This is a genomic window from Streptomyces sp. CA-135486 (assembly GCF_050936555.1).
GTDB lineage: Bacteria > Actinomycetota > Actinomycetes > Streptomycetales > Streptomycetaceae > Streptomyces.
In genome coordinates, this window is sequence record NZ_JBNJMM010000002.1 from 2040232 (window position 1) to 2154744 (window position 114513).

At 69.8% G+C, this 114513-nt stretch carries 101 protein-coding genes and 1 riboswitch (2 of these 102 cut by a window edge); of the genes, 75 read left to right on the forward strand and 26 right to left on the reverse strand.

All coding sequences use genetic code 11. From position 1 onward, the window contains the following. Nucleotides 1-1458 carry the 3' portion of an ATP-dependent DNA helicase gene (locus tag ACQEVG_RS28710; protein WP_432989036.1) on the forward strand. 537 nt of this gene lie to the left of the window's left edge, so only the last 1458 of its 1995 coding nucleotides appear in the window; its start codon lies beyond the left edge, outside the window; the stop codon is at nt 1456-1458. A 133-nt stretch (nt 1459-1591) separates the two neighbouring features. On the opposite strand, the gene lexA is transcribed toward ACQEVG_RS28710, so the two are convergent. Beyond that, the gene (gene lexA / locus ACQEVG_RS28715; protein WP_432989038.1) at nt 1592-2377 is read right to left on the reverse strand and encodes a transcriptional repressor LexA; all 786 of its coding nucleotides are present in this window, start codon (nt 2375-2377) and stop codon (nt 1592-1594) included. Nucleotides 2378-2966: 589 nt separating this feature from the next. Here lexA and nrdR point away from each other — a divergent pair. Together nrdR and ACQEVG_RS28725 are read left to right on the forward strand one after the other, a co-directional pair. After that, entirely contained in the window at nt 2967-3479 is a 513-nt protein-coding gene (gene nrdR, locus ACQEVG_RS28720; RefSeq protein ID WP_432989040.1) for a transcriptional regulator NrdR, read from the forward strand. 172 nt (nt 3480-3651) lie between these two features. Further along, nucleotides 3652-6540, forward strand: coding sequence for a vitamin B12-dependent ribonucleotide reductase (locus tag ACQEVG_RS28725; RefSeq protein WP_432989042.1), 2889 nt, complete (start codon nt 3652-3654; stop codon nt 6538-6540). 87 nt (nt 6541-6627) lie between these two features. On the opposite strand, the gene ACQEVG_RS28730 is transcribed toward ACQEVG_RS28725, so the two are convergent. Further along, complete coding sequence (locus tag ACQEVG_RS28730; RefSeq protein ID WP_432989044.1) at nt 6628-7149, reverse strand: TerD family protein; 522 nt, start codon at nt 7147-7149, stop codon at nt 6628-6630. Nucleotides 7150-7316: 167 nt separating this feature from the next. Between ACQEVG_RS28730 and ACQEVG_RS28735 the strand changes: the two genes are divergently transcribed. The 5 genes from ACQEVG_RS28735 to ACQEVG_RS28755 all read left to right on the forward strand — a co-directional run bounded on the left by ACQEVG_RS28735 (nt 7317) and on the right by ACQEVG_RS28755 (nt 12491). Then, nucleotides 7317-8165 carry an arylamine N-acetyltransferase family protein gene (locus ACQEVG_RS28735; protein WP_432989046.1) on the forward strand — a complete coding sequence of 283 codons (849 nt, stop codon included), beginning with the start codon at nt 7317-7319 and terminating at the stop codon, nt 8163-8165. A gap of 138 nt (nt 8166-8303) precedes the next feature. Further along, on the forward strand, nt 8304-8909 hold the full coding sequence (locus tag ACQEVG_RS28740; protein WP_432989048.1) for a YdbC family protein: 606 nt from the start codon (nt 8304-8306) through the stop codon (nt 8907-8909). A 200-nt stretch (nt 8910-9109) separates the two neighbouring features. Beyond that, nucleotides 9110-9769 (forward strand): histidine phosphatase family protein, encoded by a 660-nt coding sequence (locus ACQEVG_RS28745; protein ID WP_432989050.1) that lies wholly within the window; start codon nt 9110-9112, stop codon nt 9767-9769. Nucleotides 9770-9781: 12 nt separating this feature from the next. After that, nucleotides 9782-10687 carry an ADP-ribosylglycohydrolase family protein gene (locus tag ACQEVG_RS28750; RefSeq protein WP_432989052.1) on the forward strand — a complete coding sequence of 302 codons (906 nt, stop codon included), beginning with the start codon at nt 9782-9784 and terminating at the stop codon, nt 10685-10687. 187 nt (nt 10688-10874) lie between these two features. Beyond that, nucleotides 10875-12491: a DUF4153 domain-containing protein gene (locus ACQEVG_RS28755; protein ID WP_432989055.1), complete on the forward strand. Its 1617-nt coding sequence runs from the start codon at nt 10875-10877 to the stop codon at nt 12489-12491. A 98-nt stretch (nt 12492-12589) separates the two neighbouring features. On the opposite strand, the gene ACQEVG_RS28760 is transcribed toward ACQEVG_RS28755, so the two are convergent. Further along, nucleotides 12590-14143 (reverse strand): MFS transporter, encoded by a 1554-nt coding sequence (locus ACQEVG_RS28760; RefSeq protein ID WP_432989058.1) that lies wholly within the window; start codon nt 14141-14143, stop codon nt 12590-12592. A 121-nt stretch (nt 14144-14264) separates the two neighbouring features. Between ACQEVG_RS28760 and ACQEVG_RS28765 the strand changes: the two genes are divergently transcribed. The 3 genes from ACQEVG_RS28765 to ACQEVG_RS28775 all read left to right on the forward strand — a co-directional run bounded on the left by ACQEVG_RS28765 (nt 14265) and on the right by ACQEVG_RS28775 (nt 16363). Next, the gene (locus tag ACQEVG_RS28765) at nt 14265-14891 is read left to right on the forward strand and encodes a TetR/AcrR family transcriptional regulator (RefSeq protein ID WP_432989060.1); all 627 of its coding nucleotides are present in this window, start codon (nt 14265-14267) and stop codon (nt 14889-14891) included. A gap of 74 nt (nt 14892-14965) precedes the next feature. Then, nucleotides 14966-15667 carry a ribonuclease HII gene (locus ACQEVG_RS28770; protein WP_432989062.1) on the forward strand — a complete coding sequence of 234 codons (702 nt, stop codon included), beginning with the start codon at nt 14966-14968 and terminating at the stop codon, nt 15665-15667. A gap of 81 nt (nt 15668-15748) precedes the next feature. Next, the gene (locus tag ACQEVG_RS28775) at nt 15749-16363 is read left to right on the forward strand and encodes a hypothetical protein (protein ID WP_432989065.1); all 615 of its coding nucleotides are present in this window, start codon (nt 15749-15751) and stop codon (nt 16361-16363) included. A 269-nt stretch (nt 16364-16632) separates the two neighbouring features. On the opposite strand, the gene ACQEVG_RS28780 is transcribed toward ACQEVG_RS28775, so the two are convergent. Together ACQEVG_RS28780 and ACQEVG_RS28785 are read right to left on the reverse strand one after the other, a co-directional pair. Beyond that, entirely contained in the window at nt 16633-17262 is a 630-nt protein-coding gene (locus ACQEVG_RS28780) for a hypothetical protein (protein ID WP_432989067.1), read from the reverse strand. A gap of 228 nt (nt 17263-17490) precedes the next feature. After that, nucleotides 17491-19671, reverse strand: a complete 2181-nt coding sequence (locus ACQEVG_RS28785) for a RecQ family ATP-dependent DNA helicase (protein ID WP_432989070.1) — start codon at nt 19669-19671, stop codon at nt 17491-17493. A 110-nt stretch (nt 19672-19781) separates the two neighbouring features. Between ACQEVG_RS28785 and ACQEVG_RS28790 the strand changes: the two genes are divergently transcribed. The 7 genes from ACQEVG_RS28790 (at nt 19782) to ACQEVG_RS28820 (ending at nt 30143) form a co-directional block, all read left to right on the forward strand. Further along, on the forward strand, nt 19782-21092 hold the full coding sequence (locus ACQEVG_RS28790; RefSeq protein ID WP_432989073.1) for a DUF4192 domain-containing protein: 1311 nt from the start codon (nt 19782-19784) through the stop codon (nt 21090-21092). 229 nt (nt 21093-21321) lie between these two features. Then, on the forward strand, nt 21322-23241 hold the full coding sequence (locus ACQEVG_RS28795; protein ID WP_432992985.1) for a glycogen debranching N-terminal domain-containing protein: 1920 nt from the start codon (nt 21322-21324) through the stop codon (nt 23239-23241). A gap of 98 nt (nt 23242-23339) precedes the next feature. Then, a complete protein-coding gene (locus ACQEVG_RS28800) occupies nt 23340-24104 on the forward strand; it encodes an NUDIX hydrolase (RefSeq protein WP_360870103.1) in 765 nt (254 codons plus the stop codon). Between the two features lie 289 nt (nt 24105-24393). Beyond that, nucleotides 24394-26226, forward strand: a complete 1833-nt coding sequence (locus ACQEVG_RS28805; RefSeq protein ID WP_432989077.1) for an ATP-binding cassette domain-containing protein — start codon at nt 24394-24396, stop codon at nt 26224-26226. A gap of 159 nt (nt 26227-26385) precedes the next feature. After that, entirely contained in the window at nt 26386-27273 is an 888-nt protein-coding gene (locus ACQEVG_RS28810) for a FadR/GntR family transcriptional regulator (protein ID WP_432989079.1), read from the forward strand. 338 nt (nt 27274-27611) lie between these two features. Next, the gene (locus ACQEVG_RS28815; protein ID WP_432989081.1) at nt 27612-29168 is read left to right on the forward strand and encodes an RNA polymerase sigma factor; all 1557 of its coding nucleotides are present in this window, start codon (nt 27612-27614) and stop codon (nt 29166-29168) included. A gap of 159 nt (nt 29169-29327) precedes the next feature. Continuing rightward, entirely contained in the window at nt 29328-30143 is an 816-nt protein-coding gene (locus tag ACQEVG_RS28820) for a serine protease (RefSeq protein ID WP_432989083.1), read from the forward strand. 160 nt (nt 30144-30303) lie between these two features. Here the strand turns inward: ACQEVG_RS28820 and ACQEVG_RS28825 are convergent, their stop codons facing one another. Then, complete coding sequence (locus ACQEVG_RS28825; protein WP_307660675.1) at nt 30304-30534, reverse strand: DUF7455 domain-containing protein; 231 nt, start codon at nt 30532-30534, stop codon at nt 30304-30306. Between the two features lie 431 nt (nt 30535-30965). On the opposite strand from ACQEVG_RS28825, the gene ACQEVG_RS28830 reads away from it, so the two are divergent. From ACQEVG_RS28830 to ACQEVG_RS28845, 4 genes are all read left to right on the forward strand, one after another. Continuing rightward, nucleotides 30966-33083, forward strand: a complete 2118-nt coding sequence (locus ACQEVG_RS28830; protein WP_432989087.1) for a DNA gyrase/topoisomerase IV subunit B — start codon at nt 30966-30968, stop codon at nt 33081-33083. Nucleotides 33084-33229: 146 nt separating this feature from the next. Next, nucleotides 33230-33622 (forward strand): hypothetical protein, encoded by a 393-nt coding sequence (locus ACQEVG_RS28835; RefSeq protein WP_432989089.1) that lies wholly within the window; start codon nt 33230-33232, stop codon nt 33620-33622. Nucleotides 33623-33813: 191 nt separating this feature from the next. Continuing rightward, nucleotides 33814-34311 (forward strand): DUF485 domain-containing protein, encoded by a 498-nt coding sequence (locus ACQEVG_RS28840; protein ID WP_432989092.1) that lies wholly within the window; start codon nt 33814-33816, stop codon nt 34309-34311. After that, the gene (locus ACQEVG_RS28845; protein ID WP_432989094.1) at nt 34308-35900 is read left to right on the forward strand and encodes a solute symporter family protein; all 1593 of its coding nucleotides are present in this window, start codon (nt 34308-34310) and stop codon (nt 35898-35900) included. Before ACQEVG_RS28840 ends, ACQEVG_RS28845 begins: the two co-directional genes overlap by 4 nt. A gap of 74 nt (nt 35901-35974) precedes the next feature. On the opposite strand, the gene ACQEVG_RS28850 is transcribed toward ACQEVG_RS28845, so the two are convergent. The 3 genes from ACQEVG_RS28850 to ACQEVG_RS28860 form a co-directional block, all read right to left on the reverse strand. Further along, entirely contained in the window at nt 35975-36667 is a 693-nt protein-coding gene (locus ACQEVG_RS28850) for a DUF7342 family protein (protein WP_432992988.1), read from the reverse strand. A gap of 32 nt (nt 36668-36699) precedes the next feature. Next, complete coding sequence (locus ACQEVG_RS28855) at nt 36700-38343, reverse strand: sensor histidine kinase (protein WP_432989097.1); 1644 nt, start codon at nt 38341-38343, stop codon at nt 36700-36702. 126 nt (nt 38344-38469) lie between these two features. Then, nucleotides 38470-39699 carry a citrate/2-methylcitrate synthase gene (locus ACQEVG_RS28860; protein ID WP_432989099.1) on the reverse strand — a complete coding sequence of 410 codons (1230 nt, stop codon included), beginning with the start codon at nt 39697-39699 and terminating at the stop codon, nt 38470-38472. Nucleotides 39700-39788: 89 nt separating this feature from the next. Here ACQEVG_RS28860 and ACQEVG_RS28865 point away from each other — a divergent pair, with 89 nt between their 5' ends. Further along, a complete protein-coding gene (locus ACQEVG_RS28865) occupies nt 39789-40949 on the forward strand; it encodes a citrate synthase/methylcitrate synthase (RefSeq protein WP_432989101.1) in 1161 nt (386 codons plus the stop codon). Nucleotides 40950-40960: 11 nt separating this feature from the next. Beyond that, nucleotides 40961-42025: a CobW family GTP-binding protein gene (locus ACQEVG_RS28870; RefSeq protein ID WP_432989104.1), complete on the forward strand. Its 1065-nt coding sequence runs from the start codon at nt 40961-40963 to the stop codon at nt 42023-42025. Here ACQEVG_RS28870 and ACQEVG_RS28875 read toward each other — a convergent pair. Then, nucleotides 42022-44472 carry a DNA gyrase/topoisomerase IV subunit A gene (locus ACQEVG_RS28875; RefSeq protein WP_432989107.1) on the reverse strand — a complete coding sequence of 817 codons (2451 nt, stop codon included), beginning with the start codon at nt 44470-44472 and terminating at the stop codon, nt 42022-42024. The two genes, ACQEVG_RS28870 and ACQEVG_RS28875, sit on opposite strands and share 4 nt — an antisense overlap. 167 nt (nt 44473-44639) lie before the next feature. Between ACQEVG_RS28875 and ACQEVG_RS28880 the strand changes: the two genes are divergently transcribed. From ACQEVG_RS28880 to ACQEVG_RS28895, 4 genes are all read left to right on the forward strand, one after another. Then, entirely contained in the window at nt 44640-45980 is a 1341-nt protein-coding gene (locus tag ACQEVG_RS28880; protein WP_432989109.1) for a M16 family metallopeptidase, read from the forward strand. Further along, nucleotides 45977-47374 carry a M16 family metallopeptidase gene (locus ACQEVG_RS28885; protein ID WP_432989111.1) on the forward strand — a complete coding sequence of 466 codons (1398 nt, stop codon included), beginning with the start codon at nt 45977-45979 and terminating at the stop codon, nt 47372-47374. Before ACQEVG_RS28880 ends, ACQEVG_RS28885 begins: the two co-directional genes overlap by 4 nt. Nucleotides 47375-47601: 227 nt before the next feature. Next, nucleotides 47602-47765, forward strand: a riboswitch (cyclic di-AMP (ydaO/yuaA leader). 13 nt (nt 47766-47778) lie between these two features. Next, a complete protein-coding gene (locus ACQEVG_RS28890) occupies nt 47779-48543 on the forward strand; it encodes a peptidoglycan DD-metalloendopeptidase family protein (RefSeq protein WP_432989113.1) in 765 nt (254 codons plus the stop codon). 188 nt (nt 48544-48731) lie between these two features. Beyond that, nucleotides 48732-49409 carry a GntR family transcriptional regulator gene (locus ACQEVG_RS28895; RefSeq protein ID WP_432989116.1) on the forward strand — a complete coding sequence of 226 codons (678 nt, stop codon included), beginning with the start codon at nt 48732-48734 and terminating at the stop codon, nt 49407-49409. Nucleotides 49410-49615: 206 nt separating this feature from the next. Here ACQEVG_RS28895 and ACQEVG_RS28900 read toward each other — a convergent pair whose 3' ends face one another. Continuing rightward, a complete protein-coding gene (locus tag ACQEVG_RS28900; RefSeq protein ID WP_432989118.1) occupies nt 49616-49897 on the reverse strand; it encodes an HPr family phosphocarrier protein in 282 nt (93 codons plus the stop codon). Between the two features lie 97 nt (nt 49898-49994). Between ACQEVG_RS28900 and ACQEVG_RS28905 the strand changes: the two genes are divergently transcribed. Genes ACQEVG_RS28905 through ACQEVG_RS28920 form a run of 4 tightly spaced genes read left to right on the forward strand, consistent with a single transcriptional unit; the run spans nt 49995 to nt 55408 of the window. Then, nucleotides 49995-52859 carry a GNAT family N-acetyltransferase gene (locus ACQEVG_RS28905; protein ID WP_432989120.1) on the forward strand — a complete coding sequence of 955 codons (2865 nt, stop codon included), beginning with the start codon at nt 49995-49997 and terminating at the stop codon, nt 52857-52859. 37 nt (nt 52860-52896) lie between these two features. Next, nucleotides 52897-53481 (forward strand): DUF5998 family protein, encoded by a 585-nt coding sequence (locus ACQEVG_RS28910; protein ID WP_432989122.1) that lies wholly within the window; start codon nt 52897-52899, stop codon nt 53479-53481. Beyond that, complete coding sequence (locus ACQEVG_RS28915) at nt 53481-54686, forward strand: alkaline phosphatase family protein (RefSeq protein ID WP_432989124.1); 1206 nt, start codon at nt 53481-53483, stop codon at nt 54684-54686. The genes ACQEVG_RS28910 and ACQEVG_RS28915 overlap by 1 nt, the downstream gene beginning before the upstream one ends. Nucleotides 54687-54739: 53 nt before the next feature. After that, entirely contained in the window at nt 54740-55408 is a 669-nt protein-coding gene (locus ACQEVG_RS28920; RefSeq protein WP_432989126.1) for a thymidine kinase, read from the forward strand. On the opposite strand, the gene ACQEVG_RS28925 is transcribed toward ACQEVG_RS28920, so the two are convergent. Beyond that, nucleotides 55383-56153: a VOC family protein gene (locus ACQEVG_RS28925; RefSeq protein WP_432989128.1), complete on the reverse strand. Its 771-nt coding sequence runs from the start codon at nt 56151-56153 to the stop codon at nt 55383-55385. The two genes, ACQEVG_RS28920 and ACQEVG_RS28925, sit on opposite strands and share 26 nt — an antisense overlap. Nucleotides 56154-56376: 223 nt before the next feature. Here ACQEVG_RS28925 and ACQEVG_RS28930 point away from each other — a divergent pair, with 223 nt between their 5' ends. After that, nucleotides 56377-57204: a sulfurtransferase gene (locus ACQEVG_RS28930; protein WP_432989130.1), complete on the forward strand. Its 828-nt coding sequence runs from the start codon at nt 56377-56379 to the stop codon at nt 57202-57204. A gap of 216 nt (nt 57205-57420) precedes the next feature. Here ACQEVG_RS28930 and sepH read toward each other — a convergent pair whose 3' ends face one another. The 3 genes from sepH to ACQEVG_RS28945 all read right to left on the reverse strand — a co-directional run bounded on the left by sepH (nt 57421) and on the right by ACQEVG_RS28945 (nt 61458). Further along, complete coding sequence (gene sepH / locus ACQEVG_RS28935; protein WP_432989132.1) at nt 57421-58461, reverse strand: septation protein SepH; 1041 nt, start codon at nt 58459-58461, stop codon at nt 57421-57423. A 476-nt stretch (nt 58462-58937) separates the two neighbouring features. Next, nucleotides 58938-60257, reverse strand: coding sequence for a D-arabinono-1,4-lactone oxidase (locus ACQEVG_RS28940; RefSeq protein WP_432989134.1), 1320 nt, complete (start codon nt 60255-60257; stop codon nt 58938-58940). Continuing rightward, a complete protein-coding gene (locus tag ACQEVG_RS28945) occupies nt 60217-61458 on the reverse strand; it encodes an MFS transporter (protein WP_432989136.1) in 1242 nt (413 codons plus the stop codon). The genes ACQEVG_RS28940 and ACQEVG_RS28945 overlap by 41 nt, the downstream gene beginning before the upstream one ends. Nucleotides 61459-61565: 107 nt before the next feature. Here ACQEVG_RS28945 and ACQEVG_RS28950 point away from each other — a divergent pair, with 107 nt between their 5' ends. Both ACQEVG_RS28950 and ACQEVG_RS28955 read left to right on the forward strand, forming a co-directional pair. Continuing rightward, nucleotides 61566-62693, forward strand: a complete 1128-nt coding sequence (locus tag ACQEVG_RS28950; protein WP_432989138.1) for a ferrochelatase — start codon at nt 61566-61568, stop codon at nt 62691-62693. Between the two features lie 19 nt (nt 62694-62712). Beyond that, the gene (locus ACQEVG_RS28955; RefSeq protein ID WP_432989140.1) at nt 62713-63513 is read left to right on the forward strand and encodes an inositol monophosphatase family protein; all 801 of its coding nucleotides are present in this window, start codon (nt 62713-62715) and stop codon (nt 63511-63513) included. Between the two features lie 88 nt (nt 63514-63601). Here the strand turns inward: ACQEVG_RS28955 and ACQEVG_RS28960 are convergent, their stop codons facing one another. Then, on the reverse strand, nt 63602-63769 hold the full coding sequence (locus ACQEVG_RS28960; protein WP_360870193.1) for a hypothetical protein: 168 nt from the start codon (nt 63767-63769) through the stop codon (nt 63602-63604). A gap of 310 nt (nt 63770-64079) precedes the next feature. On the opposite strand from ACQEVG_RS28960, the gene ACQEVG_RS28965 reads away from it, so the two are divergent. The 4 genes from ACQEVG_RS28965 to ACQEVG_RS28980 all read left to right on the forward strand — a co-directional run bounded on the left by ACQEVG_RS28965 (nt 64080) and on the right by ACQEVG_RS28980 (nt 67593). Beyond that, a complete protein-coding gene (locus ACQEVG_RS28965; protein ID WP_432989143.1) occupies nt 64080-64733 on the forward strand; it encodes a response regulator transcription factor in 654 nt (217 codons plus the stop codon). 5 nt (nt 64734-64738) lie between these two features. Beyond that, complete coding sequence (locus tag ACQEVG_RS28970) at nt 64739-65971, forward strand: sensor histidine kinase (protein WP_432989145.1); 1233 nt, start codon at nt 64739-64741, stop codon at nt 65969-65971. Nucleotides 65972-66365: 394 nt separating this feature from the next. Further along, the gene (locus ACQEVG_RS28975; RefSeq protein WP_005310959.1) at nt 66366-66662 is read left to right on the forward strand and encodes a DUF4193 domain-containing protein; all 297 of its coding nucleotides are present in this window, start codon (nt 66366-66368) and stop codon (nt 66660-66662) included. 13 nt (nt 66663-66675) lie between these two features. Then, a complete protein-coding gene (locus ACQEVG_RS28980) occupies nt 66676-67593 on the forward strand; it encodes a hypothetical protein (protein ID WP_432989148.1) in 918 nt (305 codons plus the stop codon). A 61-nt stretch (nt 67594-67654) separates the two neighbouring features. Here ACQEVG_RS28980 and ACQEVG_RS28985 read toward each other — a convergent pair whose 3' ends face one another. Then, nucleotides 67655-68113 (reverse strand): DUF3093 domain-containing protein, encoded by a 459-nt coding sequence (locus tag ACQEVG_RS28985; RefSeq protein WP_432989150.1) that lies wholly within the window; start codon nt 68111-68113, stop codon nt 67655-67657. Between the two features lie 115 nt (nt 68114-68228). On the opposite strand from ACQEVG_RS28985, the gene ACQEVG_RS28990 reads away from it, so the two are divergent. The 5 genes from ACQEVG_RS28990 to ACQEVG_RS29010 all read left to right on the forward strand — a co-directional run bounded on the left by ACQEVG_RS28990 (nt 68229) and on the right by ACQEVG_RS29010 (nt 71646). Continuing rightward, on the forward strand, nt 68229-68792 hold the full coding sequence (locus ACQEVG_RS28990) for a PaaI family thioesterase (RefSeq protein ID WP_432989152.1): 564 nt from the start codon (nt 68229-68231) through the stop codon (nt 68790-68792). After that, on the forward strand, nt 68792-69304 hold the full coding sequence (gene dut, locus ACQEVG_RS28995) for a dUTP diphosphatase (RefSeq protein WP_360870209.1): 513 nt from the start codon (nt 68792-68794) through the stop codon (nt 69302-69304). Before ACQEVG_RS28990 ends, dut begins: the two co-directional genes overlap by 1 nt. Nucleotide 69305: 1 nt before the next feature. Then, nucleotides 69306-70079, forward strand: coding sequence for a DUF3710 domain-containing protein (locus ACQEVG_RS29000; RefSeq protein ID WP_432989154.1), 774 nt, complete (start codon nt 69306-69308; stop codon nt 70077-70079). A gap of 349 nt (nt 70080-70428) precedes the next feature. Further along, entirely contained in the window at nt 70429-70836 is a 408-nt protein-coding gene (locus ACQEVG_RS29005) for an OB-fold nucleic acid binding domain-containing protein (protein WP_360870215.1), read from the forward strand. A gap of 3 nt (nt 70837-70839) precedes the next feature. Then, entirely contained in the window at nt 70840-71646 is an 807-nt protein-coding gene (locus ACQEVG_RS29010; protein WP_432989156.1) for a DUF3159 domain-containing protein, read from the forward strand. Nucleotides 71647-71865: 219 nt separating this feature from the next. On the opposite strand, the gene ACQEVG_RS29015 is transcribed toward ACQEVG_RS29010, so the two are convergent. Beyond that, entirely contained in the window at nt 71866-72543 is a 678-nt protein-coding gene (locus ACQEVG_RS29015) for a potassium channel family protein (RefSeq protein WP_432989158.1), read from the reverse strand. Further along, nucleotides 72543-73211: a potassium channel family protein gene (locus ACQEVG_RS29020; RefSeq protein WP_432989160.1), complete on the reverse strand. Its 669-nt coding sequence runs from the start codon at nt 73209-73211 to the stop codon at nt 72543-72545. The genes ACQEVG_RS29015 and ACQEVG_RS29020 overlap by 1 nt, the downstream gene beginning before the upstream one ends. Nucleotides 73212-73451: 240 nt before the next feature. On the opposite strand from ACQEVG_RS29020, the gene ACQEVG_RS29025 reads away from it, so the two are divergent. Both ACQEVG_RS29025 and ACQEVG_RS29030 read left to right on the forward strand, forming a co-directional pair. Next, a complete protein-coding gene (locus ACQEVG_RS29025; protein ID WP_432989162.1) occupies nt 73452-75500 on the forward strand; it encodes an APC family permease in 2049 nt (682 codons plus the stop codon). Between the two features lie 84 nt (nt 75501-75584). Continuing rightward, complete coding sequence (locus ACQEVG_RS29030) at nt 75585-76913, forward strand: class I SAM-dependent RNA methyltransferase (protein ID WP_432989164.1); 1329 nt, start codon at nt 75585-75587, stop codon at nt 76911-76913. A 556-nt stretch (nt 76914-77469) separates the two neighbouring features. On the opposite strand, the gene ACQEVG_RS29035 is transcribed toward ACQEVG_RS29030, so the two are convergent. After that, nucleotides 77470-78159, reverse strand: coding sequence for a restriction endonuclease (locus ACQEVG_RS29035; RefSeq protein ID WP_432989166.1), 690 nt, complete (start codon nt 78157-78159; stop codon nt 77470-77472). Between the two features lie 189 nt (nt 78160-78348). Between ACQEVG_RS29035 and ACQEVG_RS29040 the strand changes: the two genes are divergently transcribed. The 5 genes from ACQEVG_RS29040 (at nt 78349) to ACQEVG_RS29060 (ending at nt 81939) form a co-directional block, all read left to right on the forward strand. Further along, nucleotides 78349-78690, forward strand: a complete 342-nt coding sequence (locus ACQEVG_RS29040; protein ID WP_432989168.1) for a hypothetical protein — start codon at nt 78349-78351, stop codon at nt 78688-78690. Between the two features lie 116 nt (nt 78691-78806). Beyond that, on the forward strand, nt 78807-79793 hold the full coding sequence (locus tag ACQEVG_RS29045) for an LLM class F420-dependent oxidoreductase (RefSeq protein WP_432989170.1): 987 nt from the start codon (nt 78807-78809) through the stop codon (nt 79791-79793). 27 nt (nt 79794-79820) lie between these two features. Next, nucleotides 79821-81113 carry an MFS transporter gene (locus ACQEVG_RS29050; RefSeq protein WP_432989172.1) on the forward strand — a complete coding sequence of 431 codons (1293 nt, stop codon included), beginning with the start codon at nt 79821-79823 and terminating at the stop codon, nt 81111-81113. 9 nt (nt 81114-81122) lie between these two features. Beyond that, nucleotides 81123-81395: a hypothetical protein gene (locus tag ACQEVG_RS29055; protein ID WP_432989174.1), complete on the forward strand. Its 273-nt coding sequence runs from the start codon at nt 81123-81125 to the stop codon at nt 81393-81395. A 184-nt stretch (nt 81396-81579) separates the two neighbouring features. Next, nucleotides 81580-81939 carry an ArsR/SmtB family transcription factor gene (locus ACQEVG_RS29060; protein WP_432989176.1) on the forward strand — a complete coding sequence of 120 codons (360 nt, stop codon included), beginning with the start codon at nt 81580-81582 and terminating at the stop codon, nt 81937-81939. A gap of 468 nt (nt 81940-82407) precedes the next feature. Here ACQEVG_RS29060 and ACQEVG_RS29065 read toward each other — a convergent pair whose 3' ends face one another. From ACQEVG_RS29065 to ACQEVG_RS29080, 4 genes are all read right to left on the reverse strand, one after another. Beyond that, nucleotides 82408-83487, reverse strand: coding sequence for a DUF1015 family protein (locus tag ACQEVG_RS29065; protein ID WP_432989178.1), 1080 nt, complete (start codon nt 83485-83487; stop codon nt 82408-82410). A 35-nt stretch (nt 83488-83522) separates the two neighbouring features. Continuing rightward, entirely contained in the window at nt 83523-84788 is a 1266-nt protein-coding gene (locus ACQEVG_RS29070; protein WP_432989180.1) for a pyridoxal phosphate-dependent aminotransferase, read from the reverse strand. Further along, entirely contained in the window at nt 84781-86163 is a 1383-nt protein-coding gene (locus tag ACQEVG_RS29075; RefSeq protein ID WP_432989182.1) for a KamA family radical SAM protein, read from the reverse strand. Before ACQEVG_RS29075 ends, ACQEVG_RS29070 begins: the two co-directional genes overlap by 8 nt. A 164-nt stretch (nt 86164-86327) precedes the next feature. Then, on the reverse strand, nt 86328-87623 hold the full coding sequence (locus tag ACQEVG_RS29080) for an MFS transporter (RefSeq protein ID WP_432989184.1): 1296 nt from the start codon (nt 87621-87623) through the stop codon (nt 86328-86330). 131 nt (nt 87624-87754) lie between these two features. On the opposite strand from ACQEVG_RS29080, the gene ACQEVG_RS29085 reads away from it, so the two are divergent. The 16 genes from ACQEVG_RS29085 to ACQEVG_RS29160 all read left to right on the forward strand — a co-directional run bounded on the left by ACQEVG_RS29085 (nt 87755) and on the right by ACQEVG_RS29160 (nt 104820). Further along, nucleotides 87755-88315, forward strand: a complete 561-nt coding sequence (locus tag ACQEVG_RS29085) for a CGNR zinc finger domain-containing protein (protein WP_432989186.1) — start codon at nt 87755-87757, stop codon at nt 88313-88315. Between the two features lie 327 nt (nt 88316-88642). Then, nucleotides 88643-89383, forward strand: a complete 741-nt coding sequence (locus ACQEVG_RS29090) for an SDR family NAD(P)-dependent oxidoreductase (RefSeq protein ID WP_432989188.1) — start codon at nt 88643-88645, stop codon at nt 89381-89383. Between the two features lie 8 nt (nt 89384-89391). Continuing rightward, a complete protein-coding gene (locus ACQEVG_RS29095; RefSeq protein WP_432989190.1) occupies nt 89392-90657 on the forward strand; it encodes a glutamate-5-semialdehyde dehydrogenase in 1266 nt (421 codons plus the stop codon). 115 nt (nt 90658-90772) lie between these two features. Next, on the forward strand, nt 90773-91057 hold the full coding sequence (locus tag ACQEVG_RS29100) for an acyl carrier protein (protein ID WP_432989192.1): 285 nt from the start codon (nt 90773-90775) through the stop codon (nt 91055-91057). Further along, the gene (locus tag ACQEVG_RS29105; protein ID WP_432989194.1) at nt 91054-92412 is read left to right on the forward strand and encodes a TrpB-like pyridoxal phosphate-dependent enzyme; all 1359 of its coding nucleotides are present in this window, start codon (nt 91054-91056) and stop codon (nt 92410-92412) included. The genes ACQEVG_RS29100 and ACQEVG_RS29105 overlap by 4 nt, the downstream gene beginning before the upstream one ends. Beyond that, nucleotides 92412-93521, forward strand: coding sequence for an acyl carrier protein (locus ACQEVG_RS29110; protein ID WP_432989196.1), 1110 nt, complete (start codon nt 92412-92414; stop codon nt 93519-93521). The genes ACQEVG_RS29105 and ACQEVG_RS29110 overlap by 1 nt, the downstream gene beginning before the upstream one ends. A 31-nt stretch (nt 93522-93552) precedes the next feature. Further along, complete coding sequence (locus tag ACQEVG_RS29115; RefSeq protein ID WP_404727487.1) at nt 93553-93816, forward strand: acyl carrier protein; 264 nt, start codon at nt 93553-93555, stop codon at nt 93814-93816. Continuing rightward, nucleotides 93813-95015: an acyl-CoA dehydrogenase family protein gene (locus ACQEVG_RS29120; RefSeq protein ID WP_432989199.1), complete on the forward strand. Its 1203-nt coding sequence runs from the start codon at nt 93813-93815 to the stop codon at nt 95013-95015. The genes ACQEVG_RS29115 and ACQEVG_RS29120 overlap by 4 nt, the downstream gene beginning before the upstream one ends. Beyond that, complete coding sequence (locus ACQEVG_RS29125; protein ID WP_432989201.1) at nt 95008-96132, forward strand: acyl-CoA dehydrogenase family protein; 1125 nt, start codon at nt 95008-95010, stop codon at nt 96130-96132. Before ACQEVG_RS29120 ends, ACQEVG_RS29125 begins: the two co-directional genes overlap by 8 nt. Further along, nucleotides 96129-96731 (forward strand): 4'-phosphopantetheinyl transferase family protein, encoded by a 603-nt coding sequence (locus ACQEVG_RS29130; protein WP_432989203.1) that lies wholly within the window; start codon nt 96129-96131, stop codon nt 96729-96731. The genes ACQEVG_RS29125 and ACQEVG_RS29130 overlap by 4 nt, the downstream gene beginning before the upstream one ends. Next, complete coding sequence (locus ACQEVG_RS29135; protein WP_432989205.1) at nt 96731-97669, forward strand: hypothetical protein; 939 nt, start codon at nt 96731-96733, stop codon at nt 97667-97669. The genes ACQEVG_RS29130 and ACQEVG_RS29135 overlap by 1 nt, the downstream gene beginning before the upstream one ends. Continuing rightward, the gene (locus ACQEVG_RS29140; RefSeq protein ID WP_432989207.1) at nt 97669-99225 is read left to right on the forward strand and encodes an amino acid adenylation domain-containing protein; all 1557 of its coding nucleotides are present in this window, start codon (nt 97669-97671) and stop codon (nt 99223-99225) included. The genes ACQEVG_RS29135 and ACQEVG_RS29140 overlap by 1 nt, the downstream gene beginning before the upstream one ends. Before the next feature lie 11 nt (nt 99226-99236). Further along, on the forward strand, nt 99237-99761 hold the full coding sequence (locus tag ACQEVG_RS29145; RefSeq protein WP_432989209.1) for a flavin reductase family protein: 525 nt from the start codon (nt 99237-99239) through the stop codon (nt 99759-99761). A gap of 80 nt (nt 99762-99841) precedes the next feature. Next, complete coding sequence (locus ACQEVG_RS29150) at nt 99842-101389, forward strand: AMP-binding protein (RefSeq protein ID WP_432992991.1); 1548 nt, start codon at nt 99842-99844, stop codon at nt 101387-101389. 3 nt (nt 101390-101392) lie between these two features. Next, a complete protein-coding gene (locus ACQEVG_RS29155) occupies nt 101393-101773 on the forward strand; it encodes a nuclear transport factor 2 family protein (protein ID WP_432989211.1) in 381 nt (126 codons plus the stop codon). Between the two features lie 242 nt (nt 101774-102015). Beyond that, entirely contained in the window at nt 102016-104820 is a 2805-nt protein-coding gene (locus ACQEVG_RS29160; RefSeq protein WP_432989213.1) for a BTAD domain-containing putative transcriptional regulator, read from the forward strand. A gap of 50 nt (nt 104821-104870) precedes the next feature. Here the strand turns inward: ACQEVG_RS29160 and ACQEVG_RS29165 are convergent, their stop codons facing one another. Continuing rightward, nucleotides 104871-105065, reverse strand: coding sequence for a hypothetical protein (locus ACQEVG_RS29165; protein ID WP_432989215.1), 195 nt, complete (start codon nt 105063-105065; stop codon nt 104871-104873). A gap of 212 nt (nt 105066-105277) precedes the next feature. Here ACQEVG_RS29165 and ACQEVG_RS29170 point away from each other — a divergent pair, with 212 nt between their 5' ends. From ACQEVG_RS29170 to ACQEVG_RS29200, 7 genes are all read left to right on the forward strand, one after another. Next, nucleotides 105278-106195, forward strand: coding sequence for a LysR family transcriptional regulator (locus tag ACQEVG_RS29170; RefSeq protein WP_432989217.1), 918 nt, complete (start codon nt 105278-105280; stop codon nt 106193-106195). Between the two features lie 74 nt (nt 106196-106269). Then, a complete protein-coding gene (locus tag ACQEVG_RS29175; RefSeq protein WP_432989219.1) occupies nt 106270-106539 on the forward strand; it encodes a phosphopantetheine-binding protein in 270 nt (89 codons plus the stop codon). A gap of 11 nt (nt 106540-106550) precedes the next feature. Then, nucleotides 106551-109757 (forward strand): non-ribosomal peptide synthetase, encoded by a 3207-nt coding sequence (locus ACQEVG_RS29180; RefSeq protein ID WP_432989221.1) that lies wholly within the window; start codon nt 106551-106553, stop codon nt 109755-109757. Nucleotides 109758-109787: 30 nt separating this feature from the next. Then, a complete protein-coding gene (locus tag ACQEVG_RS29185; RefSeq protein ID WP_432989223.1) occupies nt 109788-111308 on the forward strand; it encodes an amino acid adenylation domain-containing protein in 1521 nt (506 codons plus the stop codon). 1 nt (nt 111309) lies between these two features. Further along, entirely contained in the window at nt 111310-111957 is a 648-nt protein-coding gene (locus ACQEVG_RS29190; protein ID WP_432989225.1) for a 4'-phosphopantetheinyl transferase family protein, read from the forward strand. Next, complete coding sequence (locus ACQEVG_RS29195) at nt 111954-112718, forward strand: thioesterase II family protein (RefSeq protein ID WP_432989227.1); 765 nt, start codon at nt 111954-111956, stop codon at nt 112716-112718. The genes ACQEVG_RS29190 and ACQEVG_RS29195 overlap by 4 nt, the downstream gene beginning before the upstream one ends. A 6-nt stretch (nt 112719-112724) precedes the next feature. Further along, the gene (locus ACQEVG_RS29200) at nt 112725-113471 is read left to right on the forward strand and encodes a thioesterase II family protein (RefSeq protein ID WP_432989229.1); all 747 of its coding nucleotides are present in this window, start codon (nt 112725-112727) and stop codon (nt 113469-113471) included. 85 nt (nt 113472-113556) lie between these two features. Here the strand turns inward: ACQEVG_RS29200 and ACQEVG_RS29205 are convergent, their stop codons facing one another. Further along, the gene (locus ACQEVG_RS29205; RefSeq protein ID WP_432989231.1) at nt 113557-114123 is read right to left on the reverse strand and encodes a nucleoside deaminase; all 567 of its coding nucleotides are present in this window, start codon (nt 114121-114123) and stop codon (nt 113557-113559) included. A gap of 90 nt (nt 114124-114213) precedes the next feature. Between ACQEVG_RS29205 and ACQEVG_RS29210 the strand changes: the two genes are divergently transcribed. Continuing rightward, nucleotides 114214-114513, forward strand: partial view of an antibiotic biosynthesis monooxygenase gene (locus tag ACQEVG_RS29210; RefSeq protein ID WP_432989233.1) — the 5' end (the start) only. Its footprint extends 666 nt past the window's final position; 300 of the gene's 966 nt are visible here — the first part of the coding sequence; it begins with the start codon at nt 114214-114216; the stop codon falls past the right edge of the window.

Sequence of the window (114513 nt, forward strand, 5' to 3'; positions counted from 1 at the left end):
TCCCGGGAGTGCCTGGGCGCCTCGAAGTGCGCGTACGGTGCCGAGTGCTTCGCCGAGGCGGCCCGCGAGCGCGCCAAGCTCGCCGATGTGGTCGTCACCAATCACGCACTCCTGGCCATCGACGCGATCGAGGGCGCTCCAGTGCTCCCGCAGCACGAGGTGCTGATCGTCGACGAGGCCCATGAGCTGGTCTCCCGGGTCACCGGCGTCGCCACCGGCGAGCTCACGCCGGGCCAGGTCAACCGTGCCGTGCGCCGCGCCGCCAAGCTGGTCAACGAGAAGGCGGCGGACGCTCTGCAGACCGCCGCCGAGACCTTCGAGCGGCTGATGGAGCTCGCGCTGCCCGGTCGGCTCGAGGAGATCCCCGAGGACCTGGCATACGCTCTGATGGCCCTGCGGGACGCTGCCCGCACGGTCATCTCGGCCCTCGGCAGCACCCGCGACAAGTCCGTCCAGGACGAGGATGCCGTACGCAAGCAGGCCCTCGCGTCCGTTGAGAACATCCACGACGTGGCCGAGCGCATCACGCAAGGGTCCGAGTACGACGTCGTCTGGTACGAGCGCCACGACCGTTTCGGCGCGTCCCTGAGGGTGGCCCCGCTCTCGGTCTCCGGTCTGCTGCGCGAGAAGCTTTTCGCCGAGCGGTCCGTGGTGCTGACCTCTGCCACGCTGAAGCTCGGCGGCGACTTCAACGGAGTCGGGGCCTCGCTCGGCCTGGCCCCCGAGGGCACCGCAGGCGATGCCCAGGGCGGAGCCGCTGAGGTCGTGAGTCCGCAGTGGAAGGGACTCGACGTCGGCTCGCCGTTCGACTACCCGAAGCAGGGCATTCTCTATGTCGCCCGCCATCTGGCGACGCCGGGGCGCGAAGGTTCCCGCGGCGACATGATGGACGAACTTGCTGATCTCGTGGAGGCCGCCGGCGGTCGTACGCTCGGCCTCTTTTCCTCCATGCGGGCAGCTCAGGCTGCGGCGGAGGAACTGCGCGGCAGGTTCGACAAGCCGATTCTGCTTCAGGGCGAGGAAACGCTGGGTGAGCTGATCAAGTCCTTCGCCGCCTCCCCTGAGACCTGCCTGTTCGGCACGCTCTCCCTGTGGCAGGGCGTCGATGTCCCGGGGCCCGCCTGCCAGCTGGTCGTCATGGACCGGATCCCGTTCCCGCGTCCCGACGATCCGCTGATGAGCGCCCGGCAGAAGGCCGTGGAGGAGGCCGGCGGCAATGGTTTCATGGCCGTCGCCGCCACGCACGCCGCGCTGCTGATGGCCCAGGGCGCGGGTCGTCTCGTACGCGCCACGGGCGACCGCGGCGTCGTCGCCGTACTCGACCCGCGGCTGGCCAACGCCCGTTACGGCAGCTATCTGCGCGCCTCGCTGCCGGACTTCTGGTACACGACGGACCGCAACCAGGTGCGTCGCTCGCTGGCCGCGATCGACGCCGCCGCCAAGGCTGAGGGCAAGTAGTACGGCAGGACACTGGTGGGGCTTGCCGTACGGCTGGGCCTCATGGAATGCGCCCGGCCTGCGGTTTACGGGCACAGCAGGGCCCCGGGACCGGCGCAGTGGGCCCCGGGGCCCGGTCAGAGCCGGCGGGTGCTCACACCCGCCGCAGCACAGCCACCACCTTGCCGAGAATCGTCGCCTCGTCACCCGGAATGGGCTGATACGCAGCATTGTGCGGGAGGAGCCATACATGGCCGTTCTCCCGCTTGAAGCGCTTGACCGTGGCCTCACCCTCCAGCATCGCGGCCACGATGTCCCCGTTCTCGGCGACGGGCTGGCGGCGGACCGTCACCCAGTCACCGTCGCAGATCGCGGCCTCGATCATCGAGTCACCCACGACCTTCAACACGAACAGCTCGCCGTCGCCGACAAGCTGGCGGGGGAGCGGGAACACATCCTCGACCGACTCCTCGGCGAGGATCGGGCCACCGGCGGCGATCCTGCCGACCAGCGGAACGTAGGACGCTGCGGGCTTTCCTGTGGTGTCCGTCGGCTGCGTACTGGGCTGGTCGGAGCCGCGCACCTCATATGCCCTGGGGCGGTGCGGGTCCCGGCGCAGGAAGCCCTTGCGCTCCAGCGCCATCAGTTGATGCGCGACGGAGGAGGTGCTGGAAAGCCCGACAGCCTGGCCGATCTCACGCATCGACGGCGGGTATCCCCGACGCTGCACGGAGTCGCGGATCACCTCGATGACGCGCCGCTGCCGATCCGTGAGTCCGGAGCTGTCGGCCCGGATACCTGGAGGTCGGCCGGGCAGTGAACGCGTGGGCTTCTGCCCCTCGGAGGGCGTGGCTGCGTCATTCATGGCATGCACCGGCTCGAATCGGTTCTGGGAGCGGTCCTGGGCAGTGATGGCGGCACTGTCTGCGGTGGTGGTCACGTCGGCCCCTCTCGAATGGTCTCCCTAGCTGGACAACGGTAGTGGGTTTCGAAAGGTTGCGCCAAACACACGTTCGAGTGAAAAATCGCAGATTGTCTGACGCGGGCGCCTGCCTGGGTGTATGTACGAACGCTCAGACCGTAAGGCAATGCGGGCCAGTACGGTAGCCTCCACCGGCGGGGTGTCGACGGGTGGGGTGATTCCAGTCTTGCACCCGGCGGCCCGGAATCCAGGGAGCCGTGCGGCTCCCGTACTCTCCTGGCTGGTCCCTGGCCGCTCGTGGGCTCGTCTGTGGCCCCTCCGTGGCTCGTCTGCGGCCCGCCCTTGGGCAGGTCCCGCGCCGCCTTGATGACGCGGCGCCACCACTCGTACGCCTCCCGTAGGCGACCGCCGCCGCGCGACACGCGCTGAGGGTGAAAAAAGCGACTCAACCCCAGATCTAGTGGTTGGATTGTGTCCGCCGCCCAGAAGTTGTGGTCCCCGGTCCGCCAAGACCGCTGCCATCGCCTATGCTTGGGGCTGCTTCGAAGGGCTTCGGCAAGCCGGTCGAGGCCATTCAGTCGTGCTGTGAAGGAGGGTTGGGAGAGCCATGCACTGCCCCTTCTGCAGGCACCCCGACAGTCGTGTCGTCGACAGTCGCACCACCGACGACGGAACGTCGATCCGCCGCCGTCGGCAGTGCCCCGACTGCTCCCGGCGTTTCACGACGGTGGAAACCGCCTCGCTGATGGTGATCAAGCGCAGCGGAGTGACCGAGCCCTTCAGTCGCACCAAGGTCATCTCCGGCGTGCGCAAGGCATGCCAGGGGCGACCGGTCACCGAGGACGCTCTCGCCAAGCTCGGCCAGCGGGTCGAGGAAGCGGTGCGCGCCACCGGCAGCGCCGAGCTGACCACCCATGACGTGGGTCTGGCCATACTCGGCCCCCTGCAGGAACTCGATCTCGTCGCGTACCTGCGATTCGCGTCCGTGTACCGGGCTTTCGACTCGCTCGAAGACTTCGAGGCCGCCATCGCGGAACTCCGCGAACAGCGGCCTCCCGCAGAGAAGCGCGGGACCGGCGAGACCCTTGAGGTCCCGGTGCCCGCCACCGCCGCCGACTGAGCACCACCGCGCCGATCGCCCAGGGCCCGCCTCATCGGCCCGCCGATCGGCAGCAGGGCGGCAAGAAGACCTGTCACGGGCGCTGTGCGCGGCGCCCGCGGCATCAGACAAGACTGTGCCACGGGAAGATCTGGGCACTTCAGAGCGTTTTTGCCCGTATATGGGAGGCGGCATGACAGAGACGACGAGCGGCCCGGCGCGAGGGTCCCGAGCCAAGGGATCCAAGGCGAGCAAGGGACTGCGTATCGAGCGAATCCACACCACCCCCGGCGTGCATCCGTACGACGAGGTGGTCTGGGAGCGTCGTGACGTCGTCATGACCAACTGGCGCGACGGCTCGGTCAACTTCGACCAGCGTGGCGTCGAGTTCCCCGACTTCTGGTCGGTGAACGCGGTCAACATCGTCACCAGCAAGTATTTCCGCGGGGCCGTGGGCACCCCGCAGCGCGAGACCGGTCTCAAGCAGCTGATCGACCGGATCGTGAAGACCTACCGGAAGGCCGGCGAGGACTACAACTACTTCGCCTCGCCCGCCGACGCCGAGATCTTCGAGCACGAGCTGGCGTACGCCCTCCTGCACCAGATCTTCAGCTTCAACTCGCCGGTGTGGTTCAACGTCGGCACGCCCCAGCCGCAGCAGGTCTCGGCCTGCTTCATCCTGGCCGTCGACGACTCCATGGAGTCGATCCTCGACTGGTACAAGGAAGAGGGGATGATCTTCAAGGGCGGCTCGGGCGCCGGTCTGAACCTCTCCCGGATCCGCTCCTCCAAGGAGCTGCTCTCCTCCGGCGGCAACGCCTCCGGCCCCGTCTCCTTCATGCGCGGCGCCGACGCGTCCGCGGGGACGATCAAGTCGGGCGGCGCGACCCGGCGCGCGGCCAAGATGGTCATCCTCGACGTCGACCACCCCGACATCGAGGGCTTCATCGAGACCAAGGTCAAGGAAGAGGAGAAGATCCGCGCTCTGCGTGACGCGGGCTTCGACATGGACCTGGGCGGCGACGACATCACGTCCGTCCAGTACCAGAACGCCAACAACTCGGTCCGTGTGAACGACGAGTTCATGAAGGCCGTCGAAACCGGTGGCAAGTTCGGCCTGCGTGCCCGGATGACCGGTGACGTCATCGAGGAGGTCGAGGCCAAGACGCTCTTCCGCAAGATGGCCGAGGCCGCCTGGGCCTGCGCCGACCCCGGCATCCAGTACGACGACACCATCAACCACTGGCACACCTGCCCCGAGTCCGGCCGGATCAACGGCTCGAACCCGTGCAGTGAGTACATGCACCTGGACAACACCTCGTGCAACCTGGCGTCGCTGAACCTGATGAAGTTCCTCAAGGACGACAGCGAGGGCCACCAGTCCTTCGACGTCGAGCGGTTCGCCAAGGTCGTCGAGCTGGTCATCACCGCGATGGACATCTCGATCTGCTTCGCGGACTTCCCGACGCAGAAGATCGGCGAGAACACCCGGGCCTTCCGCCAGCTCGGCATCGGCTACGCCAACCTCGGCGCCCTGCTGATGGCCACGGGTCACGCGTACGACTCGGACGGCGGCCGCGCGCTCGCCGGTGCCATCACCTCGCTGATGACGGGTACCTCGTACCGGCGCTCCGCCGAACTCGCCGCGGTCGTCGGTCCGTACGACGGCTATGCCCGCAACGCAGCGCCGCACAAGCGCGTCATGAAGCAGCACTCCGACGCCAACGCCGTGGCCGTCCGCATGGACGACCTGGACACGCCGATCTGGGCCGCCGCCACGGAGGCCTGGCAGGACGTGATCCGCCTCGGCGAGAAGAACGGCTTCCGCAACGCGCAGGCCTCGGTCATCGCGCCCACCGGCACCATCGGTCTCGCGATGTCCTGCGACACCACCGGCCTCGAGCCCGACCTCGCCCTGGTCAAGTTCAAGAAGCTGGTCGGCGGCGGCTCGATGCAGATCGTCAACGGCACCGTCCCGCAGGCGCTGCGCCGCCTGGGCTACCAGGAGGAGCAGATCGAGGCGATCGTCGCCCACATCGCCGACCACGGCAATGTGATCGACGCTCCCGGCCTGAAGACCGAGCACTACGAGGTCTTCGACTGCGCGATGGGGGAGCGCTCCATCTCCGCGATGGGCCATGTCCGCATGATGGCGGCCATCCAGCCGTGGATCTCCGGCGCCCTCTCCAAGACCGTCAACCTGCCGGAGACGGCCACTGTCGAGGACGTCGAAGAGGTCTACTTCGAGGCGTGGAAGATGGGCGTCAAGGCGCTCGCGATCTACCGCGACAACTGCAAGGTCGGCCAGCCCCTCTCCGCCAAGACGAAGGAGAAGGAGAAGGCCGAGGTCACTGAGAAGGCCGAGGAGACGATCCGGGCCGCGGTCGAGAAGGTCGTCGAGTACCGCCCCGTCCGTAAGCGCCTCCCCAAGGGCCGTCCCGGCATCACCACCTCCTTCACGGTGGGCGGCGCCGAGGGCTACATGACCGCCAACTCCTACCCGGACGACGGTCTCGGCGAGGTCTTCCTGAAGATGTCGAAGCAGGGCTCGACCCTCGCGGGCATGATGGACGCCTTCTCGATCGCCGTCTCGGTGGGTCTGCAGTACGGCGTTCCGCTGGAGACGTACGTCTCGAAGTTCACCAACATGCGCTTCGAGCCGGCCGGAATGACGGACGACCCGGACGTGCGGATGGCGCAGTCGATCGTCGACTACATCTTCCGCCGCCTGGCGCTGGACTTCCTGCCCTTCGAGACGCGCTCGGCGCTCGGCATCCACTCGGCCGAGGAGCGTCAGCGTCACCTGGAGACCGGTTCGTACGAGCCGTCCGACGAGGACATGGACGTGGAGGGTCTGGCCCAGTCCGCCCCGCGTCAGCAGGAGCCCCTGAAGGCCGTTGCCGTGGCTCCCCCGGTGGAGGCTCCGGCCCCGAAGGAGGCGCACACCTCGGCGGAGCTCGTCGAGATGCAGCTGGGCATCAGCGCGGACGCGCCGCTGTGCTTCTCCTGCGGGACGAAGATGCAGCGGGCGGGCTCCTGCTACATCTGCGAGGGCTGCGGCTCGACCAGCGGCTGCAGCTGATCGCCACCTGTAGCACGCAGTAGCTGGGAGAAGGGGCGTCGGCACGGTGCCGGCACCCCTTCTCGTGCTCAGTAAGTACTGGTGCCGTCAGGCGCCCATCAGGGACACGAACTCCTGCGGCTCCGCGTCGAATCCGCGGACGGTCCGGTGGAATTCCCACTCGCCCGCCTCGCCGCGTGTGAACTCGCCGACGACCGCGGCCGTGGACCCGGCCACGTCGGCGAAGTCACTCCTGCCCAGCTCGATGTGCCCCTCCAGAACGCACACGAGGGCGTTCGCGACGTCGGCGAACACTGTCCGACCGTCCCGCTGCTGTATGACCACGCCCACGACGACGCGCCCGTACGTGGCCGCCAGGCGGTCGAACTCCAGCGTCATGACCTCGTCGGGACCAAAACCCTGACCCGTCTTGCTGTCCCTGACCAGGATGATGGTGCCGTCCGGCGACCGGCTGTCGAAATGCACGACGTACTCAGGCTCGCCGTGCGGGGCGTCCGCGCGGTATGTCGCGGCGACGATGTCGAGATCATGCGCGGGCTGACCGAGGGGGCTCGGATCCCACCTGAGGGTTACCTCGGCCTTCCGGACCCCCTTGTTGAAACTGCTCACCGGACTCCCCTTTCCCGTGATTCACCGAACTGCCAGGTGCTGTGCATCGGTTGACCATGCTGTCACGTCCAGCCGGGCAAACGGGTTGGTGTGCAGCGCCGTCATGGCGATCATTGTCCAGGGCGGCGCCGCTCGGGGTCGCCGGACTGTTCACGGGGGTGGGGATCATGATCTGGAGCAGCGAAGAGCTGGATCTGGACGCGTACTTGGCACGTATCGGATACGCAGGGCAGGTCGCGGCGGACCTGGAGACGCTGCGGGCGCTTCAGCGGGCGCATGTCGCGGCGATTCCCTTCGAGAACCTGGAAGTGGCGCTCGGTCGCCATGTGCCGCTGGATCTGAAGAGCCTGCAGGTGAAGCTGGTCGGCCGGCGGCGCGGTGGCTACTGCTACGAGCAGAACTCCCTGTTCGCCGCCGTGCTGGAGAGGATCGGCTTCCAGGTGGCCGGGCGCGGGGCCCGGGTCAGGGCGAACACAGCCCGGAGGCGGCCTGTGACGCATGCCGTCCTGGTGGTCACGGTGGACGGCGAACCCTGGCTCGCCGACACGGGTTTCGGCAGCCTGGGCATTCTGGAGCCGGTGCGCTTGAGGGATGGCGTCGTGGTGGAGCAGGGAGGGTGGACCTTCGGGATCACCACGGAGGACGAAGGTATTCACGTACTGCGGACTCTCGGCCCCGAAGGGTGGGCCGATATGTACGCGTTCGCTCCCCAAACGCTCTATCCCGAAGATTTCATGGTCATGAACCACTACAGCTCGACACATCCGCAGTCACGGTTCGTCGGTCAGGTGGTGGCGCAGAAGCCCGGCCCTCAGGTGCGTCATACCTTGCTGCGCGGCGAATTGAGCGTCTCGCATACGAACGGCACGAATGAGAGTCGCAGGGTGCCGGCGAGTGAGCTGATCCCCGTACTGAACGAGGTCTTCGGCATCGAGCTGGATACCGAGGACGCGGTTCGGCTGCGCGCCCTGAGCGAGCTGAATGAGCGGAGCGAGCGGGGTGGGGACCCGCATTGAGTTCCGGCGGCGGAGTGGGTGCAGATCCTGGCTGATGTGTTCAGGATCGAACTGGATGCCGAGGATTCGGCCGGCCGGGTGCGAGTGCACTCCGCAGGAGAGTGACCGGGGCCACGTTGCGCGCCGTACGATGGCGCGGTGCTGGTCAAGTGGATTCGCTGCACCGTGGTGGACCGTCGTGGGTTCGAGCGGGGACAGCGGAAGTGGGCGGGGCTGCTGGGTGAGCCGGGATTCCGGGGACAGGGCGGTGGGTGGAGCAGAGGGCGGCAGAATGTCGTGCATGTCTTTGCCTTCTGGGAGAGCCGGGCGTTCTACGACTCCTTCATGGCGCGCTCCCATGACCGGCTGGCGGCCGGACAGTCAGGGACGTACAAGGACATGCAGGTCAAGCTGTTCGACTACCGCTTCGATGTGAAGACGGGGTTCGAGCCGCGGTTCACAGACGCGGACGTGGTGCGCGTCGCGCACTGCAGGGTCCGCGAGGACCGGGTCGAGCACTACGCGCTGATGCAGGAGAAGGTGTGGAACCCGGCCATGGCCGGGTCACCCGGGATGGTGCGCGGGTTGTTCGGGGAGGCGCCGGGGAGCGAGTTCCTGGTGATGTCGATGTGGCAGTCGGCGGCCGAGCACGGGAAGTACCGCAGGGAGCGGGTGGAGCGGCTGCTGCTGCGCGCGCAGACGGAGGCGGATGTCGCGGCGCTGGCCGGTGATGTGGTGGAGCTCGAGCCTTCGTGGACGGTCTGAAGCCGGGCGCCGGCCGGCCGCCCCGAGCACCGGGACCACCCGCCTCACCGGCGAACGGTCGCTGCGGACCGCGGGCTCCGCTCGCCCCACCTGCGACGGGCCGCTGCCGACCACCCGCTGTCCCCGCCGCACCGGCCGATACGCCGGATGGACTCGGACCCGACTGCTCGACGTCGTCCGGAGCGATCTACTGTCAAGACATGGCAAGACCGCGACGCATCGTCCTCGTCCGGCATGGCGAGTCGGAGGGAAATGCCGATGACACCGTGTACGAACGCGAGCCCGACCATGCGCTGCCGCTGACCCGGACCGGCTGGGCCCAGGCCGAGTCGACGGGCGCACGACTGCGTGAGCTGTTCGGGCGCGAGCGCGTCAGCGTCTATGTCTCGCCCTACCGCCGCACCCATGAGACCTTCCGTGCCTTCGCCCTCGACCCGGAGCTGGTACGGATCAGGGAGGAGCCCCGGCTGCGTGAGCAGGACTGGGGGAACTGGCAGGACAGGGACGACGTGCGGCTGCAGAAGGCGTACCGGGACGCCTACGGTCACTTCTTCTACCGCTTCGCGCAGGGCGAGTCGGGCGCGGATGTGTACGACCGGGTCGGGTCCTTTCTGGAGAGCCTCTACCGGAGCTTCGAGTCGCCGGACCATCCGCCGAACGTCCTTCTGGTGACGCACGGGCTGACCATGCGCCTGTTCTGCATGCGTTGGTTCCACTGGTCGGTCGCGGAATTCGAATCGCTGTCGAACCCGGACAACGCCGAGATGCGGATTCTGCAGCTCGGCGAGGACGGTCGCTACACGCTTGACCAGCCGTTCAAGCGCTGGCGCACCCCCGAGCCGTACGGCGTCACCGGATAGAGTGGCAGGAAGATGACCGACTCCTCTCGCGACCAGCGCCTCGAACGCGCCCTGGACAGCCTGCGCGGACTGTCCGTGGGAGACGCCCTGGGCTCCCGGTTCTTCGTTCCGTCGAACTATCCGCTGGTGAAGCGATGCGAGCTGCCACCAGGAACCTGGCAGTGGACCGACGACACCGAGATGGCCTGCTCGGTATTGGCAGTCCTCGCGGCCCACGACCGGGTGGACCAGGACGCGCTCGCCCGGTCCTTTGCCGAGCACTACGACTTCGATCGCGGCTATGGCCACGCCGTCAGCCGGCTGCTCCGGCTGATCGGGGAGGGCGGCGACTGGCGGGAGCTGGCAGCCGCGCTCTTCAAGGGGCAGGGCTCGTGGGGCAACGGCTCCGCGATGCGCGTCGCACCGCTCGGCGCCTGGTACGCGGGCGATCCGGAGCAGGCCACGCACCAGGCCGAGATCTCCTCGTACACCACCCATCAGCACCGTGAGGCCGTGGTCGGCGCCATGGCGGTGGCGGCGGCTGCCGCGCTCGTCGCGGATCCGGCCGGGCCGCCGGAGCCCGTGGACCTGCTCGACGGCGTCGTCGCGCTGGTGCCGCGCAGCGCGGTGGGGGCAGGCCTGCGCCGGGCACGCGACATGCTCGACTACGGCGACGCCGGGACCGTCGCCGCCGTCCTCGGCAGCGGTCGGCGGTCCAGTGCCCATGACACCGTGCCGTTCGCGCTGTGGTCCGCGGCCCGTTCGCTGGGCGACTTCGAGAGTGCCTTCTGGACGACCGCCCAGGCGGGCGGTGACGTGGACACCACCTGTGCCATCACCTGTGGAGTCGTCGCCGCGGGCAAGTCGGGGCAGCCCCCGGCCGACTGGCTGGAGCAGACCGAAGCCCTGCCGGAGTGGGTGCCCGACCGGGCCCACTGACCCGTTGACGTCGCGGGCGTGGCCGGGTCGCGGTCCGGGCACCGGCGCCCCAGGGGAGTCGACCCGGCACTCCGCCGCTAGCCTGTCCGTCACGTACTCCGAGCTGATCACCAGGAGAGTGCGCAACGAGACACCGGTCGCACGTCCGCCCCCGGCATGCGCGGCGATCCGGTCGGGAGGGGGTCCCGTGTCAGACGTACCGGCCACAGAGCCGTCGGTTCTCGAGCCCGGTCAGAGCGAGGAGCCGGAGGATCTTCCGCCAAAAGAGCGTGCACGGATACGCCCCGGCCCACCGGCCCCCGTGCCCGTCGCGACGCTCTGGTCTGCCCTGGCCACCGCTCTGCTCAGCGCACTTCTGCTGGGCGCCGGGCTGGGACTGAATCTGCTGATCGTGGTGGTGCCTGCCGCCCTCGCGGCGTACTTCGCCGCACGCACGGCAGGCCGCCGGCTCCGCCCCTGGACCCTTGTATGGGCGGTTGCCGGGCTCGCGCTGCTCGTCGTGCCGGTGCTGAGGGACGCGGGCTGGCCGACCTTCCTCGCGGTCGTCAGCGCGCTTGCGGCGGGATCTCTCGCGCTGCACGGCGGCCGTACCTGGCCGGGCGTACTCCTCGGTTCGCTCGGCCTGCTGGACTCGATCGCGCCGGGCATGGCCTGGGGTTGGTGGGGAATGCGCGAGCGGGCGGGCGGCGCGCAGGACCGCTGGGGCCCCGTGGTGCGTACGGCGGCGGTGGCCGCGGTACTGCTCATCGTCTTCGGCGCGCTGTTCGCGGGCGCCGACGCCGCCTTCGCCGATCTGCTCGGCGGGCTGATACCCGACGTCTCGGTGGCCGACGGCCCCTGGCGCTTCTTCCTCTTCGCTCTCGGCCTGGTGGGAGCGCTGGCCGCCGCGCGCACCGCGGCCGCACCGATGCGCTGGGACCGCATCACCGTGCGCCCCGGCCGGGCCCGCGCCCGCTGGGAGTGGGCGCTGCCGCTCATCGTGCTCGACCTCCTCTTCGCGGTCTTCATCGCCGTTCAGCTCGCGGTGCTCTTCGGCGGATACGGGAAGGTGCTGCGGGAGACCGGACTGACGTACTCGCAGTACGCACGCCAGGGCTTCTGGCAGCTGCTTTTCGCGACCCTGCTGACGCTGCTCGTGATCGCGCTCGCGCTGCGCTGGGCGCCGCGCGACGGTGCCCGCGACCGAACCCTGGTGCGAGCCGTCCTCGGAACCCTGTGCCTGCTCACGCTCGTCGTGGTGGCATCGGCGCTGCGCCGGATGGATCTGTACGTCGACGCGTACGGGCTTACGAGGCTGCGGGTTTCGGTGGCGGCGATGGAAGTGTGGCTCGGTCTGGTGATCGTCCTGATCATCGCGGCCGGCGTCTTCGGCGCGAAGTGGCTGCCGCGCGCCGTCGCCGCGAGCGCTGCGGCCGCAGTCCTCGTATTCGGCCTGCTGTCCCCGGACGGGATGGTCGCCGAACGGAACGTACAGCGCTACCAGAAGACCGGGAAAATCGACGTCGGCTACTTCCAGGGGCTGTCCGCGGACGCTGTTCCGGCCCTCGACAAGCTGCCGGAGCCTGTGCGCTCCTGCGCCCTCGAAGGTATCGCGAGAAATCTGGAGGACAACGACAAGCCCTGGTACGCGACCAGTTGGGGCGAGTCGCGGGCACGAAAAATCCTGGCGGAACGGAAAGCCGACACCTCTAGGTACGCGTGCGCCGAGGAAGACCGCCGGCAGTACGACGAAGACGCCGAGTTCGATCAGGACGGCGAGATCGATCAGGACGGCGAGATCGGGCCGTACGACTACCGCGACTAGGGCGAACTACTGACGACTGAGGGCGGAGATGAGGTGCGGGCCGTAACCCCCGTGTACGGCCCGCACCTCGGCCCTGTGCGTTCTTTGGGGCGGCCGGCTCAGGCGGCGTGTCCTCCCGCGCCCGTCGACCCGCTGAGCGCCTCCAGGTCGCTCTTGCGCACCCTGACGACGAACAGCGCGGTCAACACGGCGAGTCCGACCAGACCCACCCCCGCCCAGAACGCCGTCGCAATGCCTTCGGCGAGCACTTGGTGTCCCCACGGCGGCGGCAGCTCATGCGTCTTCGCGAAGGCCGCCTTCTGGGCGGGGCTCGAATCCGCCAGGAAAGACGGCAGTTGACGCTTCGCCTCATTGCGGCCGGCGGTGCTGAAGACCGTCATAAGAATCGACAGTCCCAGGGAACCACCCACCATCTGTGTGGCGTTGAGCAGACTGGAGGCCGCGCCCGACTCATGCTGCGCCACGCCCGAGACCGCTGTGAGCGTCGCCGTCACGAACACCAGACCCATGCCGAATCCGAAGAGCAGCATCGGCCCCAGTATCCCGCCCAGATACGAGCTGCCCGGGTCCAGTGCGGTCAGCCACGCCATGCCGCTCCCGGTGAACACAGCACCCGCGGCAAGGAATGGCTTTGGCCCGAGCTTCGGCAGCAACTGCGAAGAGATACCGGCGGCAGTCACGATCATCACCGTGACCGGGAGGAATGCGAGACCGGAGGCGATGGGGCTGTAGTCCAGCACGTTCTGCACGAACAGCACGATGAAGAAGAACATGCCGAACATCGCCGCGGCGAGGCTCATCATGATCAGATACGTGCCTGAACGGTTGCGGTCGGCGAACATCCGCAGCGGCGTGATCGGCTCCCGCGCCCGCCGCTCGGTCAGTACGAACGCCGTGAGAAGGACGACCGCCGCCACGAAGGCGCCCAGGGTGAGCCTGTCGGTCCAGCCGTCCTCGGAGGCCCGGATGAAGCCATAGACCAGGGACGCCATGCCCGCGGTCGAGGTGAGCGCGCCCGCGATGTCGAACCGGCCGGTGTGCCGCTCGGACTCATTGATGAACACCGGCGCGAGGACAGCGATCAGAATGCCGATCGGCAGATTGACGTAGAACACCCAGCGCCAGTTCAGCCACTCGGTGAGCATGCCGCCGGCGAGCAGGCCGATGGCCGCGCCACTGGCCGAGACCGCCGCGAAGATGCCGAACGCACGGTTGCGTTCGGGGCCTTCGCGGAAGGTCGTGGTGATGAGCGCGAGCGCCGTGGGTGAGGCGATGGCGCCGCCGACGCCCTGGAGCGCACGGGCGGCGAGCATCTGCCAGGGTTCCTGTGCGATGCCGCACAGCAGCGAGGCGAAGGTGAAGAGCAGCACCCCGAAGACGAACACTCTGCGGCGGCCGAGGATGTCGCCCGCCCGTCCGCCGAGCAGCAACAGCCCGCCGAAGGTGAGGGTGTAGGCGTTGACCACCCAGGACAGCTGGGTCGTGGTGAACTCAAGTGCCCCTTGGATGTGCGGAAGGGCAATATTCACAATGGTCGTGTCGAGGACCACCATGAGCTGCAGAGCGGCGATGACGGCGAGGGCGATTCCCGGGCGTCCCTGTCTGCGGGCCGCGCCTGGCTCGCTTGGAGCAGTTAACTGAGAGGTTGTCACTATGGGTCCCTCACAAGTGCGTTAGTGAACGCATCCGTTCACTGTCTTGTCCACCGTAGAGAATCCCCGTCAGTGAACGCAAGCGTTCACTGAACCTCCAGTCCCCAACGGAGAGAAGAACATGGCCAATTCGCGCTGGACTGCCGCCGCAGAGACGCCCCCGGTCTCGCTGCGCCGTCGAGGACCCGTGCTGGAACGCGCGATCCTCGAGGCCGCACTGGAGCAGTTGAGTACGGTCGGCTGGAGCGGGCTCACCATGGAAGGGGTCGCCTCCGGAGCCCAGACGGGCAAGGCCGCCGTCTATCGGCGCTGGCCGTCGAAGGAGGACCTCGTCGCCGACGCCCTGCAGTCCGGACTGCCGACGCTGGACGAAGCCGATGACCACGGGGGCATCCGCCAGGACCTCTTCGAACTCTGCCGGCGCGTGCGGGATGCGATGTACTCGAGGGCCGGTTGTGCCGTGCGTTCGGTCCTTCACGAATGCGACACCAGCACCGCCGAGCGGTTCCGCGGTGTGATCGTGCGCGGTGTCATCGAGCCGTCGAACCGGCTCTTCCGTGAGGTGGTGTGCCGTGGCGTTACGCGTGGCGACGTACGCCCCGACATCACATCCGATCTGGTCCTCGATGTGATTCCGGGCCTGATGATGTACCGCTCGAAGGTGTGCGGGAGCGAATGGCCCGACGAGGACATCGCCGAGATGATCGACCAGGTGATGGTGCCGCTGCTCAGTCCCCGCAGCGGCTGACCGCCGGGGGTGCGGTCACTGATCCGAATGCGGGTGTCGCCGGCGGGGCCGGGCGGCGTAACCTTGCTGGCGCCATGCCGTACGAAGCACCCACACACACAGTCGAGCGCTCGATCAGAGCCACCACCGGCGCCAAGATCGTCGCAGGTGTCGACGAGGTCGGTCGCGGGGCGTGGGCCGGTCCCGTCACGGTGTGCGCGGCGATCACCGGACTGCGCAGGCCGCCCGCCGGTCTCACGGATTCCAAGCTGATCGCCCCGAAGCGCCGTACGGAGCTGGCCGGGCTGCTGGAGTCGTGGGTCACGGCGCATGCCCTGGGGCATGCCTCGCCGGAGGAGATCGATGAGCTGGGCATGACAGCGGCGCTGCGGCTGGCCGCCGTGCGCGCGCTGGATGCACTTCCGGTCCGTCCGGACGCGGTCATCCTCGACGGCAAGCACAACTATCTGGGGTCCCCGTGGCGGGTCCGTACGGTCATCAAGGGGGACCAGTCCTGCGTGGCGGTCGCGGCCGCCTCGGTGATCGCCAAGGTGCGCAGGGACGCGATGATGGCCGAGTTGCAGGGGGAGTTCGCCGACTTCGGCTTCGACGCCAACGTCGGCTACCCCTCTCCCGTGCACAAGGCGGCGCTGGAACTGCTGGGGCCGACGCCCCACCACCGGCTGTCGTGGGCCTATCTCGATGCGCTGCCCCAGTGGCGGCATCTCAAGAAGGTCCGCATCTCCGCGGAGGCGGCCGAACTCGAAAGCGGGGGCCAGCTCGGCTTCGAATTCTGAACCCGCCCTCCCATCAGGGCCTCGCACTTATGTGCCCACCCGCCGATGCTCGTCGCACCGGCATTTGATAGACATCCACTCATGCCTCTCATCCCCGAGGAGCCTCAGATTCACGAGAGTGCCCAGGGTCCCCGCGCCACTCCGGCCGCAGGCCGCACCGCGCCGGCCCCCCGTCCCGTACCCGGTCCGCGTTCCGCGGCCTCGCCGCGTCCCGGACATCCGGGCCCCGGTTCCGCCCGGCCCGCGCCGCCGCGTACGCATACCTCCGCCGGGCAGTCCCAGCATTCCCGGCCGGAGAAGCCCGCAGGACCGCAGATCCAGCTGATCCCCGCCCCCGCGGACGGCGCGCTCGACGCCGCCGGCGAGGCGGTCGATCTGCTGCTGGACTCAGGCCGTGCCCCGGGCGAGGTCCTGGTGCTCACGACCGGTGAACAGCACCCCTGGGCGGCGCACGAGCTGTCCTTCGGTGAAGCCGCCTACTGGGCCCAGCACGAGGCCCGCGACGACGTCTTCTACGCGGACGCCGCTGCCGCCGACCGGGCCTCGGCCCGTCCGGTGGTGGTGGTCGCGATCAACGGTGGCGACGACGACGTGGCCGCCCGCGCACTGCCGAAAGCCCTGGCGAAGGCGACCGGGCTGCTGATCGTGTGCGGCGACCCCAAGCGGATCAACACCGTGCTCGGCACGGGCATCTGAGCCGTACGGGAATCACCGCCCGTCCGGCTTTCGCGGACCGCTCGGTCCTTGGGAACCGCTCGGTCTTTAAGGAGCCGCTCGGTCTTCGCGGACCGTCTGGTCCGCGGACCGTTCGGTCCCGGCAGATCGCTCGGTCTTCGTGGACCGTTCGGTCCCGGCGGACCGCATGGTCTGCGGACCGCGGGGTCTTTGCGGATCACGCGGCCCTTGGACCGCGGTCCGGTCGTGGTCCGGCTGCCCATGCCGTGGGCAGCCGGAATGTGGCACCGTCAGCGAGCCGCCGTGCGCCGTAGCGCCTCCGTGGCGCCGCTCGCGGTGCGCAGCGGCAGCGGTTCACTGTCGGTCACGACGTCGGCGAGATCGCCGGGCGACGACAGGGAGTTGGGTCGACGGCCGCCCCTGCCCTCGCCCAGTACCTGCCAGCCACCACGGGTCAGCGTGATGTAGGCACCACAACGCAGCCCATGCAGAGTGCACGCGTCCCGCAGCCCCCACATCCACGCCCCGTCCTCCTCCGTCCAACGCTCGTCGCCCTCGCGGCAGTAGAGCAGTACCGCGGTGCGCACGGGCGTGCGGCGACGGAGATCGTGCGGAATGACCCGGCGAAGATGGGCCAGCAGCACATTGCGGAACTCCCAGCCGTCCACGGGAGCGGAGCGCCGGGCGAAGGAAGCACTGGCCGTGAGCCGTTCCTCATGGTCGAGCACAGCGACGACAGCGGACGACGGCGTCGGCCGGTGCCGGGTGTGCAGTCCGCTGACCACCTCGCGGGGGTTGCGCAGCAGCGGGATTCCCGCCGCCGCCCACTCGGCGGGCTCGAGCATTCTGGCGAGTCGGCTGGCCGAGTTGGCTGCCGTGCTGAGCGAAGTGGCTGCGGACGGGGCGAATCCGAAGGTCACGGTCCTCCCTTCGCATACGCGCCCACAGTGCGGGCAGGGTCGGGTGAGGGCGCACCGCGGCATGGCCCTTTCGGACAGCGAACGGGCCGCGCGGGGAGCGTTCCAATTCTTGCTGCCTCGTCGGCGTGCGGCAACGAGCAATTTGGCGGCACCGGCAGGAATCGGCGGGTATGACGCTCATATCCCTGCCCTATCTCGGCCCAGTTGCACTTCCGATGCCCTCTCACGTCACGTCTGAACCGCAAGGACCAGCGGAAACACCCCCTTCGCGCCGGACCTGCGCAGCAACCGCGCCGCCACGGCCAGGGTCCAGCCGCTGTCCGAAAGGTCATCCACAAGCAGTACCGGTCCGTCGGCCGCGACCAGCGCCTCGGCCAGTCGGGGCGGCACGGCGAACGCCTCGTGCAACCCCCGTACTCGCTGGGCGCTGTTGGTGCGCGAGATACGTCCGTCCAACGCCTCCGGCGTGTACTCGACGGTCCCCAGCAAGGGCATCCGGCCCACCTCGGCGATCCGGGCACCGAGGGATCCGACCAGCTGGGGCCTGCTGTGCGAGGCGACGGTGACCACACCGGCCGGCCGCGACGGCGCGTCCGGGGCGCCCGATGCCCATCCGCCAGGACCCTTCGCCCAGTCGGCAAGAACCGTCACCACAGCCTTCACCACGTCGTCCGGAACCGGACCGTCCGAAGCCTGTGCCGCGAGTATCGGGCGGAGCCTGTTGCCCCAGCCGATGTCGGAGAGCCTGCCCAGTGCCCGGCCCACGAAGGGCTGCTCCGCTTCCGGGATTCGGCCCTTGAGGCTGACGCCCACCGCCGCCAGCCCGGTCGGCCACATCTTGCGGGGCTCCACTTTCACACCGGGCCTGCTCAGCTCCCCCCGCGCGGCGTCCAGGGCCGCGTCGGAGACCTTGTCGCTGAACCGGGCACCCGCGCAGTTGTCACAGCGCCCGCACGGAGCCGCTTCCTCGTCGTCCAACTGCCGCCTCAGGAACTCCATCCGGCAGCCTGCCGACCGCGCGTAGTCACGCATGGCCTGCTGTTCGGTCTCCCGCTGCCGCGCGACCCACGCATAGCGCTCGGAGTCGTACGACCAGGGCTCACCCGTGGTCGTCCAGCCGCCCTTCACCCGGCGCACTGCTCCGTCCACGTCGAGCACCTTGAGCATGGTCTCCAGCCGGGTGCGGCGCAGCTCGACAAGCGGCTCAAGTGCCGGCAGCGAGAGCGGCCTGCCCGCCTGCCCCAGCACGTCGAGCGTGCGCCGCACCAGCTCCTCGGGCGGGAAGGCCACCGAGGCGAAGTACTGCCAGATCGCCTCGTCCTCCCGGCCCGGCAGCAGCAGTACCTCCGCGTGCTTCACGCCGCGCCCCGCACGGCCCACCTGCTGGTAGTACGCGATGGGAGAGGAAGGCGAGCCCAGGTGCACGACGAATCCGAGATCGGGCTTGTCGAAGCCCATGCCGAGCGCGGACGTGGCGACCAATGCCTTGACGCGGTTGGCCAGCAGATCCTCCTCGGCCTGCTGCCGGTCGGCGTTTTCCGTGCGGCCGGTGTACGAGGCCACTGTGTGCCCGCAGTGCCGCAGATACGCGGTGACCTCCTCGGCAGCCGCGACCGTGAGGGTGTAGATGATCCCGGAGCCGGGCAGCTCGCCGAGGTGATCGGCCAGCCAGGCCAGCCGGGTCGCGGCATCGGGAAGCTGGAGCACGCTGAGACTGAGGCTCTCCCGGTCCAGCGCGCCGCGCAGCACGAGCGCGTCCGTGCCCGCCCCTGTGCCCAGCTGCTCGGCGACGTCCGCGGTGACGCGGGCATTGGCGGTCGCGGTGGTGGCGAGTACCGGCACTCCGGCCGGCAGCTCCGCCAGCATCGTGCGCAGCCGGCGGTAGTCGGGCCGGAAGTCATGGCCCCAGTCGGAGATGCAATGCGCCTCGTCAACCACCAGAAGCCCGGTGGCGGCGGCCAGCTTGGGCAGCACCTGGTCACGGAAGTCGGGGTTGTTGAGCCGCTCGGGGCTGACCAGCAGCACATCCACCTCGCCCGCGGCCACCTCGGCCTGGACTGTGTCCCACTCCTCCGTGTTGGAAGAGTTGATGGTCCGGGCCCGAATGCCGGCCCGCGCCGCCGCCTCCACCTGGTTGCGCATGAGCGCAAGCAGGGGAGAGACGATCACCGTGGGGCCGCTGCCGCGCTCGCGCAGCAGCGAAGTCGCGACGAAATACACCGCGGACTTGCCCCAGCCGGTCCGCTGCACGACCAGCGCCCGGCGCTTGTCGGCGACGAGTGCCTCGATCGCCCGCCACTGGTCCTCGCGCAGCCGGGCGGTGCCGGTGGTGTCCGAGACGAGGCGCGCGAGAACGGAGTCGGCCGAGGCCCTGAGCTCCGCGGGATCTGCGAGGTCTGCGTTGGTCATGACCCCATGCAACCCGATGACACCGACAAAGCGCGAACGAGGCCGCAAGCCTGTGGATAACGTTATCCACAGGGGTCGCGGGGCCGGAGCCGCCGCGAGACCGTCGTGCCATGAACAAGCACCACGACCCCAGCGGTCAGGCCGACGAGCAGCAGATCACGCTGCGCGGCCCCGCCGAACTGGCCGACGCCCTCCCGTACATGATGGGTTTCCAACCGACCGATTCCATCGTGCTCGTCGCGCTGCACGGCACCAGCGGCCGCTTCGGCGGGCGGCTGCGGCTCGGCATCCCGCTCTCGCCGCGGGAATGGTCGCCGGTGGCCGACCAGCTCGTCGAGTGTCTGATCGAGGGCAGCGAGCGCAGGGGCTCCCGGCCCGACGGCATTGTCGTCTTCCTCTGCCAGGATCCGGGCGAGGGCGAGACGAGCCGCCGGGTGATGGAGCGGCTGCGTCCCCTCGCGCAACGGCTGCGGACCGCGTGCGGCACCTTCGACGTGCCTGTCCACGAGGCGCTCTGCATCTCCGAAGGCCGCTTCTGGTCCTACTGCTGCCCCGATTCACGCTGCTGTCCGCCCGAGGGCAGCGCGCTGGCGCTGCCGGGCACCTCGGTGATGGCCGCGGCCGCAGCCTACGCAGGCATTCAGGTGCGCGGATCCCTTCGGCAGATGGAGGGCCGGCTCGCGCCCATGACGACTCCTGCCGCGGTCGGCCAGGAGAGGGCACTGGACACCGCGGGCGCCGCGCTGGTGCCCAGGATTCTGGACGGGGCGGGACGGGAGGAGGTCGCGGCGGAGACCCTCGCGCTGGCCCGCCGACTGATGACACGCATCGCTGAGACACCCCGGACCGGGAGCTGGGCCGAGACGGACGCCGCCGATGACCGGCTCATCACGCATGACGAAGCGGCTGCCGTGATCCTCGGTCTTCAGGACAGGGACACCCGGGACCGGGCCGCGGAATGGATGGAAGGGCCGGACGCGGATCCCGCCCTGCGTCTGTGGCAGGCGCTCGCCCGCCGTTGCGTCGGGCCCTACTGCGAGCATGCCGCCGCACCGCTCACCCTCGCCGGCTGGGTGGCCTGGTCAAGTGGTGACGAACCAGGAGCGCGGGTGGCTCTCGGCCGAGCCCTGCGCGTCGACCCCGAGTATGTCTTCGCCCGCCTGCTGCACCAGGCCTGCAATGAAGGCCTGGATCCGGAGACCCTGCGCAGTTGTCTGCGCCAGGCGCGCGGCTCACGGGAGTCATCCGGGACCAGCAAGGCAGAAGGCCGCCCACACCGACCGCGTCCTCGGCGGGTCGGGCCGCGCGTCGGCAGGAGGAGCCTCCCGCCCGCAGGGGCAGGCCCAGCGAAGTCGCCGGCGGGCAACCGCGGCCGGGGGAGGAGCCGCAGCGGGCAACGTGGCACGAGGAGCGGACGATGACGCCCGTGACCTGGGCACCCGTGCCGACGTTCATCGTCGTGTCGTCGTCGTACGACCCGCGGCGTCGCATTCGCAGCGGCTGTCCGGAGCGCACGGAAGGCACAGCAGACCACCCATGGCCCTCACCGCCCCCCGCCCCCCTCACCTGCCGCAGCTGGGACACAGCTCCGGATCCGGTCCAGCGCCGCCCGGGGCCGGCCGGCCGGGGGATCTGCCGCCGGTGCACAACATGCTCATCTGTGTCGCCCTCCCGCGGCTGGCGATCTCCCCCGAACACGGGCAGCTCACCGGGACCGGACTCGAAGGCGTCTACCAGTCCGGCCGGCGGCTGCTCTCCCGCTGCCAGTTGCGGGTCGCCGGGCGCGAACCGGTTGCGATGCAGGGCGGATTGGTCTCCGCCGACCGCGCCAGATTCATCGGCGTGCTGCGGACGCCCGCGGGCACAGGACCCGACCCGGGAGTCTCCGTGGAGCGTTTGCGCGACGCTGACGGCACGGAACGCATCACGCTGCGCAGCTCGGTGGGGAGAGCCCTCAGGCTTCCGGTGGAGATCGCGCTGGGCACCGACCTCGCGAGTCTGGGCGCGGTCGCGGCCGGGCGACCCGGTCCTGAGCTGCGTGCAAGCGTCCATGACTCGGGCATGCGCTGGTCCGCGGGCCCGGACGCCCATACCGTCGTCACCGCGGACCCGCCGCCGAAGGACGCCTTGGCCTCCGCGGGGATACTGCGCTGGGACCTCGAGCTCGCACCCGGCGCCTCCCGCACCATCGAGCTGCGCGTCCGCTCCAAGCGCCCGGCCCGGTCGTCCGGCCGGACGGGCAGTCGACCCTTCTCCGAAGCGTGGGCGGAGGGGGACGACCCCCGGCTGCAGGCGCTGTTCACTGCCAGTCTGGGCGACCTCAAGGCGCTGCTGCTGCGGGACCCCGGAGGTTCCGCGGACGTACATCTGGCCGCGGGCGTCCCCTGGCGCTGCGGACCTGCTCCTGCCGAGGCGCTGTGGGCGGCGCGGATGGCGCTCCCGCTCTCCACCCGGCTTGCCGCGGCCACCCTGCGTACGGTTGCCCGCACCCAACTGCTGGGTGCCGGGCCGGACTTCGGGCGCATCCCGGGCCCGCTGAGGGACGCGGGTCCGCATCTCCCGCCGAGCTGTACGGGCGTGGAGGCGACACTCGCCTTCCCGGCGGTCCTCACGGAGGCATGGCGCTGGGGGCTGCCGGAGCGGGAGCTGGCGGGGCTGCTGCCGGTCGCGGAGCGCTGTCTGCAGTGGCTGCAGCGAGCCGCGGGCGCGGAGGGAATCCTGTCCGGGCCGGGCCCGTCCGGAGTGCAGTGCGCCGAGACGCAGGCACATGCCCATCGGGCCGCGCTGCTGGGTGCCGACCTGCTGGAGACGTGTGGCCGTCCCGGAGCCGACGTCTTGCGTGAGTGGGCGGGAGCGCTGCGGGGGCGCTTTCGGGAGCGCTTCTGGATCGACGACAGGAGCGGCGGCCGTCCCGCGTTGGCGCGGCTGGCCGACGGCCGACTTCTGCCTCATCTGGGTGCCGGCGCCGCGCATCTCCTCGACACCGGACTGCTCGGCGGGGGCCGGCTCGCCCCCGGTCTGCTGGACAAGGTGCAGACCGGACAGCTGGCCATGCTGCTCGGTGGCCCCGCAGTGGACTCCGGCTGGGGACTGCGCAGCCTGGGGACCAAGGAGCGCGGACACAACCCGTACGGCCACCGCGCCGGAGCCGTACGGGTGCACGAGACGGTCGTCGCCGTCGCGGGGCTGGCCGGCGCAGGATACGAAAAGGAGGCGGTGCCTCTGCTGCGTGGCGTCCTCGACGCCGCCGAGGCATTCAGGTACCGGTTGCCCGAGATGTACGCGGGGGAGCAGCGCACGGCGGGAGGCGTGCCTGTGCCGCACCCCGCCGCGTGCCGGCCGGCGGCCTTGCCCGCGGCGGCCGGCATCCACCTTCTGGCGACCCTCGCCGGGATCCGCCCCGACGCGCCCGCCGGTGCGGTCGCGCTGCATCCCGTGCGCTGCGCTCCCTTCGGTGCCGTACAGCTGTCCGGCCTGTGTGTCGCCGGGGAGCCGTTCGCCGTGCGGATCAGCAGGCTCGGCCTCGGGATGGTCGAGGAGGCCGCCGAGGGCCTTCAGTTGGGGGTGTGAGCCGGGTGGGTGGGCGGGGCGGGGAAGCCGATGAAGAAAGAGTCGCCGCAGGTGGCGAAGGGAGTGTTTATCGTCAGGCAGACGACTATGATCACGGCATGTCTCCCTACGACCCGTCGGCCTATCCGCCCTTTGCTGTCACCGTCGACCTGGTCGTGCTCACCGTGCGTCGTCATGCGCTCTGTGCGTTGGTCGTACGCCGCGGAGAACCGCCGTTCCAGGGCCGGTGGGCCCTGCCCGGCGGCTTCGTCAGGGGTGACGAGGATCTGGCGGCGGCGGCAGCTCGCGAGCTCGCCGAGGAGACCGGGCTGTGTGCGCACGACCCCGCCTCGCCCGCTCCTGGCAATGGGGCGCATCTCGAGCAGCTTGCCACTTACGGAGATCCGAAGCGGGATCCGCGGATGCGGGTCGTCAGCGTCGCGCACCTCGTGCTCGCACCCGACCTCCCCGCGCCCCGGGCGGGCGGGGATGCCAATAGCGCGCGCTGGGCCCCGGTCGAGGATCTCCTGGGCCAGGAGAACGGGTTCGGCCGCGAGGGCGAGCAGGCCGCCCCGCTCGCCTTCGACCATGCGCGCATCCTGGCCGACGGGGTGGAGCGGGCCCGCTCCAAGATCGAGTACTCCTCGCTGGCCACGGCCTTCTGCCCGCCCGAGTTCACGGTCGGCGAGCTGCGCCGGGTGTACGAGGCGGTGTGGGGCGTCGCGCTCGACCCGCGGAACTTCCACCGGAAGGTGACCGGCACCCCGGGGTTCCTGGTACCCGCTGGCGGGACCACGACCCGTCAGGGTGGCCGCCCCGCACAGTTGTTCCGCGCGGGTGGTGCCACCCTGCTGAACCCTCCGATGCTGCGTCCGGAAGTCTGACCGCAGCTTGATCAAGAGCCCGATCGGAGCTCAGCCACGAGCCTGATCAGAGCTCGGCGAGAACCCGCTCGAAGCTCGGCCAAGAACCTGAGCAGAACGCGACGAGAACCCGGTCAAGAGATCGGCCTAGAGCCTGATCGAGAGCTCGATCGGGGCTGACACCCGGGCCCGGCCCGCTGCGCAAAAAGTCCTAAATGTCGCGTTATCTTGCTGCAGTGTCCGCAGTATCCACGTCTTGCTGCGGTATCCGCCCTGCCGCCGAGCGGTCTCACCTTCCGCGAGAGAAGCGATGCTCCAGGCCATCGGACTGACCAGCACCCACCACCGAAACCTCCCGCCGGCCGTCGACGATCTCACCTTCGAGGCGCCGCCCGGCAGCATCACGGCCCTCCTCGGCTGCGCCGGCTCCGGAAAGACGACAGCCCTGCGTCTGATGCTCGGACTCGAGTCCGGCCGGGGCGTCACCTACTTCCGTGGAAACCCTCTCCACCTCATCGCCCACCCCGCCCGGGAGGTCGGAGTGCTCCTCGGTGACGTACCGGGGCATCCGGCGCGGACCGCCCGAGGGCAGCTCCGTATGCTCTGCGCCGCGGCAGGGGTGCCCGCCTCCCGCGCGGACGAGATGCTCGAAGTCGTCGGCCTTGCCGGTCTCGGTGGCCGGCGTCTCGGCACGTTCGCCCTAGGAATGGACCGCCGGCTCGGGCTCGCCTCCGCCCTGCTCGGCGACCCCCAGACGCTGATCCTCGACGAGCCCGCGAGGGGGCTCTCGCCCCGCGAGAACGGCTGGCTGTACGGACTGCTGCGCGCCCACGCCACGCGCGGGGGCACGGTCCTGTGCGCCACCAGCGACCCCAAAGAGGCCGCCCGGATCGCCGATCGCGTCGTCACCATCGACGCCGGACGCCTCGTCGCCGACCAGGACGCCGCCGCCTTCGCCCGCACCAGGCTCCGCCCCCGCGTGGCCGTCAGTACCCCGCACGCCGAGCGGTTGGCCGCCGTCGTCGCCCGTGAGGCGCGCGCCGCCCAGCGCTCCGTGGAGGTCGTCGCCGAGACGAGCAACCTCCTCTCCGTCTACGGCAGCAGCTGCGCCGAGATCGGCGAAACCGCTTTCCGGCACGGCGTACTCGTCCATCGGCTGGCCGACGAAGTCGGCGACACCGGCCCTGCGCCCGGCCACCCACGGGACCAGCCCTGCCCTCGGCAGCTCGCGTCCGCGCCCGCATCCGAGCCGCGGCCCGTCTCCGCGCCGGCCTCCCGGCAAAGCGCCCCCGACGACACGCGCCCCGCCCGACCGGTTCCGCGCGCCGCCCAGCGACTCGACTCACTGCCCCTGCCCCCACCGCGCCCCGTACGCAGCCCCCTTCGCCCCCTGCGCTACGAACTCTGCCGCCTTCTCGGAGTCCCTACCGCCCTGCTCGTCGCGGCCGCCGTGCTCGTCGCCTCGGCCGCCCTGTGCGTGCTCCTGGCCCGCACCGGGGACACCCCCCTGCCCGCCCTGCTCGTCGCCTGGCCCGAGTTCCTTCCGCTGCCGCCCGCAGCCTTCGGCGCCGGACTGCTCGGAGCGCTCAGCTTCGGCGAGGAGTTCCGCTATCCCGCACTCGCGGCCGCCCGTGGCACCGTGCCGCGCCGCCTCGGCCTCCTCCTGGCCAAACTCGCGGTGACCGCCGCCGCAGCCCTGTTGCTGGCACTGCTCGTCGCGGTGGCCGACGTCCAGGCCCTTCGTCTCGTGTACGGGAGCGATTTGACGGCTGTCCCCGACAACTGGCCGTCCCTGGCGGCCGGTTGGGTCGGCCTCTCGGTGGGCTGTGCCTGGGCCGGACTGCTCGCCGCCGGTGTCTTCAGGGTCACTGCCGCCGGAGTGGCCGCGGTGCTCGCCGTACCGGTCCTGATCGCCCCCCTCGTACAGAAGGCGCTCGTCGCTCCGTCCGTTCGATCGACCGCGGGACTCCCGGGCAGGCTGCGCGAGCTGACCTGGTTGCAGTTTCCGCAGCAGGCGGACGACTTGCTCATGGCGGCGGTTCGCCTCCTCGCCCAACCTGTCGGTGCGGCCCTTACGTTGTCATTGTCGGTCCTGATCTGCGCATATCTGTTCACGGTCCTTCGGCGCAGCGCTCGTTGGTGATCATGATCGGCCGGGACTGGGTGAACCGTCGGCAACTCCGTTGAGTGCGCCCGTTTCTTTCCGATAAGGCGTCAATTGTGGGGCGGGCGCCGATCACCCTTTCGTGTGCTTTTCACCAAAGACCTCAAGGGCCGTCGGAGCCAGGCCGAATAAGGATGCGTGAGTACCCTTGCGCACACCATGATGACCGCCGCCCGCCCCGCCGACTCCGGCCTCGTCGGCCCGGGCGAACTCGACCGATACCCCTACGCGGAGTCGCCCGGCGCCGACCGCGTCGGGCCCAGCCCGTGGGACAGCTCCGACCCCGAGTTGGGCCGGGTCGGCCGCCGCGCGACAGGAAGCCGGGGCCGCGGACTGCACGGCCAACTCGTCCAGCAGCTTGGCCAGATGATCGTCTCCGGAGACCTCGGCGCCGACCGCCCGCTCGTCCCCGAGGAGATCGGCCAGCGCTTCGAGGTCTCCCGCACCGTCGTGCGTGAGTCGCTCCGCGTCCTCGAGGCCAAGGGCCTGGTCAGTGCCCGCCCCAACGTCGGCACCCGGGTCCGTCCGGTCAGCGACTGGAACCTGCTCGACCCCGACATCATCGAATGGCGTGCCTTCGGTCCGCAGCGCGACGACCAGCGCCGGGAGCTGAGTGAGCTCCGCTGGACCATCGAGCCCCTCGCCGCCCGCCTCGCCGCAGGTCACGGCCGTGAGGACGTCCAGCAGCGGCTCAGCGACATGGTCGAGATCATGAACCATGCGCTCGCTCAGAGTGACGGGATCACCTTCTCCCGTGCGGACGCGGAGTTCCACACCCTGCTGATCCAGCTCGCGGGCAACCGCATGCTGGAGCACCTCTCGGGGATCGTCTCCGCGGCCCTCCAGGTCTCCGGCGGCCCGGTCACCGGCTGTGACCGCCCTACCGAGGTCTCGCTGGCCCACCACGCGCGGATCGCCGACGCCCTCGCCGCCGGCGACGCGCACGCCGCCGAGTCGGCCATGCGTCAACTGCTCACCGTCCACCCGGAGGTGGAGCGAGTCGTGCCCGCGCCGCGCGAGCACTGACCGCCGGGCGCGGTGGGGAGTACGGAGGCGTACGCATCGTGTGTCGCCGGATTCCACGGGGGTCCGGCGGCACGATTGTGTGGTGAACGCCCCCATATACCCGCTTCGTCGCAAATGGGGTGTGACTCGGACCACGTGGATTGGGCGTAACACTCCTCGAAACAGCGCGATGACCTAAGAGGTGACAGCCGAAGAGGGAATACAGCCGCCATTCAGGGCGCTGTGCAAGTCCGAGGTTCAGCCCGCGCCACCGGCACATCCGCAGCCGGCTGGTCGTCGGCTCCGGCCCGATCACGGGCGGGGCCGGAAGCCGTTTCCATCGTTCCGAGAGGTTGTTCGTGTCGGCCAGCACATCCCGTACGCTCCCGCCGGAGATCGCCGAGTCCGAGTCTGTGATGGCGCTCATCGAGCGGGGAAAGGCTGATGGGCAGATCGCCGGCGATGACGTGCGTCGGGCCTTCGAGGCTGACCAGATTCCGCCAACCCAGTGGAAGAATGTTCTGCGCAGCCTCAACCAGATCCTCGAGGAAGAGGGTGTGACGCTGATGGTCAGTGCCGCGGAGTCGCCGAAGCGCGCCCGCAAGAGCGTCGCAGCGAAGAGCCCGGCAAAGCGCACCGCCACCAAGACCGTCGCGGCCAAGACCGCCACGGCGAAGACCGTCGCGGCCACCGCGGCGCCGACGGCCGAGACCGTCGACGTCCCGGCCGACGAGGTCTCGGAGACCGCGCCTGCCAAGAAGGCTGCCGCCAAGAAGACGGCGGCCAAGAAGACGGCGGCGAAGAAGACCGCCGCCAAGAAGACCGTGGCCAAGAAGACCGCGGGCAAGAAGGACGCCGACGAGACCCCCGAGGGCGAAGAGCTGCTCGATGAGGCCCAGCCCGGCGCCAAGGGCGACGAGGAAGAGGCCGAGGGCGAGAGCAAGGGCTTCGTACTCTCCGACGACGACGAGGACGACGCGCCCGCTCAGCAGGTCGCCGTTGCAGGTGCCACCGCCGACCCGGTCAAGGACTACCTCAAGCAGATCGGCAAGGTCCCCCTCCTCAACGCGGAGCAGGAGGTCGAGCTCGCCAAGCGCATCGAGGCCGGTCTGTTCGCCGAGGACAAGCTGGCGAACTCCGACAAGCTGGCGCCGAAGCTCAAGCGCGAGCTGGAGATCATCGCCGAGGACGGCCGCCGGGCCAAGAACCACCTGCTGGAGGCCAACCTCCGGCTGGTCGTCTCGCTGGCCAAGCGCTACACCGGCCGCGGCATGCTCTTCCTGGACCTGATCCAGGAAGGCAACCTCGGTCTGATCCGCGCGGTCGAGAAGTTCGACTACACCAAGGGCTACAAGTTCTCCACGTATGCCACCTGGTGGATCCGTCAGGCGATCACCCGCGCCATGGCCGACCAGGCCCGCACCATCCGTATCCCGGTGCACATGGTCGAGGTCATCAACAAGCTCGCGCGCGTGCAGCGCCAGATGCTCCAGGACCTGGGCCGTGAGCCCACCCCGGAGGAGCTGGCCAAGGAGCTCGACATGACCCCCGAGAAGGTCATCGAGGTCCAGAAGTACGGCCGCGAGCCGATTTCGCTGCACACCCCCCTCGGCGAGGACGGCGACAGCGAGTTCGGTGACCTGATCGAGGACTCCGAGGCGGTCGTGCCGGCCGACGCGGTCAGCTTCACGCTGCTGCAGGAGCAGCTGCACTCGGTGCTCGACACCTTGTCCGAGCGCGAGGCGGGCGTGGTCTCCATGCGCTTCGGTCTCACCGACGGCCAGCCGAAGACCCTGGACGAGATCGGCAAGGTCTACGGCGTGACGCGTGAGCGCATCCGTCAGATCGAGTCCAAGACCATGTCCAAGCTGCGCCACCCGTCGCGTTCCCAGGTGCTGCGCGACTACCTGGACTAGGTCACAGCGATACGTCGAGGCCAGGGCCCGGATCCCGTCAGGGGACCGGGCCCTGACCCGTTTGCGGGACCCATGCGTGCCTGCGCGGGTGCGGGTGCGGACTGCGGCATGCTGGCTGACTCTGGGTGCACTCAATTCAACGCAGAGTCAGGAGGCCCAATGCGTCGTTCCCCCGCCCGAGCCCTGACCGGGGCGCTGGCCCTCATAACCGCGGCAGCCTTGGCGCCCTTGGCATCGCCTCATCCCGCCGTCGCCGACAGCGTGGTCGTCGGCGGCTATCCGGTTCGCGTCGAGGACAGCCCCTGGGTCGTCGCGCTGGCCAGCCGTGACCGGTTCGGAGTAGCGCGGGCCGGTCAGTTCTGCGGTGGCGTCGTGGTGGCGCCGACGAAGGTGATGACGGCCGCGCACTGCCTGAGCCGGACCGTGCTCGGCGGGGAGGTGAGTGAGGTCCGGGATCTGCGGGTCATCTCCGGGCGCGCGGAGCTCACCGGTGCGGGTGGCCAGGAGATCGCGGTCAGCGGCAGCTCGGTCGCGCCCGCGTACAACCCGCTCACGAACAGCTCGGACATGGCCGTGCTGACGCTGGCATCGGCGCTGCCCGCCTCACATGTGATCGAACTGGCGGGAGCCGGCGATCCGGCGTACGGGGTGGGAACGAGCGCCACCGTCTACGGCTGGGGCGATACGAAGGGCGACGGCACCTATGCGTCGGCGCTCCATGCCGCGCAGGTCTCGGTGCTGTCGGACCAGGCTTGCGGGCAGGCCTATCCAGGGGGCCTGAGCGGGCGGTACGTGGCTGCCACGATGCTCTGCGCCGGAGAGCCCACGGGAGGGCGGGACGCCTGCCAGGGGGACAGTGGAGGGCCGCTGGTGGCCGGCGGGAAGCTTATCGGCCTGGTCTCCTGGGGCACCGGCTGCGGGCGGCCCGACAGGCCTGGGGTGTATACGCGGGTCGGCGCGGTGGCGATGCCTTAGGGATCCCGGGCCCCTTGAGCCTCGGCTTCGGGATTTCCCAGATCCTGGTCGGGACCGCGGCGTCACAGTACGAGAGCGGGCGGCCGCCCCTGGTGTTCAGGGGCGGCCGCCCGTCAGCCGGTCCAGGACCGGCCCTGTGGCTCGTCGTGGATGCGAGGTGTCAGTGTTCCTCTTCGCCGACAGCGGCCGGTACGGCCGTGAGTCGGTCGGTCTCATCCTGTATTTCCGCGGCGATCTTCTTGAGTTCCGGCTCGAACTTGCGCCCATGGTGGGCACAGAAGAGCAGTTCACCGCCGCTGGTCAGGACGACACGCAGGTACGCCTGGGCGCCGCAGCGGTCGCAGCGGTCAGCGGCCGTCAGCGGGCTCGCGGGGGTCAGAACAGTAGTCACGTCGCCTCTTCTCTAGCTCGACGAGCTGTCGTACCAGGGTCAACATCCAACCAGGCCGAAAACGTTCCCGCTCGTGGCTTTTCCTTGAAACTTCTCTCAAGGTGGCTGTCTGCTGCCGGTTGGCGGCGAATGAGCCGTATTGCTTCGCTCTACGGATTTCGCATTGCTTGTCTCGTTTGGCCCTCCCGGCTGGGTTGCCGGTGTTCATGAGGACGTGCCCGGAGCCTAAATGGTTCATGCCTGGAAGGGAACGTGATGTGCACGTCACCCCAACGAGGGATCGAACATGCATGCGAGCCTGGACTAGCATGAGAAATCACGAGGGTGGCGTTACATCGGCTCTACCAGGCCTCTGTACCCTCTGACCGGTGACCGACGCCCGCCCTTTACCCCACCGGGCCACATTTGAAATTCAGCGAGGAGCGAACCGCGTGACCGCCGAAACGTCCGTGCCGTCCAGTGCGGTGCTGACCGCAGACCGTGACGGTTCCAACTACACCGCGCGGCACCTGCTCGTACTGGAGGGGCTCGAGGCGGTTCGCAAGCGCCCGGGCATGTACATCGGGTCCACCGACAGCCGCGGGCTGATGCACTGCCTCTGGGAGATCATCGACAACTCCGTCGACGAAGCCCTCGGCGGCCACTGCGACCACATCGAGGTGATCCTGCACGAGGACGGATCCGTCGAGGTCAAGGACAACGGCCGGGGCATCCCGGTCGACGTCGAGCCCAAGACCGGACTGTCCGGGGTCGAGGTCGTGATGACCAAGCTGCACGCCGGCGGCAAGTTCGGCGGCGGTTCGTACGCCGCGTCCGGCGGTCTGCACGGCGTGGGCGCCTCCGTCGTCAACGCGCTGTCGGCCCGCCTCGACGTCGAGGTGGACCGCGGCGCCGCCACCCACATGATCAGCTTCCGGCGCGGGGTCCCGGGCATCTTCACCGAGTCGGGCCCGGACGCCCCCTTCGACCCGGCGAACGGGCTGCTCAAGGGCAAGCGGGTGCCCAAGGCCCGGACCGGTACGCGCGTACGGTACTGGGCGGACCGGCAGATCTTCCTCAAGGACGCCAAGCTCTCCCTGGAGCACCTGCACCAGCGCGCCCGCCAGACCGCCTTCCTGGTGCCCGGCCTGACCATCGTCGTCCGCGACGAGCGGGATCTGGCGGGAGAGGGCAAGAGCCAGGAGATCTTCCGCTTCGACGGCGGCATCAGCGAGTTCTGTGAGTATCTGGCGCAGGACAAGGCTGTCTGCGACGTGCTGCGGCTGACCGGGCAGGGCACGTTCAAGGAGACCGTCCCCGTCCTCGACGACCGCGGTCATATGACCCCCACCGAAGTCACGCGCGAGCTCGGCGTCGACATCGCGCTGCGCTGGGGCACGGGATACGACACCACCGCCAAGTCCTTCGTGAACATCATCGCCACCCCCAAGGGCGGCACCCATATGACGGGCTTCGAGCGCTCGGTCACCAAGACGATGAACGAGGTGCTGCGCTCCGCGAAGCTGCTGCGCGTCGCCGAGGACGACATCGTCAAGGACGACGCTCTGGAGGGCCTGACCGCGGTCGTCACGGTGCGGCTTGCGGAGCCACAGTTCGAGGGCCAGACCAAGGAGGTCCTCGGCACCTCGGCGGCCAACAGAATCGTCGCCAACGTCGTCGCCAAGGAGCTCAAGGGTTTCCTGACCTCCACCAAGAGGGACGCCAAGGCGCAGGCCCGCGCGGTGCTCGAGAAGGCGGTCGCCGCCGCCCGTACGCGTATCGCGGCGCGCCAGCACAAGGATGCGCAGCGCCGGAAGACCGCGCTCGAGTCCTCCTCGCTGCCCGCCAAGCTCGCCGACTGCCGCAGCGACGACGTGGAGCGCAGCGAACTCTTCATCGTCGAGGGGGACTCCGCGCTCGGCACCGCCAAACTCGCGCGGAACAGCGAGTTCCAGGCGCTGCTGCCGATCCGCGGAAAGATCCTCAACGTACAGAAGTCGTCCGTCTCGGACATGCTCAAGAACGCCGAGTGCGGCGCGATCATCCAGGTCATAGGGGCCGGCTCGGGCCGGACCTTCGAGATCGACGCCGCGCGCTACGGCAAGATCGTGCTTCTGGTCGATGCCGATGTCGACGGCGCCCACATCCGGTGTCTGCTGCTCACGCTCTTCCAGCGCTATATGCGGCCGATGGTGGAGGCGGGCCGGGTCTTTGCCGCCGTGCCGCCGCTGCACCGCATCGAGCTGGTCCAGCCCAAGAGGGGCCAGGACAAGTACGTGTACACGTACTCGGACAACGAACTGCGCTCGACCCTGCTGGAGTTCCAGCGCAAGGGGGTCCGCTTCAAGGACTCCATCCAGCGCTACAAGGGCCTTGGCGAGATGGACGCCGACCAGCTCGCGGAGACCACGATGGACCCCCGGCACCGCACCCTGCGCCGGATCAACATCGGCGATCTGGAGTCCTCCGAGCAGGTCTTCGACCTGCTGATGGGCAATGAGGTCGCGCCCCGGAAGGAGTTCATCACCAGCTCCGCGGCGACGCTGGACCGTTCGCGGATCGACGCCTGAGGCGGCCTCGCCACCGTGAGCCCCCAGTAAGCCCCCGTGAGCCCACTCGGGGGCCCACCCAGGGGTGGAGCTGTCGGCTCCACCCCTGATCCGATCCCAGGTCAGGTCCTGCTCCGTAGCATCGAGGCGACGGAGGAGGACCTGACGTGTTCAGCAGCCAGTGGACCGCATGGCCCACCCGCGAAGCACTCTCCCGCCTCGGGGTCCCGCGCGTCCGCATCGCCATCGACATCGCTCTGTCGGCGTGGGCGGTGTACAGCGCGTACGCCTCGGACGCCTTCCCTGGCCGGCGCGTGGTGCTCCCGCCGCTGGGTCTGCTCTGCTGCGCCGCGGCCGTCGTCGGCTACCACCGGATGACTCTCGCCAACAGACTGCTGCCCTCGCTCGGTTTGCTCGTCGGCATTTCCGCCTGCGGAGCAGGGGCGTACGCCGCCGGGGCCTCGATTCCCGCAACGGTGCTGTGGATCTGCGTCTCCGTCATGGCGATGGAGCGCCTCCCGCTCGTCTTCGGCCTGGGCACGGCCACGCTGAGGCACTGACGAACGCGCGCACGGGCATTCACGACCGCGCACAGGCGGTGCGGTACGCCTACCGGGAAGGACTTACGCGGCCACCCGGGTCGAACATCACCTAATGGGGTGAAGACCGGCGGGAGAAGAGTCCGGGATCTTCCCGCTCTGTCCATCCTTGTGCACGCGGCCGAAACGGTTCGCTGACAAGGAGAGTTGCGGTGGAGAAGCAGGAAGGGTGGGATGCCGCGGCGGTGCGGCTCGACGACCCCTGGTACGACGCGCTCGCTTCCGGCTGGGGCGAGCTGGACGGTACGGGGGCCCCGGCCCCCGGCGTCCCGCCGCAGCCCACGGACCGGGAGAGCGCCGGGCTCGGTACGGCGGGCATCTATCTGGAAGTGCACCGCAGCGCCGCCTTCCAGGAGGTGCGCAGCCGCTACCGGAGGTTCGTCGCCCCCGCCTCTCTCGCCTTCCTTCTCTGGTACTTGGCCTATGTCGTCGCGGCCACCACGGCACCCGCGCTGATGGCACGGCCGGTGGCCGGCGCGGTGAACGTGGCGATGGTCGCCGGGCTGGGACAGTTCCTCACCACCTTCCTGCTGACCTGGGCGTACGCCCGGAATGCGAGACTGCGCCGGGACCGGGCCGCGCTCGATCTGCGCTGGAGGGTGTTCGACCGGGCGAGAACGCAGGAGACGAGCCGGGGGATCGGACATTGAGCGGCGACCACCAGACCCTGGCGCTGCTGCTGTTCAGCGCGTTCATCGCCGTCACCCTCGGGATCACCACCTGGGTGAGCCGCAACAGGCATGGTTCGGCCGAGGAGTTCTACGCGGGCGGGCGGCTGTTCTCCCCGCTGGAGAACGGGTTCGCCATCGCCGGCGACTACATGTCAGCCGCCTCCTTCCTCGGCATCTCGGGACTGATCGCGCTGTACGGCTACGACGGAATGCTCTACTCCGTCGGCTTCCTGGTCGCCTGGCTGGTCGTCCTGCTGCTCGTCGCCGAACTCGTCCGCAACTGCGGACGGTTCACGCTCGCCGACGTCGTCGCCTCCAGGATGCGCGAGCGCCCGGTCCGTATCGCGGCGGGAACTTCTTCGGTCGCCGTGTCCGTTCTGTATCTGGTGGCGCAGATGGTGGGGGCCGGCAGCCTGGTCGCGCTGCTTCTCGGCGGTACGAGCGAGGCCGCGCGCTCGTGGACCGTCATCGGCGTGGGTGCACTGATGGTCGTCTATGTGTCGTGGGGAGGGATGCGAGCCACCACCTGGATCCAGATCGTGAAGGCCGTGCTGCTGATGCTGGGCGCGATCGCCATGACCGTGCTCGTGCTCGTCCGCTTCCACGGTGACGTCAACCAGTTGCTCAACTCCGCCGCCGAACACAGCGGTCACGGCAGGGATTTCCTCTCACCCGGCCTCAAGTACGGCGGGGACTGGACCGCACGCTTCGACTTCATCAGCCTCGGCCTGGCGCTCGTCCTGGGCACAGCAGGGCTGCCGCACATTCTGTCCCGCTTCTACACCGTGCCGACCGCGCGTGCCGCCCGCCGCTCGGTCGTCTGGTCGATCGGTCTCATCGGCAGCTTCTATCTGATGACGATCGTGCTCGGCTTCGGCGCGGCCGCGGTGCTCGGCTCGGACGAGGTCCGGAAGTCGAACGGCGCGGGGAACACGGCGGTTCCGCTGCTCGCGCTGGACCTGGGAGGAGGAGCGGGCACCACCGGCGGCACGGTTCTGTTCGCAGTGGTCGCCGCCGTGGCCTTCGCGACCATTCTCGCCGTCGTCGCCGGGATCACCCTCGCCTCCTCGGCTTCCGTCGCGCACGATCTGTACGCCTCTCTCAGGCGCCCTCGTGCCAAACGGCACAGCGAGGTGGCGGTGGCCAGGGTCGCCGCGGCCGCCATCGGGGCTGCCGCGATCGCGCTCGGCCTGCTCGCCCGGGATCTGAACGTCGCCTTCCTGGTGGGGCTGGCCTTCGCGGTCGCCGCCTCCGCGAATCTGCCCGTACTGCTCTACTCGCTGTTCTGGCGGAACTTCACCACGCGGGGGGCGGTCTGGTCGGTGTACGGAGGGCTGGTCCCCGCCGTCCTGCTGGTGGTGCTCTCGCCCGTCGTCTCGGGCAGCCCGGAGGCGCTCTTCCCGGGGATGGACTTCCATGTCTTCCCGCTGCAGAACCCGGGCCTGGTGTCCATCCCGCTGGGGTTCCTGGCGGGCTGGATCGGCACGACCACCTCTACGGAGCGGCCGGACGAGGCGAAGCATGCGGAGACGGAGGTGCGGGCGTTGACCGGTGCGGGTGCGGTGTGAGGGCCAGGGGCGCGGACGGGAGGACCCGGGCCGCGGACGGAAGGCCCGGGCCGCCTCCGGGGGCGGCTTTGTCCTCAGTTGCCGGACGGGCTTGAAAATCCCCAGAGGTAGCGGTGTTCCGGGCGGCCCGTCTCGCCGTACTTCAGGCTCAGCCGCACCCGGCTCGTACGCTCCAGCAGCTTCAGATAGCGCTGCGCGGTCTGCCTGCTCACGCCGGCGCGGTCCGCGATCTCCTGCGTGGACAGCGGCCCTTCCGCGGCGAGCAGCACCTGCCGCACCAACTCGGCGGTGGTCGGCGAGTGGCCCTTGGGCAGGTCAGGGGCGACCGAGCCGGCCGACAGCGCCCCGAAGATCCGGTCCACCTCCGCCTGTTCCGCCTCGCCGCCGCTCTCCAGGGTGCGCCGCAGCGTCGCGTAAGCCTCCAGCTTGGCGCGCAGCCCGGCGAAGTTGAACGGCTTCACCAGGTACTGGAGCGCGCCGTGCCGCATCGCGGCCTGCACGGTCGCCACATCCCGCGCCGCCGTCACCATGATCACGTCGGTCTGGTGGCCAAGCCGGCGCAGCTCCCGTACGACCGCGAGGCCGTTCCCGTCCGGCAGATAGTGGTCCAGGAGGATCAGATCGACCGGAGAGTCGGCAATACGGGCGAGCGCCTCAGCGGCGGAGTGCGCCGTCGAGGAGACCCGGAAGCCCGGGACCTTGCAGACATAGGCCGCGTTGATCTCGGCGACGCGGACGTCGTCGTCCACCACGAGTACGTCGATCAGGTCCGTGGCCGACTGTTCGGCATGTCCCTCGGTCATCGCGCCTCCCCGGCGGTGGCCAGCCCCGGTTCCGCCAGCGCCTCCGGGAGTACGACGGTGAACTCCGCGCCTCCGCCGGGCGCCTCGCGCACCCGCGCGCTGCCGCCCTGCCGTTCCGCGAGCCTGCGCACCAGCGCAAGACCCAGCCCGCGCTTGCCGTGGACGGGGAGTTCCTTGGTGGACCAGCCCTCGGTGAAGATCAACTCGCGCTGTTCGGGCGCGACTCCGGGACCGCTGTCGGCGATCCGCAGGACGACCGCCCGGCCCTCCGCGCGCAGCTCGACCTCGATCCGCGGCTCCGGTGAGCCGGCGGCCGCGTCCAGCGCGTTGTCCACGAGATTGCCGACGACGGTCACCAGACCGCGTGGGTCGACGAGCAGGTCGGGCAGCAGGGTCCCGGGTGCGATGCGCAGCGATACACCGCGCTCCGCCGCGACCGTCGCCTTGCCCACCAGCAGCGCCGCCAGCAGCGGATCGTGGATCTTCTCGGTGACCTGTTCGGCGGTGGCCCGGTGCACCCCGACCACCTCGGTGACGAACTCCACCGCCTCCTCGTGCATCTCCAGCTCGAGGAGTCCGAGCAGGGTGTGCATCCGGTTGGCGTGCTCGTGGTCCTGTGCGCGCAGCGCGTCGATCAGTCCGCGGGTGGAGTCCAGCTCACGGCCGAGCCGCTCCAGTTCGGTCCGGTCACGAAGGGTGGCCACGGCGCCGCCGTCGTCCGTCGGCATACGGTTGGCGATCAGCACCCTGTTGCCGCGTACGGTCAGCAGATCCTCGCCGGTGACCCGGCCCGCCAGCACATCGGTGGTGCGGCCCTCGCCCAGTACCTCGTCGAGCGGCCGCCCCGTGACCTCGTCGCCGAGGCCGAGCAGCCGCTGCGCCTCATCGTTCATCAGCCGGATCCTGCCCGCCGCATCGAGCGCCACGACCCCCTCCCGGATGCCGTGCAGCATTGCCTCGCGCTCGGCCAGCAGCCCGGAGATGTCGGAGAAGGCCAGGTCGCGGGTCTGCCGGTGGAGCCTGCGGGAGATCAGATAGGCGGCCAGGGCTCCGACGGCCAGTGCCCCTCCGGCGTAGGCGAGCAGTCCGGGGATCGCCGCCAGCAGCCGGGCGCGCACGCTGTCGTACTCGATACCGACCGAGACCGCGCCGACGATCGTGCCGTCGTCGACGCGCAGTGGCACCTTTCCCCGTGCCGAGCGGCCGAGCGTCCCGCTGTCGATCTCCATCACCTCGTGGCCCGCGAGCGCCGCGCTGGGGTCGGTGGAGACGACCCGGCCTATTTCCTGGCGGGAGGGGTGGGACCAGCGCACCCCGCGCCTGTCCATGATCACGATGTACTCGGCGCCGGTCGCCCGCCGAATCCGCTCGGCCTTGGCCTGCACGGGACCGCTCGCCGTCGGCTGCGAGCCGAGCAGCTCGTCGGCCACCTCCGGGGAGGCGGTGGTCTCGGCGATGGCGAGCGCGCGGCGCATCGCCTGGTCGTCGAGCTGAGAGCTGAGCGGGGCGAGGAAGAGGCCGGTGGCAAGCACGGTGACACCGGTGGCGATGGCCAGCTGCATCAGCAGGACCTGCGAGGAAACCCGCTGCGGCCAGCCGAACCGCCGGCGTCGGGCGAGGGCGGTCGGTACGGGACTCATGTCTAGGCACGGTAGAGGGCGGGGGCCCTTTCTGAAACTTCCGGTCCTTCGCCGGGCCGCGACGGCTGCCGCAGGGCACGGCGGCCTGGCTGGGGACCTGACCCTGGCTGCAGCCCTGAAGCCCCTTCAGGGCAGCGGCCTGGGCGGGCGGGGCCCGTTGTACTGCCCGCGCGGGCGCATCCGCAGCGGGCGCTCCTCGTACTCCTCCAGCGCGTGTGCGATCCAGCCCGCCGTACGCGCCACGGCGAAGACGGTCTCGCCCGCCTCGGCAGGCATCTTGGAGGCCACCGACAGCACCGCGAGCGCGAGGTCGACATTGGCGTGCAGCTGCACATGGCGGGCCGTCGTCGTCTCCACCTGGCGGGCCGCCTCCAGGGCGGGGCGGGCCGCGGGGATGCCGGCCAGTACCCCGAAGAGCGCCTCCGCCCGCGGGTCCGGGCCGGGGTAGAGCCGGTGGCCGAGGCCCGGCACCCGGCGTCCGGCCCGCAGATGGTCCGCCACGACGGCCGCCGCGCTGCCGCGCTCCAGCACCTCGCTCAGCATCCGGTGGGCGAGACCGCTCGCGGCTCCGTGCAGCGGACCTTCCAGCGCGCCGAGACCCGCGGAGACAGCGGCGTACGGATGGGCACGTGCCGAGGCCGCAACGCGTACGGCGAGTGTCGAGGCGGCCAGATCGTGGTCGATGAGCAGCGAGAGCGCCATGTCCAGGGCTCGTACGGACTCCTCGTCCGGGTCCTCGGCGGTGAGCCGTGACCACAGCCGCCAGGCGATCCTGCCCGCGCCGCCGTGCCGCCGGCCGACCGTGGGGAGCGCGTCGACCAAGGTGGGGATCAGCGTGCGCGCGCTGCCGAGCACCGCATCCCGGTCGAGGTCGTAGCGGAGCGGATCGGCGATGGCCGCGGCGATCGCGGCCACTCGCAGCCGGTCCGTCGACCCGGTCTGCGCGGGCAGCGCGTCGACGGCACGGCGGGCGGCGGCGAGTGCGTCGTCGGGGGCGGTGAACCGGATGCCCGCCCGCAGGGCGCCGGTCCAGAGCCAGTCGGCGATCTCCTCGTAGTGGTGGCGACGGGCGAGTTCGGTCGCGTCCACTCCGCGGAAGTAGTAGCGGTCCTTGTCGATGAGCGTGATGCCGGTACGGAAGACGAGGTCGCCGGAGGCCTGGGAATCCCGGCGGGCCCGGCGCGCGAGGGCGTCGACCTCCTGGGCGTCGAAGGTGCTGCCGCGGCCGCCCGGACTGCGTCGGCTGGTCAGCTGGCCCCGGCTCACATACGCGTACACCGTCTCGGGTTTCACACCGAGCCGCTCGGCGGCCTCCCGAGTGGTGAGCCGGGGGCCGTCCGCCGCTTGGTCCGTCATGAGTCCACCGTATCTATATTGATTCAATCAACATTGACAGTGATCGAGTCAAGCATGGACAGTCAAGTCAAGGACGACTGGAGGAAGACATGTCGATCACCGGAACCACCGCATCCCTCGACGTACCGCGCGGACTCGCGGGCGTCGTCGTCACCGACACCGCGCTCGGCGACGTACGAGGACGAGAGGGCTTCTACCACTACCGCCAGTACTCGGCCGTCGAGCTCGCGCAGAGCAGCGGCTTCGAGGACGTATGGCATCTGATGTTCTACGGCCGGCTGCCGGACGCCTCGGAGCGCGCGGCCTTCATGGCGCACACGGCGGCACTGCGCCGACTGCCGGACGACGTACGCGACGCGCTGCCCGCCATCGCGCGCTCGTGCGCCCCGTCGGGCCCCCTCGCCGGACTGCGCACCGCGCTCTCGCTGCTCGGCGCATCGGCCGGGCTGCGACCCGTCTACGACCTGAACGGCGACCGTCGCACGGCGGACGCGCTCGCCGCCTGCGCGGCCGTGCCGACGCTGCTCACGGCGCTGTACCGGCTGGGCCAGGGACTTGAGCCCGTCGAGCCGCGCGACGATCTTCCCTGTGCCGCCAACTACCTCTACATGCTGACCGGTTCGGAGCCGGAGCCCGCCCGCGCCCGAGCGGTCGAGCAGTACCTGATCTCCACCGTCGACCACGGCTTCAACGCCTCGACCTTCACCGCCCGCGTCGTCGCCTCCACCGGCGCCGACGTGGCCGCCTGCCTGGTCGCGGCGGTGGGCGCGCTCTCCGGGCCGCTGCACGGCGGGGCACCGAGCCGCGCGCTGGACACGCTCGACGCGATCGGCACCCCGGACCGTATCGAGCCATGGATACGGGAACGGGTGCTGGCCGGTGACCGGATCATGGGCTTCGGACATCCCGTCTACCGCACCGAGGACCCCCGTTCGCGCATGCTGCGCGGCATCGCCGAGAGCTTCGGGGGACCGCTGGTGGAGTTCGCGGTCGAGGTCGAGCGGCGGGTCGAGGCGATCCTCGCCGAGCTCAAGCCGGGCCGTGAGCTGCACACGAACGTGGAGTTCTACGCGGGCGTCGTCATGGAGCTGTGCGGGCTGCCGCGGGAGATGTTCACCCCGACCTTCTGCGCGGCCCGGGTCGTCGGCTGGAGCGCCAATATCCTGGAGCAGGCGGCCGATTCGAAGATCATCCGCCCGGCGGCCCGCTATGTCGGACCCCCGCCGCCGCAGCCCGTACCGCACATGTGAGGAAGGCCCCGTTGCCGACGCCGAGCCAGCAGATCCCCGTCATCGTCCTCGCGGGCTTCCTCGGATCGGGCAAGACCACCTTGCTCAACCATCTGCTCAGGGCCAGCCGCGGCACCCGGATCGGCGCCGTCGTCAACGACTTCGGCTCCATCGAGATCGACGCCATGACCGTGGCCGGACAGCTGGGCGACTCCACGGTCTCGCTCGGCAACGGCTGTCTGTGCTGTGCCGTCGACGCGAGCGAACTCGACCTCTACCTGGACAAGCTCACCCAGCCCTCCGCCCGCCTCGATGTCATCGTCATCGAGGCGAGCGGACTGGCCGAGCCCCAGGAACTGGTGCGCATGCTGCTCGCCAGCGAGAACGAACGGATCGTGTACGGGGGACTGGTCGAGGTCATCGACGCGGCGGAGTACGACGCCACGCGCGAGAAGCACCCCGAGATCGACCGGCATCTGACCGTCGCGGACCTGGTGGTGCTCAACAAGACGGACCGCGTGTCCGTCAGGGAGCTCGCCCGCATCCGCCAGAGCCTCGGTACCGCCGCCGCGGTGACCGGGGCCTCGTACGGCCGGATCGACCCGGACCTCCTCTTCGAGCGCAAGCCGCTCACCGAGCGGGTCGGCCAGCTCTCCTTCGAGGATCTGTGCGCGGACGAGGACGATCACCAGCATGCGGACCATCTGCACACGGCATACGAGAGTGTCGACTTCACCGCGCGGGCGCCCATGGACCCGCGCCGGCTGATGGACTTTCTCGACTCCAGGCCCGAAGGGCTCTACCGGATCAAGGGATTCGTCGACTTCGGCGCGGCCGATCCGCGCAACCGGTACGCCGTGCACGCGGTCGGCCGGTTTCTGCGGTTCTACCCGGAGCCCTGGCCGCGTGGCGCCGAGCGCCTCACCCAGCTGGTGCTCATCGGCTCCGGCGTCGACGCCGACAAGCTGCGCACGGAGCTCGACGAGTGCCGGACGGCCGGACCGCAGGACGCCCCCGCCGAGCACAGCATGTGGGGCGTCCTGAGGTACGTACAGTCCGAACCGGAGACCGGCCAGTCCGAACCGGAGAGCGACTAGCTCGACGGGCCCGCCAGCACCGCCACCGCCGAGGTCAGCGGGGTGCCCGAGCCGTCGCGGCGCGGGTCGGGCTCCGGCAGTTCGGCCGGGGAGCCGTTCTTCTGCGCCGCGCGGGCCGGAGTGGCGCCCGCCCAGGCCAGTACGAGCACGTCCTCACCCTTGAGGAAGCGCTGGCAGCGCACGCCCCCCGTCGCCCGCCCCTTGCGCGGGTACTGGTCGAAGGGCGTGAGCTTCGCCGTCATCACGGAGTCGTCCAGCGTGCCGTGCGAGCCCGCGACCGTGAACACCACCGCGTCCACCGCGGGGTCCACCGCGGTGAACGAGATCACCTCGGCGCCCTCCGACAACTTGATGCCTGCCATGCCGCCCGCCGCCCGGCCCTGCGGCCGCACCTGGCCTGCGGGGTAGCGCAACAACTGGGCGTCGGAGGCGATGAAGACCAGGTCCTCTTCGCCCGTGCGCAACTCGGCAGCGCCGACGATCCGGTCACCCTCCTTGAGGGTGATGACCTCCAACTCGTCCTTGTTCGACGGGTAGTCCGGCACGACGCGCTTGACGACACCCTGCAGGGTGCCGATCGCCAGGCCGGGGGAGGACTCGTCGAGCGTGGTCAGACAGACGATCCGCTCGTCCGCCTCCAGGCTGAGGAACTCCGAAACCGGCGCTCCGCCCGCGAGGTTGGGCACGGACGCGGTGTGCGGCAGCTGGGGCAGATCGATCACCGAGAGCCGCAGCAGCCGTCCGGCAGAGGTCACCGCACCCACATCGCCACGTGCGGTCGCCGGGACTGCCGAGACGATCACATCGTGCTTGGTGCGCTTGCCGCCGTCGTCGGACAGCGGCTCGCCGGTGACCGTACGCGCCAGCAGACCCGTCGAGGAGAGCAGCACCCGGCAGGGGTCGTCCGCGACCTCCAGAGCCACCGCGGCCACCGGCGTGCCCGCCGACTCCAGGAGCACCGTACGCCGATCGGTGCCGAACTTCTTCGCCACAGCGGCCAGTTCGGACGAGACCAGCTTGCGCAGCTCGCTGTCCGACTCCAGGATCGCGGTCAGCTCCTCGATCTCGCGGTTCAGCCGGTCGCGCTCGCTCTCCAGCTCGATCCGGTCGAACTTGGTCAGCCGGCGCAGCGGGGTGTCCAGGATGTACTGCGTCTGGACCTCGCTCAGCGAGAAGTGCTCGATCAGCCGCTGCTTCGCCTGCGCCGAATTCTCACTGGACCGGATCAGCCGGATGACCTCGTCGATGTCCAGCAGCGCGACGAGCAGGCCCTCGACCAGATGCAGCCGGTCGCGCCGCTTGGTCCGGCGGAACTCGCTGCGCCGGCGCACCACGGTGAAGCGGTGGTCGAGGTAGACCTCGAGCAGCTCCTTGAGGCCCAGCGTGAGCGGCTGCCCGTCCACCAGCGCCACATTGTTGATGCCGAAGGACTCCTCCATCGGCGTCAGCTTGTAGAGCTGCTCCAGCACGGCTTCCGGGACGAAGCCGTTCTTGATCTCGATGACCAGCCGCAGACCGTGGGCGCGGTCGGTGAGGTCCTTGACATCCGCGATGCCCTGGAGCTTCTTCGACGAGACCAGGTCCTTGATCTTCGCGATCACCTTCTCCGGCCCGACCGTGAAGGGCAGTTCGGTGACGACCAGGCCCTTGCGGCGCGCGGTGACATCCTCCACGGATGCCGTCGCGCGGATCTTGAAGGTGCCGCGGCCCGTCTCGTACGCGTCCTTGATGCCCGCCAGGCCCACGATGCGGCCGCCGGTCGGCAGGTCGGGCCCGGGGACGAAGCGCATCAGCGTCTCGAGATCCGCGCCCGGGTGCCTGATCAGATGGCGGGCGGCGGCGATGACCTCGCCCAGATTGTGCGGCGGCATGTTCGTCGCCATGCCGACCGCGATCCCGGACGCGCCGTTGACCAGCAGATTCGGATACGCCGCGGGCAGCGCGACGGGCTCGCGCTCCTGTCCGTCGTAGTTCGGCGAGAAGTCGACCGTGTCCTCGTCGATCGACTCGGTCATCAGGCCGGTCGCGTCCGCCATCCGGCACTCGGTGTACCGCATGGCGGCGGGCGGGTCGTCATTGCCGAGCGAGCCGAAGTTGCCATGGCCGTCGACCAGTGGCAGGCGCATCGAGAACGGCTGCGCCATCCGCACCAGGGCGTCATAGATCGACGCGTCGCCGTGCGGGTGCAACTTACCCATGACCTCGCCCACGACGCGCGCGCACTTCACATAGCCGCGGTCGGGGCGCAGGCCCATCTCGTTCATCTGATACACGATCCGGCGGTGCACCGGCTTCATGCCGTCCCGTGCGTCCGGCAGGGCCCGGGAGTAGATCACCGAGTACGCGTACTCGAGGAAGGAGCCCTGCATTTCGTCCACCACGTCGATGTCGAGGATCTTCTCCTCGAAATCGTCCGGAGGCGGGGTCTTCGTGCTGCGGCGGGCCATCGCGGCTGCTGCTCCTTCACGTACCAGGTCTGGATCTGACGCGGACCATTGTGGACCGTCCCACTGACAGCGCCGACCGCGACCCGGGAACTTCGCCAGGTGTCAGCGCGCTTGCATACAGTGGCAGGGCTGACAGAAAGAACAGCATCGCGATCGAAGGGACGTACATGCCCATGGGTCACACGGCCACAGCGCAGGCCGGTTCCGGCGGCCTGACAGCGACAGAGCACCGGCTGGCCAACGGCCTGCGTGTGGTGCTCTCCGAGGACCATCTGACCCCGGTGGCCGCGGTCTGCCTGTGGTACGACGTCGGCTCGCGCCACGAGGTCGAGGGCCGTACCGGACTTGCCCACCTGTTTGAGCACCTGATGTTCCAGGGCTCCGGCCAGGTGAAGGGGAACGGCCACTTCGAGCTGGTGCAAGGGGCAGGCGGCTCGCTGAACGGCACCACCAGCTTCGAGCGCACCAACTACTTCGAGACCATGCCCACGCACCAGCTGGAGCTCGCGCTCTGGCTGGAGGCCGACCGGATGGGCTCGCTGCTCGCCGCGCTCGACGACGAGTCCATGGAGAACCAGCGCGACGTCGTCAAGAACGAGCGCCGCCAGCGGTACGACAACGTCCCGTACGGCACGGCCTTCGAGCGGCTGACCGCCCTCGCCTACCCGGACGGCCACCCGTACCACCACACGCCGATCGGCTCGATGGCCGACCTGGACGCGGCAACCCTCGAGGACGCCCGCAGCTTCTTCCGTACGTACTACGCGCCGAACAACGCGGTGCTGTCGGTCGTCGGCGACATCGACCCGGAGCAGACGCTCGCCTGGATCGAGAAGTACTTCGGCTCCATCCCGGCCCATGACGGAAAGCAGCCACCCCGTGACGGATCGCTGCCGGAGGTCATCGGCGAGCAGCTGCGCGAGGAGGTGGTCGAGGAGGTCCCGGCCCGTGCGCTGATGGCCGCCTACCGGTTGCCGCACGACGGCACGCGCGAGTGCGACGCCGCCGATCTGGCGCTCACCGTCCTTGGTGGCGGCGAGTCCTCCCGGCTGCACAACCGTCTGGTGCGCCGGGACCAGACGGCCGTCGCCGCCGGATTCGGGCTGTTGCGCCTGGCCGGCGCGCCCTCGCTCGGCTGGCTGGACGTCAAGACGTCCGGCGGCGTCGAGGTCCCCCAGATCGAGGCCGCGGTCGACGAGGAGCTGGCACGGTTCGCGGCCGAGGGCCCCACGCCCGAGGAGATGGAGCGGGCGCAGGCCCAGTTGGAGCGCGAGTGGCTGGACCGGCTCGGCACGGTCGCGGGCCGCGCTGACGAACTGTGCAGGTACGCCGTGCTGTTCGGCGACCCGCAGCTGGCACTGACCGCCGTGCAGCGGGTGCTGGACGTCACCGCCGAGGAGGTGCAGGCGGTGGCCAAGGCCCGGCTGCGCCCGGACAACAGGGCGGTGCTCGTCTACGAACCCGTCAACGCCGAGCAGAGCGACCAGGAAGAGGGAGCGGACCAGTGACCGACGCTGCCGCGTCTTTGACGACCATGGAGTTCCACCCGCGGCCGGCGGCCGGCCCGGCCCGGCCGTGGGCGTTCCCCGCCCCCGACCGGGGCACCCTGGACAACGGGCTCACGGTGCTGCGCTGCCACCGCCCCGGCCAGCAGGTGGTGGCGGTCGAGATCTCCCTCGACGCCCCGCTGGACGCCGAGCCCGAGGGCCTCGACGGCGTCGCCACGATCATGGCGCGCGCCCTGTCGGAGGGCACCGACAAGCGCAGCGCCGAGGAGTTCGCGGCCGAGCTGGAGTGCTGCGGCGCCACCCTCGACGCGCACGCCGACCACCCCGGCGTCCGCGTCTCCCTGGAGGTCCCGGTCTCCCGGCTGCCCAAGGCGCTCGGCCTGCTCGCCGAGGCGCTGCGCGCCCCCGCCTTCGCCGACAGCGAGGTGCAGCGGCTCGTACGCAACCGTCTTGACGAGATCCCGCACGAGACGGCCAACCCGGCCCGTCGTGCCGCCAAGGAGCTCTCCAAGCAGCTCTTCCCGGCCGCGGCGCGCATCTCGCGGCCCCGCCAGGGCACCGAGGAGACCGTGGCGCGGATCGACGCCGCAGCCGTACGGGCCTTCTACGAGACGCATGTCCGGCCGGCCACCGCCACCGCGGTGGTCGTCGGCGATCTGACCGGGGTCGACCTGGACGCCGTGCTGGCCGAGACCCTCGGCACCTGGAAGGGCGACAAGGCAGAGCCCCGTCCCGTACCGCCGATCACCGCCGACGACACCGGCCGTGTGGTGATCGTGGACCGGCCGGGCGCCGTGCAGACGCAGCTGCTGATCGGCCGCATCGGTGCGGACCGGCACGACCGCGTGTGGCCCGCGCAGGTGCTCGGCGCGTACTGCCTGGGCGGCACCCTCACCTCCCGCCTCGACCGCGTACTGCGCGAGGAGAAGGGCTACACCTACGGCGTACGGGCCTTCGGCCAGGTGCTGCGCTCAGCCCCCGACGGGTCGGGCGCCGCGATGCTCGCCATCAGCGGCTCGGTGGACACCCCGAACACCGGACCGGCGCTGAGCGACCTCTGGACGGTGCTGCGTACGCTCGCGGCTGGGGGACTGACCGACGCCGAGCGCGATGTCGCCGTGCAGAACCTGGTGGGCGTCGCCCCGCTGAAGTTCGAGACGGCGGCGTCCGTCGCGGGCACGCTCGCCGACCAGGTCGAGCAGTTCCTCCCGGACGACTACCAGGCGCAGTTGTACGTCCGGCTGGCCGAGACGGGCACTGTCGAGGCGACGGCGGCGGCCGTCAGTGCCTTCCCGGTGGACCGTCTTGTCACGGTGCTCGTCGGCGACGCCGCGCAGATCGAGGAGCCGGTGCGGGCGCTGGGCATCGGTGAAGTGAGCGTTGTCACAGGCTGATTGACAAAGCCGGTGCTCCCCGGCCGGCAAACAACTCCTTACAAACAAGCGGAACCCCGGCGTCCAGAGCGACGCCGGGGTTCCGTGTTATGTCCGGTTTATTGGAGAGGCTGCCTGTCTGCCCTGTGGCATGCGCTACAAAAAGGCCTGTCTGTTTGGTGATTGAAAGTGGCCCCGCCTAGCGTCAGTCCGGCTGTCCGCCAGAAGCCCGCCGCATCCGCGGCATCGGGCAGCCATCGCCGAGTCCCCGTCAGGCGCGAGCCTGGGGAGCCGGGGACCCACTCAGTCCCTGGGGTGAATCGGACGCCTTCGCACCCGTGCGGAGGGGCCCGTAGGAGACCTTCCTGCTCCGAACCCGTCAGCTAACCCGGTAGGCGAGAAGGAAGGAAAGGATCAGCCACTTCATGGCGTTCACCCGTGCCACCGGGAAGCACCGTGCCCCGAGCCGCCTGTCGCGACGCAGCGCGAACATGGCGGGCGTCGCGGCCCTCGCCACGACCGGCGTCATCGGAACCCTCGCTTCCCCGGCGCTCGCCGCCGACACGAGCACGAGCACGACCGAGGTGGAGGACACCGGCCTGACCCAGGTGGTGACCGCCGAGACCCTCGCGGACCAGATCGCCGACCAGGCCGCCACCCAGAAGCAGGAGGCCGCCAGGGCGAAGGCCGCGGCCGAGGCGAAGCGCAAGGCCGAGGCCCGTGCCGAGGCCGCCCGCGAGGCCAAGGAGCGCGCCGCCCGCGATGCCGAGCGCAAGCGCCTCAACTCCTTCGTGGCGCCGATCTCCGGCTCGTACATCTCCACGGGCTACAAGACCGGCGGCGCCATCTGGTCCTCCGGCAGCCACACGGGCATCGACTTCCACGCGGCGTCCGGCACGACCGTGCACGCGGTCGGCTCCGGCACCGTCGTCGAGGCCGGCTGGGGCGGCGCGTACGGCAACAACGTCGTGATCAAGATGAAGGACGGCTCGTACACGCAGTACGGCCACCTCTCGTCGATCAGCGTCTCGGTCGGCCAGAGCGTCACGCCGGGCGAGCGGATCGGCCTCTCCGGCGCGACCGGCAACACCACCGGGCCGCACCTGCACTTCGAGGCCCGCACCAGCTCCGAGTACGGCTCCGACATCAACCCGGTCGCGTACCTGCGCGCGCACGGTGTGAACGTCTGAGCGGACAGCTCGCACAGGTCGTACAGAAGGCCCCGGCATGCCGCCGGGGCCTTCTGCGTTTGAGGCCCTGGCCAAAAGATATCCATGGATTCCGGAGAGCCTTCGGAAAATCGTGCCCGCTGCAATAGAGTCAACCGAACAGACGTCAATCGGCTGCGTTTCGCGCGGATTAAAGCGGAGGTTCGGTCATGCGCATTCCCGCGCACTCGGTATGCACGGCGATCCGCGACGACATCGTCTCCGGTGTATTCGAGCGGGGCAGCCGGCTGACCGAGGAGCAGCTGGCGCGCCGCTACGGCGTCTCACGCGTCCCGGTGCGCGAGGCCCTGCGCACCCTGGAGTCCGAGGGTTTCGTCACCACCCGCCGGCACGCCGGTGCCTGCGTCGCCGAGCCCACCGAGCAGGAGGCCGCCGACCTGCTGGAGATCCGGATGCTGCTGGAGCCGCTGGGCGCCGCGCGCGCCGCCCAGCGCCGTACCGAGGCACACCTCAAGGTGCTGCGTGGCCTGGTCAGACTGGGTCAGGAGCGGGCGCGCCGGGGTCAGGGCGAGGATCTTCGCTCACTGGGCGGCTGGTTCCACGAGACGCTCGCGCAGGCCTCCGGCAGCCCCGGTCTGACCGCTCTGCTCACCCAGCTGCGGCACAAGATCGCCTGGATGTACGCCGTCGAGCAGCCCGCCAAGCCCGTCGAGTCCTGGGCCGAGCACGGCGCGATCGTGGACGCCGTGGCGCGGGGCGACGTGGAACGGGCCCGGGCGCTGACCACCCTGCACGCCGAGCGGGCGACCGCCGCGCACCGGCTGCGCCGCCCGGAGCGGGTGAGGACTTCGCAACCTGCCGTAAACACCGCGAGCGTCCGCAATTAACACTCGCGCCGTATACAAAGGGAAGACAATTGTGGGGCTGTAATTTTGCTGCCCGAATTCACGGTGCCCGGCCCGGAAATAAACGGAGCCACGGTCTCCCGAATTCGGGATGCCGCGGCTCCGTGTTGAGCAATTCGACTGTGGCTCGGACTCTCGGGCTCGGATCCTCCGGCTCGGGCCGGACGGTTCGGCTCGGACTGCCGGGCTCAGACGGTCTCGGGAAGCTCCTCGAGACCATCGGCAACCAGCCTGGCCAGCCGGTCCAGCGCAGCCTCGGCGCCGTCCGCCTCGGAGGCGAGCACGATCTCCTCGCCGCCCTGCGCACCCAGGCCGAGCACCGCGAGCATCGAGGCCGCGTTGACCGGATCGCCGCCGGCCTTGGCGATCGTCACCGGGACGCCGGAGGCGGTGGCGGCACGGACGAAGATGGAAGCGGGGCGGGCGTGAAGGCCCTCGGCCCAGCCGACGTTGACGCGGCGCTCAGCCATGGTGTTGCCCTTCAAGTCTTAGCGGTTGTCTAGACCAGTCTCTCATGTGCTGCGGAGTGCTCGAACCGACCGCTGGGTGAGCCGTACGCTTTCTCCCATGCAGACCCAGCCGGACCACGCCTACCCCGATCACTGGGAAGCGGACGTGGTGCTGCGCGACGGCGGAACCGCGCGCATCAGGCCCATCACCACTGAGGACGCCGAGCGTCTGGTCAGCTTCTACGAACAGGTCTCGGACGAGTCGAAGTACTACCGCTTCTTCGCACCCTATCCCCGGCTCTCCGCCAAGGATGTGCACCGCTTCACCCATCACGACTACGTGGACCGGGTGGGTCTCGCGGTCACGGTCGGGGGCGAGTTCATCGCGACCGTCCGCTACGACCGGATCAACGCCGAGGGCCGTGCCGCGAGCGCCCCCGCCGACGAGGCCGAGGTCGCCTTCCTGGTGCAGGACGCGCACCAGGGGCGCGGCGTCGCGTCCGCGCTGCTCGAGCACATCGCGGCGGTGGCCCGCGAGCGGGGCATCCGGCGGTTCGCAGCGGAGGTGCTGCCGGCCAACAACAAGATGATCAAGGTGTTCCGGGACGCCGGCTACACCCAGAAGCGCAGCTTCGAGGACGGCTCCGTCCATCTGACCCTCGACCTGGAGCCGACCGCCGAGTCCCTCGCCGTCCAGCGCGGCCGCGAGCAGCGCGCCGAGGCGCGGTCCGTGCAGCGCCTCCTCGCGCCCCGGTCGGTCGCGGTCGTCGGCGTCGGCCGCGCGCCGGGCGGGGTGGGGCGCACGGTGCTGCGGAACCTTCTCGACGGGGGGTACACGGGCCGTACGTACGCGGTGAACCGCGCCCTGTCCGACGACCAGCGGGAGATCGAGGGAGTACCGGCCTTCCGCTCCGTCGGCGAGATCGTCGCCGAGACCGGGGAGCCGGTCGACCTCGCGGTCGTCGCCGTCCCCGCGGAGCGGGTCCCGGACGTGGTCGCCGACTGCGGCGAGCACGGCGTCCAGGGGCTGGTCGTGGTGACCGCCGGATACGCCGAGAGCGGCGCGGCCGGGCGGGAGCGTCAGCGCGAACTGGTGCGGCAGGCCCGCTCGTACGGCATGCGCATCATCGGCCCGAACTCCTTCGGCATCATCAGCACGGCGGAGGCCGTCCGTCTCAACGCCTCGCTGGCCCCGCACCCCCCGGCCGCGGGCCGTATCGGCCTGTTCACGCAGTCCGGCGCGATCGGCATCGCGCTGCTGTCGGGGCTGCACCGGCGTGGCGCCGGCCTGTCGTCCTTCATCTCGTCCGGCAACCGCGCCGACGTCTCCGGCAACGACTTCCTGCAGTACTGGTACGAGGACCCGGACACCGATGTCGTCCTGCTGTACCTCGAATCGCTCGGCAATCCACGGAAGTTCACGCGCCTCGCCCGGCGTACGGCGGCGGTGAAGCCGGTGGTCGTGGTGAAGGGCGCGCGGCACAGCGGCAGCGAGCCGCCGGGGCACGCGGTGCCGGTGACCCGGATCCCGGACGCGACCGTGGGCGCTCTGATGCGGCAGGCAGGCGTGATCCGCGTCGACACGTTCACCGAACTCGTCGACGCGGGTGTACTCCTGGCCGGACAGCCGCTGCCAGCGGGGCCGCGGGTGGCGATCCTCGGCAACTCCGAGTCGCTCGGCCTGCTGGCCTACGACGCGTGCCTCGCGGAAGGCCTGCGTCCGCTGCGGCCGCTCGACCTTACGACGGAGGCGACACCCGCGGACTTCCGGGCGGCGCTCGCCGAGGCGCTGGCGGACGACGCGTGCGACTCCGTCGTGGTGACGGCGATTCCGTGGGTCGGCGAGAACGGCGTGATGGAAGAGGGCCACGGGGAGGTCCTGGCGGCGGCGCTGCGGGATGCGGCGGCGAAGTCCGTGGCGAAGCCGGTGGCGGTGGTGCATGTGGAGCTGGGGGGCCTGGCGGAGGCGCTGTCGGCGGCGACGAGCACGATGCCGGGGCCGGCGGCGGGTGTTTCTCCCCGCCCCCGCGCGTTCCCGGATCCGGAGGCCGGCGCCCAGCCGCCCCTGCCGGCGCGGGAGACCTCCGGCCCGGCCACCGCTGCCCCGCTCCACTACCGCATTCCCGCCTACCCCGCCGCCGAGCGTGCCGTCCGCGCCCTCTCCGAGGCCGTCAAGTACGCCCAGTGGCGCCGGCACGCCGCCGATCCCGGCAGAGTCCCCGAGTACGAGGACATCGACGAGGCCGGCGCCGCCGCTCAGATCGAAGAGCTCCTCGGCCGGTACGACGACCCCCGCGGCTTCACCCTCGTCCCCGGCACGGCCCGCGCGCTCCTCGGCCGGTACGGCATCGATGTGCACCCCACCCTCCCCGCGCCCGGCCCCGACGCCGCCGTCCAGGCCGCCGAACGGCTCGGCTACCCCGTCGCCCTCAAGACCACCGCCCCGCACCTCCGTCACCGCGCCGACCTCGGCGGCGTACGGCTCGATCTGGCCAATGAGGCCCAGCTGCGCCAGGCATTCAGCGAGTTGACCGATGTCCTGGGCAAGCCCGCGGAGCTGCAGCCCGTCGTCCAGGCGATGGCTCCCCGTGGTGTGGACACCGTTGTACGGGCCGCCATCGACCCCGCCGTCGGTGCCGTCCTGTCCTTCGGGCTCGCCGGCGCCCCCTCCGAACTGCTCGGTGACACCGCACACCGGCTCGTTCCCGCCACCGACCGTGACGTCGCCGAGCTGATCAGGACCATCCGGACCGCCCCGCTCCTCTTCGGCTGGCGCGGCTCGGCGCCCGTTGACACTCCCGCCCTCGAGGAACTGCTGCTCCGGGTGTCACGGCTGGTCGACGATCATCCGGAAGTGGTCGGAATCAGCCTCGAACCGGTCGTCGTCGCTCAGCGTGGCCTCTCCGTGCTCGGCGCCTCCGTACGCCTCGCGCCACCCCCCGCCCGCACCGACCTGGGACCCCGCCGACTCCCCAGCTACTGAGCGCTCACCGCCCCCACGGCCCCGTAGGATGGACCGCATGGCGAAGACCGGTACGACGACCCAGGGGCTGCGCGCGGCGATCGAGCGCAGCGGCTACTACCCGGCCCTCGTGGCCGAGGCGGTGGAGGCCGCTGTCGGTGGCGAGCAGATCGCGTCGTACCTGGTGCACCAGGAGACGACGTTCGACGCCAACGAGGTGCGCCGCCATGTCACCGTCCTCGTCCTGACGGCCAACCGCTTCATCGTCAGCCACACCGACGAGCAGGCCGCCGACTCCAGCTCCCCGACGCCGTACGCCACCACCTCCACCGAGTCGGTCAAGCTCGGCCGCATCTCGTCCGTCGTGGTCAGCCGCGTCGTCGCCAACCCCGAGTCGTACACCCCGGGCACCCTGCCCCGCGAGATCGTCCTCACCATCGGCTGGGGCGCCGTCTCCCGCATCGACCTGGAGCCCGCCGCCTGCGGCGACCCCAACTGCGACGCGGACCACGGCTACACCGGCAACTCCACCGCCGACGATCTGAGCCTGCGCGTCAGTGAGGCCGGCGACGGCCCGGACGCCGTCCGTCAGACGCTCGCCTTCGCCCAGGCGCTCTCCGAAGCCACGGCTGCCACGCGCTGATGGTCCAGCCCACAGCCCAGTCCGCCACCTGGCCCGACGAACCCGTTCCGCTTGCTCTCGACACCGCGCCCGTCCCGGAGTACGGCAGCGGATCGCTCGCCGATCTGCTGCCCACGCTCGCCGCGGGTCAGGGCGTACCGGGACTCGCCCAGTCGATCCCCGAGCTCACCCCGGCCGACCGGAACTGCGTCTTCCTGATCGACGGCCTCGGCTGGGAGCAGATCAAGAACCACCCGGACGAGGCCCCGTATCTCACCTCGCTGCTCGGTACCTCGCGCGGCGGCACCGGGCTGCCCATCACGGTCGGCTTCCCCGCCACCACCGCCACCTCGCTCGCCTCCGTCGGCACCGGTCTGCCGCCCGGCTCGCACGGCCTGCCCGGCTACACCGCGCGCAACCCGGAGACCGGCGAGCTGATGAACCAGCTGCGCTGGAAGCCCTGGACCTCCCCGCGCGTCTGGCAGCCGTACCCCACCGTCTTCCAGCTCGCCGACGAGGCGGGTGTGCACACCGCGCAGGTGTCGTCCCCGGCGTTCCAGGACACCCCGCTCACCAAGATCGCGCTCAGCGGCGGCAGCTTCCTCGGCCGGCTCTCCGGCGAGGAGCGCATGGACCTCGCGGCCGAGCAACTGGCCATGGGGGATCGCTCGTTGGTGTACACCTACTACAGCGAAGTGGACGGCAAGGGCCACCGCTTCGGTGTCGACTCCGACGCCTGGCGCGGCCAGCTGATGTACGTGGACCGGCTGGTGCAGCGCCTCGCCGAGCAACTCCCGCCCCGCTCCGCCCTGTACGTCACCGCCGACCACGGCATGATCGACATCCCCTTCGACGAGCAGTCGCGCATCGACTTCGACGAGGACTGGGAGCTGCGCGCCGGGGTCGCCCTGCTGGGCGGCGAGGGCCGGGCCCGCCATGTCTACGCCGTACCCGGTGCCCAGTCCGATGTGCTGGCCGTCTGGCGCGAGGTGCTCGGCGAGCAGTTCTGGGTGGCGAGCCGGGACGAGGCGATCGCGGCCGGCTGGTTCGGCGCCCGGGTCGACGAGCGGGTGTACGGGCGTATCGGCGACGTTGTCGCGGCGGCCCACGACGATGTGGTGATCACCGCTTCGGTCAACGAGCCCCATGAGTCGGCGATGGTCGGCATGCACGGCTCCATGACCCCCGTCGAGCAGCTCGTCCCGCTCATCGAAGTACGCTCGTAATCTCTTTCGCGGCCCCAGACGCGCCCCCAGACCCGAAAGGTCGTCAACTCCCCATGCCCGAGCTGGTGTTCTTCTCCGGAACGATGGACTGCGGAAAGAGCACCCTCGCTCTTCAGATCGAGCACAACCGGTCCGCGCGCGGACTCCAGGGCATGATCTTCACGCGGGACGACCGCGCCGGCGAGGGCAAGCTGTCCTCCCGGCTCGGACTGGTCACCGACGCGGTCGAGGCCGTGGAGGGCTTCGACTTCTACGCCTATCTCGTCGACCGTCTCTCCAAGGGCGGCCGCTGCGACTACGTGATCGCGGACGAGGCGCAGTTCCTGGCGCCCGAGCAGATCGACCAGCTCGCGCGCGTCGTCGACGATCTCGACCTGGACGTCTTCGCCTTCGGCATCACCACCGACTTCCGCTCCAAGCTCTTCCCGGGCTCACAGCGGCTCGTCGAACTCGCCGACCGGGTCGAGGTGCTGCAGGTCGAGGCGCTGTGCTGGTGCGGGGCGCGGGCCACGCACAACGCCCGTACCGTCGGCGGGGTGATGGTCGTCGAAGGCGCCCAGGTCGTCGTCGGAGACGTCAACCAGTCGCCGGACGAGATCGGCTACGAGGTGCTGTGCCGGCGCCACCACCGGCGGCGGATGACCGCCGCCACGGCCCGCGCGGCCGCCCTCTCGCCGGACGTGCTGCCCGTGGACGTCAACGGTTCGACCGTACGATCGTGAAGACCGCGCCCTCCGGGTCCGCGACGGTCGCGAGTCGGCCGCTGGAAGCCTCCCGCGGCGGGTACAGCACATGTCCGCCGAGTTCGGCCACCTTGCGCGCGGCGTCGTCGGTGTCCTCGACCTCGAAGTAGGTCATCCAGTGCGAGCCGCGGTCGCGCGGCAGGGCGTGGCCGACGCCGTGCAGGGAGGCGACCGGGCGGCCCTCCAGGTGCAGGGTCACATAGTCGTAGTCGGCCGAGACGATGGCCTCGAGCTCATAGCCGAAGACCGCCTGGTAGAACTTGCCGACCGCTGACGTCTCGGCGGTGAGCAGTTCGTTCCAGACCGGTGTGCCATGCGTGCCGTACACCGCCGTGCCGCTGTGGGCCGTGGGCTGCCAGACGCCGAAGACCGCGCCGGCCGGATCGGTCACGACGGCCAGCCGGCCGGCGTCCTCGGCGTCCAGCGGGCCGACCCCGACCGTGCCGCCGCAGCTCCTGATCGTCTCGACGGTCGCATCGGCGTCGTCGGTCGCCATGTACGGCGTCCAGGCGATCGGCAGTTGCCGTTCGGCCGGCAGCCGGCCGATGCCCGCGACCTCCTTGCCGTCGATCAGCGCGCGGACGTACGGGCCGAGCTGCCGGGGGCCGGGGGAGAAGTCCCAGCCGAACAGCCTTCCGTAGAAGTCCTGGGTCGCGTCAAGGCCGTGCACCATCAGACTCACCCAGCAGGGCGTGCCGGGGGTGCGCCGAGTCGCCTCGGTCATTGTCACTCTCTCCTCGGACCATGTGGTGGCCGTACGGGGACCTGCTGCGCGCCGTCGTGCGGAACGGCTGCGCGCCCCGTCAGATGCTTGCACCACCCGGCGTCCCGCGCGCCCCGGCCGCGCCGCTTTTGGCGGGTTCCCGCTGGAGGATGCCCTTTTTGGCATTACTCATCTACCTTGGCGGCGTTACGCCGCGGCCGGGTGCTGCGCAAGGATGGCCCTTATGAAACCCATCATCTCCGCGACCGAACTCGCGAGCGAGCTGGCTGGAACCCGTCCCCCGGTCCTGTTGGACGTCCGCTATCAGCTGGGCGGACCGCACGGGCGGGCGGACTACGAGGCCGGTCACCTTCCCGGCGCGGTCTTTGTCGACCTGGACGCGGAACTGGCTGCTCCGCCCGGGGCCGGCGGCCGCCATCCGCTGCCGGACGTGGCCGCTTTCGGCGAGGTGATGCGCCGGGCCGGGGTCTCGGCGGACTCCTCGGTGGTCGTCTACGACGCCGACAAGGGGTGGGCGGCGGCGCGGGCGTGGTGGCTGCTGCGGTGGACGGGGCACGTGGATGTACGGGTGCTGGACGGCGGTCTCGCGACGTGGACGGGCGAGCTGTCGAGGGAGAGCCCCACGCCTGTCCCCGGTGACTTCGCTCCCGCGCCGGGCGCGCTCCCCCTGCTGGACGCGGACGGCGCGGCCGACCAGGCCCGCAAGGGCGTGCTCCTCGACGCACGCGCGGCGGAACGCTACCGGGGCGAGGTCGAGCCGATCGACCCGGTGGCCGGCCATATCCCGGGCGCGATCTCGGCCCCGACCACGGAAAACGTGTCCGAGGACGGCCGCTTCCTCCCGCCCGAGGCGCTGGCCTCCCGCTTCTTGGCCCTGGGGGCCACGGACACCGCGCCGGTAGGCGTCTACTGCGGCTCGGGAGTCTCGGCGGCCCAGGAGGCCGTGGCGCTGGAACTCGCGGGCTTCACCCCGGCGTTGTACGCGGGCTCATGGTCGGAATGGTCCGCCGACCCGACCCACCCGATCGCAACGGGCCCCGAGCCGGGCTGAGCCGGGGCTGCGCCGCCGCTGCGGGGCGTAGTTGCGCTTTCCCTGGAGGAGGCGTGTGTACGTCGAACCGGTTCGCGGCGCGAAAGCCGCCGCCTCGCCGTCGGGGGAGTTGAGGGTACCCGTACCCTCAACTCTCAGGGCGGGCGGCTGGGGAGAGACCCACCGGGCGCATCAAAAGGCCCGGCGCAGTCAGCGCGCCGGGCCCCTTGCGTGTCGCTAGTCCTGCTTCTTGCGGCGCGTGCCGAAGACGATCTCGTCCCAGCTCGGGACCGCCGCCCGGCGGCCCGGGCGAACCCCGTCCGCCTCCGCCTGGCGGTCCGTCGTGCCCGTGAGGCGGTCGCGGTGGCCCGCCACCGAGCGGGGCATCAGGACGTCCGCGTACGCGGAGCCCGCGCCCGCCGAGGCCGCCGGAGCGACCGGTTCCTCCTCCTCCGGCGCCTCGACCGGCTCGGTCGCCGCAGGCTCCGGCGGCGCGGGCCGCTCGGGCACGACCATGTCGCCCCGGAAGCTCGGCACCGCCTCCAGCAGGCTGGTCAGCGAGTCCCGCTCGCCACCGCTCTCCTCCGGATCGGTCGACTGCGCCGGCACGGTGGGACGCTCCAACTGGCGGTCCAGCGGCCGGTCCCGGGGCAGCCGTGCGATGCGCGGCACGAACGGAAAGCTCGGCTCCTGCGCCGTGATCGTGTCGTCCGTCTCGCCGATCAGCGCACGTGCCTCGTCGTCAACTGCCTGCACCAGCCGCCGCGGTGGGTCGTACGTCCAGCTCGCCGAGTGCGGCTCGCCCGCCACCCGGTAGACCAGCAGCACCTCCCAGGTGCCGTCGTCCCGGCGCCAGGAGTCCCACTGCACCGTGTCCTTCTCGGCGCCGCGCAGCGTCAACCGCTCCTGCACCGCCTCGCCGAGCTGCGGCCCGGTGTTCTCACCGGGACGGCGTACGGGAGTCTTGCGCGCCCGCTCCGCCATGAACGCCCGCTCCGCGAGCACCGGGCCCTCGAAGCGCCGCACCCGGTCGACCGGGATTCCGGCGAACTGCGCGACCTCCTCCGCGGAGGCTCCGGCGCGTATACGTGCCTGGATGTCTCGAGGACGGAGATGGCTCTCCACCTCGATCTCGATCTGGCCGAGGCGGGCGCGGTCATTGCGCACGGCGGCGCGCAGCCGCTCATCAATCGGAAGCGTGTATTCCGTGCTGTCCGCAGCTTTGAGCACCAGTCGTGTGCCGTCGTTGGAGACGGCCACGACACGCAGTTCGGGCATGGGGACCTCCCGGGTGGTGCCTGCCGACGTCACGTGCGTCGCTGCTTCCGCTAGTCGAGTGTGGCCTGCCCGGGTGCAGCCTGCCACAACCTTGCCGAGTTGCCCGGCGTGTCGGGCACAGGCCCTGGATCGCCGTTATGGCACGGTTACCTGTTTGCGACTCTGAGTGACTGATTCGTCACTCTCCGCATCGGGTACCCGTGCGGTGCCGCGGCGCCGCCGGATCGAGCGCCGCTTTCGGCCCCCTACCTGGGGTCCAGACGCCCAAGAGGGAGGCCGGGCCCAGGGCTCGCCACAGTACTCCATTCGGGCCACCTGGGTGGACCGCCGCGCCGTCGAACTTCTCTCCGGGGGCGGGAGTTGGGCGTCTGGGACATGGGTGACCAGGTGCCCTGATTCACAGAATCTTCCCAAAGGGAACTATTCGCTTCGCTCGCCTGTCCTCAGAAGGAACGGCGGCTCGACCTGATCCGCCCTCAGTCGCCCAGGACCCGCCGCAGATAGTCGTTGCCGAACAGCCGCTCCGGGTCCAATCGGTCCCGCAGCGCGGTGAATTCGCGAAACCGCGGATATACCCCGGCGAAGTACTCCGCGTCCCGCGTGTGCACCTTGCCCCAGTGCGGCCGCCCGCCGTGCGCGGTCATGATCCGCTCCACCGCGGTGAAGTACGACTGGTACGGCGTGCCCCGGTACAGATGCACCGCGATGTACGCGGTCTCGCGGCCCGACGCCGTGGAGAGCGCGATGTCGTCGGCCGGGGCCGTCCGCACCTCCACCGGGAAGCTGACCCGCAGTGGCGAACGCTCGATCATCGCCTTCACCTCGCGCAGCGCCCCCACCGCCGCCTCCCGCGGCAGCGCGTATTCCATTTCGACGAACTGCACCCGCCGCGGAGATGTGAAGACTTTGTAGGGAATGTCCGTGTAGGTACGGGCGGAGAGCGCGCGACTGGAGATCTTGGCGATCGCCGGGATGCTCGCGGGGACGACCCGGCCGAGCGAACAGGCCAGCTGGAAAACCCCGTTGGACAGCAGCTCGTCCTCGATCCAGCCACTGATCTGTCCGGGCGGTGCGGCGGGGCCCGCGCTGCGGTTGTTGCGCTTCGTGTTGCAGTTGCCGGTGTGCGGGAACCAGTAGAACTCGAAGTGCTCGTTCTCCGCGAAGAGCGCGTCGAACTCGGCCGTCACCTTGTCGAAGGCCATCGGCTCCTCGCGGGCCGTGAGCAGGAAGACCGGCTCCACGGCGAGGGTGATCGCGGTGACGACGCCCAGCGCGCCGAGCCCGATCCGGGCCGCCGCGAAGACGTCCGGATTCTCCTTCTCGGAGCAGGTCAGTACCGAGCCGTCCGCCGTCACCAGCTCAAGTGCCCTGATCTGCGCGGCGATCGAGGCCGAGTCGCGGCCCGTGCCATGGGTACCGGTGGAGGTCGCGCCCGCGACCGTCTGCTCCATGATGTCGCCCATGTTCGTGAGCGAGAGACCCTCACGGGCCAGGGCCGCGTTCAGCCGCTTGAGCGGGGTGCCCGCCTCGACGGTCACGGTCATCGCCGTACGGTCGATCTCCCGGATCCCGGTCAGCAGATCGGGCCGTATCAGCACACCGTCGGTGGCCGCCGTGGCGGTGAAAGAGTGGCCGGTGCCGACGGCCTTCACCTTCAGACCGTCCTCGGCCGCCTTTCGTACCGCGTCGGCGAGTTCCTCGGTGGAGGCGGGCGAGACCTCCGCCACCGGACGGGCGGTGACGTTCCCCGCCCAGTTACGCCACGTGCTGCGCCCCGTCGTCGTAGTCCCGCTCACGCTGCCCCTCCCGTGTCGGCACCGGCCTGCGCAGCCGGCGGTACCCCAGGAACGCCACCGCGGCCGCGACCGCTCCCGCCGCCGCGGGCACCACGTACCCCGCGTCCGCTCCGGCCGCGTCGACCACCCAGCCCGCGGCCGAGGAGCCGAGCGCCACTCCGACCGCGAGCCCGGTACTGGTCCAGGTCATGCCCTCGGTCAGATTGGAGCGCGGTACGTGCGCTTCGATCAGGGCCATGGTGGTCACCATCGTAGGAGCGATGGACAGGCCCGCGACGAAGAGCGCCACGGCCAGGAAGGGGAGGTTCCCGGCCAGTTGGAGGGGGATCATACTCACGGCCATCGCACACACACCCACCAGCCACCGCCGGGAGGCCGGGCCCTTGAGGTGGAGCAGTCCGAAGACCGCCCCGGCGAGGCAGGACCCCAGCGCGTACACCGCGAGGACCAGGCTCGCGGCGGCCTTGTGCCCCTGCTCGTCCGCGAAGGCCACCGTGACCACGTCGACCGCGCCGAAGATCGCGCCGGTCGCCACAAACGTGGCCACCAGGACCTGCAGCCCGGGGGAGCGCAGTGCGGAGCCGCCGGTGTGGTGCTCGCGCGGATGCGGCACGGGCTCGGTGGCCCGCTGCGAGGTCAGCCAGAACACGCCGATCACCAGGAACCCGGCGGCGAGCAGCGGACCCGCCTCGGGGAACCAGGCGGTGGAAAGGCCGATGGAGACGATCGGGCCGACGATGAAGCACACCTCATCGGCGATCGACTCCCAGGAGTACGCGGTGTGCAACTCGCGCGGCGAGCCCCGGTAGATCTCGGCCCAGCGGGCCCGGGTCATCGAACCCACGCTCGGCACACAGCCCGCGGCCGCGGAGAACACGAACAGCGTCCAGTCCGGGGCCTTCTGCATGGCACAGATCAACAGACCCGCGACCGCACCGAGAGTGGCGAGGGAGACCGGGCGCAGCACCCGGGCCTGCCCGTGCCGGTCGACCAGCCGGGATATCTGCGGACCGAGCACGGCGGCCGACATCGCCAGGGTCGCGGAGAGCGCGCCCGCGAGTCCGTAACGCCCCGTGAGCTGGGAGATCATGGTCACGATGCCGATGCCCATCATGGACAGCGGAAGCCGGCCGACGAAGCCTGCGGCGGAGAACGCCCTGCTGCCGGGGGCGGCGAAGATGGCGCGGTACGGACTGGGCAAGAGGTGCTCTCAGGTAAGGCGTGTCAAAGGCTTTGACAGATTACGCCCCTGCCGCACCGCGCGCACCGCGTTTTTCCGCTGTCAGAGGCTGGTGGCAGGATCGGACCATGCCCGATCAGCGCGACCCAGCCCCCTACGACGCCCTGCTGCTGCTGTCCTTCGGCGGCCCCGAGGGCCCGGACGACGTCGTCCCGTTCCTGGAGAACGTGACGCGCGGCCGCGGCATCCCCAAGGAACGGCTCAAGGAGGTGGGTCAGCACTACTTCCTGTTCGGCGGGGTCAGCCCGATCAACGACCAGAACCGCGCTCTGCTGGACGCCCTGCGCAAGGACTTCGCCGGACACGGTCTGGACCTGCCCGTCCACTGGGGCAACCGGAACTGGGCGCCGTATCTGACCGACACCCTGCGTGAGATGGTCGCCGCCGGTCACCGGCGCATCGCCGTCCTCGCCACCAGTGCGTACGCCTCGTACTCGGGCTGCCGCCAGTACCGCGAGAACCTCGCGGACGCGCTGGCCACGCTGGAGGCGGAGGGTCTCGAACTGCCGCGCGTGGACAAGCTGCGGCACTACTTCAACCACCCCGGTTTCGTCCGCCCCATGATCGACGGCGTGCTGAAGTCCCTGGCGGATCTCCCCGAGAAGGTGCGTGCGGGGGCCCATCTCGCCTTCACCACGCACTCCATCCCCACCTCCGCGGCGGACGCGTCGGGACCGGCCGCAGAGCACGGCGAGGGCGGCGCGTATGTGCGCCAGCACCTGGAGGTGGCCCGGTTGATCGCCGACGCCGTGCGCACAGAGACGGGCGTCGAGCGCCCCTGGCAGCTCGTCTACCAGTCCCGCAGCGGCGCCCCGCACATCCCGTGGCTGGAGCCGGACATCTGCGATCACCTGGAGGACCTGCACGCCTCCGGCGCGCCCGCGGTGGTGATGGTCCCCATCGGCTTCGTCTCGGACCACATGGAGGTGCTGTACGACCTCGACACCGAGGCCACCGCGAAGGCCGCCGAGCTGGGGCTGCCCGTGCGGCGTTCGGCGACGGTGGGCGCCGATGGGCGGTTCGCCGCGGCGGTGCGCGACCTCGTCCTGGAGCGCGCCGCGGCCGAGCGGGCACTGCCCGCCGAGCGCTGCGCGCTGGGGGCGCTCGGCCCCTCCCACGACCTCTGCCCGGTCGGCTGCTGTCCGGCCCGGGCGCCCAGGCCGGCAGCGGCCGGAGCCGACAGCCCCTACGCCTGAGGAAGCCCGAGGAAGCCCTGTGACCGACCCTCTCCTGTCCGAACTGCTCGACCTCGCGCTGGAGGCCGCCCGCCGGGCGGGAGAGCTGCTGCGCGACGGCCGCCCGGCCGATCTCGGCGTCGCGGCCACCAAGTCCAGCCCCATCGACGTCGTCACCGAGATGGACATCGCCGCCGAGAAGCTGATCACCGGCTTTCTGGCCGATCGCCGCCCCGATGACGGCTTCCTCGGCGAAGAGGGCGCGTCCACGGTCGGCACCAGCGGCGTGCGCTGGGTCATCGACCCGCTCGACGGCACCGTGAACTACCTCTACGGTCTGCCGACCTGGGCGGTCTCCATCGCCGCCGAGCGGGACGGCGAGACGGCCGTCGGTGTGGTCGAGGTCCCGATGCGCGGCGAGACGTACCGGGCGGTGCGGGGAGGGGGCGCGTTTGCGAACGACAAGCCCGTCCGCTGCCGTCCGGCGGCCCCGCTGGACCAGGCTCTGGTCTCCACCGGCTTCAACTATGTCGCGACCGTACGCAGCCATCAGGCGGACGTCGCCCAGCGGTTGATCCCCCGGCTGAGAGACATCCGCCGCAGCGGCTCGGCGGCCGTGGATCTCTGCGACGTCGCCGCGGGCCGCCTCGACGGCTACTACGAACGCGGCCTCCACCCCTGGGACCTGGCGGCCGGTGACCTGATCGCCCGGGAGGCGGGCGCGCTCACGGGCGGCCGCCCCGGGCAGCGCCCTTCGTACGATCTGACGGTGGCGGCGAGCCCGGGCGTCTTCGAGCCGCTGCAGAGCCTCCTGGACGAACTCGGCGCCTGGCACGACTAGAGGCCGGCAGCCACGACAGCCCGGCCCGGCACAGTGAAGGGCCCCGGCACCGTCCCGCGGTGCCGGGGCCCTTCTGTGCAGCTCGGCGCTATGCCGCGCTGACCTCTACGCCGTGCTCGGCGGCCAGGCGGTGCAGATCATCCAGCTCTGCCTGCTCGACATCCGCGAGGAAGTCGTCGCCCGTCTCGCGAGCCAAGGTGAGGTCCGTCTCCGCGGCCTTTATGCGCTGCATCAGTCCTGCGGTGAATGCGTCCATGGTGCGCCCCCTCGTCGTGGGTCGGTGGCACGGGGGTGTGCCGACGGTGGGTGATCAACCCTGGAACAGGTAGTGGTGTGCCACATACAGGGCGTGATCGCGGGTGTTTAGTCGTCCTCCCCCGGGCTCACCTCAGAGAAACCTCAACTGAGAGGGGAATCCGGTGAATTCCCTCCGGCGCAGGTCGGCCGCCCGGCGCTCGTTCCGTCTTACAGCCGGTTTACGCGCGTAACGGGCAGGATGGATGCGCACAGCCAGTGCACACACCTGCCCTGATCATGGGTGACGGGCCCGGAGAGAGGATCACGACGTGCGCGTACTCGTCGTCGAGGACGAGCAGCTGCTCGCCGATGCGGTGGCCACCGGACTGCGCCGGGAGGCCATGGCCGTCGACGTCGTGTACGACGGGGCGGCCGCCCTGGAGCGCATCGGGGTCAACGACTACGACGTGGTCGTCCTGGACCGGGACCTCCCGCTCGTCCACGGCGACGACGTGTGCCGCAAGATCGTCGAGCTGGGCATGCCGACCCGGGTGCTGATGCTGACCGCGTCCGGCGACGTCAGCGACCGTGTGGAGGGCCTTGAGCTCGGCGCGGACGACTACCTCCCCAAGCCCTTCGCGTTCAGTGAGCTCACCGCCCGCGTACGGGCGCTGGGCCGGCGTACGACCGTGCCGCTCCCGCCCGTCCTGGAGCGCGTCGGCATCAAACTCGACCCGAACCGCCGCGAGGTCTTCCGCGAGGGCAAGGAGATCCAGCTCGCGCCGAAGGAGTTCGCGGTCCTGGAAGTACTGATGCGCAGCGAGGGCGCGGTCGTCTCGGCCGAGCAGCTGCTGGAGAAGGCCTGGGACGAGAACACCGACCCGTTCACCAATGTCGTACGCGTGACCGTGATGACCCTGCGCCGCAAGCTCGGTGAGCCGCCCGTGATCGTCACCGTGCCCGGCTCCGGCTACCGGATCTGAGTCCGGTGGCCGCCACCCCCGCGCCGCCCGAGGCGCCTCCGAAACCGACCTGGGACCCGCGCGACCCAGTGCGTCCGTTGCTGCGTCCGACGATCCGGATACGGCTCACCCTGCTGTACGGCGGGATGTTCCTCATCGCGGGCATCCTGCTGCTGTCGATCATCTATCTGCTCACTGCGCAGGCGCTCGGCGCCAACGGCGAGCTGCCCTTCGAGATCGTCACCGCCAGCGTGCGGCGGACCACCGACTGGTGCCAGCTGCCCAATCAGTCGACCGGACCGGAGTTCCAGCAGGCCGTGAGCGACTGCCTGCAGCACCAGCGCGAGATGGCCCTGGACGACCTGCTGCGCCGCTCGCTCTTCGCCCTGCTCGGCCTGAGCATCATCGCCTTCGCCTTCGGCTACGCCATGGCGGGACGGGTCCTCTCGCCGCTGGGCAAGATCACCCGCACCGCCCGCCAGGTGGCCGGCTCGGACCTGTCCCGGCGCATCAAGCTCGACGGCCCGGACGACGAGCTCAAGGAGCTCTCCGACACCTTCGACGAGATGCTGGACCGCCTGGAGCGCGCCTTCACGGCCCAGCAGCGGTTCGTCGCGAACGCCTCGCACGAGCTGCGTACGCCGCTCGCGATCAACCGCACGCTGCTGGAGGTCCACCTCTCCGACCCCGGCGCGCCCCCGGAGCTGCACCAGCTCGGCAAGACCCTGCTGGCCACCAACGAGCGCAGCGAGCAGCTGGTCGAGGGTCTGCTGCTGCTCGCCCGCAGCGGCAACGAGATCGTCGAGCGCAAGCCGGTGGACCTGGCCGAGGTCGCCACACGCGCGGTCGACCAGGCCCGCACCGAGGCCGAGGCGAAGGGCGTGGAGTTCCGCGGCCGACGGGCGCCCGCGGTAGTCCAGGGCAATGGCGTCCTGCTGGAGCGGATCGCCCTGAACCTGGTGCAGAATGCGGTGCGCTACAACATTCCGGAAGGCGGCTGGGTGCATGTCACCACCGAGACCGAGCACGGCCAGGCGGTCCTGGTGGTCTCGAACACGGGGCCAGTGGTTCCCGCGTACGAGATCGACAACATCTTCGAGCCGTTCCGGCGGCTGCGGCAGGAGCGCACCGGCAGCGACAAGGGCGTCGGCCTGGGACTTTCGATCGCCCGCTCGGTTGCGCGCGCCCACGGAGGCCGTATCATCGCGGAGCCTCGTGAGGGCGGGGGCCTCGTGATGCGTGTCACCCTGCCGGTCTGAGATGCTGAACGACGCCACACGCTTTGTTCGCTTTGCGCGGAAGTTTCGGGAACCGTACCCGAAAGAACTGTGTGGGATCGATCACATAGGCGAATTTCAGGCCATCTACTCTCTGTGATCAAGACTCTTGCCGGAAAGCCGGGAAAAGTCCGGGTTTCCGGGGGTCGAGATCACGGGAAGTACACGGGGTGGCGCCCGTGAAGTGCGACATTCGGACCGTGTACGGTCCCGATCGCCATCCAACCCGATCACTCTCGGGGGATCCGGTTGGGTGTCGATTGAGTAACAGACCTTGATGTGAGGCAAAATCTCCGCCTCGGGTCGGGCACAAGTCCGGCCTCTCACGCGTTACGTGCGCTGGAGACACCGCAACCACCCAGAGGGGGAGAGCGACATGGCAACGGACTACGACACCCCACGCAAGACCGATGACGACGTCGATTCGGACAGCCTTGAAGAGCTGAAGGCCCGTCGGAACGACAAGTCGACCTCGACCGTCGACGTCGACGAGTTCGAGGCCGCAGAGGGCATGGAACTGCCCGGAGCCGATCTGTCCAACGAGGAACTGGCCGTCCGGGTCCTGCCCAAGCAGGCCGACGAGTTCACCTGCATGAGCTGCTTCCTCGTACACCACCGCAGCCAGCTGGCGCGTGAGAAGAACGGCCAGCCGATCTGCCGCGACTGCGACTGAGGTCCGGTCGGCCGTGGCAGGCGAGACACCGCCCAGGAAGAGGCGTTTCCGGCGTCACAAGCCGCCGGAGGCGCACTGGGGCGGTACGGGACCGGCAGAAGGCGCCACCGCGTCTGCCGGGCACTCGGCCGCCCTCCTGCCCCACGGCGCAGGAGGCGACGCCGAGCAAGACCTGCTGGCCTCGCTCAAAGCGGCAGACGGGGCGGGGCCCCGGACCAGGGCCCTCCGCCTGGCATCGGTGCGCCAGGGCGTACGCAGAGCCGGTGAGAACGCCAGGGCCGGCCTGGCGTACATCGCCGACCGGCTCATCGAGATCGCACCGCGCGTGCCGGTGCGCGATCTCGCGACGCTGCGCAGACAGTTTCCCGGCCTCGCTCCCGAGCAGCTTGCCGACAAGCTGGTCGCGGGCGCGGCGAACGGCACCTCCACGGTGGGCGCAGGCATCGGCGCGGCAGCGATGCTGCCCGTGCCGCCCGCGATGCCGGCCGAGCTGGCCGCGGAGATCGTCGGAGTCGCCGCGATCGAGCTGAAGCTCATCGCCGAGCTCCACGAGGTCTACGGTCTGCGGCCGCCGGGCAGCCTCACGGAGCGCAGCATCGGGTATCTGGCCTCCTGGTCGGAGGAGCGCGGGATCAACGTGACCAAGCCGTCGACGATCGACGCAGCACTGGGCGGCCGGTTCAGGCGCGAGCTGCGGCAGCAGATCATGAAGCGCATGGTCCGCAATCTGCCGAACCTGATCCCGTTCATGGTCGGCGCGACAGTCGGCGCCGCAATGAACCGCCGGGACACCAAGAAGCTCGCGGAGCGCATCCGCAGAGACCTGCGCGCCAGGCAGATCCCCTGGGACGCGCTGGCCGGGCTTTCGCCGCTGGAGCAGCCCAAGGACCCTTTGGAGGCGATCCGTGCCCCGCGCGAGCTGGGGCACTGACGACGCCCCGATCCGGTCAGCGCCGTGCCGGTCATTCCCGTCCCGGTGAGAACCGGTCCCGTCAGGCCGCGCGCACCGCAGCCAGCGCGGCCGCCAGCGCCTTCGGATTCCGCGTCGACAGATACACATACGGCGTCGGGTCGTCCGGGTCGGTGACCTCGATCCGCAGCGCCGTCGGAACATAGCTGCGCAGCAGCATGAAGGCCCGGGTGTCCGCCTTGTACGAGCGCCAGGCGCGCGCCTCCTCCGCGTCCAGCACCTCGGCCTCGCCGAGTGCCGTCAGCGGGATCCGGGCGTCGCCCGCGACCAGCGACCCGGCCACGACGCGGATGCGGACCGAGCCGTACGAACTCACCACGACCGCGGCCACCGCGGCCGCGCCGATCAGGCCGCCGATCATCGGCAGTGGACCGAGCGGCAGCAGCATCAGACCGCCTGCGACGCCGACCAGAGCGGAGATGAACCACCACGAAGCCGGCGCGGTCAGACGTTCTTCATAGTGCGGGGCGGAAGGCTGCATGAAGCCAAGCTTGGCACGGTGCGACCAGCGGCTGGCCGCGCGGGTAATGTCTGCGCCTGTGAGCACTGCGAAATCCCGGGGGGCGGCCTCCGGATCCTCGGCCCGGGCGGCGGCTATGACCCCTCCGGCCGACGCCATACCGCCGGTACGGCATCCCGATGCCCCTGCCCCCGGTGAGCTCCTCGGCGCGCACTACGAGCACTGTTTCGGCTGCGGCGAGGGACAGCCCCACGGGCTGCACCTTCAGGCACGGGCGGGCGAGGGCGTGGGCCTGACCGCCGAGTTCACCGTCAAGCCCGCCCACCAGGGCGCGCCGGGCCTCGCGCACGGCGGCGTGCTCGCCTCGGCGCTGGACGAGACGCTGGGCTCGCTGAACTGGCTGCTGCGGACCATCGCGGTCACCGGCCGGCTCGAGACCGACTTCGTACGTCCCGTGCCCGTGGGCACGGTGCTGCATCTGCAGGCCGAGGTCACCGCGGTCGCCGGGCGCAAGATCTACTCGGCTGCCGTGGGCCGGATCGGCGGGCCCGAAGGACCCGTCGCCGTCCGCGCCAGCGCTCTCTTCATCGAGGTCAAGGTCGACCACTTCATCGACAACGGCCGCCCCGAAGAGATCCAGGCGGCCATGGCCGACCCCGACCAGATCAGGCGCGCCCGCGCCTTCGAGGTGAACCCCTGATGCGTAACCCTGTCGATGTGCTGATCCGTCGCGTGGACCCCGAGGTGCCGCTCCCCGCGTACGCACACCCCGGCGACGCCGGGGCCGATCTCGTGACCACCGAGGCGGCCGAACTCGCCCCCGGCGAGCGGGCCGTTCTGCCCACCGGGGTGTCCATCGCCCTGCCCGACGGGTACGCGGCCTTCGTACACCCCCGCTCCGGTCTGGCCGCCCGCTGCGGCGTAGCCCTCGTGAATGCCCCGGGGACGGTGGATGCCGGGTACCGTGGGGAGATCAAGGTGATCGTGGTCAATCTCGACCCGCGCGAGAGTGTGCGGTTCGATCGTTTCGACCGGATCGCCCAACTGGTCGTCCAGCAGGTCGAGAAGGTGCGCTTCCACGAGGTGGCGGAGCTTCCCGGCTCGGCGCGGGCCGAGGGGGGCTTCGGGTCCACCGGCGGTCATGCCGTCGTGGGCGGCTCAACGGGTGGGAATCGATACGCTTCGGTCGTATCCGACCGGGAAGGACAGTGACGTGTTCGGACGTCGCAAGAAGAGTGGTTCCGCCGAGGACGCGGCGGACGCAGCGGGCGAGGCCGAGCAGGTCGTCGACGAGCGCGACACGGAGTACGCCGACGAGGATGCGCCCCGCCGGGTGAACCTTCCGCCGGCGCCCCGGCCCGACGGCCCCTGGGACGTCTCCGAGGTATCCAAGCCCGGCGAAGGCCGGGTCGATCTGGGCGGTCTCTTCGTGCCCGGAGTCGAGGGAATGGAGCTGCGCGTCGAGGTCGCGGGTGACGCGATCGTCGCCGCCACCGTCGTACTGCGCGACAGCGCCGTACAGCTGCAGGCCTTCGCGGCACCCAAGAAGGAAGGCATCTGGGGCGAGGTCCGCGAGGAGATCGCCTCCGGTATCACGCAGCAGGGCGGCATCATCGACGAGGTCGAGGGCCCGCTCGGCTGGGAGCTGCGGGCCCAGGTGCCCGTACAGCTGCCGGACGGAACCGGCGGTGTGCAGCTGGTGCGCTTCGTCGGCGTCGACGGGCCGCGCTGGTTCCTGCGCGGAGTGATCTCCGGGCAGGGTGCGGTGCAGCCCCAGGCCGCCGGTCTGCTTGAGCAGATCTTCCGGGACACCGTCGTCGTACGCGGCGAAGGACCGATGGCGCCGCGCGACCCCATCGTCCTCAAGCTGCCGGAGGACGCGCAGATGGTGCCCGAGGGTGTCCAGCAGGACGAGCAGGAGGGCTCGCGCTTCTCCGGCGGTATGGGGCAGCTGCAGCGCGGTCCCGAGATCACCGAGGTGCGCTGACACGGCGTCAACCTGATTGCGGCCCGCTGCGGTTCCGGCTCAACGGACCGCCGCGGGCCGATTCCGTATGCCCTCCCGTCGTTCGGCCCGGTCCCGATCCTCACGGCCGCCGAGCGTGCCGGAGTGCCGATCTCCGGCCTCGGTGACCGGGCGGACCGGGCGGACCGGTGGAGAGACGACAGCGATGAGGTGATCGTCGAGACCGCGGGCTTCACCGTCGGTCTCGCGGCGCAGAAGGTGCACCCGGACGGGCGCGAAGTGCGGCCGACGCCGATGTCACGGCGTCGGCGCCCGGGAGCCGATGCCTGGGCGCTGAAGGGGCGTCGGTGGTGGCCGGTACGCTTTCTGTATGAGTGCTGTACCCCGTTCGGAGAATGCGGCAAAGCCGGCCGGCCGCTTCCGCCGTATGCTCGACCGGCTGTCCACCTCCCAGCAGGAGCTCGAGTCCGAGGAGCTGCAGGAGGACACTGAAGCCTCGGGGTGTACCCGCATCGCCGAGTGCGGTGACCGCCAGATAGTCAGGGTGGCTGGTACGTTGCGCACGGTCACCCTGCGTCCGAGGGCCGGGGTGCCCGCGCTGGAGGCGGAGCTCTTCGACGGTACGGCCCCACTGGACGTCGTCTGGCTCGGCCGCCGGTCCATCGCGGGCATCGAACCGGGCCGCAGGCTCATAGCCTCGGGCAGGATCTCGATGAGCCACGGCCGCCGGGTGCTGTTCAACCCCAAATACGAACTCCGACCGCTCGGACAGGAGTAGCCGGTGACGTCTCTCGACAAGCCGACCACCACGACGAACGACCAGCAGCAGGACAGCGACGCCAAAGCAGTGACGGAGGCGGCGCTCTTCGAGGCCTTCGGCGGCGTGCGCGGCATGGTGGAGACGGTCCTGCCCGGACTGCTGTTCGTCACGATCTTCACCATCAACAAGAACCTGCACATCTCCGCGATCGCGGCCCTGGCGGTCTCGCTGCTGCTCGTCGCCGTCCGGCTGATCCGCAGGGACACCGTCAAGCACGCGTTCAGTGGTGTCTTCGGGGTGGCCTTCGGCGTCGTCTTCGCGATGATGACCGGCAATGCCAAGGACTTCTATCTGCCGGGCATGATCTACACGCTGGGCCTGGCGCTGGCGTACATCGTGACGGCGATCGCGGGCGTGCCGTTGATCGGCCTGATCCTCGGCCCGGTCTTCAAGGAGAACCTCTCCTGGCGGAAGCGGAACCCGGGCCGCAAGAAGGCATACACAAAGGCGAGCTGGGCGTGGGGCCTGATTCTGCTCGCCAAGTGCGCGATCCTTTTCCCGCTCTACTGGTGGGCGGACACCGCGCAGCTGGGCTGGGTCCTGGTGGCCCTGAAGATCCCGCCGTTCCTGCTCGCGGTGTACCTGACCTGGGTCTTCCTGGCGAAGGCACCCGCGCCGATCGACGTCTTCGCGGAGATGGAGGCGGAGGAAGCCGCCGAGAAGGAGCGCAAGCGCACCGCTGAGCGTTTCGGGGGAGCGATGGAGCCGCTGGTCGACGAGGCGGGTCAGCGCCTCGCGGACGGCCCGGCGAAGCACCGCAAGCCGTAGCGCCGCGCCGCGCGTCGACGGGGCCCGGGACCGGAGTCGGTCCCGGGCCCCGTGTGCGTAGCACCGGTCGGTGCCGGACCCGGAAGCCCGCCCCTTACGTCGGCTGCCGTTCGTCCTGAACCGCCAGCCGAAGGCAGGCCCGCCAGGTGCAAAAGGCGAAGTGGCCCAGGGAACGATCTCGTTCCCCGGGCCACTTCGCGGTCGTACTCGCCCCTGGCGTCAGCTCGGCGCGTCCTCGCGGCGGACCGAGAGCAGGTCCTCCAGTTGCTCCTCGCGCGCCTGCGCCGCCACGAACAGCAACTCGTCGCCCGCCTCCAGCGTCTCCTCCGTGCCCGGCGTCAGTACCCGTGAGCCGCGGATGATCGTGACCAGCGTGGTGTCCTCCGGCCACTCCACATCACCGACCTGCGTGCCCGCCAGCGCCGACTCGGGGGGCAGCGTCAGTTCAACCAGGTTCGCGTCGCCATGACTGAAGCGCAGCAGCCGTACGAGATCGCCGACGCTCACCGCCTCCTCCACGAGCGCCGACATCAGACGCGGCGTGGAGACCGCGACATCGACGCCCCACGCCTCGTTGAAGAGCCACTCGTTCTTGGGGTTGTTGACCCGGGCGACCACCCGCGGCACCCCGTACTCGGTCTTCGCCAGCAGCGAGACGACCAGATTGACCTTGTCGTCACCGGTCGCCGCGATCACCACATTGCATCGCTGCAGCGCCGCCTCGTCCAGCGAGGTGATCTCGCACGCGTCGGCCAGCAGCCACTCCGCCTGCGGCACCCGCTCCACCGAGATCGCCGTCGGCGCCTTGTCGATCAGGAGTACCTCGTGCCCGTTCTCCAGCAGCTCACCCGCGATGGAACGACCCACCGCGCCGGCGCCCGCAATAGCGACCCGCATCAGTGACCGCCCTCCTCAGGGCCCTCGGCGAAGGCCGCCTCGACCTTCTCGATCTCGTCCGTACGCATCATCACGTGGACCAGGTCGCCCTCCTGCAGCACCGTCTGCGATGTCGGCAGAATCGCCTCACCCAGCCGGGTGATGAACGCGACGCGCACGCCGGTCTCGTCCTGCATCCTGCTCACCTTGTGCCCGATCCAGGCGCCGGAGGTGTGCACCTCGGCGAGCTGTATTCCGCCGCTCGGGTCGCGCCACAGCGGCTCCGCGCCGGACGGCAGCAGTCGCCGCATCATCTGGTCGGCCGTCCAGCGGACCGTGGCGACGGTCGGGATGCCGAGCCGCTGGTACACCTCGGCGCGCCGCGGGTCGTAGATACGGGCCGCGACGTTCTCGATGCCGAACATCTCGCGGGCCACCCGCGCGGCGATGATGTTGGAGTTGTCGCCGCTGCTGACCGCGGCGAAGGCGCCGGCTTCCTCGATCCCCGCCTCACGCAGGGTGTCCTGGTCGAAACCGACTCCTGTGACGCGGCGGCCGCCGAACCCGGAGCCGAGGCGGCGGAAAGCCGTCGGGTCCTGGTCCACGACGGCGACAGTGTGCCCCTGCTGTTCCAGGGTCTGCGCGAGAGCGGCTCCCACTCGCCCGCACCCCATGATGACGACGTGCATCGCCCCGTTACCCCGCACTCCTGGTCATCCCGCTGACCTGCAGAAACACTGAGCTCACATCTTCCTTCTCGGCTCTCCGGGCAACTACGGGGCAACGGCAAGCGGCGCTGCCCGGAGACGAGCTTATGCCGCAACCGTGCCATTGCCTTCATCAGAGGGAGGACTGGCTCTACGGCCTGTCCCGAGTTGCAGGGGTGGCGGGTGGGCGAGGCATTGGCCGAAGCCTTACGCTTACGTGTTGTGTCCAAACTGACCGACGTGCCCAAACGGATTCTCATCGGGCGGGCCCTGCGCAGCGACAAGCTGGGAGAAACTCTCCTCCCCAAGCGCATCGCACTTCCCGTGTTCGCTTCCGACCCGCTGTCCTCGGTGGCGTACGCACCGGGCGAAGTCCTTCTGGTGCTCTCCATCGCGGGTGTGTCGGCCTATCACTACAGCCCGTGGATCGCGGTCGCCGTCGTGGTGCTGATGTTCACGGTGGTGGCCTCCTACCGGCAGAACGTCCACGCCTATCCGAGCGGCGGCGGTGACTACGAGGTCGCCAACACCAACCTCGGCCCCAAGGCCGGTCTGACCGTCGCCAGCGCCCTGCTCGTCGACTACGTCCTCACGGTGGCCGTGTCGATCGCCTCCGGAGTCGAGAACCTCGGCTCCGCGATCCCCTTCGTCGTGGAGCACAAGGTCTTCTGCGCCGTCGGGATCATCGTTCTGCTGACGCTGATGAACCTGCGCGGCGTGAAGGAGTCGGGCAAGCTCTTCGCCATCCCGACCTATGTCTTCGTCGCGGGCGTCTTCATCATGATTGCCTGGGGCGCGTTCAAGGGGTTCGTCCTCGACGAGACCATGAAGGCCCCGACCGCCGACTTCGAGATCAAGGCCGAGCAGCAGGGCCTGGCCGGCTTCGCCCTGGTCTTCCTGCTGCTGCGGGCCTTCTCCTCCGGTTGTGCCGCGCTCACCGGCGTCGAGGCGATCAGCAACGGCGTTCCCGCCTTCCGCAAGCCGAAGAGCAAGAACGCTGCCACCACCTTGGCCCTCATGGGCGGTCTCGCCGTCACCATGTTCTGCGGCATCATCGGCCTGGCCATGGCCACCGATGTGAAGATGGCCGAGCAGCCCGCGCACGACCTCCTCCAAAACGGCACCCCGGTCGGCAGCGACTACGTCCAGAATCCCGTGATCTCCCAGGTCGCGGCCGCCGTCTTCGGTGACGACACGTTCTTCTTCGTACTGCTCGCCGCGGCCACCGCCCTGGTCCTGTTCCTGGCCGCCAACACCGCGTACAACGGCTTCCCGCTGCTCGGCTCGATCCTTGCGCAGGACCGCTATCTGCCCCGCCAGCTGCACACCCGCGGCGACCGGCTTGCCTTCTCCAACGGCATCGTTCTGCTGGCCGGCGCGGCCATCCTGCTCGTCTGGCTCTACGGGGCCGACTCCACCAAGCTCATTCAGCTCTACATCGTCGGCGTGTTCGTCTCCTTCACCCTCAGCCAGACCGGCATGGTCCGGCACTGGAACCGTCATCTGAAGACGGAGAGGGACCCGGCCAAGCGCCGTCGCATGATCCGCTCCCGGGCGATCAACACCTTCGGCGCCTTCTTCACCGGTCTGGTACTGGTCGTCGTGCTCGCCACCAAGTTCACGCACGGTGCGTGGGTGGCGCTGCTCGGCATGGTGATCTTCTACGGGACGATGACCGCGATCCGCAGGCACTACGACCGGGTCACCGAGGAGATCGCCGCGGCGGAGGAGCGCCCCGACGACTATGTGCGCCCCTCGCGAGTGCACTCCATCGTTCTGGTCTCCAAGATCCACAAGCCGACGCTGCGAGCCCTCGCGTACGCCAAGCTGATGCGCTCCGACAAGCTCGAGGCCGTCAGCATCAGCGTCGACACGGCCGAGACGAAGGCGCTCAAGGAGGAGTGGGAGCGGCGCGGCATCAATGTGCCGCTGAAGATCCTCGACTCCCCGTACCGCGAGATCACCCGGCCGGTCATCGACTACGTCAAGGGGCTGCGGCGCGAAAGCCCGCGGGACGTGGTCAGCGTCATCATCCCCGAGTACGTGGTGGGGCACTGGTACGAGCATCTGCTGCACAACCAGAGCGCGCTGCGCCTCAAGGGGCGGCTGCTGTTCACGCCCGGCGTGATGGTGACGTCGGTGCCGTACCAGCTGGTGTCCTCCGAGGCGGCGAAGAAGCGTGCGCGCAAGCGCCAGGAGTGGAACGCTCCGGGTTCGGTGCGCCGCGGGCCGGTCGACCAGCGCCCCAAGGAGCCCAGCGGCAAGAGCTGAGGGGTCCGCGCACCCACGTAGACTGGGGGGCTGTCGTCCGCAGACGGACGACGGCCCCTCTCTCATCCCTGGAGTCACCCCGTCATGCAGAACGCATCCGAGTCGTCGCTGGTCGGGGAGGAGTACGAGGTCGAGGTCGGCCCCGTCGCGCACGGCGGCCACTGCATCGCCCGTACCGAGGAGGGCCGGGTGCTGTTCGTACGGCACACGCTGCCCGGCGAGAAGGTCCTCGCCCGCATCACCGAGGGCGACGAGGACTCGCGCTTTCTGCGCGCCGACGCCGTACGGATCATCGAGGCCTCCAAGGACCGGGTCGAGGCCCCGTGCCCGTACTCCGGCCCGGGCAAGTGCGGCGGCTGCGACTGGCAGCACGCCAAGCCGGGCGCGCAGCGCCGCTTCAAGGGTGAGGTGATCGCCGAACAGCTGAAGCGGCTCGCGGGCCTCACGCCCGAGGAGGCCGGCTGGGACGGCACCGTGATGCCGGCGCCGGGGGACAAGCTGCCCGCGGGCGAGGTGCCCGCGTGGCGCACGCGCGTGCAGTACGCCGTCGACGCGGACGGCCGTGTGGGGCTGCGCAAGCACCGCTCGCACGAAGTCCAGCCGATCGACCACTGCATGATCGCTGCCCCGGGGGTCACCGAGCTCGGCATCGAGAAGCAGGACTGGCCGCAGATGGCCTCGGTCGAGGCGATCGCGGCGACCGGATCCAGCGACCGCCAGGTGATCCTCACCCCGCGCCCGGGCGGCCGACTGCCGCTGGTGGAACTGGACAAGCCGGTCTCGGTGCTGCGCGTGGAGGAGCGCGACGGCGGAGTGCACCGGGTGCACGGCCGCGCCTTTGTACGGGAGCGCGCCGACGAGCGTACGTACCGCGTGGGCATGGGCGGCTTCTGGCAGGTCCACCCGCAGGCCGCCGACATGCTTGTGAAGGCGGTCATGCAGGGCCTGTTGCCGCGCAAGGGCGACATGGCGCTCGATCTGTACTGCGGCGTAGGCCTGTTCGCGGGCGCGATCGCCGACCGGGTGGGCGAGAAGGGCGCGGTGCTCGGCATCGAGTCGGGCAAGCGCGCCGTCGAGGACGCGCGCCACAACCTCCAGGACTACGAGCGCGTACGCATCGAACAGGGCAAGGTCGACCAACTCCTGCCGCGCACCGGGCTCACCGAGGTGGACCTGATCGTGCTCGACCCGCCGCGCGCGGGGGCGGGCAAGCAGACGGTGCGGCACCTGGCGGGCCTGGGCGCGCGGCGTATCGCGTACGTGGCGTGCGACCCGGCGGCACTGGCGCGGGACTTGGCGTACTTCGGGGACGCGGGCTACACGCCGCGGACGCTGCGGGCGTTCGATCTGTTCCCGATGACGCATCATGTGGAGTGCGTCGCGATCCTTGAGCCTGCGAAGAAGGACGCCTGACCTACGACTTTGCAGTTGGTCGCGCGGCTCGACCTGTTTCCGGGCGTGAACCGGGTTGAGCGTATGCGCCTGCCAAAGATGGCCTGACCTGCGGTTCGTGAAGTGACGAGTGTGTCGGCGGAGATGGGCGCACCGCTCAGGATTCTGACGCCCAAATGACGCTCAATCGACGAGGTCAATCACGCTCGTTCCCGCCGTCGGCGGCGACCCGGGCGCTGATGAACCCCGGGGCCGGACGCATGGGACACCGTCCCCTCCCCGCCACCCTGTTGGAGGGCCAGGGCTGTGTGGGCGAGGCCGTCGAGCTGCTGTTGCCGCCATGTGCACATCACAGGTGTTGTGTGCGTCGATCACGCCTGACGGCTCGTCGGCATTTCTTCCGCCACCAGCGGGAGGCCAGCGTGCGCTCGCCGACGAGGGCGGTGACGAAGTACGCCGTTGCAGCCCTCGCCGACTTCTTGGAGCAGGCAGGGTCGCATCGTCGATGCTGTTGACCCCCTCGGCCCGCTGAGCGGGAAGGGCGATGCCAGCACGGCGTTCCGCCCGGCTCGGCTCCTCACACGCATGACTGCCACGACGAGGCGATTGCGGGCCTCCGCCCGATCCGCACGGCGGTGGCGTACCGGCCCTGGGCGTTCCATACGCCGAGGAGGTCGCGGACGGACAGGGTCAGCGGATCGTCGACGCTGCGGCGCCGCACCTCCTCGAAGAGCTTGGCGGGCTCGGTCAGAGTGGCCGCGAATTCGTCGGCGCCCGGACGGCCGGGGTCGGTGCCGCCGTCCGCGATTCCGGCGATCCGCTCTGCTGCACCAAACCGGCTGAGCTCGAAGACGGTCAGCAGGGAGCCCATGCTGTCGAGGAGATCCGGCCGGAATCGTTCACGTTGCGCATCCTTGATGCGCCACTTGACCCGGCGGACATGCGGGAAATCGTCCTCACGGTCCGGCTGGTACTCGTATTCGCCGTCGACATGCCCGATCGCCACCAGCCCCGACCGTGACGGCAGGACCATCAGGTCGCCCACCTGGATCTCGTGCCGGAAGCGGTGGAGCTGGCCGGTCCAGTTGCCCAGTGTGTACGGGCTCTCATCCGGGTAGGCCGTCTCGACGGCAGCTTTGACGTCCTCGCGGCTCGCGGCACCGCTAAGGTCGGGCACCTCGAGCCAGCCGGCGAGGACGACACCCTCGTCGAGAGCTGCGCGCTCCCGCTCCCCGTCCCGACCTGCCCTGACCACCCATGCCCGCATCCCGCGCCGCCCCTCCGTCGCCCGAAGGAATGATCCTCCGTTCACTGGAGACCACCGCGCAACGGACTCGACCTGGCGGCCCGCCCGCTGCTGCGCTACCGCACCGGCGACCTGGTCGAGGTCGACTCCGGATCCTGCGGTTGCGGCCTCGCACTGCCGGTCCTGCGTACGCCGGGGCGGTCGCAGGATGTGCTGTCGCTGTCCGACCGGGGGATCCGCCAGAACGATGTCGAGGCGATGATGTGGTCGCCGGACGCGCCCAAGCCCGTCGTCCTCAACTACATGCAGATCCTCCACGCCGGCGATGTCGTGTGCCTCACCACGACCGACGAGCCGCCCGGCCGTGGATGGTCCGAGGACATGGCGGCCAGGCTGGCGGAGTTGTTTCCCGGACGCCGCCTGGTGGTGCGGGCGGTGGAGCAGCTTCCCCCGCTGGCCTCGCTGGGGCGTACTTGGGCTGGAAGCTGTCGCGAGTTCTGGACCTCGACGAAGAGCGCAACTGGGACCGGCTGCCCGGTCCGATCGAGGTGATTGCCCGTCAAACCCTCGGCCAGCTGGCTAGTTCGTAGGTTGTGGAACTACTGAACTATGCCTAGTATCGGGGACCGCCGCCGCAGCTCGCGGCAGCGGACCGTTCGGAGACACCCATGACGCATCGCGCGGGATTCTCGATCCCGTTACACGGCGAACCCCTGCGGGACCATCGCACCATCCTGGAAAGGGCGCCCGACTGGGGCCACACAGACGCCTGGACCGCCGAGTCGGCCGGACCGGACGCCTTCACCCCGCTCGCGCTGGCCGCCGCGTGGTCTCCGTCCCTGCGGCTCGGCACATCCGTGGTGCCGGCCCAGACCCGGGGACCCGCCACCCTGGCCATGACCGCCGCCACCCTCGGAGAAGCGACGCAAGGGGGAGTGATCCTCGGGATCGGCGCCTCGGGACCGCCGTTCGTGGAGGACATCAACGGCATCCCGTTCCGCGATCCGTACCGGCGGGTGCGGGACACCGCCCGGTTTCTGCGCACGGCGTTCCGGGGCGAGGTGGTCCAGGGGGCCTTCGACACCTTCGACATCAAGCGCTTCCAGCTCTCGATGCTTCCGGCCGACGCGCCGAGGGTCATGCTCGGCCCGCTCCGTCCGGGCAGGCTCCGGCTCGCCGCCCGGGAAAGCGATGGGGCGATCACCAACGTCCTGACGGTGGAGGACGTGCCGCGAGTGGTACGGGAGTTCCGTACCGGCGGCACGCACCAGGAGCTGATCGGACGCTTCTTCGTCTGTCCCACGCCCGACCGCGAACTCGGCCGCATGATCGGCCGACAGGTACTGACACCGATGCTCATGGCCCGCACGTACTGGGGGTTCCACGAGTGGCTGGGGCGTGCGGAACTGCTCAAGCCCATGCGTGAGGCATGGCTGGCCGGTGACTGGCACCGTGCCCAACTGCTGCTGCCGGACGCGCTGGTGGACGAGCTGTTCGTGCATGGCAGCCCGCAGGGGTGCCGCGAGCACCTGGACCGGTTCGTGGCCGCCGGCGTCGACACCACGATCATCGCCCTCATCCCCTCCCCGGAGTTCGACCAAGGCCTGGCCGGTGCGATGGTCGCCCTCCACGCACTCGCCCCGTCCGGCTCCTGACCGCCGCTCCCATTCACCGGAGGTTTCATGTCCGCCACCGCAGCCGCCGGCCGCCGCGCCCGTCCCGCGCCGTTCGAGCCGCAGACCAAAGCCCTGCTCGTCGTCGGGGCGTTCGCCGCCCTGCTGGTCGGTTCCGACACACTCGTCGTTTCCCCTCTGATCCCCAGCATCGCCGCGGCCACGCACACCTCCGCGCATTCCGGAGGACTGCTCGTCACGGCCTACGCGCTCGTCTACGCCGTGCTCGGCCCGCTGTTCGGCCCGGTGTCCGACCGCTGGGGCCGCAAGCCCACCGTCATCCTCGGGCTCGTCGTCTTCTCGGTCAGCACAGCACTGACCGGGGTCGGATCCAGCTTCGCCGTCACACTCACCTTCCGGGCGCTGGCCGGACTCGGGGCGGCCATGTTGCTGCCGAGCGTCTTCGCCGCCGTCTCCGACCGGGTGCCCGCCGAGCGCCGTGGGTCGGCCATCGGCGTGATCACCGGCATGCTCATGGGCTCGTCTGTGATCGGTGTGCCGACCGGGGCGCTCGTAGCGGAGGCCACCTCCTGGCGCTGGTGCTTCTTCGGCCTCGGCGCGCTGGGCGTCATCGCCCTGGTCTGGGCGGTGCTCCGCTTCCCGCCGGGGCAGCCGCCCCGTCAGCTGCCGGGCGGACCGGTCCAGGTGTACGTCGGCCAGTTCAGGGCCGCTGTGTCGATGACCCCGGTGCTGTTCGTCCTGGGCTCGACGATGTTCTGGAGCGCCGGACTCCAGGGGATGTTCGCCAACGTCGGTGAGTTCTACCAGGCGAACTTCTCCCTGAGCACCGGGCAGACCGGTCTGGCCATGCTGCTGGCCGGTGGATGCAGCGTCGTCGGGAATCTCTACGGAGGGAGTACGGCCGACCGGTACGGACGCCGACTGGTGGTCGCTGCCGCCGGCGCCGTGGCGGCGCTGGCCGTCATCGGCTTCTCCCTGTCCACCGGCGCCCTCGTCGCGGCCATCGTGGTGCAAGGCGTGTGGGGCGCGGCCATCGGCTTCGGGCAGGCGTCCTTGACCACGCTCGTCAGTGAGCTGAGCCCCCGCGCCCGCGGGACCGCGCTCTCACTGAACGCCTCCGCGCAGTACGTCGGCGTGATGGCCGGAACCGCGGCCGCCGCCGCCCTGCTGTCGTCGGGCGCCGGCTTCCTCGTCATCGGCGTGCTCTGCGCGCTGTGCACGATCGTCGTCGTCCCCCTGGTCCTGATCTCCAAGCCCCCGGCCGCCGAGGGATCGCCCGTGCGGGCGAGCACCGCGACCGCCGCGGGCCCCGTACCGAGCCGAGAAGGAAAGGCAAGCTGAATGCCCGTCATGAATCATCACGAGAAGGCCCAGTTCGTCCTTGGCCTCTGCTTCCGGACCCAGGCAGCCACCGAGAAGTACATGGGTGCCGAACGGCTTCCGGAGTGGACCGAATACATGGCCGGCATCACGGCCGAATCCACCAGGAAAAGGCTCCCCGACGCCGCCGATCAGCGCCGCAGCCTCCTCGACGGCCTGGCGAGCATGCTTGAGGTGCCCGTCCGGGCCGCCGAGGGTTCATGGTGGCTTCCGGCCTGGCGCGGGACCTCGTCCACCGGCTGAACGAGGAAGGGTGGATAGCGCACTCCGCGGCGGCCAGGCGGCGCTCCCCGAAACGCCCGGCCGGTGCGGCACGACGGGCAGACCGGTGGCGCCCCCGTACCCGTCGGCCCGCCCGGGGGCCGTGACCGGGCTGTACGGTAGTTATGGTTTCAAGGATTTCAAACAAGCGAACCACGGAGCTTCGGTGCGCTCACTCAGCCATCCCGCCCGCGAGGACATCCAACTCCCCGCCGTCTTCCACGCGCTCAGCGATCCCGCCCGACTGCGGATCGTCTGGGACCTGGCCAATGGTCAGGAGCGCAATTGCAGCAAGCTCAACTCCCAGCTGGCGAAGTCCACGCTCTCGCACCACTTCAAGGTGCTCCGCGAGGCCGGGCTCACCCACACCCGGGTGGACGGCACCTGGAGGTTCATCTCCCTGCGGCTGGACGATCTCGAAGCCCGGTTCCCGGGCCTGTTCGACTCGGTCTTCCGGAGTATGGCCCGTGACACCACCCTGGCACTGCCGTCCGCCGAGCCGGGCGAACCCCAGACGGCCGGGTAGCCGACCGGCCGTCAGCGCCCGCGACCGGCGGTGGGTTCCGTTGGGTGCCGGTCCGACCCATCCAGCAGGTCAGGCCTCACCGGATGGTCACGAAGCGCGTGTCGGGCGGAGGCGACAGAGAAGTCCGCAATCCTTGCGCGGACGCCCGGAGCCACCGCGAGCGTCACTGGCAGAGGCCGGGCCGGCTCGGGGAGGGTTCCGGGTCGTATGGGCGACAGGCCCCACAGCTCCTCGGCGCCTGCGAAGAGGAGGCTGACGCCGAGCCCGGAGCTGTTCGCCGCCGGTCGGCGAGGCACTCCGGGACGCCGCCCTTGCCCGGCACACTGCGGCGGACGAGCCAGGAACGGACGCTTCTCGCGGGACCGATCGGTCCGCGACTGGATCGTGCGGGCCGCGCTGAAGGGCATCGAGCGGCTGTGCGGAGCGGCAAAGGGCCTCCGACCCGTCGTCCCCGTGCCGCTCCCCGTCTCACCCGCGGGTCTGAAAGCCGTGGTGGTAGGTGACCAGCCAGGGCAGTGGCTTCGGACCGAAGGAGGTCGACTTCTGCGGCATGCGGGTGCCGCGTTCGGCCAGGCGGCGCACATCGTCCTCCTGCGGTGGGGCAAGGAGGGCGAGGGTGCCGGTGGTGGGGGCGCGCGTGAGGTCGGGCACATAGCTGACCTGGTGAGAACCGGACGGAGTCCGCCACACGCGATCGATGAACAGGTGGTGGAGGACTGCCGCGTCGAGAGAATGCCAGGCCTCGGGATGCCCGGCCAGGGCTGCCCGCACCTCCCCGGTACGGGGCGCCGTGACGGACCAGCGGCGGCCGTCGCCGAGGAGGATCAGTTCACCGGGGCCCGGCTGCAGGTGCGTTCGGGGACTGACCTCCTCAACGGTGGCCACGGCAGCGGCGCGGGCGGCCGCCTCATGGGGTGCCAGGTCCGGCAGGTGGCGGTGGATGGCCTGCAAGTGCAGTGGGTGGCGCCGGGTGTCGACGACCAGGGCCAGGATGCGGTCCCATGGTCCGGAGCGGTCGGCGAAGCGTCGGCGGTGCTTCAGTGCCGCCGCGTACCGGTGATGGCCATCGGCGATGAGGGCGCTGCGGACGCCGAAGTCCGCTGCGATGACCCGCTGGTGGTTGAAGTCGTCGCAGCGCCAAAGGCTGTGCCGGGTTCCGTCGGGTGCCTCGACGGTCGTGTCGGGGCGTCCTCCGGTGATCCGGGCCATGACCTCGTGGGCGCCGTCCGCGCCGCGGCAAGCCAGCAGGAGCGGCTCGGGGTTGCCGCCGGCGAGGCGAATGATCCGCCGTTGCAGGGCCACTTTGCCGGCGATGACACGTTCGTGCGGCAGAATCGCCTGCTGCGACGTGGTCAGGTCGAGCGCGCCGATCACTCCGCGCTGGAGCAGCGCCGCGCCGCGGCGCTGCTCCAGGATGTAGAAGGCGGGTTCGTGGTCGCGAGCCAGGGCGTGCTGGGAACGGCGAATGCCGCGGAAGGGATGCAGGCTGAAGCCGGTCGGCCCGCTGCGGTCGAGGATGCCCGCGGGGTGCAGTGTCTGCGCACTCATATGGTGTCCCAGGTGCTCCGTACTCCCTTGTGTGGCTAGCTGCACAGCTTGGTGAAGCTCTCTTCGATGCGTGTCAGGACCGCGGCCACATGCGGCAGACTCAGCGGATCGTCGGATGCCAGAGCCTCCTCCTGCTGCTCGGCAGTGTCGCCGTAGAGCATGCTGGTGGCGGCCTTGAAGCGCAGGGCGCTTTCGTCGTCGCCGAGGTGGTGCCCGGCCAGGACCATCACTCCGTACGCGTCGAAGAGGTGGCGCTGGAGGCTGCCGGAATCGGTGATGCCGCGTAAGGCCAGGTGCTCGCGCAGCGGTTCGAAGTCGGGATAGACGTAGAAGCCCCCGGTGGGCGGGCGGCAGGTGGCGCCCGCGTTGACCATGATGCGGTGGACGGCGCGGGCGAGGGCGCCGTGCAGGCGGGCGCTGGCGGCGAGCCGTCGACGGATCTCGGGAGGTTCCGCGAAGGCGTAGGCGGCTACTTCCTGCATGGGGCCGGCGAGGGTCGACCAGACTTCGCTGGCGACGGAGATGACGCCGTCTCGGACGCCTCGGCCCCAGGTGCCCTCGGGGAAGCGGCAGACTCCGATGCGCCAGCCACCGAGCGCGAGGGTCTTGGACAGGCCGTTGGTGACGATGGTGCGGTGAGGGGCGACTTCGGCGGGGCTGAGGAAGGGGGTGGTGGGGTCGTGCACGATGTCGCGGTAGATCTCGTCGGAGATGATGACGAGGTCCAGCTCCTCGGCGATGGCGCAGATCTCGCGTACGAGCGCGGGTGATGCCAGGGTGCCGGTGGGATTGTCCGGCAGCGTCAGGATGATGGTGCGCGGGTCGCCGCCGGCGTCTCGCGCGGCGCTGACCGTATCGCGCAGGGCGGCCGGGTCGGGGATGCCGCCGCATTCTGCGGGGATCTGCACCGGGTACGCCTTCTTGCCGGCCAGGCGGGCTTGCGGGGCGTAGGAGTTCCAGGCGGGCCGGGGCAGGATCACGTCGCCGGGCAGGACGTGCTGGAGCGCCATGAGTAGCGGTTTGCTGCCCGGGCCGACGACGATCTGGTCGGCGTGGGTGGGCAGCTTGCGACGGCTGAAGTAGCCCGCGGCGGCCTGCCGGACCTCGTGGCCGCCGGCCACGGGCCCGTAGGCGTTGCGTCCGGCGCCCCGTGCGAGCTGTTCGGTCAGAGGACCGAAGGCGGGCAGCCGTGATTCGCCGAAGCCGAGGTGTACGACGTGCTCTCCGGCCGCCCGGCGTTCGGCGACCAGTTGGTTCAGTGCGAGGTTGGGCGAGGTTTTCCAGAGGGCGGCGTCAGGCATGGGCGAGCTCCTCGTCCAGCCAGGCCGATGCCTCCAACTGCTCGGTGAGGGAGGGAAGTGCGCCCTGGACGGCGGTGGCGATGTCGGTGGGGACATCGGCCGCCAGTTGCAGTTCGTCCAGCCATGCGGCGGTTTCGGAGTAGTGCGCGCGGAAGGGCCGGCCGACGAGCTGGGGGTTGCGGGCCTGGAGCATGCGCAGCTGGAAGAAGCGTCCCTCGGCGGTTTCCGTGACGCCGTCGACGATGACCTTGCCGGGGGTGGCGGACATGACGGGACCTCGGACGGTGCGGGCCAGGCCGGGCAGGGTGCGGTAGGCGTTGTGGAAGATCTCGTGCGCGCGTGCGAGGGGCACCCTGAAGTAATCGTACGGACCGGTGTCGCGCTCGACGAACATGTAGTACGGGACCGCTCCCGCGGCCAGTTCGGCGCGCCAGAGGCTGCTCCAGGCCTGCGGGTCGTCGTTCACGTGAGCGACCAGGGGAGCCTGGCAGTAGGCGAGCGCGCCGGTGGAGCGGATGCGTGAGACTGCGCGGCGGGCGAGGTCGGTCTCCAGCTCGCGCGGGTGGGTGAAGTGCATCATCACGGCGAGGTTGCGGCCGGAGGCGACGACCTTTTCGAAGAGACGCAGGACGTCGTCGGCATCGTTGTCGGTGACGAAGCGCTGGGGCCAGTAGGCGACCGACTTGGTGCCGATGCGGATGGTGCGGACGGTCGTGACGTCGAGGATCGGTTCCAGGTGACTGCGCAGCCGGTCCGTGGACATGATCATCGGGTCGCCGCCGGTGACGAGGACGTCGTCGACCTCAGGGTGCCTGCCGAGGTAGTCGACGAGGCGGCTGGGCTCGGGGACGGCGAAGCGCAGGTCGGCGTCGCCGACGAACTGGGCCCAGCGGAAGCAGTAGGTGCAATAAGAGTGGCAGGTCTGGCCCTGGCCCGGGAAGTACAGGACGGTTTCCCGGTACTTGTGCTGCAGGCCGGGTACCTCGTCGCCGTCGATGGTGGGGACGTTCAGCTGTTTCTGGCCCGAGGGGTGCGGGTTGAGCCCGCCTCGGATCTGCTGGACGGCGAGTCGGAGGGCCTGCTTGGCGTTGGGGTCGCCCACCAGGGCAGCCAGGCGCTGCTCGTCCTCGGCCTTCAGCATTCCGCTCTGCGGGAAGACCATCTGGAATATGGGGTCATGCGGAATGTTGTCCCAGTCGACGAGATTCGACAGGACGTACTCGTTGACGCGGAACGGCAGGACGGTCGAAAGGACTTGTATGGACCTGGCGATGTGTTTGGGGATGCCAAACCTGTCCGCTATTTCGTCGACATGGCGTGGACCGTAGGCCCGAAACCGCTCTTTTTCCGGGATGGCAGGGACTGTCAAGGACATGCGACTTCCTCCGGTTTCAAGGAAATTGAGCCAAGCGATTTCCTTGATCCTAGAAGGCGGCGGCCGGCCGGAACAGGGAGTTCGACGGCCGGCCGATAGGCGCTGTCAATGCCTGCATAGTTGCTGCGCAAGGCTGCGGGTGAAAGGGAGGCGTTCGCCGCGGGTCAGTTCTTCGGGGCCGTGGCGTCGATCTCTGCCAGCGTCCGCGGGGTCATGGTCCGCAGGAAGGGGACGAAGATGAGGAGGGTGGCGACGGTGAACACCGCGAAGGCCGTGCGCATCCCGAACCATTCGGCGAGCAGGCCGACCAGGCCGGCGCCGAGAGGCATTGCGCCCCAGCTGAAAAGGCGCGCGGCGGCGTTGTAGCGGCCGAGCATGCCACTGGGGACGAGCCGCTGGCTGATGGTGCGGGAGTTGACGGTCCACAGGATGCCGCCCATGCCGCCCAGGAAGGCGCCGGTGGCGACGACCCAGAGGTTGGTGGAGAGTACGGGGGCGGCGACCATGGCAGCCGTGCCGATCAGATCGGCGAACATCGACCAGCGCCGGCCCAGCAGCCGGTTGACCGTGGTGACGGTGAGCGCGCCGATCAGGCCCCCCGCGCCGAGTGCGCTGAGCAGGATGCCGTACTCACGCGAGTCGAGATGCATCAGCGAGGTGGCGACCAGGGGCATGAGGGCGAGCCAGGCGCCCCAGCAGGCGGAGAGCACGGTCAGGGCGAGCGCCATCAGACGCAGCAGCCGCTGCTGCCACAGGAAGCGGACGCCCTCGGCGATGCGCTCGTTGACGGAGCCGGTCGGCCGGGTGCCGTCGGTCCCCGGCTTGAATCGGCCTACGAGGAAGACGAGGATCAGAGTGCCGATCAGGTAGCCGACGCCGGTCCAGCCCAGCGCCACACTGGCGCCCGCGGCGACCAGGAGCCCACCGACGAAAGGGCCGCAGAACTCGTTGCACGCCGTTTCGGCCCCCGCCACCCAGGCGTTGGCGCGCTCCTGGCCGGCCGGGGCGACCGCGGACGGGACGAGGGTGGCGGCGCACGTCAGGGCGACGACTTCGGCGATGCCCAGGACAAGGCCTGCGACGTAGAGCGCGGGGATGGTCACGGAGTCCTGCAGGGCCAGGCCGAGCAAGGCCGCGATGACGAGCATGCGCGCGCCGTCGGCCAGCCACAGCAGCAGCCGACGGTCGAAACGGTCCACGAGGACACCGACATGCAGGGCGACGAGCAGCCACGGAAGCGTGAGGGTGAGGCCGACGCCGGCCACCTGGGCGGGGGAGTCCGTCAGTTGGGTCGCCATCAGCGGCAGCACCACCTTGGTGACGCCGTCGGCCAGGTTGGTGATCGCGGTGAAGCCCACCAGGACCGCGGTGTTGCGTGTGCTGCGGTCGGTCGGCCTCGGCTGCTCTGTCTGCCGACCCGGTTCCGCGGACGTGATCTGCTCGTCCAGCACACCGTCCATGAGTAACCTCCTAAAGCTCTTTGGTAGTGAGTATGGCACTGGTAACCTGGCGGTACAGCAGGATTCAGACATGACCTATCAATGGCCTTGATAGGTGGAACACGATCTTCGATCGAGGAAGGTGGCCCGGCATGCTCAAGCCCTCTCCCGCCGCCGAGTTGGTCGAGGCGTTCACCAACACCATTGATCTGGAGAGCGGCGACGACGACGTCGCGACCCCCGGTGAGCTCGCGCGCTGGCTGGCCGGTCGCCGGCTGGCCGACGAATCGCTGCGGCTGACCGCTGAGGAGCATCGGGCGTTCCAGGATCTGCGTGCCGGGATCCGTGAGGCCCTTGACGTGGCGGACCCTGTGTCACCGCACCGGCTCGCCCTGGCCGATGCGGCGCTGGCCGAGGTTCCCGTCCTGATCACGCTCAACCGGTCCACGTGGGGTGACCGGCCGCAGCCGCTGGTGCCGGCCCCGGGTCAGGCCCCGGCACAGGCGGCCCTCGCGTACGTGGCCATCGGTTGGACGGAGGTCGTACTGACCGGCCAGATCCAGCGGCTCAAGCGGTGCGCGGAGCACACCTGCGGCTGGGTGTTCTGGGACTCGTCGAAGAACAACAGCCGGCGCTGGTGCTCGATGCGGGTGTGCGGCAATCGCACCAAGTCCCGGCGCTACGCCGCCCGCCGCCGCGACACCGTCGACTGACCCACTGCCAACCGGCAAAGCAACGGTGCATGTTCGCGCATATACATCGGCTGCGACCAATAGCAATCACCAAATCTTGATCGGGTCATAGGCGATGTGAATCGCGGCGCCTTGCCGAGGATGCCTTCCCGACGGATTCCGGATGGAACCAGCGATACCCTCATAAGCCCTGGCTATGGCCTGGCTCCCTGATCTTCTTGACCGTGCATCAGCCACTCCGAATAACATGGCATCGCTCATTCATTTCACCGAACAGCGATTGCCGTCGGCGCGATCTCCGCGCCGGTTGTGACGGCGAATTCACCCACGCCAGAACAAGGAGTCCGGATGCCGGAACCACTTGCCGTTGTCACCGGCGGAACCAGGGGAATCGGACTGGCCCTGAGTCGCCGCCTGATCCGCATGGGTCACCGCGTCGTCGCCTTCTACGGATCCGACCGGGACGCGGCCGCGAAGGCCGAGGCGAACAATGGCGGACGGCTGACCACTCTGCGGGTCGACCTCTCCGACGCCCAGCAGGTCGCCGACGCCGCCGCCCGCGTACTGGCCGAGCACGGTACTCCCGCGGTGCTGGTGAACAACGCCGGCCTCAACGTCGACCGCCCGTTTCTGCAACTCACCGACGACGACTGGCGGCGCGTCCTGGACACCAATCTGTCCGGGCCGTTCTGGCTCATCCGCGCCCTCGCCCCCGCCATGATCGCCGCGGGTGGCGGATCGGTGGTCAACATCGGCGCCACCACCGGCATCCGGCCTCGCGTCGACGGTGCCAACTACTGCGCCAGCAAGGCCGGCCTGCTGCAGCTCACCAAGTGCCTGGCCCTGGAGCTCGCCCCGGCCATCCGGGTCAACTGCCTCATCCCGGGAATGATCGACACCGAGGAGCTGCGGACCCGCTGGCGGCTGGACGACCCCGACCGGATGGCGCAGACCCTGGACGAGATACCCACCCGCCGCATGGGAACCACCGAAGACATCGCCGACGCACTCGAGTTCATGGTCGGCCCGGCCGCTTCCTACCTCAATGGTCAGAAACTGATCATTGACGGTGGGCAGTTCATGTGGTGAGCGCCGACATGCCCGAGCAGATCCTCAGCCTCGCCCGTGCCGCCTTCGACGCCGCACCGCCCCTCGGGGACCCGGCGTACGCCCGCTACTGCCGTGAACTCGCCGGCCACCTGAAAGCGCGGTGGCACGAGATCCAGACAGCCAACCAGGCCGACATCGCCCGCGCGCAGATGCGGGGCCTCCCGCCCACCCTCGTAGCCCGCCTTCGGCTGACCGACGAGCACCTCGAGGGCATGGTCGAGCTGACCGGCGCCGTCGAACGGGAACTGACCGCGGTCCTCGCCGGAACACCGGAAATCCCGGCCGGGGACTGGGGCATCCTGCGACGCGTCCCCAAGCCGCTCGGTGTGGCTCTCATGATCTACGAGGCCCGGCCCACCGTGACCGTCGACGGCGCACTGCTCCCGGTCGCCGTCGGCAACGCGGTGCTGCTGCGCGGCGGCAAGGAAAGCGCGGCCACGGACGCAGCCCTCGCCGAGGTCGTGAAATCCGCGCTGGCCGCGGCCGGCCTGCCCACCGGGCTCGTGACCGTCCTCGACGACCCCGACCGTTCCTTGATGAAGGGGATCCTTGCCCGCCCCGACCAGGTCGACGTTCTCATTCCGCGCGGCAGCCCCTCGTTGATCGAATACTGCCGCACGGCGAGTTCCATCCCGCTCATCGCCAGCGGCGGCGGCGTCAACCACCTGTACGTTCACCGCACCGCGGACCTGGCGCTGGCCGCGCGCGTCACCCTGAACAGCAAGGTCCCCGAGCCGGCCGGATGCACCTCGGTGGAAATGGTCCTGGTCGACCAGGAGATCGCCGCGGACTTCCTGGCGGCCGTCCTGGCCGAGTGCGAGCGGCAGGACGCGCAGCTGACAGTGCGCCTGGATGCGTCCGTGAAGCAGCCCGCGGCACGCGACGACAGCCCCTGGCGCACCGAGCCCCTCGAACCGCACGACCTGGGCCGGGAGTTCCTCGACCCGGTGATCGGCCTGCGGCCCGTCCCCGGTCTCGAAGCCGCCGCCGACCACATCCGCGCCTATGGCTCCCGCCACACCGAAGGCGTCCTCACCGAGGACCCTGCCGCCGCCCAGCAGTTCGCCCGGCAGGTCGACGCCGCCATGATCGTGGTCAACGGCTCGCTGCGGCTGCACGACGGGCCCAAGCTCGGCCTCGGCTCCGAAATCTCCATCGCCACCGGACGACTGCACGTACGCGGCCCGGTGACCCTGGGCGCCCTGGTGACCAGCACCTGGGTCGTCGAGGCCAACGGCGAACTGCGCGGCTGAACCGATCCGAAGCACGCAGAACCGGGCGCGGCCGCCCGGTCCCCGACACATCACTCCCACCGTGACGTGCTGCCCGCTGCCGCGGGCGCACCGACCTTCCCTGCGAGAGGCAGTCATGACAACAGTGCAACACTCCTACCGGGCCACGGTAGGCGACACCGTCAGGCGCGTTGTCGTCGCGGAGTCCAGGCTCTCCATCGACCCGGCCACCATCGCCGAGAGCGAACCGCTGGTCGGCGAGCTGCTGCGGGTGAACTCCCTCGGATTCGTGGGCATGCTCGTACGGATCGAGGACGAGCTGGGAGTCACCCTCCCCGACGACCTCTTCGTCGGCCGCAATTTCCAGACCGTCGGCGACCTCATCGACGTCGTCGTCTCCGGTGCGGAGAACGCCCGATGACCGTCGAGCTTCCCACCCGCTGGCGCAGCACCCTGCCGTACTTGTCGCAGCCCATGCCGCCGGACCTCACGCCCGAGTCCGCGGGTGGCACCGGAGTCGGCGTCAACCTGCCGATGGAGCTGGTACGGCAGAGCGTGCTCGAGCGTGAGTACTGGCAGATCCCGGCCGAAGTCCTCGACGCTTACCGGCAGTTCCGGCCCACCCCGATGTGGCGCGCCACCGGATTCGAACGGGCCATCGGCGCCCGGGTGCCGGTGTACATGAAGTACGAGGGCGGCAACATCTCCGGCAGCCACAAGCTCAACACCGCCCTCGCCCAGGCCTACTACTACAAGAAGGCCGGCGTGAAGGAGCTGGTCACCGGTACCGGAGCCGGTCAGTGGGGCACCGCCATGGCCGCCGCCTGCGCGTTGTTCGGACTGCGCTGCCGGGTGTTCATGGTGGAGTCCAGCCTGCGCCGCAAGCCGTACCGCGGTGTGCTGATGCGCATGCTCGGTGCCGAGATCCACTCCAGCCCGAGCGGTCTGACCAGCGTCTCCGGCAGACGTGAGAACGGCGTGGGCAACAGCCTCGCGCTGGCGATCGGGGAGGCCGTCGAGTATGCGGCGACCCATGACGGGGTTGCCTTCTGCATCGGCAGCGGAGAGACGTACAGCATCCTCCACCAGTCGGTCATCGGTCTCGAGTCCCAGGCACAACTCGCCGAGCTGGACGCCCGGGTCGACACGGTGGTGGGCGCGGTGGGCGCAGGATCCAACTTCGGCGGGATCGCCCTGCCCTTCCACGCGGAGGCCAGGGCAACCGGCACGCAGCCCCCTATGCTGGTGGCCGCCGAGTCGTCGACGGCGCCGAAGCTCACCCGAGGTGTCTACGCGTACGACAAGACCGACGCGACCGGTTCCGGCCCGCTGGAAGCGATGTACACCATCGGCAGCGACCATCCGATCCCGGACGCCCACTCGGCGGGTCTGCGCTTCCATGGAGCGGCGAAGATCATCTCGGCGATGCGGCACACCGGCGACCTGGCCGCGACCGCCGTCACCCAGCAAGAGGCCCTGGACGCCGGCCGGTTGCTGACCCGGCACGAGGCCGTACTGCCCGCCCCCGAATCGGGGCACGCACTGGCAGCGGCGGCCAAGCTCGCCACCACGGGCGCGGACGGCATGCGGTCAGAACGCGGTGTACTGGTGTGTGTCAGCGGCCACGGCTACCTCGACCTGGCCGCATACGAGCAGCTTCTCAACGAGGAGTTGGGCGACGAGGCGCCGAGTGACCAGGCGCTGCTGAGCGCCGTCTCGGGCCTGAAGCCGGCTGGGCAGGGCGTCGGCGGTCCGCTGCTCGTGGGAGGCCGCTGATGACCCCGGTCACCGAAACGCAGCAGCGCAACGAGGCCGTCCCGTCCGTCCGCGCGGACATGCTCGACTGCGTCCAGTCCAACCTGGCCGTGCTCGCCGACCGGCAGCACGGACCGGACACCCATCTGGCGCTCGGCGCGACCCTGCGGTTCAGGCCGCGGCCCGGCCCGGGCGGACTGCCCACCGTCGAGCCCGAGCCGGCGAGCCAGCTGTCCGGCACGGAAGTCCTCGGGCTGGTCGAGCGCCGCCGCTGGAGCGGGGTGGCGACGGAGGAGCTGGCGGAACTCGCCGAGAAGCACGGACTGCTGTACGTCATGGCCGACACGTACGACATGCCGTGGCTGCCGTACCACCGGCAGCGACACATGGAGCACAGCTACCTGGTGGCGCCCGCCGGTGAGAAGGCGCTGGTCACCGACGCCTACTACAGCCACACCCCGTGGGGCGTCGCGTCCCCCGGGCAGTGGGTCATGGACTGGGACGACCTGCCCCCGTCCACATTGGTGGTGCGATTCGATCCGGACGACGCGGGGGCTCCCCCCGTCCGGCCCGGCACCGACTTCGGCGACATCGACAGCTATGTCGGCGCCTATGCGGCCCACCCGGACCGGAGCGCAGCCCTGGAGCAACTCACCACGGAAACCTGGCTGCTGGCCCGCTCCCGACGGCTGCACGCGGCCTTCCTCACGCAGCACGGCAAGCCTGTCGGCGCAGAGACCGCTGCCCACCTCCAAAGACTGGAACGCCTCGCGGAGCAGGCCTTCCTCGCACTGCGCCGGGTGCAGCGCGGGCGCGCGGAACCGGAGCGCCTGCTGCCTGACCTGGCCGCAGCCCTACGAGCCGAACGGCACGTCTTCGCCGGCCAGGACCAGCTGCGCGAGACGGTGACGGCCACTGTCGCCGGGGTGCTGGGCGTCGATACGGCAGAGGTGCTGACCGCGCCCTCTCTGACAGCGATCGCCGGCTTCAACTCCTTCCAGGTCGTCGAGATCGTCGAAGCGCTGGAGGAGCGACTCGCCGTCGAATTCGACCCCGAGGATCTGGTCCCGGAGAACCTCCACCAGCTCGAGGACCTGTGCAGGCTCGCCGCCGCGGCCGCCGCCCCCTGACCACCGTTCGATCCTTATCAGGAGCCACGATATGGACGCCCGTTTCACCGAACTGCTGACACCGTTCCTCAAGTACCTCCGGGGACAGGAGCTCACCGAGGACTCCGTACTGCGCGAACTGGGCCTGGACTCGATGCAGTCGATCGAGCTGCTCTTCGCCATCGAGGACACCTTCGGTATCGCACTGGCCGACGAGGATCTGAACGACGCGACCTTCGCAACCGCCGGCACCCTGTGGAAAGCCATCGAGGCAGCCTCCGGCGGCAGCGCGGGCAGCCGGGCGGAGGCGGCGTGAACACCGCGCAGGCCGCCGGCCATGGCACACTCAGCGGCTCCTTCCAGGGGAAGAGCCTGACCGAGAAGGCCGGGTACGTGGCGCAGATCGCCGCCGAGCACGCACCTCACCACGACCGCGAGGCCACCTTCCCCGTCGAGGCCCTGGCCGCGCTGAGAGAGACCGGCCTGCTGGGCCTGACCGTGCCGATCGACCACGGCGGGCTCGGCGCGACCGTGTCCGATCTCCTCGACGTCTGCATCGAACTGGGCCGCGCGGACATGTCCGTCGCCATGATCCTCGGCATGCACTGCCAGCAGGTCGCCGCCCTGGTCGGGCACGCAGCACCCCAGCTGCGGGACGAACTGCTCCCGCGGATCGCCGGAGGCCGGCTCTACCTGGCATCCGTCACCACCGAGGCGGGCAAGGGCGGCCATCTGCTCACCGCCGAGTCCCAGGCGCACACCGACAACTCCCATCTGCTGATCGACCGGTTCGCGCCGATCGTGACCGGCGGCGCTCATGCCGACGGCTTTCTGATCACCGTCCGGGCCCCGGACGCGACCTCCCCCAACCAGGTCTCCCTCGTCTACGCAGACCGCGAGCAGCTCACCATCGAGCAGAGCGGTGACTGGCAGCCGATGGGCATGCGGGCCAGTCACAGCGCCGCCCTGCGGCTGACCGGCCGTGTTCCGGCACACCAGGTCGTCGGCGAGCACGGTCACTTCTCCCGGATCGCCGGCGAGGTCTTCGGCCCGCTCGCCCACCTGGCCTGGTCCGCGGCCTGGCTCGGCACGGCGGCCGGAGCACTCGCCCGGGTCGTCGGGATGCTGCGCAGCCCTGCCGGCCGGCGCCGCTTCGACCTCGGCTCCGAGCTGCTGCTCGGCCGGCTCTCCGCGGCCCGCCAGAAGATCGACACGGTGCACGCTCTGCTGCGGCACACCGAGCAGGCGTTGCGCGGCGGCACCGAGCTGTCCGCCCCGCGCATCCAACTGCTGCTCAACGCCCTCAAAATCACGGCCTCGGAGCAGTGCCACGCTGCGGTCGACGACCTCATCCAGGTGGTGGGCCTGCGCGACGGGTACCTCAAGGACTCCGCGACCCGGCTGGAGCTGGCCCTGCGCGATCTCCGGTCGGCGCCCCTGAACTACAGCAACGACAGGCTGCACCAGGCCGACGGGCGGCTCGCCCTGCTCGACACGGAGGTGCGTCTTGCCTGAAGGCGCCCTGCTCACCCTCGCGGCACATGAACCGACCGGGCCCCGGGCCGCCTTGGACGGCCTGCCTGCGCATGCGGACGGCCGACAGGTCTGGGCGGCCCTCGGCGCGGCCGGCCACCTGACCGGTGTCTACCGCGACGGCGACCCGGCTGCAGGAGTGGAACCGGCCGCGCTCGAAAGGCTCATGACCGATGTGGACGCCCGCGCCGGTATCGGGTCCACGCTCGCGGTGTGCGTACAGATCGCCACTGCCGTGCCCCTGCTCGCCCTCGGCGGGCAGCCGGCCGGGCGCGCCCTGGCGGAGGCACTTGCGGGGACGGCGGTCATCGCGCTCGCGGCGACCGACGAGGGCTCCGGTACGGACCTCGCAGGTCTGGGCACCACAGTGGCCGTCGCCGACGAGAGCATCACGGTCACCGGCACCAAACGGTGGATTACCAACGCCACCCAGGCAGATCACTTCCTGGTGCTGGCGCGCCACCGTGAGGGCCGCCACTTCACCAACTTCACCTGGGTCCTGGTGCCCGCCAAGGCCGCCGGTGTGTCGGTCGAGGCGGCCGACACCGCGCTGTTCGACGGCTCCGGCACCGGCCACGTCCGGCTGGACCACGTACGGCTGTCGCGCGAACATCTCGTCGGAAGAGTGGGGCGCGGGATGACCTCCTTCGCCTCACACATCGCGGTGGAGCGGCTGACCGGCACGTTGTGGGCGGTCGCGCTGTGCACCCGCATGCTGGCACAGACGAAACGGCGCTTGGAACAGCGCCGGTTCGGCGACGGAACGCTGTGGCAGCTCGAAAGCGTCCAGCAGCGTTTTGCCGCAGGTCTGGTCCGTACGCACCAGCTGCGGGCACTCGTCGACCGGCTCGCCGACCGTGTAGCCCGCGGCCACGACACCACGGCCGCGGCACTCCTCAAGGCCAGTGCGGCGCTGACCGTCGACGGGGTGCTGGCCGAGTGCGCCCAGCTGCAGGGCGCCGAGGGTTTCGCGGGCACGGGTGCCCAGTGGACCAGGGCCCAGGCCGCCCTGTGGGGTATCGGCGGCGGGACCACCGAAGTCGTGCTCTCCACCGTGGCGGGTGCCTCGGACTCTCTCCTCGCGGAGCTGTCACCATGAACGTGATCGAGATCGAACCCGGCATCTGGGCTGTGACGCGGCAGGGCGTCACCTCGACCCGTGGGCATCCGGACGACCAGGCGGCCGCCTCCGGGATGGTCCAGTGGCGGGCGGAGGAGTTCCTCGCCGGCCGGGCCCTGCTGCGGGAACTCCTGGCCGAGGTCGTTCCGGAGGCTGCCGGCGGGCGGGTGTCGCTCGGGCCGAACGGCAAGCCGTTCCTGGCCGAGTGGCCCGACATCGGCGTCAGTGTCGCCCACGACGAGGGCCACTTCGCCGCCTGCGTTTCCGTGGGCCGCGCCGTAGGCATCGACATCCAGCAACCTGTGCGGGACCTCGATGCAGGAGTGATCCGGCGCTGTGTCCGCCACGGACTCGAAACGCTGAACTCGCTGCCGATCGCGGAGCGTTCGCTCGAGTTCGCCTGGATCTGGACCGCGCAGGAAGCCTGCGTGAAGGCCGAGGGCAGCGGTCTGGCCGGCGGCCCCTGGACCGTGGACGTGCGCCTGAAACAGACGACCGGCACCTGGAAGGGCTTCGAGTGGCGCAGCCTTCGCGAACGGTCGGACACACCCTTGAGCTGCGCCTGGGAGGTGGCGTGATGAATGGTGTACTGACCGGGATACCGGAACTGAGCTGCTACACCGCCAACTTGGTGGCCTACCTGGAGCCGGAGCTGCCGCAGGCGAGCCGGCGGCTCGCCGAAGCCGTCCGTCTGGCGGTCCGTGTCGATGAGCCGAGTGGCCATCTGGCCTTCTCCCATCACCGCCGTATCGACCTTACGGACCGCTCCGGGGGACTCGGCTACCGCAGCGCAGCCCGGTGGCCACACGCGCTGGCGGCCCTGCGGGCGGAACTCGCCCTGAGCGGGCGGGTACTGGCCGTCGGCAACACCCGGTGCGTGCCGTGGTCGCCGGCGTACGGGAAGTCCACCGTGGCGCACTGGGTGTTGCTGGAGGCTGTTCCCCAACTCGCCGACGCATGGCGGATCACCGACCGCTTCGCCGCCCTGCTGCCCGAAGGCGAGCAACTCCCTTACAGCGGGGTGGTGGACGACGACGGGTTGCGCGAGTTGCTCACCCCGCTCGGTGACCTGCGGCGGCAGTACATGCTGCGCGACATCCACGCCCTCGGAGTTCCGTCGGCGCTGCCCGAGCAGTCGCACTACCGCTGGCTGGTCCGTGACCCGCTCCCGGCCGGCCCGCAGCAGACCGGACAGTGGCTGCAGGACCAGCTGGAGGTACTGGAGTTCCTCGCGGACCGGCTGGGCTCGGACCCCGCGGTGCTGGCCGCACACGCGGACGACCTCTGGGCGGCCTCCCGCCACCAGCGTCACCGCCTGGAACTGCTCGCCCACCGCGGCCGGCTGCCGGAGCCGGTCGCTACCGCGGCGATGGCGAGCTGGGCCGAACTGCCCCGCTCGCTGCGCTTCGCCGTCACTTCGGCGGAGCGGGGCCGGCCACGGCCCGGAGTGGTGGCGAAGGCATTCGCCGACCTGATCAGCACCATGACCCCTGCACTGCGGGAGGAGCACTCCTGATGGCCAAGACAAAACGGCTCTACGAATGGTTCGCGCAATCCACCCATGAGTACGGCGACACACACGTCGCGCTGGAGGTCGACGGGCAGCGTCTCACCTACGACCAGCTCGCCGCCGCGGCCGCACGAGTGGCCGGGGCCATCCTGCAACGGCACGGCGGGGTGCCGTCCCGAGTCGGGCTGCTCGCGTCCCGCAGCGTCGTCGCCTACGCCGGATATCTGGCGGTCGCCCGGCTGGGCGCCACCGTCGTGCCGCTGAACCCCGCGTTCCCGGTCGGCCGCAACAGCGATGTGGCAAGGGAAGCGAGCCTGGACCTGGTGATCGCCGACGCCGCCCTGCCCGCTCTGGCGGAGCTGCCCGTACCGGTACTGCCGCTGGGCGACAAGGATCTGCCGGCACTGCTGTCGGGGCCGGTGCCGCGGCTGCCCGAACTCGGCCCGGCCTCCGGGGATCTCGCGTACATCCTCTTCACGTCCGGATCGACCGGGCGGCCCAAAGGGGTGCCCGTCACTCATGCGAACGTCGCTGCCTATCTCGACCATGTCATCCCCCGGTACCGACTCGGGCCGGGCGCCCGGGTGTCGCAGACCTTCGACCTGACCTTCGATCCGTCGGTGTACGACATGTTCGCGGCCTGGGGATCGGGCGCGGCCCTCGTCGTGCCCACGCGCAACGACGTGTTGTCCCCCGTACGGTTCGTCAACCGCAACCGGATCACCCACTGGAACTCGGTGCCGTCCGTCGCGGCCATCGCGCTGCGGCTGCGCGCCCTGAAGCCGGGAGCGATGCCCTCCCTGCGGTGGAGCCTGTTCTGCGGTGAGGCCCTGAAGCTGGCGCATGCCGAGGCATGGCAGGCTGCCGCTCCGAACAGCACCGTCGAGAACATCTACGGCCCGACCGAGATGACGGTGACGTGGACGGAGTTCCGGCTCCCGGGCAGCGTGGACCTCTGGCCGCGGACGGACAATGGGACGGTGCCCATCGGCACTCCGTACCCGGGTCAGGAACACCTGATCCTGGACGAGGACGGGCGCCCGGCCGACGACGGGGAACTGTGTGTGCGCGGCACACAGCGCTTCCCCGGCTATCTGGACCCGGCCGACAACGTGGGCAGGTTCCGCACCTTCGACGGCCGGCAGAGCGCGGTCTACGACGGATCCGAACCACTGACCGCGGAACACTGGTACCGGACCGGCGACCGCGTGAAGCTGCTCGACGGCGTCCTGGTGCATCTGGGCCGGCTCGACCACCAGTTGAAGATCCGCGGCTACCGGGTGGAACTCGGTGAGATCGAGTCTCTGCTGCTGCGCCGGCCGGGCGTCACCGACGCGGTGGTGGTGGCCCTGCCCGGGCGGAAGGGCGATCCGCTGTTGCACGCGGTGTGCACGGGCGCCGGTGCGAACCGGGAGGAGCTGCTGGAGGCCCTGCGGCGCAAGCTCCCGGCCTACATGGTGCCCGCCACGGTCACCTTCACCGGCGCTCTGCCGCTCAACGCGAACGGCAAGGTCGATCGTGCCGCGCTCGTCGCGTCCTTGTCCGAACCGCAAGCGGCCTGAGGGAACAGACGATGACCATCGACATACAGTCCATGCCCGACACCCGAGTGGACCATGGCACCTTCCGGCGCGTGATGGCGCGGTTCCCGAGCTTCGTCGCCGTCATCACCACCGACACGCACCGCGGCCCGGCCGGATGCACCGCCACCGCAGTGCTGTCGTTGTCGCTCGACCCGGCAAGCATCCTGGTGTCGCTGCGCAGTGCGGGGCGGACCCTGAACGACATACGTGGCTCCGGGGCGTTCGCGGTCAATGTTCTGTCCTGGCAGCAGCGGGACCTGGCACGGCAGTTCGCCACCGGCGACCCTGGCCGGCGCTTCGACGGGGTTGCGCACTCGCACCTGAGCGGCGTTCCGGTGCTGGACGACTGCTCGGCCACCGTCGTGTGCCGACTGCAGGAAGCGATCGAGGCGCTCGACCACACCCTGCTGATCGGGACCGCGGAACAGGCCACGAGCAGGCCGGACGCACCGATGGTGCTGCTGGACGGCCAGTCGCACCGGATTCCCGACATGGCGGACTTCCGCTCCCTCTGACTTCGAGACACCTGCGAGGAGACCTCACCGTGACCACGTTTGCCGAAACCGCCGTCGCGCGCCCGCCGGCGCAGGAGGAGATGCTGCACTCCTACCTGCTCGCCGCGGCGGCCACCATGCCCGACAGCCCGGCCGTCGTCGAGTTCGTGGCCAATGACGACGTACAGACAGTCAGCTATCACCAGCTCGACGAGCTGACCCGCGGGTATGCGCTCGCCCTCGACTCGCTCGGCCTCGACATCGGCGACCGAGTGATCCTGGAGTCCGACACCTCAGCCCATGCCATCGCGATGCTGCTGGCCTGCTCGACGCTGGGGCTGCCTTTCGTGCCGGTCAGTCCGGAAACCCCTGACCAGCGACTGCATACGATTATTGAGACCACCGGTGCTTCGCTGCACGTACAGGCTGAGGGCGGAAAACGGGAGGGAATCCCCGGGCCCACCGGGACGGGGAGGTTCGGCGCCGGCAGGCTGGCGCTGGACCGGCTGCCGCCTCCGCGTACCCGGCGCCGCCGAGAGCTGTGCCCGACCGACACCGCGTACATGATCTTCACCTCGGGTACGACAGGCCGGCCCAAGGGCGTGGTGATGAGCCACCGTGCGGTGACGTCCTTCTACCGCGGGATGCTCTCCCACGGCATCGTCGGACCGCAGGACCGGGTGGCGACCACCTCGCCCCTGCAGTTCGACTTCTCGCTGCTGGACATCGGTCTCGCGCTGGGCAGCGGCGCGGCCGTGGCGCCCGTGCCACGCAAGCTGATGCGATGGCCCACCCGTTTTCTGCGGGTACTCGCCGACACCGGGGCCACACAGGTCAACGGGGTGCCGTCGATCTGGCGGCAGTCACTGAAGCATCTGCCGGACACGGTGGCCGCACTCAAGGACGTGCGCGGAGTGCTCTTCTGCGGGGAGGGCTTCCCGCTGCCCGAGCTGCGGCAGCTGCAGGAGCTCCTTCCGCAGGCAAGGCTGATCAACTGCTACGGGGCGACGGAATCCATGGCTTGTTCCTTCACGGATGTGCCGCGGCCGCTTCCGGCCGGCCTTGAGAAGCTGTCCATCGGGTACGCCCACCCGGGCGCCGAGATGCTGCTTGTCGACGACTCTGGCCATCTCATCGAGCAGGAAGAGGTACCGGGGGAGATTCATCTGCGCACCCCGGCCCTCTTCACCGGCTACTGGGACGATCCGAAGGCTTCCGCGGCCGCGCGAGTGCCCGATCCGGCCGAACCACGCTCGGGCCAGCTGGTGCTGAAGACCGGTGACCTCGCCTATCGAGGGCCGCACGGCGAGCTGTACTTCTGCGGCCGAGTCGACTCCCAGGTGCAGATCCGCGGCAACCGGGTGGAGCTGGGGGAGGTGGAGCGCAGGCTGCTCGAGCACCCCGATGTGGCCGGGGCCGCGGTTCTGCTGCTCGAACGGCCGGGGGCCGAACCGGTACTCGCCGCGGCTGTGGTGGCACGGGCCGGGGCGGACTCACCGGAAGACGGCCGGCTGACGGCCTTCTGCGGCCAGGCGCTGCAGTCCTACATGGTTCCCGACGAGATTCACTTCCTTGCCGAGCTGCCCGTCACTGAAAACGGCAAGGTCGACCGTCGGAGCCTGGCATTCCGATTTACCGAAGGCGGCTGAGCCGTGCGAGAGAAGTCCGAAGCGGCAACGGTTGACTGGCCACAGTCGGCGCCCGTCGAGCATGTGTATTTGAGCTACGCCTATCTCAATGCCCGCGACTACGATGCGTTCGCATCCCTACTCGAAGACGACGTCACAGTGAGCGTGCCGGACGAGGTGATCGCAAAAGGGCGCGCCGCCGTGATTTCGACGGAAAGACGCAGACGGGTCAGTTACTCGCTCGAGGATCTGTGGGCTGGTCAGGGGCGGATTGTCGCGACAGGCGTCTTCTATCGGCAGGCAGACTCGGTGCAAGGGGTGGATTTCGCCGACATCTTCACCGTTTCGCCCCGTGGCCTCATAGCCTCCCGGAAGACGTACGCTTCCGTGTGCCCTACACGCTAGGTCTTTACATCCGGCAAACCGGAACCAGCACTCTGCCCGTCCGAAAAGTGCCCGCTCACGACCGCTGTTGCCCGACCCCCGTGTTAGCTTAACGATCAAGCGAACGCTTGCTCGGGGGTCAAGGGGGAGACACGCCAATGCCGGAAAGGCCGGGTAACCCAACATTCCGCATTCTTGGGCCACTGGAGATAATCGGCGAGGGCGGTCAGGTGTGCCGGATCCCTCGTGGCAGACAGCAGGTTGTGCTCAGTGCGCTGCTTCTCGAAGCAAACCGGATAGTCAGCACCGAGAGCCTGGTCGACGCGATCTGGGGTGATGACCCTCCACCCACGGCGCGCGCTCAGATTCAGACATGCGTATCAGCGCTGCGGACCAACCTCGCGGCGATCGGTGAGGAATCCCAACTCGTCACGCAGGAGCCCGGGTACCTCATCAAGGTGTCCGGGGACCAGCTGGACGCCACGCTCTTCGCCGGCCTGCGCAAGCAGGCATACTCCCTGGCCGACGAGGGTGGGATCGAAGAGGCGGCAGCCCTCACCCGGCGTGCGGACGAACTGTGGCGCGGCCCCGCGCTGAGCGGGACCAAGAGCCACAAACTCCAGTCGATGGCGGCTCAGCTCGACGAGCACCGGCTCATCAACCTCGAGACTCACATCGACCTGGAACTCCAGCTGGGCCGGCACGCCAAGATCATTCCTGAACTCAACGCACTCGTATCGAAGTACCCGTTACGTGAAGGACTGCGCGGCCAGCTGATGCTTGCCCTGTACCGCTCGGGCAGGCAGGCCGAGGCGCTGGAGGTTTTCCGCTCCGGCCGGGTGATCCTCGTCGAACAGCTCGGCATCGAGCCGGGCGACGACCTCAGACGGCTCGAATCCGCGATCCTCGCCGGGGACCGAGTCCTGCACCTTCCGGCAGGCACGGCCCGGCCCCCGGCCCCGGCGGCCGGGGCCGGGGCTCCCGAGCCGTTCGAGACGGCGGCCCCCTTTCAGCTGCCACCCGACATCGCCGACTTCACCGGGCGGGCCCAACTCGTCGACACCGCACAGAGCCTGCTCCTGGCGGGAGGCGAGGGGCGGCCCACGCCCGTGGCCGTGCTCGCCGGGCCGTCGGGCGTCGGCAAGAGCACACTCGCCGTGCATGTCGGACACCGGCTGATGCGGCAGTTCCCCGACGGTCAGCTCTACTGCGACCTGGGTGGTACACAGCCCTCGCCGACCGCGGCTCTCGATGTGCTGGGCCGCTTTCTTCGCGCATTGGGCATCCCTGGCTCCCAGATACCCGGAACCGTCGACGAACGGGCCGAGATGTACCGCAATCTCCTGGCCAGTAAACGGATGCTCATCGTCCTCGACAATGCTTCCGAGGCCCAGCAGGTACGCAGGCTGCTGCCCGGCACCGGCAACTCATCGGTGATGGTCACCGGCCGTTCGCGGATGACCGGCCTGCCCGGTGCGCGGTTCCTGTATGTGGACGTGCTGGATATCGACGAGTCGATCGAGATGCTCGCCGCGGTCGTCGGCGAGGAGCGGGTGGCAGCCGAAGCCGATGCGGCGGCCGAACTGGTACGGATGGTCGGGCAGTTGCCCCTGGCGCTGCGCATCATCGCCGCGCGGCTGGCGGCGCGCCCCAACTGGTCGCTGGTGTGGATGCTCGACCGGCTCTCCGACGAACGGCGCCGACTGGACGAACTCGCACATGGCGAGCTTGTCATTCGCTCCAGCCTTGCGCTGACCTACGACGGACTGACCGAGGACGGCCGGCGGCTGCTTCGTCTGCTGAGCGTGCTGGAAGGCGGCTCCATCCCCACCTGGGCAGCGGCCGCGCTGCTGGACACCGATCTGTTCCGTGCGGACGATCTGCTCGAATCCCTGGTGGATGCCCAGATGCTCGAGATCGTGGGCACGGGGACGTCGGGCGGCCCGCGTTACAAACTGCACTCGCTGGTGCAGCTGTTCGCGCGCGAAGAGCTGGAGCGGCCCCGAGAGGCCGACGAGACGGCACCCGCGCTCACTCGCCTGGTCGGCGGCTGGCTGGCCCTCGCGGAGGAAGCCCACCGCCGACTGTACGGAGGCGACTTCACCGTCCTGCACGGCGATGCGCCGCGCTGGCACCTGTCCGACGTACATGTGGACCGTCTGCTGCGGGACCCGCTGGCCTGGCTGGAGGCTGAACGGGTAAACCTCTGCCAGGCCGTGGACCTGGCCGCGGAGACCGGACAGGCTGAGGCGTGCTGGGATCTCGCCGTCACACTGGTGACGATCTTCGAGTCGCGCTGCTACTTCGACGAATGGCAGGAGACCCACCAGCGGGCCCTTCGCGCAGCTCGCACGGCGGGACTGGACCGCGGCTGCGCGGCAGTCATGTGCTCGGTGGGCTCCCTGTACTTGAGCAGGTCTCAGCTCAGCGCCGCCCGGCAGGCGCTCCAGCCTGCTCTGGAGTCGTTCACCCGCCTGCAGGACACCCACGGTCTCGCGCTGGCCCGGCGGAATCTGGCCCTGCTCGCCCAGCGGCAGGGTGACTCGCACACTGCGCTCGGGCTGCACCGGCAGGCGGTCGCGGACTTCCGCGCCGTCGACGACCATGTGGGTCAGACGAACGTGCTGGCGCATCTCGCTCGCCTCGCCCTGGACGAGGGACGCCTCGATGACGCGGAAGAGCTGCTCGACGAGGCGCTGGAGATCTGCCGGTCGACCCGCAGTCGCCGCACCGAAGGCCAGGTACGGCTGGTGCTCAGCGACCTCATGCAGCGCCGCGGCCGCTACCAGGAGGCCGAGGACCTGCTGCGGGATGTGCTCGACCTGGTGCGCTCGCGCGGAGACATCGCGGGCGAGTCGCGGATACTGCACCGGTTGGGCATGGTCAACGCCCGGTTGGGTCGGATCAGTGTCGCGCAGAGCCTGTTGCACGATGTGGTGGGCATCAGGGAACGGATCATGGATCGGGTGGGGGCCGCGGAAGCCCGCCTGGAGCTGGCCCAATTGGAGGCTGAGCACACCGCCCAGCTGGCCCGGTTCGAACTCAATCTGGGGTGCCCGAGCGGCTGATCCGGCCCCCTGCCACGACGCCGGGCCGGTGCGAGGGCCCGAGCCGCATGTCAGTGCTGCCCGGCGCGCGGCCACGGGGTGTCGCTCGTGACGCCGACCGGAGCGACAGGGGTGGGCCACGGGGTGTCGGCTGCCGTGGCCGAGCCCCGGCTCGCCTCGGAGTGCACGGTGCCGGCCTCGAACGAGGTGACGGCCACGGCGGCGGTGATCAGAACGGCGGCGCTGCTGAAAAGGATCTTTCGCACGGTGTGAGGCTCCTTGCTGCGGTGTAGGGGGTTCGTGTCCATCTGCCGAGGACGGTAAGGACCCCCACTACTCATCGGCTCTCACCAGGCACCTCATGGCTTCTCACAGCAGCGCTTTGGCCAAGGCTCGGCCAGTAGAGAAGGAGTAGGACCCGGGCACAGGATGACGAGCTGTCAAAGCAGTCCCGTCCTGTACCAGAGGAGGTTGGACCGTGGACACTCCTCAACTCGATGCATTCGTGGCCGTTGTCGAAATCGGAAGCTTCACCAGAGCTGCCGCCCGACTGAGCCTGTCCCAGCCGACGATCACCACCCGCGTGAAGTCGCTGGAGCAGGGGCTCGGCGTCACGCTGCTCGAACGCCTGCCCGGTGGCGTGCGACCCACCCCCGCCGGACGGCAACTCCTGCCGTATGCACGGGAGATCATCTCGCTCACCGGTCGCGCTCGCCAGGCGATCAGCTCCGACGGCGAGCCACATGGTTGCGTGGACGTCGGAACCGTCGAGAGCCTGACGAGCTACCGGCTCCTGCCCATGGTCGAGTACCTCTACCGCCGCTACCCGAAGGTGCAGGTCTCCCTGCACGCGGGAGCCGGCACCGACGCCGTCGCAGCCGTCCGCGACGGCCGCCTCGACTGCGCGTTCATCGTCGGCTCACCCGAGGAGCACGAGGGCCTCGACACCCAGGTGCTGTGTCCGGAACCGCTGGTCCTGGTGGGGAACCCAGGACACCTTCTGGTGGGCCGCAGCGCAGTTCCCGACGAGGACCTCCGCGGTACGCCGATCATCCGCGCCGACAGCCGGGCCGGCTACCAGCACCAGTTCGAGCAGGCCATCGGGCTCCTGGACGGATCGGATCGCCCCCGCGTCTTCGAGCTGGACTCGATAGACGCGGCCAAGCGCAGTGTCGCCCTGGGCATCGGCATGGCGTTCATGCCTCTGGTCTCGGTCGAGCGGGAGCTCGCCGACGGGACGCTGGCGACCATCGACTGGGCACCCCCCTTCGAGACCTTCACTCAGGTCGTCCGCCGCAGGACGAGCAGCTCCAACGCCGCGCTGGACGCCTTGGTGGCCGCCGCCCTGGACGTGGCCGCCGAGCACCTCGACGACCCGCTGCTCGCGGCCGGCTAGACCCCACCTCCGTCGACGTTCGCGGGGGCTTCTTGCCCCTCTCCCTCTCCAGTACCCAAGGAAGGCCCTGGCTCATGACAGTCACCCCTGCCGCAACGCAGCCCCAGCCCACGGACCCCGTGCCGCACATCACCGAGCGGGTGCACGCCGCGATCACCAAGCGGGTGGGCGAGCAATCCCTTACTCCCCAGACGGAACTGGCGGCCCTGGGCATCGATTCCCTCCTGCTGCTGCGCATCCTGGGCGACCTCGCCATCGACCCCGCCCAGGAAATCGACCCCTACCAGCTCGCCGACGTCATCACGGTCGCGGACCTGGCCGCCTTCGTCGAGGACTGGAACTGAGGGAGCGGGAAGTGCGCACCAAGGACATCGACATCGTGAAAGAGACCGTGGACCTTCCGGTCACGGCATCGCAACGCAGCCTCCTCTTCATCCAGGAGGCCATGGAGCGCAAGGACCTCTACAACATCAGCTTCCGGATCACCTTCGACGGCGAGGTGGACCAGGATGCCCTTCGCCAGGCGCTGAAGCGGCTGCTGCATATCCAGCCCACGCTGCGCACGGAGTTCGCCTTTGCCGGCGGTGGGCCCCGAGCACGCATCACCGAACCCGCCGACGTGCCCCTCGAAGTGAGCGCGACCAGTGCCGCGGAATCCGACTGGAAGCTGCTGGTGGACGAGGAGAGCAAGCGCTTCGCCTCTCTTGCCGTGGACCTGCGGACCGCACCCCTGTGCCGCTTCAAGCTGCTGCAGGGGCAAGGCCGCAGCGCCCTCCTGTGCAATATCCACCACTCGGTCAGCGACGGTGTCTCCATGAGCGCCTTCCTCGACGAGCTCCGCGACGGATACCGGCTCGCCTCCGGTGGTTCCGCTTCCGCGACCGGCACACCGGAACCCGCCGAGCGTGAGCGGCACCTCGCCCTTGAACTCGCCGCGCAGGTCAGGGCGACGGACGCCGCGATCGAAGCGGGCGAGGTCAAAAAGCTCGCCGCGGAACTTGCCGGCGTACCGGCGACGACGCTCTACCAGACGCCCACTCGACCGGTGAACACGTCATTCGCCGGCGGAGACCTCAATGTGCTGCTCGACGCCGAGGAGCGACGCCTCGTCGAACGCACCGCGCGGGAGCTCGCGACGACCCCCTTCTGCGTCCTGCTCGCCTGCTACTCGGCGCTGCTGGGCGATTACTCCGGCCAGGAGCGGGTCATCGTCGGAAGCCCCTTCTCCACCCGCCGCACGATCGCTTCCCATGACCTGTGCGGCTTCTTCGTCAATACGCTGCCACTCGTCCTGCCCGCCCGTGACGTGCCGTTCGACGCGCACTGCGCCGAAGTCTCCGACGTCGTACGTGAGGCCAAGCGCTACCAGGCGATCCCCTTCGACGCGCTGGTCTCAGAAGTCGCTCCCGAGCGCACCACCAACCGCAACCCGCTCTTCCAGTGCATGTTCGCGATGCAGGACGAGCTGAACACCCGGCTCGACCTCACCCCCGGCCTCCAGGGGAAGGTCGAGTTCGTTTCCCAGCAGGCCGCCCGCTTCGACCTCTGGCTCGGCGCGACACCTGTGGAGGACGGTCTGCTCATCGAGCTCGAATACGACAAGGACCTGCTCCCCGCCTCGTACGCCGAACGTTTCCTCGCGGAGTACCGGCAGCTGCTGCTGCGGGCCGCCGACAGCCCCCGCACTCCCCTCACAGAGCTGCTGGCCGGCCTCGACACCCGCACGGTCCCGGATTTCAGGCGCAGTGATCAGACGCGCACCCACGGCGAAGGGGGACTGCTCGGCCTGATACTCGACGCCGCTCGCCGGCACCCGGAGCAGCTCGCGGTCACTGACGCCTCCGGATTCAGCCTGACGTACCAGGAACTCGCGGCTCGCACCGCCCGGGCGGCGGCCGGACTGCACAGCCGCGGCGTGCGACGCGGCGACGTGGTTGCCGTGGTGCCGGACGCCCTCGCGGACACGGTGGTGTCCATGCTCGCCATCCTGTGGTGCGGCGCGGGCTACCTGCCGGTCGACACCACCCTCCCGGCAGACCGTCTGAGCTACATGATCAGCCACTCGGGCTGCACCTTCGTCATTGGTACCCGCACCGTGGTGCCCGACGAGCCCGAGCGGACGACGGTCACCGCACTCGAGGAGGCCGGCGGCGCCGCGCAGCCCCCGTCACTGCCCGATGGAACCGATCCCGTCTACATCATGTTCACGTCCGGCTCGACCGGGCGCCCCAAGGGCGTTCTCATGGGGCAGCCGGCCCTGGTCAATCTGCTGTACTGGCAGATCGACGAACTTCGCATGGGATCGGACACCCGGTTCCTGCAGTTCGCGCCGCTCGGCTTCGACGTGTCCTACCAGGAGATCTTTCCGACGCTCGCCGCCGGCGGCACCGTCCACGGGCTCGGCTCCGTCGACCGTCGCGACCTCAGCCGGGTCGCAGCCCTGGTCGAAGAGCAGCGCCTGAGCCACGTATATCTGCCCGTCGCCGTCCTCGGTGCCTTCGCCGAAGCGGTCAACGACGCCGGCCACACACTGGAATCCGTCAGCTTCATCTGCGTATCGGGCGAGCAACTGCACCTGGACAGCCGCTCCCGACGGCTGCTTGACGCACATGACCAGCTGACGCTGATCAATCTGTACGGCCCGACCGAGACCCACGCCGTGACGTACCACGTGCTGCACGGCGGCCCCGCCGAGCGCCCCTCTCACGTTCCGATCGGTCGCCCGCTGCCAGGAGTCGATACCTACCTGCTCGACCGAGCGGGCCGTGAGGTGCCGCCCGGCGCCGTCGGGGAGCTGTACTTCGGCGGTATCTGCCCCGCAGACGGCTATGTCAACGACCCCGAGCGCACCGCGGCCGCCTTCCTGACCGCACCTCACCGGACAGGACGCATGTACCGGACCGGTGACCTCGCGCTGCTCACGGAGGACGGCACCCTCCAATTCCTCGGCCGCCGGGACTCCCAGGTCAAGTTGCGCGGCCACCGCATCGAACTCGGTGAGCTCGAGACCGCGTCCGAGAAGCTGCCGATGGTCAAGGCCGCGGCCGCCGCCGTCCACGGCACCGGTGAACAGGCAGCGCTCTGCCTCTTCGTCCTGAGCACACCGGGCCGAGATGTGGATGTGCGGGAGCTGCGCGGCGCGCTCCAGCAGGAGCTGCCCACGTACATGATCCCCCGGCATGTCCTGACGATCGACGCCATGCCACTGACCGACAACGGCAAGATCGACCGGACGACGCTCCTTCGGCGCTTCACCGCCGGCGAGTTCGCCTCGGCCGAGGCAGCCGGGCCCGCCGCCTGGGAGCCGACACCGGGCGAAGCACTGGTCCGGGACCTGTGGACGCAGCTGCTCGGACACGAACCGGCCGGCCCCGACGAGTCGTTCTTCCTGCTCGGCGGCAACTCCTTCGACGTGCTGCGACTGCTCACGGCAGTGGAAAAAAGCACCGGCACGCGCGTCCCGGTCGTCGAGTTCTTCCGGGCGCCGACCATCCGCGCGTTGGCCGACCACATGGACGCGCCGGGCACCCGGCCGGGCGATGCCGCCAGCGGTGGCCACTGACCTCCATCCCCACAGACAGCGGAGCAACACATGACCACGGTCATCGACCTGATCGAGACGAACGTCCAGCGCCATCCCGACAAGACCGCTCTCCTGTGCGGCAACGACCGTGTCACCTACCAGCAGTTGTGGGACGGGGCGCATGACGTGGCCGACCGGCTGCGGGCCCGCGGCTGCACCCGCGGCGAGACGGTCGCCCTGGTGGGGCCGGGCAACGCGGAGTTCATGACCGCCGCGCTCGGCGCCTGGCTGGCAGGTGCCGCCTGGGTTCCCATCGACCCCCGACTGCCCGCCGAGCGCATCCGGTACGTCCTCGACGACACCGGCGCCAGGGTGGTACTCGAGACCGGCAACAACGGCGTTGAGACCGACCTGCCCCGTGAGCGAGTCACCCTTGAACCTCCAACTGCGGACGCCGGCCGGGAGGAGCGCCTGCGCGCCCACCGTGCTTCCGCCGCCGACCGCGCCTATCTCATCTACACATCGGGCTCCACCGGCCTGCCCAAGGGCGTAGCGGTCGGCCATCACGGCCTGGCCGTCCATCTGCTGGGCACGCTGGAGGCATACCGTCTCACTTCGGACGACGTTCTGCTCTCCTTCGCGTCACCGAGCTTCGACGCGGCCGTCGAAGAGATGTGGGCACCGATGGCCGGCGGCGGCACCGTGCTGCTGCGCGGTCCGTCCCTGTGGACCGGCCAGCAGCTCTTCGAGCGGGTACGGGCGCACCAGGTCACCTATATCTCCTGCACCACCGCCTATTTCGAGACCTTTTTCGGTGAGGAGCTGACCGACAACGACATCGCTTCACTCGGCTCCCTCCGCGGCATCATCTTCGGCGGCGAGGCCGTGAACCCCGGTGTCGTACGCCGTTGGGCCAACGGGCCGCTCGGCTCACTGCCCGTATGCAACACCTACGGGCCGACCGAGACGATCGTCACCGCCACCCTGTACTGGATCGAGCAGGGCTGGGACGGCGACCGGGTCCCGATCGGGCACTGCCTTCCGGGCCACCTCTCCGTCGTACTGAACACCGCGGGCGAGGAGGTCGCCGACGGCGAGAGCGGCGAGCTGTACCTCGGTGGCCACTGCGTGGCGGAGGGCTACCTCGGACGACCCGACCTCACGGAACAGCGCTTCGTCGAAATCCCCGGCCGCGACGGCGTCTACTACCGTACGGGCGACCTGGTCGCCGTCGAGGACGGTGAGTTGCTCTTCCTCGGCCGCGCCGACCGGCAGGTGAAGATCCGCGGCTTCCGTATCGAACTCGAGGAAATCGAGGTCGCTCTCCGCAACCTCGACGAGGTGCGCACCGCCGTCGTGGGCGTCGAGCAGCGTCCCGGAGGCGGCGACCGGCTGATCGCCCACGTGGTCCCGCAGGATCCGGCGGACCAGGATGCGCCGGCCGCCTTCCGCTCGGCTCTGCGCGTCGCCCTCGGCAAGACCCTGCCGGTCTACATGGTCCCCGCCGAGATCAAGGTGCACGGCGAACTGCCGCTGGGAGTAACCGGCAAGGTCGACCGGGCCAGGGTGCTGGCCGGCGCGAGCAAGTGACATGGGCCCCAGACCTGCCGGGTCCCCGCTGCGCATCGAAGCGGGGCCCGGCGTCTGGGCCGCCCTGACGTACGCACCGTCCGGCACCGGCCTCCTCACCACGCGCGACCGTGCCGATGCGATGCGCCTGCCCACACGGAGGCGCATCGACCGGCTGGGCGCACGTGGCCTGTTGCGCGCTCTGCTGTCCGAGCGATTCCCCGAAGCCGCCACCGCCGCCGTCGAGTACGAACCGTCCGGCCGCCCGGTGCTCCTCGACCATCCCCGCATCGGCATCAGCGTCAGCCACAGCAACGGTGCCTACGCCGCGTGCGTCGCACTCGACCGGGCCGTGGGCATCGACGTACAGCCTCCGCCCTCGGAGCTGGCGGATCCACTGCTGCGCTGGTGCACACCCAACCGGCAGCAGGAGCTCACCGCTCTGCCGCCGCACCGCAGAGCCACCGAGTTCGCCTGGATCTGGACCGTCAAGGAGGCATGCGGCAAGGCCCTCGGCACCGGCCTGGCCGACGCCACCTTCACGCTCGATGTCCCGTGCGGCACGGCGCGCGGGACGTGGGGCCCGTATCAGTGGGTGAGCTTGCGCAAACGCTCACCGCTGCCCCTGAGCTGTGCCTTCAGCAGCATCACGAAAGGAGAATTCAGGTGAACGAGCAGCGATGGCTGCAGACCTTTCCGGCCGCCCGACAGCACGGAAAGCCGACGCAGGCGCGGCTGGTGTGCCTGCCCCACGCCGGCGGATCCCCTTCCTTCTTCCGGGACTGGCCCCAGCACCTGGACGCGCGGATCGAAACAGTGGCCGTCTGCTACCCCGGCCGCCAGGAACGCTTTGGGGACCCTGTCATCACTGACATGCACGACATGTCCCAGCGCCTGGCCGCCGTCCTCGCGCCCCTCTGTGACCAACCGCTGTGGCTGTTCGGGCACAGCATGGGCGCCGCCATCGGATATGAGGCCGCCCGCGTGCTGTTGAACACCTTTGGGGTGCGTCCGGCGGGCCTGTTCGTGAGCGGTATCGCGCCACCTCACCGGATCGGAAAACGCGACGTCCACCTTCAGGGCGACGACGCCATCGTCGCCGACGTGCTGGACATGGGGGCCGCCGAGAGCGCACTCCTTGCCGAACCGGAGTTCAGGGAGCTGCTGCTGCCTGCCTTCCGCGCCGACTACCAGCTCATCGAAACCTACCGGCCGGCGGACACTCCGCCGCTCGACATCCCGCTCACCGCCTACTACGGCACCGCTGACGAGGACGCCGCCACCTGGATCGACGAGTGGGAACGCTATTCGGTCCGATCCACGGCCGCCATGCCCTTCCCCGGCGGACATTTCTATGTGCAGGACGCCGCGCCCCAGCTCATCGCCGACCTCTCGCACCGCATCCTGACCGGCACACGGGGAGAGAGCTGACCTCACATGCCGACCACCACCCCCGTCCGCTCCTGGCTGCTCGGCACTCCGTCGCGGGCCGACGCACTGCAGCTGTACTGCTTCCCGCACGCAGGCGGAAACCCCGTCGAGTACCTCCGGTGGGCTGCGCAGCTACCGGACGCCGAGCTCCACATCGTCCAACTGCCCGGTCGCGGAAGCCGCCATCAGGAACCCCACGCCACCAGTATCGACCGGCTCGTAACCGACTTTCTCGCCGACGTTCCCCTGGCACGGCCGTACGCCTTCTTCGGGCACAGCCTGGGTGCCCTCATCGCATACGAGGTCACCAGGGCGCTGCGGGATGCCGGTCGGCGGCTGCCGCAAGACCTCATCGTGTCCGCCTTCCCCGCTCCTCATCTGCCCCGGTCGACGAGGCATCTGCACACCTTGCCGGACGACCAGCTCCTTCAAGCCGTCGCACGCCGGCACGGTGGCATCCCTCGCGAGATTCTCGGCTCACCGCAGATTCGAGCCCTGATAGTGAACCCCCTTCGCTCGGACCTGCGGCTTGCTGAGACGCATCACCATCGGCCCTGCACACCTCTGCCGGTGCCGCTGACCGTCTTCGCCGGGAATGGCGACCGGGTGTCCCAAGGGCAGCTGGCCGCCTGGCAGCAGCACACCATCGAGCCGATCACCGTCCGGTCCTTCCCCGGCGACCACTTCTACTTCCGCGACCACGAGACCCAGGTACTCAACACCCTCAATGACGCCCTCAGGTCCCCGCAGTGACCGCCGGGTCATCGGGATGTGCCGAGGGCCGGATGCGGTTCATGCATCCGGCCCTCGGTGTTGTCGAACTGCACCTGGCTGTGCGTCAGTACGGGTGCCTGTTCGGCTTGTTCGCCCAGGCCGCGTAGGACGTGGCACCCAGCTCGGGGTGGAGCTGCTCGAGGGTGATACTCCGGTCCTCCGGAGGCTTTGCGAAGTCCTCGTACTGGAAGGCGTCGTCGAAGCCGATCTCCTGAGTCGCCTTCCAGTCGCAGCTGTAGTAGACGGTGTCTATCCGGGACCAGTAGATGGCGCTCATGCACATCGGGCACGGGGCACCGCTGGTGTAGATGGCGCACCCCAGCAGCATGCGAGCGCGCTCCGGCACCACGTCGGGGGAGCCCTCGGGGCGAGGCACCAACTTCAGGGTGGACTCGTTCTGATGCTCCTCGGAGATGGAGGGCGCCTCGGGATTGACCAGCTGAACGGCCTTGCGGATGGCTTCCACTTCGCCGTGCGCGGTCGGGTCGGCGGTGAGGAGGACGCGATTCTGCCCGCGGGCGATGATCTCACCGTCATGGGTGATCACCGCACCGAACGGCCCGCCCCAGCCGTTCTCCACGGACTCTGTGGCCAGCCGAACCGCTTCGGCCATGAACTCCTTGTGTCCCATCTCAGAATCCTCCCGTGCACTGGCCGGTGCGGAACCGGTGAGATTTCCCCCATTTGTCCGGTAACTCCCTTTCGATCTAGACTACTCCGTATGAGTACCCGTGCAAGCCGTGACTCGGGCGGCAGCGCTACGGTCGTGACCTCCCAGAAGGTCCGGGCCGGCCGGGACGACGACTACAAGCGCTGGCAGGACAAGACCAACGAGGTCGTGCGACGCTTTGACGGTTTCCAGGGCACGGAGCTGTACCCGCCGGCCTCGGGCGACGAGAACGAGTGGGTCGTCGTCTTCCGCTTCGCCGGTATCCATCAGCTGACCGCGTGGCTAGAATCGGGTGTGCGCCGACAACTCCTCGATGAGGGGCGCCCGTTGTTCGACGGGACCCCGACGCAA

What these genes read in the sequence shown, in the direction of transcription:
- nrdR (WP_432989040.1), top strand. Translation starts at nt 2,967, where the DNA reads ATGCACTGCCCCTTCTGCAGGCACCCCGACAGTCGTGTCGTCGACAGT.
- ACQEVG_RS28725 (WP_432989042.1), top strand. Translation starts at nt 3,652, where the DNA reads ATGACAGAGACGACGAGCGGCCCGGCGCGAGGGTCCCGAGCCAAGGGA.
- ACQEVG_RS28735 (WP_432989046.1), top strand. Translation starts at nt 7,317, where the DNA reads ATGATCTGGAGCAGCGAAGAGCTGGATCTGGACGCGTACTTGGCACGT.
- ACQEVG_RS28745 (WP_432989050.1), top strand. Translation starts at nt 9,110, where the DNA reads ATGGCAAGACCGCGACGCATCGTCCTCGTCCGGCATGGCGAGTCGGAG.
- ACQEVG_RS28750 (WP_432989052.1), top strand. Translation starts at nt 9,782, where the DNA reads ATGACCGACTCCTCTCGCGACCAGCGCCTCGAACGCGCCCTGGACAGC.
- ACQEVG_RS28765 (WP_432989060.1), top strand. Translation starts at nt 14,265, where the DNA reads ATGGCCAATTCGCGCTGGACTGCCGCCGCAGAGACGCCCCCGGTCTCG.
- ACQEVG_RS28770 (WP_432989062.1), top strand. Translation starts at nt 14,966, where the DNA reads ATGCCGTACGAAGCACCCACACACACAGTCGAGCGCTCGATCAGAGCC.
- ACQEVG_RS28775 (WP_432989065.1), top strand. Translation starts at nt 15,749, where the DNA reads ATGCCTCTCATCCCCGAGGAGCCTCAGATTCACGAGAGTGCCCAGGGT.
- ACQEVG_RS28785 (WP_432989070.1), bottom strand. Translation starts at nt 19,671, where the DNA reads ATGACCAACGCAGACCTCGCAGATCCCGCGGAGCTCAGGGCCTCGGCC.
- ACQEVG_RS28790 (WP_432989073.1), top strand. Translation starts at nt 19,782, where the DNA reads ATGAACAAGCACCACGACCCCAGCGGTCAGGCCGACGAGCAGCAGATC.
- ACQEVG_RS28795 (WP_432992985.1), top strand. Translation starts at nt 21,322, where the DNA reads ATGCTCATCTGTGTCGCCCTCCCGCGGCTGGCGATCTCCCCCGAACAC.
- ACQEVG_RS28800 (WP_360870103.1), top strand. Translation starts at nt 23,340, where the DNA reads ATGTCTCCCTACGACCCGTCGGCCTATCCGCCCTTTGCTGTCACCGTC.
- ACQEVG_RS28805 (WP_432989077.1), top strand. Translation starts at nt 24,394, where the DNA reads ATGCTCCAGGCCATCGGACTGACCAGCACCCACCACCGAAACCTCCCG.
- ACQEVG_RS28820 (WP_432989083.1), top strand. Translation starts at nt 29,328, where the DNA reads ATGCGTCGTTCCCCCGCCCGAGCCCTGACCGGGGCGCTGGCCCTCATA.
- ACQEVG_RS28855 (WP_432989097.1), bottom strand. Translation starts at nt 38,343, where the DNA reads ATGAGTCCCGTACCGACCGCCCTCGCCCGACGCCGGCGGTTCGGCTGG.
- ACQEVG_RS28860 (WP_432989099.1), bottom strand. Translation starts at nt 39,699, where the DNA reads ATGACGGACCAAGCGGCGGACGGCCCCCGGCTCACCACTCGGGAGGCC.
- ACQEVG_RS28865 (WP_432989101.1), top strand. Translation starts at nt 39,789, where the DNA reads ATGTCGATCACCGGAACCACCGCATCCCTCGACGTACCGCGCGGACTC.
- ACQEVG_RS28875 (WP_432989107.1), bottom strand. Translation starts at nt 44,472, where the DNA reads ATGGCCCGCCGCAGCACGAAGACCCCGCCTCCGGACGATTTCGAGGAG.
- ACQEVG_RS28880 (WP_432989109.1), top strand. Translation starts at nt 44,640, where the DNA reads ATGCCCATGGGTCACACGGCCACAGCGCAGGCCGGTTCCGGCGGCCTG.
- ACQEVG_RS28890 (WP_432989113.1), top strand. Translation starts at nt 47,779, where the DNA reads ATGGCGTTCACCCGTGCCACCGGGAAGCACCGTGCCCCGAGCCGCCTG.
- ACQEVG_RS28895 (WP_432989116.1), top strand. Translation starts at nt 48,732, where the DNA reads ATGCGCATTCCCGCGCACTCGGTATGCACGGCGATCCGCGACGACATC.
- ACQEVG_RS28900 (WP_432989118.1), bottom strand. Translation starts at nt 49,897, where the DNA reads ATGGCTGAGCGCCGCGTCAACGTCGGCTGGGCCGAGGGCCTTCACGCC.
- ACQEVG_RS28905 (WP_432989120.1), top strand. Translation starts at nt 49,995, where the DNA reads ATGCAGACCCAGCCGGACCACGCCTACCCCGATCACTGGGAAGCGGAC.
- ACQEVG_RS28910 (WP_432989122.1), top strand. Translation starts at nt 52,897, where the DNA reads ATGGCGAAGACCGGTACGACGACCCAGGGGCTGCGCGCGGCGATCGAG.
- ACQEVG_RS28915 (WP_432989124.1), top strand. Translation starts at nt 53,481, where the DNA reads ATGGTCCAGCCCACAGCCCAGTCCGCCACCTGGCCCGACGAACCCGTT.
- ACQEVG_RS28920 (WP_432989126.1), top strand. Translation starts at nt 54,740, where the DNA reads ATGCCCGAGCTGGTGTTCTTCTCCGGAACGATGGACTGCGGAAAGAGC.
- ACQEVG_RS28925 (WP_432989128.1), bottom strand. Translation starts at nt 56,153, where the DNA reads ATGACCGAGGCGACTCGGCGCACCCCCGGCACGCCCTGCTGGGTGAGT.
- ACQEVG_RS28930 (WP_432989130.1), top strand. Translation starts at nt 56,377, where the DNA reads ATGAAACCCATCATCTCCGCGACCGAACTCGCGAGCGAGCTGGCTGGA.
- sepH (WP_432989132.1), bottom strand. Translation starts at nt 58,461, where the DNA reads ATGCCCGAACTGCGTGTCGTGGCCGTCTCCAACGACGGCACACGACTG.
- ACQEVG_RS28950 (WP_432989138.1), top strand. Translation starts at nt 61,566, where the DNA reads ATGCCCGATCAGCGCGACCCAGCCCCCTACGACGCCCTGCTGCTGCTG.
- ACQEVG_RS28960 (WP_360870193.1), bottom strand. Translation starts at nt 63,769, where the DNA reads ATGGACGCATTCACCGCAGGACTGATGCAGCGCATAAAGGCCGCGGAG.
- ACQEVG_RS28975 (WP_005310959.1), top strand. Translation starts at nt 66,366, where the DNA reads ATGGCAACGGACTACGACACCCCACGCAAGACCGATGACGACGTCGAT.
- ACQEVG_RS28985 (WP_432989150.1), bottom strand. Translation starts at nt 68,113, where the DNA reads ATGCAGCCTTCCGCCCCGCACTATGAAGAACGTCTGACCGCGCCGGCT.
- ACQEVG_RS28990 (WP_432989152.1), top strand. Translation starts at nt 68,229, where the DNA reads ATGACCCCTCCGGCCGACGCCATACCGCCGGTACGGCATCCCGATGCC.
- dut (WP_360870209.1), top strand. Translation starts at nt 68,792, where the DNA reads ATGCGTAACCCTGTCGATGTGCTGATCCGTCGCGTGGACCCCGAGGTG.
- ACQEVG_RS29005 (WP_360870215.1), top strand. Translation starts at nt 70,429, where the DNA reads ATGAGTGCTGTACCCCGTTCGGAGAATGCGGCAAAGCCGGCCGGCCGC.
- ACQEVG_RS29015 (WP_432989158.1), bottom strand. Translation starts at nt 72,543, where the DNA reads ATGCGGGTCGCTATTGCGGGCGCCGGCGCGGTGGGTCGTTCCATCGCG.
- ACQEVG_RS29020 (WP_432989160.1), bottom strand. Translation starts at nt 73,211, where the DNA reads ATGCACGTCGTCATCATGGGGTGCGGGCGAGTGGGAGCCGCTCTCGCG.
- ACQEVG_RS29030 (WP_432989164.1), top strand. Translation starts at nt 75,585, where the DNA reads ATGCAGAACGCATCCGAGTCGTCGCTGGTCGGGGAGGAGTACGAGGTC.
- ACQEVG_RS29035 (WP_432989166.1), bottom strand. Translation starts at nt 78,159, where the DNA reads ATGCGGGCATGGGTGGTCAGGGCAGGTCGGGACGGGGAGCGGGAGCGC.
- ACQEVG_RS29045 (WP_432989170.1), top strand. Translation starts at nt 78,807, where the DNA reads ATGACGCATCGCGCGGGATTCTCGATCCCGTTACACGGCGAACCCCTG.
- ACQEVG_RS29050 (WP_432989172.1), top strand. Translation starts at nt 79,821, where the DNA reads ATGTCCGCCACCGCAGCCGCCGGCCGCCGCGCCCGTCCCGCGCCGTTC.
- ACQEVG_RS29055 (WP_432989174.1), top strand. Translation starts at nt 81,123, where the DNA reads ATGAATCATCACGAGAAGGCCCAGTTCGTCCTTGGCCTCTGCTTCCGG.
- ACQEVG_RS29065 (WP_432989178.1), bottom strand. Translation starts at nt 83,487, where the DNA reads ATGAGTGCGCAGACACTGCACCCCGCGGGCATCCTCGACCGCAGCGGG.
- ACQEVG_RS29070 (WP_432989180.1), bottom strand. Translation starts at nt 84,788, where the DNA reads ATGCCTGACGCCGCCCTCTGGAAAACCTCGCCCAACCTCGCACTGAAC.
- ACQEVG_RS29075 (WP_432989182.1), bottom strand. Translation starts at nt 86,163, where the DNA reads ATGTCCTTGACAGTCCCTGCCATCCCGGAAAAAGAGCGGTTTCGGGCC.
- ACQEVG_RS29080 (WP_432989184.1), bottom strand. Translation starts at nt 87,623, where the DNA reads ATGGACGGTGTGCTGGACGAGCAGATCACGTCCGCGGAACCGGGTCGG.
- ACQEVG_RS29085 (WP_432989186.1), top strand. Translation starts at nt 87,755, where the DNA reads ATGCTCAAGCCCTCTCCCGCCGCCGAGTTGGTCGAGGCGTTCACCAAC.
- ACQEVG_RS29090 (WP_432989188.1), top strand. Translation starts at nt 88,643, where the DNA reads ATGCCGGAACCACTTGCCGTTGTCACCGGCGGAACCAGGGGAATCGGA.
- ACQEVG_RS29095 (WP_432989190.1), top strand. Translation starts at nt 89,392, where the DNA reads ATGCCCGAGCAGATCCTCAGCCTCGCCCGTGCCGCCTTCGACGCCGCA.
- ACQEVG_RS29100 (WP_432989192.1), top strand. Translation starts at nt 90,773, where the DNA reads ATGACAACAGTGCAACACTCCTACCGGGCCACGGTAGGCGACACCGTC.
- ACQEVG_RS29105 (WP_432989194.1), top strand. Translation starts at nt 91,054, where the DNA reads ATGACCGTCGAGCTTCCCACCCGCTGGCGCAGCACCCTGCCGTACTTG.
- ACQEVG_RS29110 (WP_432989196.1), top strand. Translation starts at nt 92,412, where the DNA reads ATGACCCCGGTCACCGAAACGCAGCAGCGCAACGAGGCCGTCCCGTCC.
- ACQEVG_RS29115 (WP_404727487.1), top strand. Translation starts at nt 93,553, where the DNA reads ATGGACGCCCGTTTCACCGAACTGCTGACACCGTTCCTCAAGTACCTC.
- ACQEVG_RS29130 (WP_432989203.1), top strand. Translation starts at nt 96,129, where the DNA reads ATGAACGTGATCGAGATCGAACCCGGCATCTGGGCTGTGACGCGGCAG.
- ACQEVG_RS29135 (WP_432989205.1), top strand. Translation starts at nt 96,731, where the DNA reads ATGAATGGTGTACTGACCGGGATACCGGAACTGAGCTGCTACACCGCC.
- ACQEVG_RS29140 (WP_432989207.1), top strand. Translation starts at nt 97,669, where the DNA reads ATGGCCAAGACAAAACGGCTCTACGAATGGTTCGCGCAATCCACCCAT.
- ACQEVG_RS29145 (WP_432989209.1), top strand. Translation starts at nt 99,237, where the DNA reads ATGACCATCGACATACAGTCCATGCCCGACACCCGAGTGGACCATGGC.
- ACQEVG_RS29150 (WP_432992991.1), top strand. Translation starts at nt 99,842, where the DNA reads ATGCTGCACTCCTACCTGCTCGCCGCGGCGGCCACCATGCCCGACAGC.
- ACQEVG_RS29175 (WP_432989219.1), top strand. Translation starts at nt 106,270, where the DNA reads ATGACAGTCACCCCTGCCGCAACGCAGCCCCAGCCCACGGACCCCGTG.
- ACQEVG_RS29185 (WP_432989223.1), top strand. Translation starts at nt 109,788, where the DNA reads ATGACCACGGTCATCGACCTGATCGAGACGAACGTCCAGCGCCATCCC.
- ACQEVG_RS29190 (WP_432989225.1), top strand. Translation starts at nt 111,310, where the DNA reads ATGGGCCCCAGACCTGCCGGGTCCCCGCTGCGCATCGAAGCGGGGCCC.
- ACQEVG_RS29200 (WP_432989229.1), top strand. Translation starts at nt 112,725, where the DNA reads ATGCCGACCACCACCCCCGTCCGCTCCTGGCTGCTCGGCACTCCGTCG.
- ACQEVG_RS29205 (WP_432989231.1), bottom strand. Translation starts at nt 114,123, where the DNA reads ATGGGACACAAGGAGTTCATGGCCGAAGCGGTTCGGCTGGCCACAGAG.